This window comes from Kaistia defluvii, from assembly GCF_026343955.1.
In the GTDB taxonomy this organism is placed as follows: Bacteria; Pseudomonadota; Alphaproteobacteria; order Rhizobiales; family Kaistiaceae; genus Kaistia; species Kaistia defluvii.
In genome coordinates, this window is the sequence record NZ_JAPKNI010000001.1 from 511064 (window position 1) to 625623 (window position 114560).

Below are 114560 nucleotides of genomic sequence, written 5' to 3' on the forward strand. Positions count from 1 at the left end.
CGCGAGCGTGGCGGAATCGGTCATGGGCACCTGGGGCCGCGGGGGCCGGAAAAGCATCGGGGACGGGACAAGGTCCCAGAGATAGGGATCGGAACGGCCAAACCAAGGGATGCGTCCTCCCCCGCGCCGGCGCGAATTGGCCGGGTGGCGCGAAAGCGACTTCGCAAACCTCGCCGCGAAGCGCTATCAACAAGCCAGTACCGCCGCAACCGGGCAGGATTCGACAAGGGCCAAGCGTTCCGGCGCCGTCAAGCCGAGGGGAAACACCGTGACCACATGGATTGTTCTGGCCGTGATCGTGGCCGCCGCGCTCTATGCGGTCAGCCTGTACAACAATCTCGTCGCCAAGCGAAACCTCGCGCATGAGGGCTGGAGCGGCATCGACGTCCAGCTGAAGCGCCGCGCCGACCTGATTCCCAACCTGGTCGAGACGGTCAAGGGCTATGCCGCGCATGAAAAGGGCATCTTCGAGGATGTCGCCGCCAAGCGCGCCGCCAGCATGAACGCCGGCGACGTCAAGAGCCAGGCCGCCGCCGACCAGGCGCTTTCCGGTGCGCTCGGCCGGCTGATCGCGATTTCCGAGGCCTATCCGGACCTGAAGGCCGACGCTAATTTCCGCGAATTGCAGGCGCAGCTTGCCAGCGTCGAGGACGAGATGCAGATGGCGCGCCGCTATTACAACGGCACGGTGCGCGACCTGAACACCGCGATCCAGACCTTCCCCGCCGTGCTGGTCGCCAACCTGTTCGGTTTCCACGCCGAGGCCTTCTACGAGATCGAGGATCGCGCCGCCGCGCAGATTCCGCCCAAGGTCTCGTTCTGATGTCCTTCGACATGCGGCCGATCGCCGGCCTCATTGTCGGCCTGCTGCTGGCCCTTTCGTCGGTTTCACCCGCGAGCGCCGAGGAGCGGATCCTGCGCTTCGTCTCGGACGTGACCGTGCAGCGCAATGGCGATCTCGAGGTGGTCGAGACCATCCGCGTCCAGGCCGAGGGCAACGAGATCCGGCGCGGCATCCTGCGCGATTTCCCGACTACCTATCGCGATGACCGGGGCGGCTCGGTCGTCGTCGGCTTCGACGTGGAATCCGTCACCCGCGACGGCCAGAACGAGCCCTTCGGGATCGAATCCCTTGCCAATGGCAAGCGCATCCGCATCGGCTCGGCCGATACACTGCTCGAGCCCGGCCCGCACGACTACGTCATCCGCTACCGGACCACGCGCCAGATCGGCTTCTTCGACAATTTCGACGAATTGTACTGGAACGCGACCGGCACGGGCTGGACCTTCCCCATCGACGTCGCCGAAGCGCGGATCACGCTTCCCGAAGCCGTGCCCTTCGGCAATACGGCGATCTATACCGGCCAGCAGGGCGATCGCGGCCAGGATGCGCGAGTTGTCTCGAAGGAGCCCGGACGAATCGTCTTCCGCACGACGGCGCCCCTGCCGGCCCATAACGGCCTGACGGTCGCCGCCGCCTGGCCGAAAGGCGTGGTCGAGCCGCCAAGCACCAGCCGGCGCGCCGTCTGGTGGCTCAAGGACAATATCGGCGCGATCTTCGCCCTGCTCGGCGGCGCCGGCGGGCTGCTCTACCTGTTCCAGGCCTGGCGCAAGGCCGGCCGCGATCCCAGACCCGGCCCGATCATTCCCCTCTTCACCCCGCCCGAGGGGCTTTCAGCCGCCGCGACGCGCTACATCTCGGAAATGGACTTCGACGATCGCGTCTTCACCGCGGCGATCCTCGATCTCGGCGTCAAGGGCCAGCTGAAGATCACCGACAGCGACAAGACCCTGGTCGTGACCCGCATGCCGGGCGGCAAGGCGATCGCCGCGCCGGAAGCCGCGGCGGCGCAGGCGCTGTTTCGCAGCCGCGGCGAGATCTCGCTGGTCCAGTCGAACCACGCCACGCTTTCCAACGCCAAGGCGACGCTGGACCGCGCTCTCGAGAAGGCCTATTCCGGCACCGTCTTCAACATGAACAGTGGCTGGCTCACCGGCGGCGTGCTGATCACCGTCGCGGCCTATGCGCTGGCGGCGATCGGGCTTGTGATCGCCATGGGCGAAAACGGCATGGTCGCCGCCTTCAGCCTCGTGTTCCTGTCGGTGCCGTCCATCGTCGTCGGGCTGACCCTGCGCTCGCTGCGCGGCAGCCCCTGGTACAAGCGGATCTTCACCCTGCTGTTCATCGGCATCTTCGCGATCGCCTTCGGCGGCGCGGGCCTCGGCGTGTTTCTCAGCGCCGTGCGCAGTCCGATCGACCTGGTGGTGCTGGTGCTGCCCTTCGCCCTGCTGCCGATGCTGGCCTCCGCCTTCTCGTGGATGCGCGCGCCGACGCCGGAGGGACAGAAGCTGCGCGATGCCATCGCCGGCTTCCGGCAATATCTCGGCATCGCCGAGGAGCACCGGCTGGACATGCTGCATCCGCCGGAGAAGACCCCCGAACTTTTCGAACGCTATCTCCCCTATGCCGTGGCGCTCGACGTCGAAAATGCCTGGGCGGCCAAGTTCGCCGGCATCCTGGCGGCGGCCGGAGCCACCGCGGCCGTATCGAGCTGGTATGTCGCGAGCGGCAACCGGAATGTCGGCAGCCTGGTCGACCGCCTCGGCTCCGGCCTGTCGCAGACGGTGGCTGCAGCCTCGACCGCGCCCGGTTCCCGTTCGGGTTCCGGCGGCTTCAGCGGCAGCAGCGGCGGTGGGTCCTCGGGCGGCGGCGGTGGAGGCGGCGGCGGTTCCGGCTGGTAGTCGCAACGGCCGGACGCGAAATCGTCGGCCCGGATGTCGAAACCGGCCTCCCTCATCCGTCGCCTGGAGATAAGGCGACGTTTCGGAGGGACCGATCCATGGACAGCCCATTCAAGACGGGGGCTATGCTCATCGCGAGGCTGATTTTCGCCGGCGTTTTCACGATGGCCGCGACCTTCAAGTTCATCGACATGAACGCAACCGCCGGCTACATCGCCTCGGCCGGCTTCCCCGCCTCGCTATTCCTGGCCTGGGTGGCGGCGATCTTCGAGACGGTTCTGGCGATCGCGCTGCTGACCGGCGCGTTCTTTTCCGAAGCGGCCCTTCTCGCCGCCGCCTATATCCTGTTCCTGGCGCTCGCCTTCCATGGGCCCTCGCACTGGAACGGCAACCAGGCGGAGTTCGGCTTCTTCGTCGACCACTTCACCTTCATCGCCGGCCTGCTCGTCGCCGCCGTGCACGGCCCGGGCGAAAGACTCGCGCTGCGCAGGTCGCAGCTCGGGAGGGAAAGAGAGTCCCTTACCTCTCCCTGAGCAAGACCTTGGCGCCCTCCGGACAACCGGCGTGCACCCCTCGATTCCCAACATCCTGAGGAGGCTTGCGAGCAAGCCGTCTCGAAGGACGTACCGTCCACGTGCCGGGGGGATACCGCACTCCCCTGCGTGCTTCGAGACGGCCCTTCGGGCCTTCTCCAGCATGTTGCGGACGGTGGCAAGTCCAAGCAGTCCAGAGGCAAGGAGCGCCTCTGGCTACACGACATTCGGCCCGGGAAGCTGACGTTCTACCTCCGAGCGCCTACTTCTTCGCCGGCGGGTGTGCGCCGGCGGGGACGCGGCGCTTGATGCCGTCGAGGATCTTGGCGGCCAGCGCGTCATAGTCGCCGTCGAAGTGATGGCCGCCCGTCGTCTTGATCATCTCGACGCCGGTTCCCGCCACCTTCGGGCAGGCGGAATCGTCTTCTTCCTCGCCGTAGACGCACTGGACCAGCGCCGGCTTGATCTGCTTCAGGTCCGGCAGGGTCTCGCCCTCGCTGGAGCTGGTGCCGAGGAACTCGCCGACCGAGATCTCGTAATCGACCGCTTCGGACAGGCCGAGCAGCGAAAGCTGGGCCACCATGTCCTTGGTGTCGGCGGGCAGGCGGTTATAGGCGGCCGGCAAGACGTCGGCGCCGAAGGAATAGCCGATCAGCACGACGTGATCGACGCCCCAGCGCTCGGTATAGGCCTCGATGATGCGGGCGAGGTCGGCCGAGGTCTGGTCCGGCGTCTTCTGCGACCAGAAATAGCGGAGCGAATCGACACCGACGGTCGGCACGCCTTCCTTCTGCAGCGCTTCCGCGACGGACTTGTCGATATCGCGCCAGCCGCCATCGCCGGAAAAGACGATCGCCAGCGTGTCGAACTTCGAGGTGGCCGGCAACTCGATGAGCTGCAGGTCAGCGAGCGGGTCCGCATCCGACGACTTCGGCACCAGCAGGTGCTGCAGCCGTTCCAGCAGCGCGGCGCGGGCATCGCCTGCGACTGTCTTGTCCTTGAGCTTGAAGCCCTGCTTCTGCAGGTCGGCGACATGCGCCTTCCCGTCCGCGGGCGCCGAAGCCGTAAAGATCACGTCGACCGGATTGGCCGGGTCGCCCTTCTCCAGGCCATAGGTGACGCCGCCCGGCACTTCCGTGCGCGGCGCATCGGTGCAGAGCGGCTTGACCAGCGGCAGCGCCAGCGCCGGATCGACGGCGACGTTTCGGCCGATCGTGGCGTCGGGCGTCTGCGCCGCGAGGTCCAGCGCCAGGGCGCCGGCGGTGCCGATGCCGGCGATGACGGGCGAATGATAGATGCTGGTGCCGAGCTGGCGCTGGATCTGATGGCTCAGATCCTCGATATCGCCGACGACATAGGCGCAATCCTCGGATTTGTCGTCCTCCAGCCCGGCCAGGAATTTCGGCGTGTCGATGCCGACCACGATGGCGCCGGACTTCTGCAGGGCGGCGGCCGTGGCCTCGTCGGCCGGCGTCCAGCCCTCCTTGTCGGAGAACAAAAAGACGGCGCCGGTGACCGCTTCGGTCGGCAGCAGAATCTCGGGCTTGCCGAGCAGGCCGGCCTGGAAGCCGGCCGGTTGTGGCGGCGCGCTGCCGGCGGGCGCATCCTCGGCCATCGCCGGCAGCGACGCGCAGGCGAACAGGGACGCAAACAGCCAATTCCGGATCATTTACCAACCACTCCCTTGAGCCCGCCACTGATCAGCACCGTTACGTCGGCGAGCGCGAGCGCCGGCGACATCCCCCCCGATACGGCGATGTAGCGGGGTTGCCATTGGGGCTGGAACTTCGCCTTGAAGGCCCTGAGCCCATGAAAATTGTAGAACCGTTCGCCGTGCTCGAACACGGCGCGGCCCATCCGGTGCCAGAACGGCGCCGCCGGGCTTTCGGAGAGGCCGGAAAGCGGCGCCATGCCGAGATCGAACCAGTGATAGCCCCGCTCCTTCAGCTGGAGCATGAGGCTGATGAAGAGAAACTCCATTGTGCCGGCCGGAACCTCCGGCTCGAACCGCATCAGGTCGACGGTCGCCTCCTGCTTCAGGGTCGTCGTCATGACGGTGGCGAAGGCGACGATGCGCCCCTCGCGCCGGACGACGGCGGCGGGCTGCGCCATCACATAGTCGCGGTCGAAGGCGCCGAGTGAGAAGCGCTTCTCGCGGGCGCGATGCTCGGCCAGCCACAGGTTGGAGATCCGCTGCAGGTCGTCGATCGACTCCGCCACCTGGTCCGGCTCCAGCAGTTCGAAGCTCAGGCCCTCCCGCTGGCTGCGGTTGAAGGCGTGGCGCAGGCTGGCGCGCTTGGCGCCCTTGAGGTCGAAGCCCTGCAGGTCGACATGCGCGGCCTCGCCGAGCTTGTAGGCGCGCAAGCCCGCATCGGCATACAGCGCGAGGTTCTCCGGCATGACCTGATAGAACATCGCCCGGCCGCCGGCGGCGCGCGCCATCTCGACGAACTGCCAGATCAGCCCCGGCCAGGACGAGCGCGGCCCGATCGGATCGAACAGCGCCACCCAGGAATGGGCCTGGCGGCCGAACATGATGAAGGCGCGGCGGTCGTCGGAGAACAGCAGCGTCTTGTCCCCCATGCGGACCAGGTTCGCATCGGGATGGGGCTGAGTGGCGAGGATTTTGACCGCTTCGGCGATCTCCTGCGGATCGGGCTGCCCGGTCTTGCCCTTGGAAGGGCGCAGCAGCGACCAGGCCGCCAGCGATCCGGCCGCGATGACCACGCCCAGCAGCGCCCGAAGGCTGCGCGGCGCTTCCTCCGAGAATTCGAACTGCCACCAGAGCTGGCTGGAATATTCGACGTCGCTATAGACGAACAGCATCACGGCCGCGGCGGTGACGATGACGGTGGCGATCGCCAGCAGCCAGCCCGGCGTCAGCCGCTGGTGCAGCAGCGAGGCCGGCCGGTTGAACTCGCGCCGGGTCGCCAGCAGCGCGATGAACAGCAGGGCGAGCGCGATCGACTCGCTGATGGCGAGCGCCTTCAGCAGGGACAGCAGGACCGCCGCGCCGACCGAGACCATCGCCGCCCACCAGGCGCCATCCAGCCGGTGCGCCAGGCCGCGCGCCACCACGATCAGTCCGAGACCGAGCACGCTTTCCAGGAAATGCGCGCCCTCCAGGATCGGCAGCGGCAACAGGCCGGAGAGCATGTCGAGCCGCTGGTCGGCGGCGGGCGTGACACCGGAGAGCACCAGAACGCCGCCGAGCGCGAAGGTGAGCGTCGCCAGAACGCGCGGCGATAGCTGCGCCCCGGCGCGCAGGAAGCGCGAGGCGTTGACGCCCGAAGCGGCGCGGCGCACCTCCATGCCCGTGACGAGGCCGGATGCCGCCAGCAGCGGCACGCCGTAATAGATGACGCGGTAGAGGATCAGCGCCGACAGCACCTGGTCGACCGATGCCGTGCGGCCGACGACGGCGATGATCACCGCCTCGAACACGCCGAGCCCGGCCGGGACATGGCTGGCGACGCCGAGGCCGATCGCCACCGCATAGACCGCGACGAAGGCCGGCAGGCCGACATCGGTCTGCGGCAGCAGGACCCAGAGCACGGCGGCGGCGGTGGAGACGTCGACAAGGGTGGCGGCGAACTGCGCCAGCATGATGCCGGGACGCGGCAGGGTGAAGGAGAGCCCGCGCCAGCCGACCCGGCCCTTGCCGAAGGCCGAATAGGCGAGAAGCCCGGCCAGAGCCAGCAGGATGGCGCCCCCCACCGCGCGAAGCAGGACAGGCGGCAGCGACAGCGGCTCGGCCAAGTCATGCGCGGCGAAGGCAAGGCCGAGCCCGGTGACGCCGGCAAGCCCCAGGCCGAAGGCCACGGTGACGAAGGCGACGACCTTGGCGACATCGGCCGGCTCGAAGCCGAGACGGGCGTAGAAGCGATAGCGGATGGCGCCGCCCGTGAGCGGGCCGAAACCGGCGGTATTGCCCACCGCATAGGCGCAGAAGGCCGTCAGCGCGACAATCGGATAGGGTACTTGCCGGCCGAGATAGCGCAGCGCCGACAGGTCGTAGATGCTGAGCGCCAGGAAGCTGAGCGCCGTGAAACCGAGCGCCGCGACAATCGCCCAGAGCGGCGTCGCGTGCAGCGTGTCGAGCACGTCATTGTAGTCGACCTCGGCAATCAGCTTCGAAATGGCAAGCCAGACCAGCACCACGACGATGATGCCGGCCGCTGCCGTGATCGCCGGCCGCCAGGGCGCAAGACGAGCGCGCAGCCGCTCGAAACGCGGCTCGGCCACCGGCTCTGAATCGCCCAGACGCTCCGCGGTCTCGAACTCTTCCAGCATGGCTTCCCGCGGTCCCGGACGGCTGTCTGCTTCGGATCGGCTCTCGCCTCCCGGGCGGCGTGTGGCCTCCCGGGTCGATAAAGTAGCGCTATGGGTCATCGTGCATTTCGCAGCTCTGGCCAGGCCAAGGGACAGAAATCCCGACCCGCCGAAGCGCCGCCTTCTCGTTGCATCTTGCTGCCAGCTTCAAGAGCTTCAATTCTGGCTGGATTGAGGCCGACCGTGGCTTTGCGGGCATCTCGCGCAATGTTGACATATGATTAGGCGCCATATTACAAGGCGCCGTATGATTGCGCTCGAACAGAAACATCTCGCCCTGCTCGACGAGGCCCGACGGCGCGGCGTTGCCGAGATCGGGAACCTCGGACTGTGCTTCGAGATTCTGACGCTTGCCGCGGCGATTGACCGGGATTGTGCCAGTCGCCTCGCGCCTCATCAGCTCTCGGAAGGCAAGTTCGTACTGCTGTTCCTGCTGCGGGATCGCACAGACGGCCTCTCCCCGCATGAACTGGCCGACCGAGCCGGCGTGACCCGAGCAACCGTCACCGGGCTGCTTGATGGCCTTGAGCGCGACGGTTTCCTGGCGCGGCACGCCGTGGCGGGGGATCGCCGGCGGGTTGCCGTCCGCCTGACCGACAAGGGCAACGAGGCCGCGGCCACGCTCTTCCGGGAACATTCCCGATGGATCAGCCATTTGCTGGCCGATCTGAGCGACGAGGAGCAACGTGTCCTCAGCGGCCTGCTCCAGCGCGTCTGGATGGCAACGGACAGCGGCTCGCCCGATCCACAACCCGCGAAATTGGACTGACGTCCGGCGCCGCGCCCGGCGGCCGCCTTGCCGCAATCCCATCCCCTAGGAGACCAACCGATGACGCACTACCTGGCTGAACTCTATTCGCCCAAGCCCGCCTGGACGGCCCTCTCGGCCCCCGAGAGGCAGCAGTTCTTCTCCGCCATCGGCGCCGGCATGGCGGCCCTGTCGGACCTGGGCATCGAGGCCCTCGCCTTCGGCGAGACCGACGCGACCAAGCAGCACCCCGCGACCCAGCAATATTTTGCGATATGGCGTTTCGCGGACGAGGCGGCGCTCGACGCCCTGCTCGACGGAATCGCCGCTTCCGGATGGCACGCTTATTTCGAGACGATCAACGCGGCCGGTCCTGCCACCGATCTCGTCCACCATATGGGCAGGCTGGCCGCCGCGACCGCCTGACGAAAAAAGCCAGGCGACCTGGGTCACCTGGCTTTGCATCCTCCGGCAATGGACCTCAGAGCGTCAGGCCCATTCGCCCTGGCGCATGATCGGCTCGACAGCGCCGTCCTGGCCGATGCCATCGATGTCGATATGGCGCGAGCCGATCATCCAGTCGATGTGGATCAGGCTCTTGTTGGCGCCGCGCGCGGCGAGATCTTCCTGGCTCATCGTGTCGCCGCCGCGGATGCACTTGGCATAGGCCTGGCCGAGCGCGATGTGGCAGGCGGCGTTTTCGTCGAACAGCGTGTTGTAGAACAGCAGGCCGCTGGCCGAGATCGGCGAGGAATCCGGCACCAGCGCCACTTCGCCGAGCCGGCGCGCGCCCTCATCCGTGTCCAGCACCTTGGAAAGCACGTCGCTGCCCTTGCGCGCCGTCGCGTCGACGATGCGGCCTTCCTCGAAGCGCACAGAAATGTCCTCGATCAGCGTGCCCTGATAGGAAAGCGGCTTCGTGCTGGTGACATGGCCCGACACGCGGTTCTTGTGCGGCGTGGTGAAAACCTCTTCGGACGGGATGTTCGGGTTGCAGACGATGCCGTTCTTGGCCGTCGAGGCACCGCCCTCCCATTCATGGTCGTCGGCGAGCCCGACCGTCAGGTCGGTGCCGGGGCCGACGAAACGAAGCGCGGAGTAGCGCTTGTCGTTGAGCAGCTTGGTGCGCGCATGCAGCGCCTTGTTGTGCTCGCCCCAGGCGGCGACCGGATCGACGAGATCGACGCGCGAGGCGGCGAAGATGGCGTCCCAGAGCTTGGCGACGGCCACTTCCTCGGTCTCGTTCGGGAACACGGCCTTGGCCCAGGCCGGCGAGGCGAAGGAAGCGATGGTCCAGTTGATGTCGAAGCCGGCGATCAGTTCCAGAGCCGGCATGTAGGCCTTCGAGCGGGCGCGGTTGGCGCGTGACACCTTGTCGGGATCCTGCCCCGCCAGCAGCGATGGGTTCTCGCCGGCAATCGCGAGGCGCGCCGCGCCATTGCGGAAGGCGGAGGCCATGCCGTCATAGAGCCAGCCGGAGGCGACGTCGAAGCTGCCATCCGGGGCATGGCGATAGCGCATCAGCGTCGCCTCCTCGTCGGAGAACAGCGTCGTCACCAGCGAGGCGCCGGCCTTGTAGGCGTGCTCGGTGATCCGGCGCACCAGCGGCAGCGCGTCGAGCGAGGCCGTCATCACCAGCTCCTGGCCCGGCTGCAGGCCGAGGCCGACGCGAACGGCCACTTCGCCAAGCCGGTCGAGCTTCTGCTCGTGGGTGAGCGACGGATCCTTGTTCAACTTGGTCATGGCAGAACTCCAGTCTTCGTTTTCGTTCGATCGGCCCACGGAGGCGGGCCGAAACAGGAAACCCCTGTGGCTCAGGCGCGCACCCGGGCGCGGTGCTTGCTCACCAGCACGCCGGCATCATGCGGCAGGGCGAAACTGTCATAGAGGCCGAGCAGGCCCACCACGCCGACGATCAGGAAGGCGGCGTGGAAATCCCGCAGCGTCAGCCCGCTCACATCCGGCGTCAGCCAGGCGTCGGCCAGACGCAGCGCGATGGCGCCGAGGGCGATGCCGAGGCCGAACGTGATCTGCTGCACCAGGCTGAACAGCGTGTTGGCGCCGCTCATGCGTTCCTGCGGCACGTCGACGAAGGCCATGGTGCCGATCGCGGTGAACTGCATCGAGCGCGCCGCGCCGGAGAGGAACAGGACGAGCATGATGACGGGCCAGGGCGTCGCCGGCGTCAGCATCGCGCAGCCGAACAGGGTGGCAACGAAGAACAGGCCGTTGCCGATCAGCGTATTGCGGAAGCCGAAGCTGCGCAGCACCAGGCTGGTCAGCGGCTTCATGGCGAGATTGCCGGCGAACAGCGCCAGCACATAGAGGCCGGCCTGGAACGGATCGAGGCCGAAGCCGAGCTGGAACATCAGCGGCAGCAGGAACGGAACGGCGCTGACGGCGGTGCGGAACAGCGAGCCGCCCTTCATGGTCACGGCGAAGGTCTGGACGGTCAGCCCGTAGAGATCCGGCAGCGGATGCGGGTGGTGGCTCGAATGACGCAGCGCCACCCAGAAGAACAGCGCGCTGGCGGCGAGGATGCCGGCGCCGATCACCCAGTCGCTTTCCGTCTGGCCGACGAGATCGAGTCCATACATCAACCCGGCGCAGGCGATGCTGGTGAGCACGAAGCCGAGCCAGTCGAAGCCTTGGCGATCGTCGCCGCGCTGGTTCGGGATCAGCCAGAACGACAGGGCCAGGGCCGCGATGCCGATCGGCACATTCAGGATGAAGATCCAGTGCCACGATGCGTAGGTGGTGATGAAGCCGCCCAGCGGCGGCCCCAGGATCGGCGCGGACAAGGCCGGCCAGGTCAGCACCGCGATCGCCCGCATCAGCTCCGATTTGGAGGTGTTGCGCAACACCACCAGCCGGCCCACCGGCACCATCATGGCGCCGCCGGCGCCCTGCAGAATGCGCGCAAGCACGAAGCCCATCACGCTTTCACTGAGCGCACAGAAGACGGAGGCGATGGTGAAGACGGCGACCGCGGTGGCAAAGACGGTGCGCGCGCCGAACCGATCCGCCATCCAGCCGCTGGCCGGGATGAAGATCGCCAGCGTCAGCATGTAGACCGACATGCCGATATTGAGATCCACCGGCGCGACGCCGAAGGAATGCGCCATCTGCGGCAGCGAGGTCGCGATGACCGTGCCGTCCAGATTCTCCATGAAGAAAGCCCCTGCGACGAGCAGGGCAATCCATGTCGATTTATGGGTCGAGGTCTGGGATGGGACGGAGGTCATGCCGGCCGACGGCTCAGGAGAGGAGATGAGGCGACATGATGCCAGCCGGCGACACGTCGAACACAGGAGTCATCGCGCTTTCGGCCGGCAAGCACAACCCTCTGCGGCGCGCTGCCGCTTCCAGGGAAGTGGATGGTCCGCCATGTTGTGCACTCGGCCTTTGGTAGAGAACCCATCCCCGAAAACGCATGAGCGCTTTCGACCCTCCTTCAAGGGGAGGGTTCAAGGGCAGCGCAGTCCGAGCTCAACCATGACGCAGGCACTCCCGGAACCCTCCCCTTGAAGGAGGGTCAAAACCGGCAAAGCCGGTTTTGGGGAGGGGTCTGCCCGGGCCGATATGCCCACGTCAGCCATGCGGATTTTCGACGCGCGGCCAGATCGGCCGGTTCAGCTTGCGATAATCGGTGACGCGCGGGTTCGACGGGTACGGCGCGCCGGCGTCGATATAGAGGATTTCGGCGGCGATCGGCAGGAAGCCGGCGTGGAAATGATTGGTCGACTTGACCAGCAGCAGTTCCTTCGACAGCGGATCGAGACCGAGATTGGAATAGGCGTCGGGCTCGAAGGTCTGGGTGCGGTTGGTGTTGAGGATCACGTCGATCTCGGTGCCGAGAATGCGCACCAGCGCCGTCGGACCGAAGGTGACGCGGCTGGCGCCAAAGCTCTGCCAGCCCTCGGTCACGGCGCGAACGACCTCGACCATGGCGTCGATCGGTGCGCCGCCATCCGGTCCCGCCTTGCCGCCGAAGCGAAGCTGAATATGCGCGCCCTCCCCCGCCGCGAGGCAGAAGGTGACGGCGATCGGATCCCAGATGGTCGCGACCGCGACATTGTCGACGCCGCGCTCGATCATGCGGTGCAGGATCAGCGTGCCGTCGCCGGCCACGCCGCCGCCGGGATTGTCCCAGGTGTCGGCGATGACCACCGGCTTGCCGGGCTGGGTCGCGGCCAGTTCCAGCGCCTTGTCGATGCCGGCATCGATGGACAGTTGCGGCATCATCGTCTTGCCGCGCAGCGAGAAGATCTCCATGCCGAGCTTTTCGGCCAAGGCGTCACCCTCGGCCTTGCGGTCATCGGTGACGACCAGCATGCGCGTGCCCAGTTCCGGCACGTCGCCGGCCATGAAGCCGTGGATCAGCGAGACCGACAGGATCCCGTCCTTGCCGTGCATCGCCTTCATCCGGTCGACGAAGGAGCGCATTGGCTCGCGGCTGGTCGGGAACACGTCGATCATCCGGCAGTCGAAGGTCGAGATCACCGGCTTGATCTCGCCGCGCAGCGTGCGGATGGCGAGATCGACGACATGTTCGCCGCGCTCGTAAAAATCGGTGTGCGGGAATTCGAGGAAGGCGGCGAGAATGTTGGAGTTCGCCACCCGCTTTGCCGTCAGATGGCTGTGCGGGTCGAGTTCGGCGGCGATCAGCACGTCGGGGCCGACCATCTCGCGGATACGCGCGAGCAGGTCGCCCTCGGGATCGTCATAGCCCTGCGCCACCATCGCGCCATGCAGGCCGAGCACGACCGCGTCGACCGGCAGGGCCGCGCGCAGCTGGTCGAGGATTTCGTCGCGCAGCGCCTCGAAGGTCTGGCGCTGCAGCAGCCCGCCCGGCTCCGCCCAGGTCGCCGTGCCCTCGATCAGCTCGATGCCGTCCGCCTTGGCCCGGCGGCGCAGCGCCACCATGGGCGAGGAGCAGAGCGTCGGCGTTTCGGGATGCTGGCCGGGCCCGGCATAGAAAGCCATCTCGAAACTCGCCCGGTCGGTCGGAACCGGCGAGAACGTATTGGTTTCGGTCGCGAGCGAAGCGGTAAAGATGCGCATGATGCAGGGGCGTTCCGGAAGCGGTCCCTCGAATCCCGGATCCGAGTTCCCTGGTGGGTGTCGGCGATGCATCCGACGCGCGTCGCGTCCATGCTGCCGTCTGGCTCGAAAGGTATTCTCCGCCGCCGTCCGACCGCAAGCCCCGGCCTTCCGGACGCGACCCTATATCGCTTGCCAAAGAAAAGCCCGCCGGGGCTGGACCACGCGGCGGGCTGGATCTGGCGCGGCGATGCGCCGACCAGCTACCTGATAAGGCCGCTCTGGATCGGCTCAGCGGCGATGCGCTGCAGAAGGGCCGACTTCACGATCGCCGGCTTTTCATAGGTCTTCTTCATAGTTCCCCCATGGCATTGTTGACGCTATGCAATTTGACAGAACAGTAAGGCACCCGTCTAGCATTTATTGCACCGCAGCCGGCGCGCAGATCTGCCTTTTCGGGGCCGGTCGCTGCCGTGGAGAATCGCGCCTGGCTAGGCGGCTTCGTCGTTCGATTCCGGCGGCGTGAGACGCGTGCGCGCGCCGGTCTCGGCGGCTGAGCGAGCCTCCTCGGCGGCGAGGCTGAGAAGATAGGCAAGATCGCGCATGCCATGCTGATCCGCCAACTGGCTGAGCTCGATCGACAATTCCTGGATGTAACGGGCTGTCTTCTGCATGGTGATGGTCGGCCCCACGGCGGGTAGCAAGGATCAGGCAAGTCTCGGTCAACCGTGCATTCCCACAAGCACAAAAGCCGAGGCTACTGCTCGTTCGATCAGTTGACAGCAGAGCGACGCCATCGTCGATTGGTCGAGGATCGCCGCCGAGGCGGCGCGATCCGGCGGGGGATTCCGCCCGGCCCATCCTGCGCGGGAACGCGAGGGCCGAGCCTAGGCCTTCAACAGCGCCTGCAGCGCCGAAACCAGTTGCTCCGGCTTGGCCGGCTTGCCGATATTGGCAACCCCGTCAAAGGCCGGCTCCTGGTTGATCGTCTCCTGCTTATAGCCGCTCGACAGGAAAAACGGCACGTGCCTCGCCTTCAGGCAGTCCGCCACGGGCGCGCTGATCTCGCCCCGGAGATTGACGTCGAGGATGCATGCGTTCGGCGCATGCCGTTCGATCCTCTCGACGGCGGCGCTCACCGTGGCAATCGGCCCGATGACCCTATATCCGCTGTCCTCCAGGATCTGGGCGAGCTCCATGCCGATAAGATATTCGTCTTCGACGATGAGAACTTCGAACGGCGTCGATTCTATACTGGATGATGCCACAACTACCTACTGCTGTAACGGCAAGGTAATCGCCACCCGCAATCCACTTGGATCGTGGTGAAAAATCGCGCTGCCACCTTCTGCCTTGATGCTGTAGTCAATGAGACGGGTCCCGAAACCTGTATGTGTCGGCGGAGTCACCGGGGGACCTCCCACTTCCTGCCATTGCAGAACCAAACGCTCTCTTGCCTCGTCTAGTTCCGTGCTCCATGCGACCCGGATGACCCCGTCGCCGGCCAGCGCGCCATATTTCAGCGCGTTGACGGCCAGCTCATGCAGGACCATCGACAGGGGCAGCACCTGGTTTTCCGAGAGGCTGACCGCCGGGCTTGCGACGAGATCCGTCCGCGTCCCCGCGACCGGCGACAGGCATTGCTCGACCAGCGCCGCGAGGTCGGCATTCGAGCCGTTGGCCGAGATGAAGTCCTGCGCGATCAGCAGGGCGTCGACCCGGCCCAGGAAGCGGTCGCGGTATTCGGCCCCGGTGACGCCCGCGACCTGCGTCTGCCGGGCGATCACCTTGACGGTGGCGATCAGATTCTTCATCCGATGGCGCGTCTCGGCGATCAGGATGTCCTTTCGCGCCTCCGCCTTCTGCCGGTCCGTCACATCCTCGAACACCACCAGCATCTGCGTGCTGTTGTTGCCGGGAATCGCGAGCTGCCGGGCGGTGACGCACATGGAGCGCCGGCCTAGGCCCGGAAAGTCGTGGTTGACCTGGTAGCCGACGATCGCCGAAGCCTTCGGCACCACATCGGAGAGCAGCGTGCGCAACTCGGGAATGTCCCACTGGCCATTGCCGAGGTCGAACAGGCTGTGACCGATGGTGCCGTCCGGATCCGTGCCGAACGTCCGATAGAAGGCAGGATTGGCGTTGCAGACCGTGAAGGCCTTGTCGATCACGATGAGGGGCTCGTGGAGCGTATCGACGATCCCCTGGGTCTGGATGTGACCCGTCCGGAGCAGCCGATATAATTCCTCAAGCGTCATGTTCTGTCCTGCCATTTCCGCGCTTTGGCTTGACCTTCGGATCAAGCTCGATGGGGCGCTACGCGACCTCCCAACGCTCGGGACGCTTGAAGGATGCTCCGCCCTGCGATGGGAATTGCCGGCGCGGGGTTCGACGGAGCCGGGCTCGCTCGGCACCAGGCCAGGCGCCCCGCGGCGAGCGCGCTCGCCAACAGGCTCGGCGACACGCGCCGCGGGGACAGGGCTGACATGAAAGAGATCGGGGTGCATGGCGTGGCTCCGGTCACGCCGGAGCCACGCGACGCCGGCTAGGTCTGGGGAGCGTAGGCGATCGCTTCGATCTCGACCTTGATGTCGATCATCAACCGGGCCTCGACCGTGGTGCGGGCCGGCGGGTCTTTCGGGAAGAAGGTGGCGTAGGTCTTGTTGAAGCCGCCGAAATCGCGCGCGTCGGTGATGATGACGAAGGTCTTCACCACCTGGTCCATGGTGCAGCCGGCCAGCGCCAGGGCGGCCTTGACGTTTTCGAGCGTCTGCTTCGTCTGCGCCTCGATGCCGCCGGCCACGACGGTGCCGGTGGAATCGGTCGGCACCTGGCCCGAGACATAGACGAAATCGCCGGCGCGCACCGCCGGCGACAGCGGCACATGCGATGCCCCATAGACGATCTTCAATTTGCTCATGTAACAAGCCCCTTCTGCCATGTGGAACGCCCGCGCGCGGGGGATAGATCCGCGCCGTGCAGCGGCGGCAAGCTAAAGGAATTCGCCTGCATTATCGACAGGAAAGCAGCAAAATCAGGCGTCGCACCCGTTGCTTTGTCCACCGATCCGGTCGAGCCTGACTGGACATGGAGGAACGGTGATGTTCGGTCTGGAAGACAAGCATGTGGTGATCAGCGGCGCGGGCGGCGGCATCGGCCGGTCCCTCGTTTCCGCCTTTCTGGCGGCCGGCGCGCGGGTGACCGCCTGCGACCGTGACGCGGCGCTGCTGGAATCCCTCGAAGGCGTGGTGAAGTTCGTCTTCGAGCTGACCGATGCCGACGAGACGGCGCGCGCGGTGGCGACCATCGTTTCCGAGCAGGGAACTCCGGACGTTCTCGTCAGCAATGCCGGCTATACCCGCGCCGAGACGATGGACGCCGTCGACCAGCAGTCCTGGAACCAGGAAGTCGACATCAACCTGACCGGCAGCTTCAACCTGATCGATCCGACCCTGAAGGCGATGATCGCCAATGGCGGCGGCGCGATCGTCATGACCTCCACGGTCAATGCGCTCGCCCATTACGGCAACCCGGCCTATGCCGCGGCCAAGGCCGGCCTCGTCGCCTATATGCGATCGATCGCGGTGGAAAACGGCCGCGACAACATCCGCGCCAACTGCATCTGCCCGGGCTCGGTGCGCACGCCGGCCTGGGATCACCGCATGGAGAAGGATCCGAGCCTTCTGACCAAGGTGGTGCAGCATTATCCGCTGGGCCGGCTGACGACGCCCGCCGACGTCGCCAACGCCGCCGTCTTCCTGGCCTCGCCGCTGGCCGGCGCGATCACCGGCGTGGCGCTCCCCGTCGATGCCGGACTGACGGCAGGCAATCTGCGCTTCATCCGCGACGTATTCTGACGGACCGGAGCCTTCATCAACATCCATTCGCCGGCCGGCGACATGGCGAGGACATCATGCCGAGACATATCGATACGCTCCAGACCCCCTGCGTCCTGGTCGATCTCGACCGGGCTGACGCCAATCTCCAGAAGGCGCAGGATTTCGCCGATGAACACGGCGTCCGCCTGCGGCCGCACATCAAGACCCACAAGCTGCCCTTCTTCGCCAAGCGCCAGCTCGAACTCGGCGCCATCGGCATCACCTGCCAGAAGCTCGGCGAGGCCGAGGTCATGGCCGACGCGGGCATCGAGGATATCTTCCTGCCCTACAACATCCTGGCGCCGGAAAAGCTCTACCGTCTGAAGCAACTGGCCGACCGCGTGACGCTCGCCGTCACCGCCGACAGCGCCTTCGTGGTCGAAGGCTATGCCGAGACCTTCGCCGACAGCCCTGACGCGCCGCTCTCCGTGCTGGTCGAGTGCGACACCGGCGCCGGCCGCTGCGGCGTGCAGACGCCCGATGATGCGGTCGCCCTCGCCCGCCTGATCGCCAGCAAGCGGGGCCTCGTCTTCGGCGGGCTCATGACCTATCCGCCGGCCGGCGACGCCGCGGGCGCGCGCAAATGGCTGGAAGAGGCCGCGGAGAAGCTGGCCGCCGCCGGCCTGCCCGCCAGGACGATATCGACCGGCGGCACGCCCGACATCTGGCGCGCCCATGAGACGACGATCGCCACCGAATACCGCCCGGGCACCTACATCTATTACGATCGCTCGCTGGTTTCGCGCGGCGTGGCGACCGTCGAGGATTGCGCGCTCAACGTGCTCGTCACCGTCGTCAGCCGCCCGACCGAAGATCGCGCCATCATCGACGCCGGCTCCAAGGCGCTGACCAGCGACCTGCTGGGCCAGAACGGCTACGGCATGGTGCTCGGCTATCCCGACGCGGTGATCTACGGCCTCAGCGAGGAACATGGCAATATCGACTTCTCGGCCTCGGCGGAGAAGCCGGAGATCGGCGAGCGCCTGCGCATCCTGCCCAACCACGCCTGCCCCGTCTCGAACCTGTTCGATCACGTCAATCTGGTATCGGGCGACCACGTCGTCGAAACCATCGCCGTCGCGGCGCGCGGCCGGGTCGACTGAACCGGAAATGACCTGGCGACGCCCCGGCCACGGCCGGGGCAGGACACGGACGCCGCTACTCGCCCTCGGCGACGTAGGCCTGCAACCGCGCGGTTTCGGCCGACATGCGGTTGCGCAGGTCGATCAGGAAAGAGAGATTGTGGTGGATCTCCTCGATCCGGCGATCGCCGCGAACGAGGATCCGCTCCGCATCCGCCAGAATGGCCACGTCGCGGGCATTGTCGTCGGACTCGCCTTCGATCATGTCGCCATAGAGAAATGCCGCGCGGGCGCGGGCATCCTCGATCCGGGCCGTCAGGCCCGCCAGTTCCTGCTCGACCTCGCCGATGACCTTGAGAATGGAGTTCTGCACCAAGGTTAGACGCTCGACGTCGCTGCGAACATCGCGTTCCTTGGAGCGAAATCGGGGAAACAGCACTGACCTTCTCCGGTAGCGTTCAAGGTTACGGACATATTCCTCGAATCGTTGAATATAATAATGCCGCATCGCTTTCTGATGAGCGAGCCCGAAACGACCAGGACGACCCGTTGGGCGGCCCTTGCGACAGGGTTTTGCAGCCCTGGCGGAAAGGCCGAGACCAATCCGCGTGCCGATGGCGCTTCCCGTATTCCACATCTTTGGACCGTCGCAGGATGCAACGATCTCCGGTGCGGCTCCGGCCGGGCGCAAGACGAAGGGATCCATACGGCCCTGCAAGGGGCCAGCCGCTACATAGGCACTGGATATCCTGACCGCTTTCGCTAGAACCGGTCGGGAGATCGACAGTGCGCTTACGTGCCGATCCAGAACATGGTGACCGGCAATGCTCAGAGTCTTCTTCGCACTACTGACAGGCCTCTGGCTGACGCTGGGGATCGTGGGTGCATCAGCGCAGGAAGCCCCGCCACCGGGCGTGGGCGGCGAACTCGTCATCGGCACCAAGCAGGCCGCGCCTTTCGCGATCAAGGGCGCCGATGGGGTCTGGACCGGCATCAGCATCGACCTCTGGCAGCGCATTGCCGAAAAGCTCGGCCTCAAATACCGCCTCGTCGAGGAGCGGACCGTGGAAGCGCTGATCGAGGGCACGGCTTCCGGCAAATATGACGCCGCCGTCGCGGCGCTGACGATCACCGGCCCGCGCGCCGAGATCCTCGATTTCAGCCAACCCTTCTATCGCACGGGCCTCGGCATCGCCGTCTCGCTGACCGAGGGGTCGCGCTGGACGGTGATCCTGCGCTCCATGATGTCGCTCGGCTTCCTGCAGGCCGTCGGCGCCTTGATCGGCCTGGCGCTGCTGGTCGGTTTCCTGATCTGGGTCTTCGAGAGGCGCCGCAACGAGCATTTCGGAGGGGCGCGTGGCATCGGGGCGTCGATCTGGTGGTCGGCCGAGGCAATGACGCAGGCCAGCACGGGCGTCCACACGCCGATCACCCTGGCGGGACGGTCGCTCGCCATTCTCTGGATGGCCGTCTCGATCATCGCGATCGCCGTGTTCACGGCCGGCGTGACCTCCGCGCTGACCACCAGCGCCCTGCAAGGCATCGTCACCAATGTGAACGACCTGGCGTCGGTCCGGGTCGGCGCCATTTCCGATAGTTCCAGCGTCGATTATCTCAACAACCAGCGCATCAAATATAGAGGCTACGCCTCCGCCGAGGACGGCCTCAAGGCGCTGAAGGCCGGCGAGATCGACGCCTTCGTCTATGACAAGCCGCTGCTGGCTTGGATTGTCCTGCAGCAATATTCGTCATCGATTCAGGTGCTGGACATCGTCTTCGACCCGCAGAACTACGGCATTGGCCTGCCGCTCGGCAGCCCGTTGCGCAAGAACATCGACGTCACCCTGCTCGACAACGTCCACAGCGATTGGTGGAAGCAGACGCTGTTCAGCTATCTGGGCGAGCGCTGAGAGAAACGTCGGAGGGCGGCATGCGCCCGGCGGGAAGCCGGTCGATCCGGGCGGCGGCGAAGCGCCCCCGCCCCCACCGGACCGGCTGAAGCCAGAAACCCGAGAAACGGCGCGCCGGGGGACAGCCGCACCTCGAGGAGGGCATCGAATACAGAGGGCGGTTCCGGCCGCGACCGCGACGCCGCCGCCCGCTTCGCGCGCCAAAACGGCGCTCCGCTCAGCCCTTGGTGTGTCCGGTCTCTTCCATCATGTGCTCGACGGCCATGATCGCGTTCTCGAGATCCGAAATCTTGCGCAGGGCGCCATCGGTCGGCAGGCCGCCGGCATCGACCGCCTGGGTGATCAGCTTCTGCTGCGCTTCGACCAGACGAGCCCGCAGTGCCACAAGCTTCTTGTTCATCAATAAGTATCCTTCGTTCCGACCGACATATGACTGTTTTGCGGGAGGCATCGACACGAAAATCCGTCAGCAGTCGATGCGACGCAATCGCCCAACTTGTTGTGGATGAGGGAGAATGGCCCAAGACGGTTCCATACCACCGCTTGACCGAATCTCGAAGGAGGCAGATTCTTTATTCTGGTTCTTCTCGACAGGGTGGTCGGAATATGTCGCGACGAATTTTTCTCACAGCAGCCTTGGATCGCCTGGTGGACGAGGGTCAGATCGGCCGACGCTCCAACGCGCACCGCATCATCAAGATGGTGATCGAGAGCGGCGTCACGGCACTCGACGAAGATCAGCGCCAGATCTACGACAGCGAGCTCATTCCCAAGATCGAACAGGTTCAGATCCTCAACCATTCCGGCACCCGTCATTGATACGATCCCTTACGATCGGGTCGATGCCGTCTGTACTTTCATCGCTTTGAACGCCATACTTGTAGCACCACTGGCATGGAGGCCTCGGCTGCCAGTGGCTGAGAGAGACTTGCGCTCCCGCCTGCCCCAGAGGAGGAACGCCAATGATCTCCGATCGCGAAAAGCAGGCGATGGAATGCCTGGAACTCGCCGCCCAAGCTGACGATCCCGCCGTCCAGAAGTCCCTGCGACAGGCCGCCGACGCCTTGCTTTTCAACAACTTGACCGAGCCATCGATCCTGTCGCCCGGAAGCCCCTCGGCCCCGCAGGCCGAAGCGGACTGATCGCCTCCGCAGGCTGCGGGCTTTCCCGCGTGTGAAGAGCCCGCCTTCTCGGCATCCCGCCTAGTTGGTGGCGAAGCAATAGAGCAGTCCGGCGCCGCCTGTGCTCTGCAAGGCCGCCTGGTTGCACCCGCCCCGCGACAGATGCGACGAGTTCCAGGATTTCATCGGCGCGCTGTCGTTGAGGCCGACCCGGTCGTGATGGCCGAGCATGGCCGCGCCATCCACGCCGCCCTTCGTCCAGTTGCCGCATGTCTTGTCCTCGCCGGGCGGAAAGGCGGTGCCATCCGGCTGGCTGCCGGTGAGGATGTCGTGCCGGTTCGGCGTATCGCCACGGCCGTTCACCGTCGCCCCGGTTTCGGTCAGCGCGGTCTGCTTGTTCAGATTGTTGCCGTCGCTGTGCAGCTCTGCGACGTCCTTGGCGATGACGACACCCCTGGCGTTCTGCCAGGGGCCCTTTCCGATGCGGTCGCGCGCATTCACCGCCGGCGCGCCATCGGATTCCTGCGTCGAGAGATAGGCATGCCAGGCGCGCTTGCCGGCGCCGACCTTGGTGGCAAGCGTCTGGCAGATCGTGTCGGCCCCGTCGAGCCCGCCGAGATCCGCGCCTTGGACCGAGCCGGCGCTCGTGACGAAGAAGGTCATGCGGCTGGCGTCCTGCGCCTTGGCGGGGACCGCAAGCGCCAGGGTCGCGATCGATGCAGCCAGCGCCAGGGATGCGTATCTCATGTCGATCTCCTCTCATGCCCGTATCGTCCGCAACGCACGGATGCGCCACCCGTTCCGATATAGGTGGCGTGGTGGGCCCGACGAGAGCGCGAAAGACTAGCCGGCGGCCCGCGCGGGGACGCTGGCGCGCAGGGCGTTGCGCTCGGCGCGCGGCGTGCGGCCGAAATGCTCGACATAGCTTTTCGAGAAATGCGAGGCCGAGACGAAGCCGCATTCGACGGCGATGGCGAGGATCGGCCGGCTGGTCTGGCGCAGCAACTCGCGCGAGCGCTCCAGCCGGATCGTCAGATAGTGCCGGGTCGGCGAGCGGCCTAGATATTTGTGAAACAGCCGCTCCAGCTGCCGCGTCGAGCACCCGGCCTTGGCCGCCAGTTCCTGGCAGGTGAGCGGCCGCTCGATCGCCTGCTCCATCAGCGCCACCACGGCGAGCAGCCTTGGATGGGCGACGCCGAGCCGGACGCGCAGGTCCATGCGCTGCCGCTCGGCCGCATCGCGGACACGGTGATGGATGAGCTGGTCGGTGACCTCGGCGGCGATGTCGGCGCCGTGATGGCCGGCGATCAGCGACAGCATCATGTCGACCGCCGCCGTCCCGCCGGCGCAGGTGAAGCGGCTGCGGTCGATCTCGAACAGCTCCTGGCTCAGGTCGAGATCAGGAAACTCCGAGGCCAGGCTGGAGAAATTCTCCCAGTGGATCGTCGCCGCATACCCCTCCAGCAGGCCGGCCTTGGCGAGCACATAGGTCCCGGTGCAGACCGCGCCGATACCGACGCCGAACGAGGCCAGCCGGCGCAGCGCCGCCATCAGCTCGCGACGATTGTGGGTCTGGACATCCAGCCCGGCGCAAACGATCGCCGCCACGAGCCCGCCCGCTTCCGCATAGGCGCCATCGACCGCGACGGCGACGCCGTTCGAAGCCTCGATCACTAGGCCATCGGGCGAATAGAGCCGCCATTCATACAGCGCCCGCCCGGCGGCGCGGTTGGCCAGCCGCAGCGGCTCGATCGCCGAGGTGAAGGCGATCATCGAGAACTGCGGCACCAGCATGAAGCCATAGATGCGCGGGGGCTCGGCGACCGGCATCAGCGACACGGGCATCGTCGATCTCCCGACCGGCTTCTGCATGGCGATTTCCCTGCCGGCTGCCTGATGCTCTCACGTCTTGACGGATCCGAAATCGATGATCCGCGCCCTCGGGAACGGCGTCAATACACTCTGGAATCGGACCAGCTCAAAGGAAGGTGGCGCGCCGTCGCAAAACCTCAAATTCGCGTCGCTGTCGCACCAGATCGGCCGCTGGCTTCGCGCCAAGCTCGGTTGGTAATCGGGGTTCCCCATGCGCCGTTTCTCGCTCAAATCGCTGATCTCGGAAGCCTTCAACGCCCACCAGGGCTGGGAGCGGCAATGGCGCGCGCCCGAGCCGAAGGCGGCCTATGACGCGGTCATTGTCGGCGGCGGCGGCCATGGCCTCGCCACCGCCTATTACCTCGCGAAAGAACACGGCCTCACCAATATCGCGGTGATCGAGAAGGGCTGGCTCGGCGGCGGCAATACCGGCCGCAACACGACGATCATCCGCTCCAACTATCTCTATGAGGAGAGCGAGGGGATCTACGAGCATGCGATGAAGCTCTGGGCCGGGCTGTCGCAGGAGCTCAACTACAACGTCATGTATTCGCAGCGCGGCGTGCTGATGCTGGCGCATAACAGCCACGACGTGCAGAGCTTCAAGCGCCATGTCTATGCCAACCGGCTGGCCGGCATCGACAATGAATGGCTGACGCCGGACGAGGCCAAGGAATTCTGCCCGCCGCTCAACATCTCGCCCACCCTGCGCTATCCGATCGTCGGCGCGGCCCTGCAGCGGCGCGGCGGCGTGGCGCGGCATGACGCGGTCGCCTGGGGCTATGCGCGCGGCGCCGATGCGATGGGCGTCGACATCATCCAGAATTGCGAGGTCACCGGCTTCCGCAGAGACGCTGCCGGCGCGATCGCCGGCGTCGAGACCTCGAAGGGCTTCATCGCCACAAAGCGCGTCGGCGTCGTCGCCGCGGGCCATACCAGCGTGGTGATGGCGCGCGCCGGGCTGCGCATGCCGCTCGAAAGCTTCCCGCTGCAGGCGCTGGTTTCCGAGCCGGTGAAGCCGGTCTTTCCCTGCGTGGTGATGTCGAACGCCGTGCACGCCTACATCTCGCAATCCGATAAGGGCGAACTGGTGATCGGCGCCGGCACCGACCAGTACATCTCCTACAGCCAGCAGGGCGGGCTGCACGTTCCGATCCATACGCTGGACGCGATCTGCGAGCTGTTCCCGCAATTCTCGCGGATGCGGATGCTGCGGAGCTGGGGCGGCATCGTCGACGTGACGCCGGATCGCTCGCCGATCATCGGCAAGACGCCGATCCCCGGCCTCTACGTCAATTGCGGCTGGGGCACGGGCGGCTTCAAGGCGACGCCCGGCTCCGGCAACGTCTTCGCCTGGACCATCGCCAAGGGCGAACCGCACCCGATCAACGCCCCCTTCACCCTCGATCGCTTCCGCACCGGACGGCTGATCGACGAAGCGGCCGCCGCCGCCGTAGCACACTAGAGCAGGATGCAAACCTTGAAAGACCAGCGCCATTCTTCACCTCTCCCTGAGGGAGAGGTCGACGGCCATAGGCCGGCGGGTGAGGGTTTACGGCCTTACCGGATGGTTCCCTAAACCCTCACCCGGCTCTTCGAGCCGACCTCTCCCTCCGGGAGAGGTGAAGCGTCAGTTCCCACCCTCAAGAGGGGCCCGAAGATGCTGCTCATCCCCTGCCCCTATTGCGGCGACCGGCCGGAGATCGAATTTCGCGGCGGCGGCGAGGCCCATATCGCCCGCCCCCGCGATCCTCAGGCAGTTGACGATCAGGCCTGGGCCGAATTCCTGTTCTACCGGACCAATCCGAAGGGCCTGATGGCCGAGCGCTGGAACCATGCGCATGGCTGCCAGCGCTGGTTCAATGCGCTGCGCGACACGGTGAGCGACCGCATCCTGGAGAGCTACAGGATGGGCGAAAAGCCGTCTGGCGGAGGGAGCTCCTGATGGCCGGCCGCAACCGCCTGCCCCGGGGTGGCCGCGTCGACCGGTCGAAGTCGGTCTCGATCGCCTTCAATGGCAGGACGCTGGCCGGTTTTGCCGGCGATACCGTCGCCTCGCTGCTGATCGCGCATGACATCCATTTCGTCGGCCGCTCGTTCAAATATCACCGGCCGCGCGGCTTTCTCAGCCATGGCTCGGACGAGCCGAACGCGCTGCTTTCGGTCGATCGCGGCCCCGGCAAGATCGACCCGAACAACCGCGCCACGGTGGCGGAAGCCCGCGAAGGTCTCGTCACCCACTCGCAGAACCATTGGCCGTCGCTCGACTTCGACGTCGGCGCGATCAACGACGTGCTGTCGCCCGTCTTCGTCGCCGGCTTCTACTACAAGACCTTCATGTGGCCGCGCAGGTTCTGGGACAGCGTCTACGAACCGAAGATCCGGGCCGCCGCCGGTCTCGGCCGGGCGCCGACCGAGCCGGATGCCGACCGCTACGCCAACCGCCACGCCCATTGCGACGTGCTGGTGGTCGGCGCCGGCCCGGCAGGCCTCGCCGCGGCGCTCGCCGCCTCGGAGACGGGCAAGCGCATCTTCCTCGCCGACGAGCAGGCGGAGATGGGCGGCACGCTGCTGCACGACCGGACCTCGATGATCGACGGCAAGCCGGCGCAGGATTGGGTGGCGGAAGCGCTCGCCGAATTGCGGGCGCGAGGCAACGTCACGCTGCTGCCGCGCACCACCGCCTTTGGCTATTACAACCACAACCACATCGCGCTTGCCGAACGCATCACCGACCATCTCGCCGACGCCCCCGCTCACATGCCGCGCGAAAGGCTTTGGCAGATCCGCGCCGCCGAGGTGGTGCTGGCGACCGGCGCGCATGAGCGGCCGCTGGTCTTCGCGGACAATGACCGCCCGGGCATCCTGCTGGCGGAAAGCGTGCGCGCCTTCATCAACCGCTATGCCGTTGCCCCCGGCCGCAGGATCGTCTTCGTCACCAATGGCGCCTCGGCCTATGCGGCGGCGCTCGACGCGGCCGATGCCGGGCTCGACGTGACGCTGGTCGATATCCGGCCCGAGGGTGATTGCGGGCCGGAACTGGCCGCGCTGCGAGCAAAGGGCGTAACGGCCTTGACCGGCCACACCGTCCTGGCCGCGACCGGCACCAGGCGCGTCACCGGCCTCGCCGTCGCGCCGGTGTCCCCGGAAGGCAAGATCGGCGCGCGGAAAATCCTTGCCGCCGATTGCGTCGGCATGTCGGGCGGCTGGACACCCTCGGTGCATCTGTTCTCGCAATCGCGCGGCAAGCTGCGCTTCGACCCGGCGCTCGATGCCTTCGTCCCGGATCAACCGGTCCAGGCAACCCGCTCGGCCGGCGCTGCCAACGGCCGCTACGATCTCAGCGAGATCCTTGCCGAAGGCTTTGCCGCCGGCAGCGCCGCCGCGGGCGACAGCGCCACCCGCACCTTCGCGGCCACGCCAACGCCGACCGGCTTCTTGCCGGTTCGCGCGCTGCCCACCGATGCGGATCCCGCTCGCATCAAGGCCTTCATCGATTTCCAGAACGACGTGACCGCGAAAGATATCCACCTCGCCGTCCGCGAGGGCTTCGAATCCGTCGAGCATGTCAAGCGTTACACCACGACAGGCATGGCGACGGACCAGGGCAAGAGTTCGAACATGAACGCGCTCGGCCTCGTGGCCGGCATCCTGGACAAGCCCCTGCCGACGGTCGGCACCACCACCTTCCGCCCGCCCTACACGCCCGTCACCTTCGGCACGCTAATCGGCCCGTCGCGCGATGCGCTGTTCGACCCTGCGCGCAAGACGCCGATCCATGGCTGGGCCGAGGAACAGGGCGCGCGGTTCGAGGATGTCGGGCTCTGGAAGCGCGCCTGGTATTTTCCACGCGGCGACGAGGACATGCGCGAGGCGGTGGCGCGCGAATGCGCGGCTGTGCGCGAGCATGTCGGCATCTTCGACGCCAGCACGCTGGGCAAGATCGAGGTCGTCGGCCCCGATGCGGCCGAGTTCATGAACCGCATCTACGTCAATGGCTGGCTGAAGCTCGAACCTGGCCGTTGCCGCTACGGGCTGATGCTGAAGGAGGACGGCTACATCCTCGACGACGGCGTCGTCGCGCGGCTGGCGCCCGATCGCTTCCATGTCACCACCACCACCGGCGGCGCGCCGCGCGTGCTCGCCCATATGGAGGATTACCTCCAGACCGAATGGCCGGAGTTGGAAGTCTTCCTGACCTCGACCACCGAGCAGTTCGCCGTCATCGCCGTGCAGGGCCCGAAGGCGCGCGACCTGATCGCACCACTGGTCACCGGCATCGATCTCGCCAACGACGCGTTCCCGCATATGGCGGTGCGGACCGGCTTCATCTGCGGCGTGCCGACAAGGCTGTTCCGCGTCTCGTTCACCGGCGAACTCGGCTTCGAGATCAACGTGCCCGCCGATTATGGCCGCGCCATCTGGGAAGCGATCTTTGCGCGCGGCGCCGCGTTCGGGCTGACGCCCTATGGCACCGAAGCGATGCATGTGCTGCGCGCCGAGCGCGGCTTCGTCATCATCGGGCAGGAAACCGACGGAACCGTCACGCCGGACGATCTCGGCCTTGGCGGCATGATCGCCAGGACCAAGCCGGATTTCGTCGGCAAGCGCTCGCTGGCACGGCCGGACCTGGTCGCGCCCGGCCGCAAGCAACTGGTCGGCATCCTGGCCGACGACCCGACCCTCCTTCTCGACGAGGGCGCGCAGATCGTCGCCGACCGCGACCAGCCGATCCCGATCCATGCGCTCGGCCATGTAACCTCGAGCTACTGGAGCCCGGCCTGCGACCGCTCGATCGCGCTGGCGCTGGTCGAGAGCGGCCGCGCGCGCATCGGCAGCGAGGTCTTCGTGACAACGCCGAGCAGTTTCACCAAGGCGACGGTCACCGCACCATCCTTCTTCGACGCCGAAGGGAAGCGCGTCCATGCTTGAGATAGCAAAAGAGGCCGCCCGCGCCGCGGCGCTCGACCCCGACGCCGCGACCCCGGCTATCGCCCCCATGCCGCCGGCCACGCGCTTTGCGCTGCGGATGCGCCCGGAAACGGCGACAGAGATCGGCAGTGTCGCCGGTTTCCAGCTCGACCTGCCGATCAACCGCGCCAGCCTCGGCCCGCGTCTTGCGGCACGCCTCGGCCCGAACGAATGGCTGCTGATTGCTGAGGACGGCGAGACCGAGGCGATCGAGGCCGAGATCGCGTCAGCGCTTGGCGAGCGTTTCCATGCGCTGGTCGATATCAGCCACCGCAATGTCGGCCTTTCCGTGCGCGGCGCGCAGGCAGCCGACATGCTGAATGCCGGCTGCCCGCTTGACCTGTCTACGGATGCCTTGCCGGCCGGCTCGGCCACCCGCACCCTGCTCGGCAAGGCGGAAATCGTGCTGATCCACGAGGATGACGCGCCGACCTACCGGGTCGAATGCTGGCGCTCCTTCGCCCCCTATGTGCACGGCTTCCTGCAGGAAGCGGCGCGGGACTTTGATGGCGGTTGAGCGTGTCGCCTTCCGGCGAGAAGATGTCGTTCCGGCACGCATGGGACGGCAGGACGGGTAGCAGAATGAGCGGGACCCAGGGTCCGCCTTCACGAAAGCTGAGCCGATGCTCGACAGTCCCCAAACACCGCTGAAGGCGCTGATCCGCAATCGCCGGCCAGGGCACAGCCTCGATGCGCCCTTCTATGTCAGCCCCGAAATCTTCGCCGCCGACATGGAGCTGATCTTCGGCCGCCACTGGATCTATGTCGGCGTCGAGCCGGATGTGCCGGAGCCCGGCGACGCGATGACGGTCGATATCGGCCGCTATTCGGTCATCGTCGTGCGCGACGACGACATGGGGATCCAGGCGTTCCACAATGTCTGCCGCCATCGCGGCGCGCGCATCCTGCATGACGAGAAGACCACGGTCGGCAACATCGTCTGCCGCTACCACGCCTGGACCTACGACCTGTCCGGCGCGCTGATCCATGCCGAGCATATGGGCGCCGATTTCGACCGGACCTGCCACGGCCTGAAGCGCGTGCATGTCCGCTCGCTGCAAGGGCTGATCTTCCTCTGCCTCGCCGACGAGCCGCCGGAGGATTTCGACGAGATGGCGCGCGAAATGGCCCCCTATATCGCCCCGCACGACATCGCCAACACCAAGATCGCCTTCGAGAGCGACATCATCGAGCAGGGCAACTGGAAGCTCGCGATGGAGAACAATCGCGAGTGCTACCACTGTGCCGGCAATCATCCCGAACTGACCGTGCCGCTCTTCGCCTATGGCTTCGGCTTCGCGCCGGACGAGATGGACGAGCAGGACCGCGCCCAGGCCGAGCGCTATGCCTGCCTAGTGCGTGACAGCCACGCCGACTGGGAGGGAAGCGGCCTGCCCTCGCGCGAGATCGAGCGGCTCGACAGCCGCATCACCGGCTTCCGCACCGAGCGGCTGCCGCTCGACGGAACCGGCGAGGCGCATACGCTCGACACGAAACGCGCCAGCCGCAAGCTGCTCGGCCAGTTCACCCGCGCCAATCACGGCGCGCTGTCGTTCTGGACGCAGCCGAACTCTTGGCACCATTTCATGAGCGACCACATCGTCACCTTCTGCGTGATGCCGATCGATGCCGGCACGACGCGGGTGCGCACGAAATGGCTGGTGCACAAGGATGCGGTCGAGGGCGTCGATTACGATCTCGCCAACCTGACCGAGGTTTGGAGCGCCACCAACGCGCAGGACAGCGCCCTGGTCGGCTATGCCCAACAGGGCGCGCGCAGCCCCGCCTACGAGCCCGGCCCCTACTCGCCGCACACCGAATTCCTCGTCGAGAAATTCTGTCGCTGGTATGTCGGCCGCATGGCCGCGCATCTCGGGCGGTGACGATGGCGGATGGCAATGGCGCCCTGCTGCAGGACCCGGTCGCCCGCCTTCTGGAGGGCGGCCCGGTCTGGACCGGCGAAAGCGACGACATCCTCGTCTGCCGCGCCGTCCGCGATGAGACGCATGACGTCAAGACGTTCCTGCTCGCGCCCCGCCTGCCGCATCGCTTCGCCTATCGGCCCGGCCAGTTCCTGACCTTCGAGTTCGACATCGACGGCGAGGCAATCCATCGCTGCTACACAATCGCCTCGGCACCGACCCGCCCCCACCTCATCTCGATCACCGTCAAGCGCGTGCCCGGCGGCCCGGTCTCGAACTGGCTGCACGATCATCTGAAGCCCGGCGCGACCGTCAAGGCGATCGGCCCGATGGGCGAGTTCAGCTGCCTGAACCATCCGGCGGAGACATACCTGTTCCTGTCCGGCGGCAGCGGCATCACCCCCCTGATGTCGATGGCGCGCACCTTCCACGACCTCGCCGAGCCGCGTGACATCGTCTTCGTCCACGCCGCCCGCTCGCCCGCCGACATCATCTTCCGCAGCGAACTGGAGACGATGGCGCGGCAGTCGAAAAGCTTCCGCTTCGCCGCGGTCTGCGAGGGCGACAGCGGCAGCGAAGCCTGGGGCGGCTATCGCGGCCGGCTGACGTTACCCATGCTGCACCTCATGGCTAACGACTGGTTAACACGCGAGATCTTCGTCTGCGGCCCGGCGCCCTTCATGGCAGCAGTCCGCGCCATGCTCGCCGAGGCCGGCTTCGAAATGACCCGTCATCACGAGGAAAGCTTTGATTTCGCGAAACTTTCCGGCGCCGAGCAGGAGGCCGTGCTCGAAGCCGAGGCCGCCATGCCGGTCAGAAAAGTCTATCGCGTCGAGTTTTCGAAGACCCGCCGCATCATCGACTGTCCGGAAGGCGTTCCGGTGCTCGAAGCCGCCCGCCGCGCCGGTGTCCGCCTGCCCTCCTCCTGCACCAAGGGCCTGTGCGGCACCTGCAAGTCGAAGCTCGTCTCCGGCACGGTCGAGTTGAAGCACCAGGGCGGCATCCGCCAGCGCGAAATCGACGCCGGCATGACGCTGCTCTGCTGCGCCAGGCCGACCAGCGACCTGGTGGTCGAGCGATGAGAGAGATGAGGGAGCCGGAATCCGGGGGATCCATGAGCGCGCTGCACGACAAGAGCCTCGTCATCGACGGGTTGATCATCTCGAAATGGGACCGCTCCGTTTTCGAAGACATGCGAAAAGGCGGGATTTCGGCCGCGAATTGCACCGTCTCGGTCTGGGAAGGGTTCCAGGCGACCGTCGACAACATCGCCATCATGAAGCGGGAGATCCGCGACAATGCCGATATCCTGACGCTGATCCGCTCAGCCGACGACATTGTAAGGGCGAAGGAGGACGGCAAGACCGGCATCATTCTCGGCTTCCAGAACGCCGCCGCCTTCGAGGACAATCTCGGCTATGTCGAGGCCTTCGCCGACCAGGGCGTGCGCGTCGTACAGCTTTGCTACAACACGCAAAACCTGATCGGCACCGGCTGCTACGAGCGCGATGGCGGCCTCTCCGGCTATGGCCGCGAAGTCGTCGCCGAGATGAACCGCGTGGGCATCTTGATCGACCTCTCGCATGTCGGCGCCAAGACGTCGGAAGAGACGATCCTCGAGTCGAAGAAGCCCGTCACCTATTCGCACTGCCTGCCCTCGGGGCTGAAGGCGCATCCGCGCAACAAGAGCGACGAGCAGCTGAAATTCATCGCCGATCATGGCGGCTTCGTCGGCGTCACCATGTTCCCGCCCTTCCTGAAGCGAGGCACCGAGGCGACGGTCGACGATTATGTCGAGGCGATCGACTACGTCGCCAACATCGTCGGCGAGGACAATGTCGGCGTCGGCACGGATTTCACGCAAGGCTATGACCGCGCCTTCTTCGACTGGATCACGCACGACAAGGGCCGCCACCGTCGCCTGACCGATTTCGGCACCGTGCTGAACCCGGAAGGCATCCGCACCATCGGCGAATGGCCGAACCTGACAACGGCGATGGAAAAGGCCGACTGGAGCGCGTCCCGGATCGAGAAGATCATCGGCGGCAACTGGCTGCGGACCTTCCGAACCGTCTGGGGCGCATGATGCAGCCGCTTTTGCCGATCGAGGTCGACGAGGAGACCGGCGTCTGGAGCACAGACGGCCTGCCGATGCTCTATGTGCCGCGCCACTTCTTCACCAACAACCACCTCGCGGTCGAAGCCGCGCTTGGCCGCGAGCGCTATGCCGAGATCCTCTATCCGGCCGGCTACAAATCGGCGTTCTTCTGGTGCGACAACGAGGCGAAGACGCATGGCCTCGCGGGTCTCGCGGTGTTCGAGCACTATCTGAAGCGCCTGTCGCAGCGCGGCTGGGGCCAGTTCGCCTTCCTCTCCGCCGATGTCGACGCCGGCGAGGCCGAGATCGCGCTCTGGCATTCCTCCTTCGTGCTGCAGCAGCCGGGCGTCAGGGGCCGGCTCTGCTACATGTTCGAAGGCTGGTTCGCCGGCGCGATGGACTGGGTAGGCCAAAGCGAGGGCCGCGACTACCGGACGGTCAGTCGCGAGACCCAATGCGCCGCCGAGGGCCATGCGCATTGCACCTTCCGCATCACGCCGATGGCCGCCTGATGCGCTACCCGCATCTGCTCTCGCCGATCACGCTCAACCAGGTCACGATCCGCAACCGCGTCGTCTCGACAGCGCATGCCGAGGTCTATGCCGAACCGGGCGGCCTGCCGGGCGATCGCTACATCCGCTATTACGAGGAAAAGGCCAGGGGAGGCCTCGGCCTGGCGATCTGCGGCGGCTCCAGCCCGGTCTCGATCGACAGTCCGCAGGGCTGGTGGAAATCGGTCAATCTCTCCACCGATGCCGTCATCGATCCGCTCGCCCGGCTGGCCGAGACGATGCACCGGCATGGCGCGAAGATCATGATCCAGGCGACCCATATGGGGCGCCGCTCCTCCTATCATTGCGAGCACTGGCCGCATCTGATGACGCCTTCCGGCATCCGCGAACCGGTGCATCGCGGCAATGCCAAGATCATCGAAATCGAGGAAATCCGCCGCATCGTCGGCGATTTCGCCAGAGCTGCGAAGCGCGTCCAGGCCGCCGGTCTCGACGGCATCGAGATCTCGGCGGCGCACCAGCACCTGATCGACCAGTTCTGGAGCCCGCGCACCAATCACCGCAGCGACGAATTCGGCGGCAGCCTCGAAAACCGGATGCGCTTCGGCATCGAGGTGCTGACGGCGGTTCGTGAAGCGGTCGGTGCGGATTTCTGCGTGGGCCTGCGCATGTGCGGCGACGAGTTCCACGAGGACGGGCTCGACCACGAGACACTGAAGCAGATCGCGCAGGCGATGAGCGAGACGCAGCTGATCGATTATCTGAGCGTCATCGGCTCCGGCGCGGATACGCACAACACGCTGGCAAACTGCATGCCGCCCATGGCGCTGCCGCCGGAACCCTTCGTGCATCTCGCCGCCGGCATCAAATCCGTGGTCACGATTCCGGTGATGCATGCGCAGAGCATCCGCGACGCCGGACAGGCCGAGCGAATCCTCGCCGGCGGCATGGTCGATCTGGTCGGTATGACGCGGGCGCAGATCGCCGATCCGCATATGGTCGAGAAGATTCGCGACGGTCGCGAGGACGAGATCAAGCAATGCGTCGGCGCGAATTACTGCATCGACAGGCAGTATAATGGCCATGACGTGCTCTGCATCTCGAACGCCGCGACCTCGCGCGAAGCGACCATGCCGCATGTCATCGCCCGCTCGACCGGCCCGATCCGCAAGGTGGTGGTGGTGGGCGGCGGGCCGGGCGGGCTGGAGGCGGCCCGCGTCGCCCGCGCCCGGGGCCATGCGGTCGTGCTGTTCGAGAAGAGCGAGGCGGTCGGTGGCCAGATAAATCTCGCCGCCAGGGCGCCGCAGCGTGAGCAGATGGCCGGCATCGTCCGCTGGTTCGACATGGAGACGAAACGCCTCGGCGTCGACCGGCGCATGGGCACGGAGGCGACCGCCGCGATGATCCTGGGCGAGCAGCCGGACATTGTCGTGCTCGCCACCGGCGGGGCGAGCCATAGCGGCGATGTCGCGGGCTGGGGCGTCGCGGACGGATTGGCGGTCAGCTCGTGGGACATACTTTCCGGCCGCGTCGAGCCGGCCAGGAACGTCCTCGTCTACGACGCCGTCAGCACCCATGCCGGCGCGGGCGTCGCCGACTATCTGGCCACCCGCGGCGGCACGGTCGAGATCGTGACGCCGGACGTGAAGATCGCCGACGATGTCGGCGGCACGACCTTCCCGATCTTCTATCGCCGCCTCTATGCGATGGATGTCGTGATGACGCCGAACCACTGGCTCGACCGCGTCTATGCAGAAGGCGACAAGAAGATCGCCGTGCTGCGCAACGAATATACAGAGGCGCTGGAGGAGCGTGCCGTCGATCAGGTCGTCATCGAGAACGGTATCCTGCCGAATGACGCGCTCTATTGGGCGTTGAAGGAAGGCTCGCTCAATCGCGGCCAGGTCGATGTCGCCCGGCTGTTCGCGGCCGAGCCGCAGCCCGCGCTTGCCGAAGACCTCTCCGGCGACCGCTATCTGCTCTACCGGGTCGGGGACTGCATCTCCCAGCACAACATCCATGGCGCGATCTACGATGCGCTGCGCCTCTGCAAGGACTTTTGACGGTGTTTCCGCTCGCCGGCGCGGTCACGATCCTGTTCTGGCTTGCCGTACTGGTCCTCATCGTCGGCCTGTGGCGGCGGGCCCGGCTGTGGCGGAAGGGCCGGAAGGCCCGCATGAACTGGCTCGGCCTGCTCGCCATCCCGAAGCGCTATTTCGTCGACCTGCATCATGTCGTGGCGCGCGATCCCTATATCGCCCGAACGCACATGGCCGTCGCGGGCGGCGCCATCGCCGCGCTGGGGCTGGTCGGCATCAATTACGGCCTGCTGCTCTATTCGCCCGGCCTCGATTGGGGGATCGCGATCGCCGCCCTCATCATGCTTTCGGGCAGCGCCTTCGTCTGGCTCCGTCGCCGCAATCCTCCGGCGCGGCTATCCCGGGGCGCCTGGAGTCGCATGCCCTACAGCCTCGCCGCCTTCGCGCTCGGGCTTGTCCTGCTCGGCGTCATCAGCGGCATGAGCCTGCCGGTTTCCGGCCTGGTTGCGGGCTTCGCGGCGCTCATCCTGCTCCTTCTTCTCGCCGGCACGGCCGAACTGGCGCTCGGTATCGGCACAGGCGGGCCGATGAAGCATGCCGTCGCCGGCCTGCTACATCTGGGGTTCCATCCCCGCCCCGAGCGCTTCACCCATCCCTCCACGGGCCTCAAGCTTCTGGACCTCCAGGAGGGCGATTTCGGCGTCGAGAAGCCGGCCGATTTCCACTGGAACCAGTTGCTTTCCTTCGACGCCTGCGTGCAGTGCGGCAAGTGCGAGGCCGCCTGCCCTGCCTTCGCCGCCGGCCAGCCGCTCAACCCGAAGAAGCTGATCCAGGATCTCGTCGTCGGCATGGCAGGCGGCAGCGATGCGGCCTATGCCGGCAGTCGCTCGCCGGGGCTCCCGATCGGCAAGCATTTTGGCGCGCCGAACGCGGCCATCCTGCCGGGTCTGGTGGCGCCGGAAACGCTCTGGTCTTGCACGACCTGCCGCGCCTGCGTGCAGGAGTGCCCGATGCTGATCGAGCATGTCGACGCCATCGTCGATCTGCGCCGCTTCGAAACGCTGGCGCATGGCGACATTCCCGGCAAGGGTCCGGAGACGCTCGCCAATCTGCGCGAGACCGGCACGGTCGGCGGCTTTCCCCATGCGGCGCGGGCCCACTGGGCGGTCGATCTCGATGTGCGACAGGCGCAGCCCGGCGAGGCGATCGACATTCTTCTCGTCGCCGGCGAAGGCGTCTTCGACATGCGCTATCAGCGCACGCTGCGCGCGCTGGTCAAATCGCTGAAGGCGGCCAAGGTCGATTTCGCCCTGCTCGGCACGCTGGAACGCGATACGGGCGACACGGCCCGCCGGCTCGGCGACGAGGCCACGTTCCAGACCCTGGCGAAGGCCAATATCGCGACCCTGGACGGGCTCGATTTCAAGCGGATCGTCACGGCCGACCCGCATGTGCTGAACAGCCTGCGCAACGAATATCCGGCGCTGGGCGGGCGCTACGCCGTGCTGCATCACACGACCCTGCTGGCGGAACTAACACGTAGCGGCGCGCTGACGCTCGGCGCTCGCGACGATACACGGCCGATCACCTATCACGACCCCTGCTATCTCGGCCGCTACAATGGCGAGATCGACGCACCGCGCGCCTTGCTCGCCGGCATGGGCGTGGCCGTGCGCGAGATGGAGCGCTCCGGCCTGCGCGGCCGCTGCTGTGGCGGTGGCGGCGGCGCGCCGCTGACGGATATACCCGGCAAGAGGCGGATACCCGATATCCGCGTCGACGATGCGCGCGAAACGGGCGCTGCCATCATCGCCGTCGCCTGCCCCAATTGCACGGCGATGCTGGAAGGCGTCGTCGGAGAGCGGCCGGAAATCCTCGATATCGCTGAACTCGTCGCCGCGTCGTTGGAAGCCTGAGATGAGCGGCATCCGGCGCATCAACCCGCGACGCCCCTTCCGGATCACGCGCGAGGGTATCCGCCGGATCGTGTTGGGAGAGGAAGGCGACGCCGGCGACATCACGCTGTCGCCCGTGGCGAGAGCAGCTTCCAAGCCGCTGCGCCTCGTCGGCGAGGCGACGGCGACCCTGCTGGTCGTGGCGCATAGCGATCGCGGCGCCCTCGATGCGCCGGCCCGCGAGGCGATCGCCGCCGCCGCGATCCTGGCCGATCCCGCGACCGCCGTACTGGTGCTGGTTCTGGGCGATCTGGCGGAGGAACTCGGCCCCTTTGGCGCGGACCGGATCCTCGTCGTGCCGGAATGCGGCAATGGCGCCTTTCTGCCGGATCTGGAGGTGTCGGTTCTGTCCGACGTCATCGATCGCTTCCAGCCGCGCCATGTCCTGATGCCGGACAGCCCGACGGGCACCGGCGATCTCGGCCGACGCGTCGCGGCGGCGCTGGACGCCGAGATTGCAACCCATGTCGTCGAACTGAAGCCAGATTCCGTTGCCTGCTACCGGCAAGGCGGCACCCTGCTGGCGCGGCGCGGCCTGCCGCGGTTCATCCTGCTCGATCCCGGCGCGATCGATGCTGCCTTGCCGTTTCGCGGCGCCGGCGAGCGGCTCGACTACGCCGCCCATGCGGTGGCACCGGGCCTCTATCGCGATCTCGGCCTCAAGCCGGTCGCGGGGGCAGCGCTGCCGCTCGAAGAGGCCGATTTCATCGTCGCGGCCGGCAACGGCGTTCGCGACGTCCCGACGCTCGAAGCGGTGGCGGACCTGTTTGGCGCCGCGATTGGCGCCAGCCGCGTCGCCGTCGAAGATGGCCGCTTCCCCAGGGACAAGCAGGTCGGCGCCACCGGCAAGACCGTCCAGGCCAGCGTCTATATGGCAATCGGCATTTCCGGCGCCGTGCAGCATCTGCAAGGAATCCGCGCCTGTCGGCATGTCATCGCCATCAACAGCGATGCCAGCGCCCCGATTGCCCGCCGCGCCGATCTGACCATCGTCGCGGACGCGCAGGCGGTCATGCAGGCGCTTGTGAGCGAGACCGCCAGGCGCAACTGGCCGGGCGATGCCCTCGATGAGGCGCGGGCCGATGGATAGCTGGCAGCTCCGCATCGCCGTCCTCGTCTCGATCGGCCGCAACCCGGTGAGCGGCGCGGCGCGGCCGAACCGCAACGATCTGCTGGCGCTGGAACTGGCGCGCAAGGCCGGCGGCGAGGTCACGATCCTCCATGCCGGCGACCCGAACGAGCCCGCGCTGGCCGATTACCTCGCCTATAGCGCCGCACCGCTCGAGACCATTCCTCTGCCGGGCGGGCAGGACATCGTACCGGCGCTTGCCGCGCGCTTGCAGGGCTTCCACCTGATCCTGACCGGCAGCCGGACGGAAGGCGGCGAGGCCAGCGGCATGCTGCCCTATGCGCTGGCCAAGCGCCTCGGGCTGCCGATCGTGGCGCAGGCGCTGGATCTCGCCGTGGCCGAGGGCCAGGCCGAGATCACGCAATTCCTGCCGAAGGGCCAGCGCCGCCGCGTGACGGTTGGCCTTCCCGCGATCATCGCCGTGCATCCGATGGCGCCGCTCGCGCCGCGCTACAGCCATCTGCGCCGCGTCTCGGGCCAATCCGTGGCCTTACCGGCACCCGCCTTGACCGAATCCGCATCGACGGCATGGCGCACCGAACCGGCCAGGAAGCCGGTCGTGCTCAAGGCGGGGGAGAAGAAATCCGGCCATGCCCGCATGGCGGCGGCCATCACCAGCGAGAGCAAGGGCGGCACCCTCGTCACCGACGGCACCCCGGCCGAAAAGGCGCAGGCGATCCTCGCCTATCTGCGCAGCCACCGACTGATCGAGTTCTAGAGCCTTTCACCGTTTCCCTGAAGCGGAGAAAGGCTCTAACTCCTTGTGGGGTCGCGTTTTCTTCACGCGAACCGGTACCCACCTCGCTCGAAAACGCTCTAGGCGCGCCTCACCTTTGCGCCGTCCGCCAGTTCGCGGCGACGTGGTAGCGCGCCTGGGCAGCAACCAGCATCGGCCGGCCGAGGATATGGTCTGCCGCCTTCTCGCCGATCATGATCGTCGGCGCGTTGAGATTGCCGGTCGTCACCGACGGCATGATCGAGCTGTCGACGACGCGCAGCCCCTCGACGCCGATCACCCGCGTTTCCGGATCGACCACCGCCATGCGATCACTCGCCGCCCCCATCTTGCAGCTGCAGGAGGGGTGATAGGCGCTTTCGACCTTGGCGCGGATGAAGGCGTCGATGGCTTCGTCGCTGACCACATCCGCGCCCGGCTGGATCTCCCGCCCGCGATAGGGCGCGAAGGCCGGCTGGGCGAAGATCTCGCGCGTCAGCCGCACGCAGGCGCGCATCTCGGTCCAATCGTCGTCATGGCTCATATAGTTGAAGCGGATGGTTGGATGGACATGCGGATCGCGCGAGGCGAGCTGGACATGGCCACGGCTCTTCGAGCGCATCGGCCCGACATGCGCCTGGAAGCCATGCTCTGAGGCAAGCCCGCTGCCGTCATAGGTCACGGCCATCGGCAGGAAATGGTACTGGATGTCGGGATAGCGGATGCCCGGGCGCGAGCGGATGAAGCCGCAGCTTTCGAAGTGGTTGCTGGCGCCGAGGCCGGTACCCGTGGTCAGCCACTGCGCCCCGACCATGCCCTTGCCGACCAGCCCGGACCACGCATAGAGCGTGATCGGCTGCGTGCAGGCCATCTGGAAATAGAACTCCAGATGGTCCTGCAGATTCTCGCCGACACCCGGCCGGTCCGCGACCACCGGAATGTCCAGCGACTGCAGTTCACCGGCGGGACCAATGCCCGAGAGCTTCAGAAGCTGCGGCGAGTTGATCGGCCCGCCCGAGAGGATCACCTCGCGCCGGGCGCGGACCTCCCGGGAAACGCCGCCCTGCTCATAGCGGATGCCGACCGCGCGACGCCCCTCGAACAGGATCGCCGTCGCGAGCGCATGGGTTCGGACCTCGAGATTGGCACGGGCCATGGCCGGCTTCAGAAAGGCGTTCGCCGTCGACCAGCGCACGCCATCTTTCACCGTCATGTCCATCCGGCCAAAGCCTTCCTGCTGCGCGCCATTGATGTCGTCGGTGGTGGGATAGCCGGCCTCGGCCGCCGCCTGGATGAAGGTCCTGTAGAGCGGGTTCTCCAGCGAGCCATAGCGGGTGGCGAGCGGCCCATCCTGGCCGCGCCAGTCGTCGCCGCCCTCCTCCCGCGCCTCGGCCCGGCGGAAATAGGGCAACACGTCGCGATAGCCCCAGCCGACGGCGCCCTCCTCCTTCCAGCGTTCGAAATCGAGCGGATTGCCGCGCACATAGACGAGGCCGTTGATCGAGGACGATCCGCCCAGCACCTTGCCGCGCGGGCAGTGCAGCCGGCGCCCGTCGAGATGAGCCTCGGGCTCCGTCTCATAGCGCCAGCTGTAGCGCGCCATGTTCATCGGGATCGACAGCGCCGCCGGCATCTGGATCAGCATTGACCGATCGGAGCCGCCATATTCGAGCACGAGGACGGTATGGCGGCCATCCTCGGTCAGCCGGTTGGCCACAACCGAACCGGCGGAACCCGAGCCGACGACGATATAGTCGAAGCTTTCGGCGTTCCCGTTCGGCACGGCATCCTCCTGAAGCGTTTTCGAGCGAAGTGGCCACCGGTTCGCGTGAAGAAAACGCGATCAAACAAAGAACTGGAGCCATTCCGTGTTTCCATGAAACACGGAATGGCTTGGAATCAGTAAGGCGAGTCGATGGATCCCAGATTGACGTAGACGCTCTTCAGCTGGGTGTAGTGCTCGAGCGCCGCCTTGGAGTTTTCGCGACCGAGGCCGGATTGCTTGAAGCCGCCGAAGGGCAGTTCGATCGGCGTGACGTTGTAGTGGTTGATCCAGCAGGTGCCGGCCTGCAGCCGCGCGATGACCCGGTGCCCGCGCGCCAGATCGCGGGTGAAGACGCCGGCTGCCAGGCCGAAGGGCGTGTCGTTGGCCCGCGCGATCGCCTCGTCCTCGTCGCGGAACGACAGCACCGCCATGACCGGCCCGAAGATCTCCTCGCGCACGATCGTCATGTCGTCGGCGCAGCCATCGAAGATCGTCGGCGCGACGAAGGCGCCCTTCGAAAGCGCGCCATCGACGACGCGGTGGCCGCCGGTCAAGAGCCTGGCGCCCTCGGCCTTGCCGCGCTCGATATAGCCGAGCACCTTCTGCATGTGCGCTTCCGAGATCAGCGCGCCGACCTGGGTTCGCGGATCGAGCGGGTCGCCGACGATCATCCGGTTGGTGCGGGCGACGAGCTTTTCCAGAAACGCCTCGCGCACGCTTTCCTGCACAAAGACGCGGGTGCCGTTGGAGCATACCTCGCCGGCCGAATAGAAATTGGCAAGCAGCGCACCGGAAACGGCATCGTCGAGATTGGCGTCGTCGAACACTAGCAGGGGCGACTTGCCGCCCAGTTCCAGCGTCACCTGCTTCAGCGTCTCGGCTGCGTCCGCCATTACCTTCTTGCCGGTGCCGACCTCGCCGGTCAGCGAGATCTTGGCGATATCGGGATGGCGCGTGAGCAGCCGTCCGGTCTCGGCAAAGCCCTGCACCACGTTGAAGACGCCGTCCGGAACGCCGGCTTCGGTCATGATCTCCGCCAGCTTCACCGCCGTCAGCGGCGTCAGCTCGGCCGGCTTGAAGATCATCGCATTGCCGGCGGCGAGCGCGGGGGCCGCCTTCCAGCAGGCGATCTGCAGCGGATAGTTCCAGGCGCCGATGCCCGCGGCGATGCCGAGCGGCTCGCGGCGCGTATAGCCGAACGCTTCGGGCCCGAGATCGACATGCTCGCCGGTGATGGCGCCCGCCAGGCCGGCGAAATAGTCGATGCAATCCGCGCCGGAAAGCACGTCGACAACGGAGGTTTCCTGGATCGGCTTGCCGGTATCGAGCGTCTCCAGCCGCGCCAGTTCGTCGTTGCGCTCGCGCAGGAGGCTGGCGACGCGCTTCAGGATCTGCCCGCGCTGGCTGCCGGTCATCGCCGCCCAGATCTTCTGGCCACGCCGCGCGCTTTCCACCGCCGCCTCGATCTCGGCCGGACCGGAGATCTCGATTTCGGCGAGGGTCTCGCCGGTTGCCGGATTGATCGTGGCGAAGCTGCGCGCATCGACGACCGGATGGGCGCGGCCGTCGATGTGATTGCGGATGGCATGGTTGCGGCCACCCTGGCTCGTCGGCGGCTCGGCGATCGCGGCGCGCGGCCGGACGGCCGCCAGTTGCGCATCGACGAAGGCGGTGGCGATGGCGCGCGCCCCGGCGCCATGCGGCTCGCCTTCGGCCGCCAGAGTCTCGCGTAGCCAGAGCCCGTCGATCACCGCCGCGATGGCGATCGCAATCGACTGCGCCTCGCGCGCCGGCACGATCTGCTTCAGGCCATGGCGCAGATTGGAGAGCATGCGGCGCTGATAGACGTTCTGCACGCGCTTGAAGCGGGCCGAATGGATCACCTGGCCCCAGAAGGCCAGCCACACGCTGGCGGTGCGGCGGTCGAACTCCTCCGGCGCCAGATTGGCGTCGATGACGGCCTGGATCCGCTCGCGCGGCGTGCGCGCCTGCGCCAGCCGGATCGACACCAGACGGGCGAGCCGGCCGGCGAGATGGCGCAGCGTTGCCTCCAGCAGGCCTTCCTTGTCGCCGAAATAATGCGCGACCAGCCCGGGCGAGACGCCGGCGCGGCGGGAAATATCCATCAGCGTACAGGCGGCGAAACCGACATCGGCGAGCGATTCGATCGTCGCCTCGATCAGCTGCCGTCTCCGGACGTCCTCGGCTTCGATCCGGACGAAACCGGCCTCACGCATGACATATCCCTTCCGCCATCAACCGGCCCCATGGTCCGGCATCTTGATTGAACAAGCAATCAATAATTGCGTGACGCGGGATACGCGAGCGCACTTCCGCAGCGTCATAAATGACGAAGAATGACTCGTTTGCTTAGAAACTCGGCTCTATCGAGCATTGAACGAACAAACAATGCGCGTTTCAGAGCGTCCTTTTTGGGGTTGATTGGGCAGATAACGAGGAGCGGTGGACACATCGCCACGGGGACTATCACCAGATCCAATGTATAGGACGCTTCATCGCGCCCTGTGCTGCGCTATGCTTGGTGGAGAGCAGCGGCCGTTTCCGCATGGCCGCCCCTTGGGAGAATTCTGAATGCTCAATTCGATCCTGTCGAAGTCCGTGGCGGTCGCGGCCTGCCTTGTTGCGCTCGCCGGCACCGCCCATGCGGCCGAGCCCGCTTCCTGCAAGACCGTGCGTTTCTCCGATGTCGGCTGGACCGACATTTCGGCGACCACCGGCCTGACTTCGCGCATCCTCACCGGGCTCGGCTATACACCGAAGCTTCAGGTGCTGTCGGTGCCGGTCACCTACGCCTCGCTGAAGAACAAGGATATCGACGTCTTCCTCGGCAATTGGCTCCCCTCGATGGCCGCCGATCTGAAGCCCTATCAGGATGACGGCTCGGTAGAAGTGGTCGGCGTCAATCTCGAAGGCGCGAAATATACGCTCGCCGTGCCGAGCTACCTGTTCGACGAGGGACTGAAGACCTTTGCCGACATCGCCAAGTTCAAGGACAAGCTCGGGGGCAAGATCTACGGCATCGAGCCCGGCAATGACGGCAATCGCCTGATCCTAGACATGATCAAGGCCAACAAGTTCGACCTCGGCTCGTTCGAACTGGTGGAATCCAGCGAACAGGGCATGCTCTCGCAGGTCGATCGCGCCGGTCGCCGCGAAGAGCCGATCGTCTTCCTCGGCTGGGCGCCCCATCCGATGAACGAGAAGTTCAAGATGGAATATCTCGACGGCGGCGATGACGTCTTCGGGCCGAATTTCGGCGGCGCGACGGTTTCGACCAGCGTTCGCAAGGGCTTCCTCGAAGAATGCCCGAATGTCGGCGCGCTGATCAAGAACATGAAGTTCACCCTGCCGATCGAAGGCCAGGTCATGTCCAGCATCCTCGATGGCGGACTGGACCCGGACGCGGCCGCCACCGCCTGGCTCAAGGCCAATCCGGCCGCGCTCGACGGCTGGCTTGCCGGCGTCAACACGATCGACGGCCAGCCCGGCCTGCCGGCCGTCAAGAAGAGCCTCGGCCTCTGACCTAAATCCCGCCCCTGTCGACGCCGGTTCGCCGGCGTCGACATCGAACGCACTGCAAGACCGGGCGAGAATGCGACCGCCCGGACGGTCTCTAACGACCGCCGGAGACCCTTCCCATGTATAGCTGGCTGACCGAGCACAAGATCCCGCTGGGCTCCTGGATCAAGACCTTCGTCGACTTCCTCAATCTGCACGCGCAGGGGCTGTTCGACTTCATCTCGCTGGTGCTCGGCTCGCTGATCGACGGCCTGACCAATCTGCTGATCCTGACGCCGCCGCTTCTGCTCATCGCCATCTTCGGCGCGATCGCCTATGCGCTGCATCGCTCGATCCGCCTGACCGCCTTCACGGTCATCGCCTTCCTGCTGGTGATCAATCTCGGCTACTGGCAGGCGACGCTCGAGACGCTCTCGCTGGTGATCTGGGCTACCGTCGTCTGCGTCGTCGTCGGCGTGCCGATCGGCATCGCCGCCGCGCACCGGCCCTGGCTCTATGCCGGCATCCGGCCGATCCTCGACCTGATGCAGACCATCCCGACCTTCGTCTATCTGATCCCTACCCTGGTTCTGTTCGGTCTCGGCGCCGTGCCCGGCCTGATCTCGACCGTGATCTTCGCGATTCCCGCGCCGATCCGCCTGACCCATCTCGGCATCTCCTCGGTACCGAGCCAGTTGCAGGAGGCCGGCAAGGCCTTCGGCGCCACGCGGCGGCAGCTGCTCTACAAGGTCGAACTGCCCCATGCGATGCCGACGATCATGGCCGGCGTCACCCAATGCATCATGCTGTCGCTTTCCATGGTGGTGATCGCCGCCCTCGTCGGCGCGGACGGGCTGGGCAAGCCGGTGGTGCGCGCCCTCAATTCCGTCAATATCGGCATGGGCTTCGAGGCAGGCGCGGCCATCGTGCTGCTCGCCATCGTGCTCGACCGCGTCTGCAAGCGCCGAGAGCCCAAAGCGGGGAAGCGCTGAGATGGCGGCGATCGAATTCCGCGATGTCGACATCGTCTTCGGCGACCGCCAGAAGGAAGCGCTGGCGCTGATCGACAAGGGCGCGACACGCGACGAGATCCTGGTCCAGACCGGCTCGGTGCTTGGCGCCGCCGGCGTCAACCTGACGGTCGAACGCGGCGAGATCTGCGTGCTGATGGGGCTTTCCGGCTCCGGCAAATCCACGGTGCTCCGCGCCGTCAACGGCCTCAACACGGTGGCGCGCGGCAGCGTTTCGGTCTCGCACGACGGCAAGCCCGTCGACGTGGCGGCCTGCGGCGAGGCCATGCTGCGCGAGATCCGCATGCGCACCGTCTCGATGGTGTTCCAGCAATTCGGCCTCCTGCCCTGGCGCTCGGTGCGGGAAAATGTCGGTTTCGGCCTGGAGATCCGCGGCATTGCGAAAGACGAGCGCAAACGCATCGTCGACGAGAAGCTTGCCATGGTCGGGCTGACGCAATGGGCCGACAAGCACGCGCATGAACTTTCCGGCGGCATGCAGCAGCGCGTCGGGCTGGCGCGCGCCTTCGCGACCGATGCCGACATCCTCTTGATGGACGAGCCTTTTTCGGCGCTCGATCCGCTGATCCGCGACAAGATGCAGGACGAGTTGCTCAGCCTGCAGAGCCGGATCCAGAAGACCATCCTGTTCGTCAGCCACGACCTCGACGAGGCGATGAAGCTCGGCAACAAGATCGCCATCCTGGAGGGCGGCCGCATCGTCCAGGCCGGCACGGCGGAAGAAATCCTGCTCCGCCCGGCCAACGCCTATGTCGCCGAATTCGTCAAGCATACCAACCCGTTGAACGTGCTGCGCGGCCGTTCGGTGATGACGCCGGCCCGGGCGCTGCGCCGCGCCGAGGGCGCCGTCCTGCTCGACCGCGAGGGCCTGGTCCGCATCCGCGTCGACGCCGCAGACCGGCCGGTCGGCGTGGAGGTGAATGGCTGCGAGGGCAAGCTCGGCGTCGTCGAGGGCGATGCGGCCCACTTCGACACGCCCTGCGATATCATCGTCGCGCCGGTGGATCTCAAGCTCAACGCGGCGATCGCGCTGAAGCGGCAATCCGACCACCCGATCGTTTTCGTCGACCAGTTGGGCCGCCTCGCCGGCCTTTGCGGCGACGACGAGATCTATGCGAGCCTGCTCCGCCGAAACGCCTAAGCCTCAGACAATTTTGACGATTTCCGTCTGGGTTGGGGTCGTCACCGTGGGTCCGGCGACGGGATCGAGGAAGACATTGATCTCCAGCCGGACGCCGAATTCCGGCAGATAGATCGCCGGTTCAATGGAAAAGCCGGTGCGCGGCAGGATACGGCGGGTGTCGTGGGTCTCGAGGTTATCGAGATTGACGCCGAGCCCGTGCAGCCGCTTGCCCGGCCCCATGCTGTGGCCGGTGCGGTGATGAAAATTGTCGCCATAGCCAGCGGCTTCGATGATGCCGCGCGCCACATCGTCGACCTGCCAGCCTTCCAGCGTCTTGCCGTTTTCCCAAGCGGTTTCAATCGCTTGCAGCGCGGCGTCGCGGGCGTGGCGGACGATGTCGAAGACGGCCTGAAGCTTTTCCGGGATAACCGCGCCGGCATAGGCGCCCCAGGCGATGTCGGAATAGACGTTGCGCTCGCCGGGATAACGCGCCCAGAAATCGATCAGCAGCCAGTCGCCGGCGCCAATCGTCGCCGATCCCTCCGGCTTGGGCTCGTAGGAGACGATGCCGGAATGGCCGTTGACCTGCACCACCGGCTGGCCTTCCGTCTCCAGGCCGAGGCGGTCGAACTCGGAAAAAATGAACTGCTGCAGCTCATATTCTGTTAGCGGCTTGTTAACCGCGATGGCGGTTTTCGCCCGGTCGAAGGCGGCGTCCTTGATGCCGGCGACGACGACGCAGGCGCGCTTGTGGGACTCGATCGCAAAATCGTCCCAGGCGGCGGCCGAGACCTGGAACAGATCGGCCGAGGTGACGATCCGGTAGTCCCAGCTCCGCAGCAGCTCGACCGTGCCGGCATCGGCCCAGGCGACCGTCGGCACGCCGCCCTCCTCCGAATATTCGAGCGCGAGCGTCTTGGCCCCTCCGAGCAAGTCGCGCAGCATCGCCCGCATCTCGACCCAGCCGCGGAAGATCCGCTTGTCGATTTCGACGTCGTGGAAGAAGAACTGGTCGACGGTATGGATGAGCAGCACCGGCGAACCGGATCGCGGCACGATCAGGAAGGCGCGGCGGGTCGGGTTTCGGACGACGCCCAGGATGTGCCAGAGCAGCGGATTGCTGCCGCGATAATCGACCAGCAACCAGGCATCGATGCCCTCTGCCTGCATGAAGCGCTGGGCGGCGTCGAGATTGAACATGGTGGTCCTCAGGCTCAGTCGGACTCCCTCTCCCTCTGGGATAGGCGTGGGGTGAGGGTCTTGCTTGTTCGTCAGCCGGGTTAAAGGAAGAAAGCCTCTCACCCAACCCTCTCCCGCGGGCGGGAGAGGGCTGGGTAGAGCCCTATCCCCTCCAGAACGTCCTTCCCGGATGGTCGTCGCGCAATTGCCTCTGGCCTTTGCCATAGAGGCTCTCGCGGAAGGTCGAGCCCTCATAGCCCGGCCGCATCAGGCCGCGGCGGCGCAGTTCCGGCACGACATATTTCACTGTGTCGACGAAAGTGCCGGGGCGGATGGCGTAGGTGATGTTGAAGCCGTCGAGGTCGGCGATCTCGGCCCAGCGCTGCATCTCGTCGGCGATCGTCTTGCCGGAACCGACGAATTTCGGCCCCATGCCGCCGACGCCCATGTAATGGGCGATGTCGCGCAGCGTCCAGACGATGTCGGGATCGGCGTCCGAAAACAGATGCCGGGCGAAATGCGAGGCGTTCGGGTTGATCTCCGTCAGCGGCATGTCCGGATCGAATCTCGAAACGTCGAGGCCGACCGGGCCGGCAAACTGCACCATCGCCCCCTCGTAATCGGCATAGGACAGCAATTCGGCATATTTCTCCTCCGCCTCGCCATCGGTTTCGGCGGCGATGATGGTGGTGACGGCGAACGCCTTGATGCTGCGCGGGTCGCGGCCGAGCGCCGCGGCGCGGGCGCGTACATTGGCGACGACAGGCGCGATCACCTCCGGCCGCGTGCCGTGCACGAAGACGCCCTCGGCATGGGTAGCGGCGAATTGCTGGCCGCGTGACGACGAACCGGCCTGGAAGAGCACAGGCGTTCTCTGCGGCGACGGCTCGGCGATGAAGGCGTCCGGGACAGTGAAGTAGCGGCCCTGATGCGCGATCGGATGCACCTTGGACGGATCGACATAGACGCCCCTCGCCTTGTCGATGACGACGGCATCGTCCTCCCAGGAGCCCTCCCAGAGCTTGTAGAGCACCTCCATGAACTCATCGCCGCGATCATAGCGCTCGTCATGCGAGAGTTGCTCGCCGGGGCCGAGATTGCGGGCGGCGCTGTCGAGATACGACGTGACGATATTCCAGCCGATGCGTCCCTGGCTCGCATGGTCGAGGCTCGTCATCTTGCGGGCGAAAGAATAGGGCTGCTCGTAGGTGAGCGAGACGGTCGCGGCGAAGCCGAGGTTCGTCGTCACCGCCGCCATGGCGGAAATGACCGAGAGCGGGTCGTTGATCGGCACCTGCGTCGCGGTGCGAAGCGCCGCGTCCGGCTTGCCCTGATAGACGTCCAGCATGCCGAGCACGTCGGCCAGGAAGATCGAGTCGAACCCCGCCCCTTCCAGCATCACGGCCAGTTCCGTCCAGTAGGTCAGGTCCTTGTAGCGATGCGACTGGTCCTCGGGATGACGCCACAGGCCGGACGAGATGTTGACCGGCGAGCAGTTCTCGAAGGCGTTCAGATGAATCGTTCGGGCGGTCATGCGCGGTTCCCGGTGCTGGCTTCTCCCCTCTCCCTGAGGGAGAGGGGAGGAACAGTATCACTCCGCCGACCCCACCGGTTCGGCGTCCTGGTAAGCTCTGGCGACGGCTTCGATCGCCGCGTCGATGTCGACGCTCTGGCCAAGAGCAGCGAGCGCCTGGCCATAGGCGACGACATTGGCGAGTACCGGCCGATAGGCGGCGCGGATACCGGTATGATTGAGACGGACCAGCAGATGCTCGACACCGCCGACGCCGAGGCTGATCGCAGCCCCTTCGAATCCGCCCGATGCATCGACCAGCGCCTGCGGCTCGACGCCTGCCGGAACCGGCGCCGCCGTCACCAGCGCCGAGGCGGAACCGTCATCCTCGATCCACGGCGGGACACCAAGCGCCCGGAGGCCGGCGCGCGTCGCCCGGGCGGCAAGCTGGTGGCGCTCGATCACCGTCTCGATGGCGTCTTCTTCCGCATCGATCCGGTCGAGCGCCGCATCGAGCGCCCAGAATTCCAGCGGCGCCGGTGTGCCCGGCAGCGCATCGGCGCCGAGATCCAGCCATTTCTCCTTGAGATCGAGCAGCGACAAGGTAGAGAGCCGCAGCGCCGGCTCCTCGGCGATCTTTGCCCATGCCGCCTCGCTGACTGAGATGGCGGAAAGGCCGGCCGGGCCGCCCAGCCCCTTTTGCGGGCCGATGACGGCGATGTCGATCCCCAGAGTCTGGACCTCGAACTGGTGCGCACCGATCGAGGCGACGGCGTCGACCACCAGCAGCGCGCCGCGCGCCTTGGCGCTCTCGGCGATCTCCGGCAGCGGGTTCAAGACACCGTTCGCGGCCTCGCCATGCACGAGCACGACGACATCGACCTCGGCCATCGCGTCGAGCGCCGCCTGGAAGACCGCGAGATCCACGGGCCGGCCAGGTTCGGCCACGACATTTTCCACCACCGCGCCACCCCGGCGCAGCCAGGTGGCAAAGTAGTCGCCATACATACTGGTGACGACGTTCAGAACCTTGAGCCCCGGCTTGGCGAGGCTGGCGGCGACTGCTTCCAGCGCCACGACCGCTTCCGCCTGGACGAAGACGACATCGTCGAAGCTTCGCATCACCGCGCCGATCCGGTCGGCCAGCAGGGCATAGCCGACATCGGGATAAGCGGGCGGATCGAGCAGGTCTTCGGCGGCAAACTGGGTCATCGATTTCGATCTCTTGCTGGAACCGGGTCCGGGGGAAGGCTGGCCTTTACCCTCTCCCTGAGGGAGAGGTCGGACCGACAGATCCGCGTGAGGGTTTAGGGAACTATTCGGTGAGGTCGTAAACCCTCACCCGCCGGCCTTCGGCCGTCGACCTCTCCCTCAGGGAGAGGTGAAGTAAGCCGACAGCTCATTCACCCACCTCCAACCCCTGCCCGCCCCGAACGTCGCGAAAGCTGGAAGCAGAGCGCCGCGAGGCCGAGCAGGGTTACCGTGAACAGGAACACGACCGTCGCCGCCGCATAGACGGAGGGCGCCGGACCATATTGCAGGCTGCCATAGAGATAGACCGGCAGCGTGTTGACGGTCGGCGTCGTCAGGAAGGCAGCGACGACGAGATTGTCGAAGCAGAAGGCATAGGACATCAGCCCGCCTGCCAGGATCGCCGGCAAAAGCTGCGGCAGCACGATGAACCACAGCGTCTTCAGCCGCGTGCTGCCGAGATCGGCGGCAGCCTCCTCCAGCTTTGGATCGAGCGTCAGGGCGCGGGCGCGCACGATCAGCGCCGTGACCGCGATGGCGGCCGGCGTGATGCCGGCGATCAGCGTCGCCGCCCCCAGCGGAATGCCGGTCACGGCATAGAACAGCAGCAGCGAGACACCGATGACCACTTCCGGCACGATCAGCAGGATATAGGTCAGGCCCGACAGCCATTTTCGCACGGAGGGACTCGGGTGGCGCACCAGCGCGTAGCCGAGCGAGGCGCCCATGCCGAGCGCGATCAGCGCGGCCCAGAAGGCGACATAGAGGCTGGTCTGGACCGAGCGGCGCAGGGCCAAGTCGTTCCAGGCGGCCGGGTACCACTCAAGCGTCCAGCCGGTGAAATTCGACGTCTGCTTGCCGACGACGCCGAGATTGAACGAATAGATCATCGAGATGGCGAGCGGCGCGAACAGGAACAGGATCGCGAGGCCGAACCAGAGCGTCAGCCCGGCATCGGTGATGCGCTTCTGCCGGCCATCCATGCGGACGCTCATGCCGCCACCTCGGCAAAGCCCTTGGTGAGCCGGGCGAGCGCGGCGACGACGACCGCAACGGCGATGAGCACCAGCACCGCCATGGCCGAGCCGAGCGCATAGTTCTGCGATTGCAGATATTGCGACGAGATCGCCTGCCCCATCAGCACGCCGCGACTGCCGCCGAGCAGCTTCGGGATCACCATCTCACCCAGCATCGGCACGGCGGTCAGAAGCACGGCGGTGGCGATGCCCGGCCGCGCCATCGGCAGGGTCACCGCCCAGAAGGTCTGGAAGCGGCTGGCGCCGAGATCGCGGCTCGCCTCGAGCAAAGCGGGCGGCATGCGGTCGAGCACGACGAAGAGCGGCACGATAGCGATCGGCAGATAGGCATAGACCATGCCGATGAAGACGGCCGTCTTGGTGTCGAGCAGGTCGAGCGGCCCGTCATGCAGATGCAGGAAGTTCAGCACCCCCTCGAACACGCCGCCGCGCGCCAAGAGGATCTGCCACGACATGACGCGGACCAGGAAGGACGAGAAATAGGGAATGAGGATCAGGACGAGCGCCAGCGTGCGGAAGCGCCCGGCCTTTCGCGCGATGAAATAGGCGACGGGAAAGGCGACGGCGAGGCATAATGCCGAGGCGGTGATCGCAAACTGCACCGTGCGCAGGAAGGTCGAGAGGTAGAAGCCGGAAAGCGCGGTCTGGTAGTTCTTCAGCGTGAAGCCGAGCTCGACCGCGCCGAACAGCGAATTGCCGAAGGAATAGACGACCGTGAAGGCGAGCGGCGCCAGGAAGAAGATGGCGAGCCAGGCGGTCGGGATGGCGGCGAACAGCTGATCGGAAACCCGCGCCGGGGGCGCGCGCTTGGATATCGGCTGACTATGTTGGCTCGCGGAGATCATCGGCCCTTTGGAACAAGATACATCGACACGGCGCCTGCTTCTTTAGCGCGCGATGAGGAAACCTTCGCGCAAGGAAGGTCCCTCACCCCAGCGCTCTCCCGCAAGCTGTAGAGGGGGCGGACGGAGCTTATTGCACCGTCGAGACAGCCCCGGATCAGGCTCCGCCATCATCCTGAGGTGCTTCGCGTCAGCGAAGCCTCGAAGGAGGGTCCAGCCAGGCAATCCCGGCGTCTCCTGGATCCTCCTTCGAGGCCCGGCTTTGCCGGGCGCCTCAGGATGATGGTCGAGTCATGCGAAGGCTATTTCCCAGAGAGGAAGCCCGCACTTCACCCCCCCGCCGCGGCCTGGATCTCGGTCTGCACCTCGAGATAGACGCCGATCGTCGCAGGATCGACGACGAAGGAGGTCAGCTTGGAGAAGTCGAGATCCTTGCCGCCGAAGATCAGGTCGGCGTTCTTGGTGTCGGCCGGCAGCTTCTCCCGCAGGCCGGCCAGCGCCGCCGGGAAGCCGATATATTGGGTCTCCGCAAGCTGGACTTCGGGCTCGAGCTGATAGGACAGGAAGTCATAGACCTGGTCGAGGTTCGGCGCCTTGGCGGGGATGGCGTAATTGTCGACCCAGAGTTCGCTCATCGGGCCCGGCACGACGAATTTCAGCTTCGGATTGAGGCCGATGGCGGCGCGGGCGGTGCCCTGGTTGGTCTGGGCCAGCACGATCGAGCCATTGGCGAGCTGGTTCGGGTCGAGGCCGGAGAACGTCTTCACATGCTTGGCGAAGGCCTTGATCTCCTCGCCGGCGGCGCGGATCTCGGCCTCCGTCGCCTTGTTCCAGTCCTTGCCATGCGTCCAGAGCGACATGCCGATGGTTTCCCAGCCCGAATCCGACAGCCGCACCTTGCCGCTGACGCCGGGTTTGGCGCCCGCATCGAGGAAGTCCTGCCAGGTCTTGATCTCAGCCCCGACGGCTTCCGGATCGTAGACGACGCCGAGCACGCCCCAGTCCTTCGGGATCGAATATTTGTTGCCGGGGTCATAGTCGCGATCGAGCAGCGCCGGGTCGAGCGAGGCAAAGTTCAGCCGGTTATGGTCGATCTCCTGCAGCAGGCCCTTGTCGGCCATTTGCTTGATCCAGCTCGAGCTCGGGATGACGAGATCGAAATCGGCGCCGGCCGGGCTGTTCAGCTTGGCGAACAGCGTCTCGTTGGAATCGTAGGAGGTGATGTTGGGCGTGACGCCCGACTTGCGCGTGTAGTTGGCTAGGCTCTGATTGGAGAAATAGTTCGGCCAGGAGAAGACGTTGAGCGTGCCGCCGGTGGTCTCGGCCGAAGCGCCGCCCGGGAAGGCCGAGCCGACGGCAAGCGCCGCCGGGGCCGCGCCCAGCAAGCCGAGAACGGCGCGGCGGCTGAAGCCCGCGCCGCGAAGGGAACCGTTGGGAAGAAGCAGATGCCGGGTCATGACGGGGATCCTTGTCAGGAGGACGGACGAAGGGAGTTGGCAACGGGCTCGTCGCGATAGGCGCGCGCGGCACGGTCCGCGAAGGAGACCAGGACGGCGTCGCCGGGATGGCGCTCGATGCCGTCCGAACTAGCGCGGCGCTCGATCGATTCAAAGGCGATGCCGCCGGCCGTCACCGCGCGCAGCCGCAGCGAGGGGCCGAGCGCCACGGCGTCGACGAGGCGCGCGGTGAAGCGGTTGGGGCCGGAGGTGCTGTCCGCCGAGGCGGGGGAGAATTGGGTTTCTTCCGGCCGGACGATGACCAGCGCCGGATCGCCGGATTTCAGCGCGGGGTCGATATGCGAGGCCGCGAGGGGGCCGAGGTCGGAGAGAAGCGCCCCGTCCTCGCCGAGCGTGGCGCGGATCTGATTGGCGCTGCCGACGAACAAGGCGGTCCAGGCATTGACGGGGCGATCATAGATCGTGGCGGGGTCGCCGACCTGCTCGAAGCCGCCATGGCGCATTACCGCGAGCCGATCGGCCATGCCGAAAGCCTCTTCCTGGTCATGCGTGATGTAGATGAAGGTGGCGCCGAGCTCGGTCTGGATGCGGCGAAGCTCGCGCTGCATTTCTTCCCGCAACTTGCGGTCGAGCGCCCCGAGCGGTTCGTCGAGCAGCAGCACGGCCGGTTCGTTCGCAAGCGCCCGGGCGAGCGCCACGCGCTGCTGCATGCCGCCGGAAAGCTGGTTCGGCTTGCGGTCGCCGACATCGGAAAGGCGGACCAGCTCGAGCAGTTCGCCGGCCTTCCTGCGGCGGGCGCTGCGGCCGACGCCGCGCATCCTCGGGCCATAGGCGACGTTGTCGATGACGCTCATATGCGGAAATAGCGCGTAGCTCTGGAACACCGTGTTGACGTCGCGCCGCTCGGCTGGAACGGCCGTGACATTCTCGCCCGAAATCCAGACGGAGCCTTCGTCGGGCGCCTCGAACCCGCCGATGATGCGCATCGCCGTGGTCTTGCCGCTGCCGCTCGGGCCGACGATGGCCAGGAATTCGCCGCGCGGCACCTCCAGCGACAGGCCGGACAGCACCCGCTCACCGCCAAAGCTCTTGGCGATGCCATGCAGCGCGACTGCGATCGGAGGGAGACTTTGCGTCATGGGCGATTGCGAACCGGAAGCCGGGAGGGGCCGCGGCGGGAAAACCGCCGCCAGACAACTAGTACGGGGACCCCCGGCAAGAATCGAGTTGGATTGTTGCCAAGATCCGGCCCGGCTGAGTTTCTTGTTCCGCTTTTGCGCCGGAGGGGCAAATCCTCGTCAGTTCAAGGGGTTGACCGTGGCGCCGCCGGCAAGCTCGGCGGCCGCGCGGCGCACAATCTCGGCAATCGGGACATCGACCGCGACGGGAAGCACGTCGGGCTCGTCCGCGCCGGGACGCTCCAGCGTCGCATACTGGCTGTCGAGCAGGCTCGGCGGCATGAAGTGGCCCTTGCGCGCGCCGAGCCGGTCCTTGACCAGCGATTGCGGCGCATCGAGGAAGACGAAGCGGATCGGCTGGCCGGCGGCAGCGCGGATGCGGTCGCGGTAGATCTTCCTGAGGGCCGAGCAGGCGACGACGATGCCGGCGGGATGGGCCGCGCGGTCGCCCAGCGTCGCGCCGATCCTGTCGAGCCAGGGCCAGCGGTCGTCGTCGACCAGCGGCGTGCCGCTCGCCATCTTGGCGACGTTCGCCGGGCTGTGCAGGCCGTCGCCGTCGACGAAATCGATGCCGAGCGCTTCGGACAGCCCCTCTCCGATGCTGGATTTGCCCGAGCCGGAGACGCCCATGACGATGATGGCGAGCCGCGCGGGCGCGCCCTGTTCCGATTGCGTCGTCACCATGAAATGCGTTCCGCCCCACCCCGTTGAGAAACCACCGGACAAGGCATAGCGCGAGCCGAGGGCGAACGTCCACCGGGGAACAGCCCGCCTGGCGCGACCGCGCCACCCTTCCCCTGCGGGAGGATGGCGCGAGGCGGGCTCAGCCGCGCATCTCGCGCAGCAACGCGTCGATCTTGATCGTGGCGAAGGCGGAGAACGTGTCCGAGACGGCATAGGGCAGGACGAGATAGTCGCCGTGCCGCATGGCGCCACAGGTGTAGACGACGTTCGGCACATAGCCCTCCCGCTCGGACGGTTCCGGTCGCACCAGCGGCTCGCTGGAACGCGCGAGCACCTTGGACGGATCGTCCTTGTCGAGCAGCACGGCGCCGATCGAATATTTGCGCACAGGGCCGACGCCGTGGGTCAGGAGCAGCCAGCCCTCGTCCAGTTCGATCGGCGAGCCGCAATTGCCGATCTGCACGAATTCCCACGGGAAACGCGGCCGCAGGATGGCGACGCCGCCATCCCAGGAGAACAGGTCATCCGAATAGATCAGGTACAGGTTCTCATTGTCCTGCCGGCCGATCATGGCGTAGCGGCCATCGATCTTGCGCGGGAACAGCGCCATGCCCTTGTTGCGGGCGGCGCTGCCGCGCATCGGTCCCATGCGGAAGGTCTGGAAATCCGTCGTCTCGATCAGCTCGGAACGGATCGCGCTGCCACTATAGGCGGTGTAGGTCGCGTAATAGGTCTTGTGGGCGCCATCGTGGAATTCCACGAAGCGCGCATCCTCGATGCCGTTCGACTGCGAGGCAGTGATCGGGAAGATCAGCCGCTCGCTGAGGTCCTCCTCCGGCGAGAAGGCGAGTTCGACAGCCTCGCCGTCCAGCACCGGCGCACGCCCCACCACTTTCGGCACAGAGGCCAACCGAACCGTCGGGTCGACAGTGACGATGCCCTCGGCGGTCACCGTCCCCGAGCGGAAGGTGAGCGACGAGATATGGCCCTCGCCGACCGACCGCAGGCTGAGGACGAAACGTTTCTCGCCTTCCCCCGCGCCCGACTGGTCGGGATGCGGCACGATGCTGGGATTGAACAGCGCCGCCGCCTCGAACGAATATTCATGCAGGAAATAGGCGCCGATCAGCTGGCGCTGGATCCGGCTGAAGGGGGGATGCGGATCGAAGGCCTCTTCCATCTCGTCGCAGCGGAATTCGAAGGTCCGCAGCAGGTTGCGGTGGCGGCCGTCGAAATTCTCCAGCACGTCGATCAGCTGGCTCGCGGCCGCCTCCGGGTCGAGGCCGAGCACGCGATCGACAATGTGGTTGGCGCGCGTCTTCTCCTTCGGATTGAGATCGCGCGGTTCGGTCGCCGGCTTAAACGGCCGAACCACGACGCGAGCAGGATCCGGGCGCAGGTAGAGCGCCTGGCGGTTCAGGAAGGTGGCATGTGTCAAGTCGACTTCGCCTTGCTTGGTGAGAAGGGGGGCGAATTCAAGCACGGAGCGCTCGCAGCTCCGGTTTCACACGATCGCCGCTCAGGCGTGCGAGCTGGCGCATCTCGGCCAGGCTCAGAAGATAGGACACGACGGATTCACCTCCGCGGTTTTCATTGGCGCGATCGGGATGGAGCCCGTCGCGGCAACTGCCCGTCTCGGGATCGACAAGCGACACCGAGAGGTCATTCTCGCCGAGGAACCAGCCAAAGGCGCGCTTCGCCTCGACTGTCCACGACAGGTCGCCATCCGCCCTCCAGGCCGCGAGGCAGGCGGAAATGGTGGCGGTAGCCTCGAGAGGCTGCTGGTCGAAGGCGAGCGGCGGCTTGCGCTGCTCGCCGAACGTCGCGCTGCCGACCGGGCGGAACTGCCCCTTGGGCGAGGTCTGGATCTGGATCAGCCAGCGCAGGCTGCGCAGCCCCGCCGCAAGGTGCTCCGCATTGCGGGTCGCCCGACCGGTGGCGATCAGGGCCTGAGGCAGACGCGCATTGTCATAGGCGAGGCCATTCTCGAACCACACCCAATCGTCCGTTTCTGTCTGTGCCAGGATGGCCATGAGCCTGTCTGCAAGCAGTGCGCGGTATCGTTCGGCAATAGGATCGCCCGGAAATGCGGCGCAATAGGGATCAAGCCCGAGCAACGCGAAGGCCCAGGCGCGCGGCGAGCCGAATTCCTCGACCGTGGGCAGCGCGGCAATGAACAGCGACGCAGCCCACCGCCTGCGCGAGGGGCTCGCATCGCTGGCGGACGCCTCGCCCAACGCCCAGAGCGTCCGGCCATGGCTGTCCTGCGAGCCGCGATCCTCCAGCCAGCGCCGGTCAAAACTCATGAAATTGCGGAAATACCGCGTGTCCGGGTTCCAGGCATGCTGGATGAAGGCGGCGAAGCGGGCCGTGAGCGGCTCCGAGAGCCGCTGCTCACCCGACTTGTTGAGCGCGCAGGCAACCAGCAGGGCGCGGGCATTGTCGTCGACGCAGTAGCCGTGGTGGCGGTCCGGCACGGAATGGACCGCATGCTGGAACAGGCCGGTATCGTCGCACATGGCAAGCAGGTGGCCGAGCTGCATGGCCGGCGGCGGCGCACTCGCCAGCCTCGACGCATTGGCAGGGGCGATCAGCTTCAGGCGATCGCCGCGCCGCGCCGTCTCGAAGGTCGCCAGATAGCGCTTGGCCGTGCTTTCCCATGTCATCGACCGGCTGGTCGAATAGGCCCGCTTGCGCATGGCCTCGCGACGCGAATGGTTGGTCAGCAGGTCGGCTATGGCGCCGCCCGTCGCCTTGGCGTCGCCAAACGGCACCAGCACGCCCCGGCCGTCCGAAAGAAGCTCGCTCGCGTGCCAATACGGCGTCGACACGACGGCCTTGCCGAGACCGAAACTGTAGGCCAGCGTTCCCGAGGTCATCTGCGCTTCATTGAGGTAGGGCGTCACATAGACGTCGCACATGGCGATGAAATCGAGCAGCGTGTCGCGGTCGACGAACTGATCCTCGAAGACGACATGGTCCTCGACGCCGAGATGGCGCGCCCGTTCGACGAGACTGTCGCGATAGCTCTCGCCCTGGTCGCGCACGAGATTGGGATGGGTGGCGCCCAGCACCACATAGACGGCGTCCGACCGGCTCTCCAGGATCTGCGGCATCGCGTCGATCATCACCTCGATGCCCTTGTTCGGCGACAGCAGGCCGAATGTCAGGATCACGGTGCGATCGTCGAAGCCGAGCTTGGCCTTGACCGGCTCGGGATCGACGAAATCGAAGTCCGGGATGCCGTGCGGAATGACGTCGATCTTGTCGGCCGGCACGCGGTAGATGGTGCGCAGCAACTCGCGGCCCTTCTCGGCCATGACCACGATCCGCGAGGACAGGTCGATGATGCGGTCGAGCGCACGGCGCTGCGCATCGGTCGGCTCGGCGAGAACCGTGTGCAGCGTGGTGACAACCGGCATGTCCAGCCGCGCCAGCAGCGCGATCACATGACTACCGGCTTCACCGCCGAAGATGCCGAACTCATGCTGCAGCGACACGACATCGAAGCCGCCCCGATTGAGATAGTCCGCCGCCGCGACATAGTCTTCCAGCGTGGCTTCCTGGATCTCGAGCGCGACGCTCGCCGGGTAGTCGTAGCTCCGGCCACAATCCGTCATGGCGATGATGGCGGTATCGGCCGTGCCGGTCGCCGCGATCGCCTGCTGCAGATCGGTGGTGAAGGTAGCGATGCCGCAGCGGCGCGGTAGGGAGTTGCCGACGAAAGCCACCCGCGTGGTGGTCGAAGTCCGGTGTACAATGGTCATAGACGAACCTCCGTGGTGCGGAGCGAGGCGCCAGCCTTTCCGCCGGGATGAGAATTCGGTGCGGCGGCCCGGCGGGCTGCCAGATCTACGACGGTCGGATCCGGCGTCTCCAGAAGATCGCGGTGCGGTTCCGGTCCGAGATAGGCGCAAAGCGCGGTCAAGCCGCCTTCGCCCGCGCTGATCGTGCAACGCTCATGATCGAGAAAGACGGCCTCGCCGACGGCCACATGCGTCGGCCCGAGCGTCGCGTCGCCATCGAGGCCCAGGATCCACGTCTCGCCGGGCGCATTCACGACGCGCGTCATGTCCGGCCCGAGCGTCACCCGTTCCAGCACGAAGAAGGGGTTGGCGATCAGGACGGTGCGCGACGGCCCGAGCCGCTGCGGCTCGGGCTGGGCTTCCGGCGGACCGGCATGTGCGACCGCGACGCCGTCCTCGACATGCAACTCGCGCTTGCGGCCATAATCGAACAGCCGAAACGTCGTATCGCTACGCTGCTGGATTTCGGCCAGCACCAGCCCCGGGCCGATCGCATGGATGGTGCCGGCCGGGATGGAGACAACCTCGCCGACCCGGACAGGATGCCACTGGACGAGATCGGCGATCGAGCCGTCTTCGATGGCGGCGCGCAGTTCATCCGGCTGGATCGCGCGCTTCAGGCCCACGGCGACGGCGGCGCCCGGTTCGGCCGCGAGAATGTACCAGGCTTCGGTCTTGCCGTGCGGCTGGCCCATCTTGTGCGCGTAGGCGTCATCCGGGTGAACCTGGATCGAAAGCGGCTGGCTGGTGAAGAGAAGCTTCAGGAGAAGTTCCGGGTCCGCGACGTCCTGGCTCTTGCGCTGGAACCAGATCTCGCCCACCGCGTCGGGATCGTCATGGATATCGTTCCACGGCCGCAGGTCGTTCTTGCCCCAGGGCTTGCGGACGGCTCGCATGGATGCGTGTTCGATTGTCATGAATCGCTCCTGTTCGTGCTTTTCAGACAGTCGACGTGAAGATGGCCGCGGCGAACTGCCAGCATCGCCATCACCGAAGACATCGACACAACGCGTGCAGCGCTGCTCCGTTCCCAGAAACGTCTCGCAATTGCGAAGGCTTCCGTTTCGTCGCTTCCGGCGCGGGCGAGCGGCCCGCGCGGCCGCGCTCTGCCCGCGTCGACCAACCCCGGAATGCGGTTGTGGAATGCGACACGAAACACGCCTGGCGAGAGAGAATGACAGCGCCGTCATAGACGCTTGACTCCGGGGCCGGCGCGCGATTAATGCAACTGGTCTGCTGGTCCGATCAGTCCATTAGTAGGTGCCATGTCGTCGTCGGCGAAAGTCAGTGATCCCGGCCTCATCGCGGAGCTTCCGACCTTTCGGGAAGCAATCGTGAAGCGTCCGCTGACGACCGTCATCAGCGACAAGATCGCCACGCTGATCGCCTCCGGCATCCTGCAGGTCGGCGATGCGCTGCCGAGCGAGCGCCAGCTTGCCGATGCGCTCAACGTCAGCCGTGACGCCGTGCGCGGCGGCATCCAGATGCTGGCGGCGCGCGGCATTCTCGAGATTTCGCACGGCGCCCGCACCCGGGTGCGCAGCAACGAGGTCGGACCGGTCGCCGTCGGCTTCGCCATGGCGCGGGCCGTCAATTCCTACGACATCGAATCGGTGCATGCGGCGCGGCTGCTGGTCGACCGCCAGGTGGTCGCCGACGCGGCGCGCAACATCGACGATGCCGGCATCGCCGTGCTGGAGGCGCTGCTGGAGGCGCAGACGGAGACGCTCGACGATCCCGTCCGCTTCCTGATCAGCGACCGCGAATTCCATGTCGCGCTCTACCAGGCGTCGGGCAACCCGCTGCTCGCCGACATCAGCACCGATCTCTACGCCTACATGATGCAGTACCGGCGCGAGGCGATGGCCTCTCCCGGCGCGATCGCCACCAGCTATGCCGACCACGTCGCCATCGTCGCCGCCGTCAAGGCGCGCGATCCCGACGCTGCCGCAGAGGCCTTCGCCGCCCATACCGGCCGCATCTACACGACGACGCAGCCCTTCCTGAAGGGGGGCGGCTGACGCGAATTCGGCGGGCCGCGACCGAGGACGTGCGGCCCCCGTCGACCCTTATCTTCAACGCAGCCGATCATGGCTGATCAATGGGAGGAACACCATGGAACGCAGGACATTCCTGAAGCTTGCCGCCGGCACGACGATGCTCGCCGGCGCCGGTCTCGGCGGCATCTCCGCCGCCGGCGCGGCGACCAAGGAGATCGTCTACCTGACGCCGGGCCTCGACCTGCCCTTCTGGCGCTATCTGTCGAAGGGCATCGAGGAAACGGTCAAGGCCAAGGGCTTCAACTTCCAGGCGCTCGACAGCCACAACAGCGCCGAGACCCAACTCCGCAACGCCCAGGATTCGATCGCCCGCGGCGTCGCCGGCATCATCATCTCGCCGACCGATTCCTCGACCGCGCCGAGCGTGCTCGCGCTCGCCCAGAAGGCCGGCATTCCGGTCGTCATCGGCGATATCGGCACCAATAGCGGCGAGTTCGCCTCTTTCATCTCGTCCGACAACTACAAGGGCGCGCATGACGTCGGCGTCGCGCTCGCCGAGGCGCTGAAGAAGAAGGGCTGGGAAGGCGGATCGGTCGGCATCGTCGCCATCTCGCAGGCCCGCAAGAACGGCCAGGCCCGCACCAAGGGCTTCCTCGACGGCCTCAAGGAAGGCGGCTTCACCGGCAAGGAAGCCGGCCTGCAGCAGATGCAGAGCTACACCGCCGACGAGACCTTCAAGTTCACGCAGGACATGCTGACGGCGAACCCGGACATGCGCGGCCTGTTCATCCAGACCGACCAGCCGGCCATCGGTGCCCTGCGCGCCATCAAGGCGGCCCGCCGCAACGGCGAAGTCCTCGTCGCGGCCTTCGACGGCATTCCGGAGTTCGTCGACCTGCTGAAGTCGGGCGACCTCGTCGTCTCCGGCATGCAGCAGCCCTTCCTGATGGGCGTCAATTCCGGCGAGGCGCTGCTTGAAGTGCTCGACGGCAAGACGCCGAAGACCGAGATCACCGTGCCGATCGTCGCCATCACCAGCTCCAACATCGAGCAGGAACTGCCGACCATCCGCCGGACCGTCTTCGCCAACGAAGTCTGATACAGACCCCGTCGCGCGGCCTCGGCCGCGCGACGGGTTTCCTATCCTTCCGCCCCCGCGCAGGATCGCGTCGAGGCCGTCTTCAGGAGCATGATTCGTTGCAGCCCAATTTGGCACCCGTCGCGGAGGCAGACGTTTCCCCCCTCCTCGTCGCGCGGGGCATCACCAAGACATTCGACCGGACGCGGGCGCTGCAGGGCGCCGACTTCGAGCTTCGCGAAGGCGAAGTGCACGGCCTGCTGGGCGCCAACGGCGCCGGCAAGTCGACGCTCTCCAAGGTCATTTCCGGCCACTACACCCTCGACAGCGGCGACCTCTCCTATCGCGGCCACGAGATCCGCCTGCGCTCCACGCGCGACGCGCTGCGCATCGGCATCGCCATCGTGATGCAGGAGACGAGCCTCGTCCCCGACCTCACGGTTCTGGAAAACATCTTCCTGCCCGAACTCGGCCGCCCCGGCCGCCTCGACTACAGCCAGCTGCGCCAGCGCGGCCAGGAGATCCTCAACGATCTCGGCCAGGGCGACAGCCTGCCCTTCGACTGGGAAGTGCGGCGCCTCTCCTCGGCGCAGAAGCAGCTGGTCGAGATCGCCAAGGCGCTGGGCGTGCGCGCCAAGCTGCTGATCTTCGACGAACCGACCGCATCGCTCAGCCCCGGCGAGGCCGAGCGCCTGTTCGACATCATGGCGCGGCTGCGCGACACCGGCCACGGGCTGGTGTTCGTCTCGCACCGGCTGGAGGAAGTCTTCGCGATCACCGACCGCGTCACCGTGCTGCGTGAAGGCCGCACCGTGATGAATGCGCGCGAGACCGCCTCGCTGTCGCAGGCGGACCTGATCCGCGCCATGGTCGGCGCCGAACTCGGCGCCATCTACGAGCGCAAGGAAGCCCATATCCAGCAGATCGACGCCCCGGTGGCGCTCGAGGTCCGCAACCTGAGTTCGACTCCGGCCGTGCGCGACGTTTCCTTTTCGGTGAGGAAGGGAGAAATCCTCGGCATTGGCGGCCTGGTCGGCGCCGGCCGCTCGGAGACGGTCGAGGCGATCTTCGGCCTCCGCCCCCGCACCGGCGGCGAGGTGGTGCTGAACGGCAAGTCGCTCCGGGGCGACAGCCCGCAGACCTCGATCCGCGCCGGCCTCGGCTTCGTCGCCGAGGACCGTCGCACGCAGAACATCGTGCCCGACCTCTCGGTCAAGGAGAACCTGCTGCTCGCCCATCTCGGCGCCCATCGCGGCTTCTTCTGCAGCTACGCCTCGCGCGAGCGCAAGGTGAAGGAGCTGCTGGCGGGCCTCGGCATGCCCGAGGACCGTCTGATGGACGCCTCGATGCTGAACTTCTCCGGCGGCATGCAGCAGAAGATCATCATCGCCCGCTGGCTGCTGCTCGAGCCCAAAGTGCTGATCCTCGACGAGCCGACCAAGGGCGTCGACATCGGCACCCGCGCCTCGATCTACACCATGCTGCGCGACATCGCCGCCCAGGGCGTGGCGCTGGTCGTCGTCTCCTCCGATTTCGAGGAACTGCTCGGCCTTTCCGACCGCGTCGTGGTGATGAGCGACGGCCGCACCACGGCCGACCTGCCGAGCGCCATGCTCGACGAGGAAAGCCTGACGCTGCTCGCCGCGCCGCGTACCTCGATGGTGCGCAACACCGAGATGCTGAACGAGCTCGCCCGCGCCCATGACGGCGCCGGCTTCTGGGGCCTGATCGAGGGCGACCGGCTGATCTGCCTGAACGCGGTCGCCAGCAATCCCGCGCTCGACCCCGGCTTCAAGGCCGGCGAAGCGCGCGAGCTCGCGGCCACCCGCATCCCCGAGGCCCTCAGGCGCCGCGAGCCGGTCTTCGTCGCCGAGCCGGACGGGGAACGCACCACGCTGGTGGTGCCGATGACCAGTCCGCGTGGCCACGACCTCGGCTGGGTCGGGCTTTCGCTGCCGACCGACCGCCCGTTGCCCGCTCCGGAAACCATCAAGTCCCGCATCGACACCATGGCGGCAACGCTGTGAGCAAGGAAACTTCGCCCATGGTCCAAGAGACCCTTTCCCGTCAGGCCCCGGCCTCGCCCATCAAGAAGATCGCGCAGCGGCTCGAAGTCCGCATGCTGCTGCTGGCGCTGCTGATCGCGGTCTGCCTCTCCTTGCTGTCGCCCTACTTCCTGACCAAGTCCAACATCTTCAACCTGCTCGACCAGTCTGTGGTGATCGGCATCGTCGCCGTCGGCATGACCTTCGTCATCCTGACCGGCGGCATCGACCTCTCGGTCGGCTCGGTGGCGGGCCTGACCGGCATCATCCTCGGCCTGTCGCTGCAGCATGTGCCGATCGTGCCGGCGATCGGCATCGCGGTCGCCGCCGGCGGCTTCATCGGCCTGATCTCGGGCACGCTGATCACGGTATTCGGGCTGGCGCCCTTCGTGGTGACGCTCGGCGTCATGGCGATCGGCCGCAGCCTCGCCTACATCTTCTCCGGCCAGACGGCGATCTCGAACATCCCCGACGGCATGCAGGCCATCGTCTACACCAACGTGCTGGGCATCCCGTCCAACGTGCTGTTCCTGATCGTGCTCTATCTCGCCGCCTGGGCCTATCTGACCTACACCAAGGGCGGCCGCACCATCTATGCCGTCGGCTCCAACAAGGAAGCCGCCCGCGCCGCCGGCCTGAACACGACCTTCTATTCGATCCTGCCCTATGTGCTCTCCGGCGCCTTCGCCGCCGTGGCCATCACCTTCTCGATCAGCCAGCTGCTTTCCGCCGATCCGCTGATGGGCAACGGGATGGAGCTCGACGCGATCGCCGCGGTCGTCATCGGCGGCGCCAGCCTGTTCGGCGGCCGCGGCTCGATGTTCGGCACGCTGATCGGCGTCCTGATCATGGTGATGATCCGCAACGGCCTGAACCTCATGGGCGTCTCGCCCTTCTGGCAGGGCACGGCGATCGGCACCATCATCATCCTCGCCCTTCTGGTCGAGCGTCTGGTTTCCTCGAGGGTCAGCCGATGAGCAACGCCCCTTCCCTTGCAGTCCGGCTCTTCGGCACCGACGAACCCGTCACGCCGCTCCGCATCCTGAGGGCGGGGGCGCTCACCGCAGAACTCGACACCGGAAACCTGCGCCACATCCACTTTGGCGGTGTCGAGATCATCCGCGCGATTTCCTTCATCGTGCGCGACAAGAACTGGGGCACCTACAACCCGGTAATCTCGGATCTCGTCGTCGACGAGCGCGCCGACGGCTTCACCGTCACCTACAAGGCGCTGGCGCTCGACGACAACCAGGCCTTCCGCTATTCGGCCCGCATCGAGGGCTCGGCCGAAGGCCGCCTCGACTTCTCGGCCGAGGGCAGCGCGGAAACGCCGTTCCTCACCAACCGCACCGGCTTCGTCGTGCTGCATCCGATCGCCGGCGTCTCCGGCCATCCGGTGACGATCGAGCATGTCGACGGCTCGATCGTGGAAAGCCGCTTCCCCGACATCATCGATCCCGTCCAGCCGATGATGTATCTGCGCGCCCTCACCCACGAGGCGGCGCCGGGGCTGAAGGTCACCTGCCGGATGGAAGGCGACACCTACGAGATGGAGGACCAGCGCAACTGGACCGACGCCTCCTACAAGACCTATGTCCGGCCGCTCGCCCTGCCCTGGCCCTACACCCTGCCCAGGAACGAGCGCATCGAACAGGCGGTTCGCCTGACGGTCACCGGCGCGCTGCCGGCGTCGGAGGCCGGTTCGGTCGCCGGCAAGGTGACGCTCGGCGACGTCATCGGCACGGTACCGGCGCTCGGCCTCGGCCTCGACCCGTCCGAGATCACCGATACGCTCGCCCGGCGCGACCGGCTGCACCTCGTCGGCGCCAAGGTGCTGGTCGGCTATTACGACCCGTCGCTCGGGCATGATTTCACGACGCTGGGCGGCATCCTCGCCACGGCGCGGTCGCTCGACGCCGAGCCCTGGCTCGAGGCGGTCATCCAGTCGGTCGAGGGCTTCGAGGCCGAGATCGCGGCGCTCGGCCGCGACGTCGACGCGATGGGCTCGCCCTTCAAGACCGTGCTGCTGTCGCCGCTGCCGGATCTGAAATGCACCCTGCCGGGCAGCGTCTGGCCGCCCGCGCCGCCGCACCGCGCCTTCTTCGAGGCAGCGCGCAAGGCCTTTCCGAAGGCCCGCATCGGCGGCGGCATGTTCAGCCTGTTCACCGAGATGAACCGCAAGCGGCCGCCGGTCGACCTCATCGACCTCGTCTCGTTCACCACGACGGCGATGCTGCATGCCGGCGACGACATCTCTGTCACCGAGACGCTGGAAACACTGCCCGCCGTGGCGCTCAGCGCCAGGGCGATCGCCGGTGAAACGCCCTATGCGGTCGGCCCGAGCGCCATCGGCATGCGGATGAACCCCTATGGCGAGGCGCCCTTCGCCAATCCTGGCAACATCCGCCAGGCGATCAACTTCAACGATCCCCGCCAGCGTGGCCTGCTCGGCGCGGCCTGGGCGCTGGGCTTTTTCGCCCGCTTCGCCGAAGGCGGCGCCTCGACGATCACGCTCGGCGGCACGACCGGAGCGTTTGGCCTGGTTCATGCGAAGCACGACTGGCCGCAGCCCTTCTTCGACGAGGCCGGCGGCGTGTTCCCGATGTTCCACGTGCTGCGCGGCATGGCGCGCCTCGCCGGCAGGCCGCTGCGCCAGGTGACGACGCCGGATGCGATCGAGGCGATCGCCGCCGAGACCGGGGATGGCGTCGAACTCTGGCTTGCCAATCGCACAGGCTCCGAACAGTCTGTCGCCCTGCCCGGCGCGCCGCGTGACCGGTTCTTGCTCGATGCCGACAGCTTTGTCGCCGCGACGCAGGACGCCAATGCGCTGGATACGCTGGCAAGACCTTTTGACGACCGCAAGCTTACCCTGGCACCCTACGCGGTAGCGAGAATCCGACTGTCCTGATTTCGTTCCATTATTCGAGGTTGTACTATGCATATCCTTATCATCGGCGCGGCTGGCATGGTCGGCCGCAAGCTGACGGACAAGCTTGTCGCGGACGGTCATCTTGGCGGCAAGGAGATCAGCCGCTACACGCTCGCCGACGTCGTTGCCCCCGAGGCGCCGAAGGGTTTTGACGGCCCGGTCGAGACGCTGACCATCGACCTGTCGGCGCCCGAAGCCTCGCAGACCCTGATCGCCAACCGTCCGGACGTGATCTTCCATCTGGCGGCCATCGTCTCCGGCGAGGCCGAGGCGGATTTCGACAAGGGCTACCGCATCAATTTCGACGGCACGCGCTACCTGTTCGACGCCATCCGGCTCGAGAACGCCAAGTCCGGCTACAAGCCCCGCGTGGTGTTCACCTCGTCGATCGCCGTGTTCGGCGCGCCGTTCCCCGACAAGATCGGCGACGAATTCTTCGAGACGCCGCTGACCAGCTACGGCACCCAGAAGGCGATCGGCGAGCTGCTGCTGGCCGATTATTCGCGCCGCGGCTTCTTCGACGGCATCGGCATCCGCCTGCCGACGATCTGCATTCGCCCCGGCAAGCCGAACAAGGCCGCCTCGGGCTTCTTCTCCAACATCCTGCGCGAGCCGCTGGTCGGCCTGGAAGCCGTGCTGCCGGTGTCGCCCGACGTGCGCCACTGGTTCGCGAGCCCCCGCTCGGCCGTCGGCTTCCTGATCCATGCCGGCACGATCGACCTCGACAAGGTCGGCCCGCGCCGCACGCTCAACATGCCGGGCCTCTCGGCGACCGTCGGCGAGGAAATCGAGGCGCTGCGCCAGGTTGCCGGCGAAAAGGCGGTCAAGCTGATCCGCCACGAGAAGGACGAGACCATCGACCGGATCGTCGCCGGCTGGGCCCGCGATTTCGACACGACGCGCGCCCTGTCGCTCGGCTTCAAGGCGGAGACCTCGTTCGACCAGATCATCCGCGCCCATGTCGAGGACGAACTCGGCGGCAAGATCGGCGGCTGATCGTCTTTCTTCACCTCTCCCTGAGGGAGAGGTCGGAGCGAAGCTCCGGGTGAGGGTTTAGGGAACGATCCGGAAAGACCGTAAACCCTCAACCGCCGGCCTTCGGCCGTCGACCTCCCCCTCAGGAGGAGGTGGCAAGCAGAAGCCATTACGACCCGATCCAACCGACACGAAACCGGAAGCAGCACCAATGGCGAGCGATCCCTTCTCCCTGACTGGCCGCGTCGCCGCGGTGACCGGCGGCGGTTCCGGCATCGGCCTCGCCAGCGCGCAGGCGCTGGCCAGGGCCGGCGCCCGCGTCGCCATCCTCGACCGCAATCCCGTTGCAGCCGAAATCCTGGCGACGCTGGGCGACGAGGCCGACCACTTCGCGGTGGTCGCCGACGTCGCCGACGAGGCCAGCCTGGAGGCAGCCTTTCAGGCCGTGGCCGAGCGGGCGCAGAGGCTCGACATCCTGGTCAACAGCGCCGGCACGGCGATCCGCCGGCCGGCGGTCGAGCTGACCGTCGCCGACTGGGACACGGTGGTGAACGTCAACATGACGGGCACCTTCCTCGCCTCGCGCATCGCGGCGCGCCACATGATCGCCTCCGGCACCAAGGGCTCGATCGTCAACGTCTCGTCGATCATGGGCTTTTCCGGCGGCGGGCTCTACCCGAACATCTCCTACCAGACCACCAAGGGCGCGATCGTCAACATGACCCGCGCGCTGGCCGTCGAATGGGCGCCGAACGGCATCCGCGTCAACGCCGTGGCGCCGACCTATGTCCGCACGCCCTTCATCGCCGGCCTGGTTGCCGATCCGGAGCTGGTCGCCCGGATCGAGGCGATGACGCCGCTCCGCCGCCTGGCCGATCCGGAGGAGGTCGCGAGCGCGATCCTGTTCCTGGCCGGGCCCGGCGCCTCCATGGTCACAGGTCACACGCTGCCGGTCGACGGCGGCTTCCTCGCCCAATAACAAACAAATCCTGGAAGGAACGCTTATGTCCAACACTGGCAAGATTGCGCTCGTCACCGGCGCCGGCACCGGCATCGGCAAGGCCGTCGCCCTGGCCCTGGCCGCCGCCGGCTACACGCTGGTCGTCACCGGCCGCCGCGCCGAGCCGCTCGAGGAAGTCGTCAAGGAGGCCGGCGGCGACGCCGTCGCGATCCCGTCCGACATCACCGACGAGGCCTCGGTCGCCGCCCTGTTCGGCGAGATCAAGAACCGCTTCGGCCGCCTCGACGTGCTGTTCAACAATGCCGGCGTCAACGCCCCGCCGGTCAACATCGAGGACCTCGATGTCGCAAGCTGGAAGGCCGTGATCGACACCAACGTCACCGGCGTCTTCCTCTGCACCCAGGCCGCCTTCCGCATCATGAAGGACCAGAAGCCGATGGGCGGCCGCATCATCAACAACGGCTCGATCTCGGCCGTGATGCCGCGCCCGAACTCGGCGCCCTACACGGCTTCCAAGCATGCCGTGCTCGGCCTGACGCGTTCGACCGCGCTCGATGGCCGCAAGTACGACATCGCCTGCGGCCAGATCGACATCGGCAACACCGAGACGCCGATGGCGAGCCAGATGAAGAAGGGCGTGCTGCAGCCGGACCTGTCGATCAAGGTCGAGCCGACCTTCGACGTCAGCCACGTCGCCAACGCGGTCGTCCACATGGCGGGCCTGCCGCTCGACGCCAACATCCTGCAGATGACGATCATGGCCACCAAGATGCCGCTCGTCGGCCGGGGCTGATCCAGGACCACCATCCTACCCTCGCCGTCATCCCGGGCGAGCGCAGCGAGACCCGGGATCCATTCAGCCGCCGGCGGAAGGCGGCTGAATGGATCCTCGCTTTCGCGAGGATGACGCCGGAGGATGGGGCGCCGTCGAGGACAAGGCCGGCGCTCTCTTCACCTCTCCCTGGGGGAGAGGTGAACGTCAGTACGGTCCCTCAGCGCGCCGCCAGCGCCGCGACATGCTCCGCCAGCGCCAGCGAGGCGGTGAGGCCGGGGGATTCGATGCCGAACAGGTTGATCAGGCCGGCGACGCCATGCGCGGACGCGTCCTGAATGACGAAATCCTGCCCCGGCGCGCCCTTCGGCACGATCTTCGGGCGGATGCCGGAATAGCCCGGCTGCAGCCGGTCGGCGCTGACATCGGGCCAGTAGCGCTTCACCGCCTCGACGAAGAGCGGGATGCGCGAGGCGTCGACGTCGTAGTGGATCGCGTCGATCCATTCGACATCCGGGCCGAAGCGCGCCTGGCCGCCCATGTCGATCGTCAGATGCGTGCCGAGGCCGCCCGGCACGGGCACGGGATAGATCAGCCGCGAAAAGGGCGAGCGGCCCGACAGGGTGAAGTAGCTGCCCTTGGCATAATATTCGGTCGGGATGGCAGCGGGATCGAGCCCCTCGATCGTGCGGGCGACGGCGGGCGCGAACAGGCCGGCCGAATTGATCAACAGGCGCGTCTTCAATTGCATCGGCTCGGCACCGCCGATCGACAGCACGATGCCGTCGCCATCCGGCTTGGCGGCGAGAAGCGGGCTCGAAAACACCACCATGCCGCCGGCGCTTTCGACATCGCCGTGCAGCGCCAGCATGAAGGCGTGGCTGTCGATGATGCCGGTCGAAGGCGACAGCAGCGCGCCGGCGCAGGCAAGGTTCGGCTCCAGCGCGATCGCCTCGGCGGCGGTGAGTTCGCGCAGGTCGTGCACGCCATTGGCGGCGGCGCGGGCCGCGATCGCGCCGAGCCGGCCGCGTTCGGCCTCCTCGGCGGCGACGATCAGCTTGCCGCATCGGGCATGCGGCACCCCGCGTTCGGCGCAATACTCATAGAGCGCGAGCTTGCCGGCGACGCAGAACTGCGCCATCCGGCTGCCCGGCGCGTAGTAGATGCCGGCGTGGATGACTTCGCTGTTGCGCGACGAGGTCTGGGTGCCGATGGCGTCCTCGGCCTCGATCAGCAGGACCTCGCGGCCGGCATTCGCAAGCGCCCACGCTACCGCCAGCCCGACAACACCCGCGCCGCCGACGACGCATTCGACTTCATCCATGAGCGCACTCGAATCCAGAACCGAACGGCGGGCGCGCCGACTGAATCAGCACGCCCTGCGGTCTATAGCAGAGGACGGGGCGCTATCGCCCCACCCTGTAGCCACAAGCGCTAAGCGCTCTTGCGCGCGTCCATCCGGAGACCGCCATGCTCGACGATGTACTCGACCACCCGGTCGAGGCCCTTGCCGCGCGTCAGGTCGGTGAAACCGAAGGGGCGCGTCCCGCGCATGCGCTTGGCGTCGACCTCCATCACGTCGAGATCGACATTCACGTAGGGCGCGAGGTCGCTCTTGTTGATGACGAGGAAGTCGGAGCGGGTGATGCCCGGCCCGCCCTTGCGGGGGATTTCCTCGCCCTGGCAGACGGAGATGACATAGAGCGTCAGGTCGGCCAGATCCGGCGAGAAGGTCGCGGCCAGGTTGTCGCCGCCGGATTCGATGAAGACGACGTCGAGATCGGGGATCTTGCGGTTGAGCTCCGCGATCGCCTGCAGGTTGATCGAGGCGTCCTCGCGGATCGCCGTATGCGGGCAGCCGCCGGTCTCGACGCCCATGATACGGTCCTCGGACAGCGCCTGCCGGCGCGCCAGCATCATGGCGTCTTCCTTGGTGTAGATGTCGTTGGTGATGACGCCGATGGAGAATTCGTCGCGCATCGCCTTGCAGAGCTTCTCGGTCAGCATGGTCTTGCCGGAGCCGACGGGGCCGCCGATACCGACGCGAAGGGGGCCGTTTTTCGATGTCATCAGAGTTCGCCTCGTGTTGCTGGAGCGCGCGGCCGGGCCGCGACGCGGAACTCAATCGTGCGAATGGCCGTGGGCATGATCATGGCCGTGATCGCCATGCCCGGCGTGATCGTGGCTCCCGTGACCATGGCTGTGCTCGCCATGGCCGGAATAGGCGCCGCGCACCGGATTGAACTGGGCAACGATCTCCTTCACCCGCGCGCCGAGCCCCTCCAGCATCGCCTGGATGACGTGATCGCGCAGGATCAGGATGCGGGTCGGCTCGATCGCGGCGGCGAGATGGCGGTTGCCGATATGCCAGGCGAGTTCGAGCAGGTGCACGGGGTCCCGGGCGAAGACCTCGTAGAGCGGTTCATAGGCGGCGGCGATGGCGATCGTGCCGCCGCCCTGGAGAACCAGGCTGTCGCCGGCATCCAGCACGACCGTTTCGGCGAGGTCGACCATCACCTTGCGGCCGTCGACCAGTTCGATCAGGCGACGGCGCAGATGACGCTCGTCATGCTGCAGCACCGCACGACCGGCCGGCGGCTCCTGACCTTCCACGGCGGCGTCCGACGCGCGCCGGACAGCGACTGCCCTCAGCATTCCCATTCCCCAGTTCAACAGATCCGCCCGGCAATGCCGCGCCGGCATGGCCCGAACGCCGCTTGGATGCCCCCTTATAGCAGGGAAGGATGTCGCGTCTTGGGGGCGAATGCGGTGGCGGACAGTTTGCCTCTTTTTCCGCGCCGATGGAAAGCTTGGCCGCGATTTTCGAGACAGGGCGCATAGCTCCGGGATCTGGCGCACAACTGCCAAGTCTTTGAGCACGCAAATGAATATTTGTGGTTGCCGGAAGGGCAACGCCGTGTGATAGCCTTCGGCGACAGTCGTCGCTGCGCCCCGTCGAACGGGCCGGCCGGATCGGGACCAGGGACCAAAGTGAGACCGCTTTTGCTCGCCGAGGGTGCTTCGCCGAACGCCGTTCCGATGGCGCGCGCGCACTATGCGGCGCAGCCGAGCCGCTGGCTCGCCGAGCTCGAACTCTGGTTCGCCGTCAATGCCGGCAAGACCCGGCTGATGCGCCGCCGCCATCTGGGCCCGCTCGTCGTCCAGAAGCCGTTTCATCCGGAAAAGGACGGTACCTGCCACGTCTACCTGCTGCATCCCCCAGGCGGCGTCGCCGGCGGCGACCAGCTCGACCTGCGCTTCCATCTGGCCGAAGACGCCCGCGCCGTGCTGACCACGCCCGGCGCCACCAAATTCTATCGCAGCGAGCACGGCCGCAGCACCCAGGCGACGACGATCGACGTCGGCGCCCATGCCATCTGCGAATACCTGCCGCAGGAAACCATCGTCTTCGACGGCGCCGATGCCTCGATCGACACGCGCGTGACGCTGGAAGCTGGCGCCACCTATGTCGGCTGGGACTTCATCTGCCTCGGGCGACCGGCGGCCGGCGAGCGCTTCGAGACCGGCACGCTGCGCCAGCGCATCGAGATCGTGCGTGATGGCAGGCCCATCTGGTTCGAGCGGGTGCGGCTGCCGGGCGGCTCGCCCCTGCAGGGCGCGCCCTATGCGCTGGCCGGCCAGCCGACCTGGGGCACGATGATCTATGCCGGCCCCATGGCCGAGGACGCGGCCGAGCGCGTGCGCGAGGCCGTCGGCAGCCAGGCGGACGGCGCGTTCTCCGTCAGCCAGCTCGAGCACGCGGTCGTCTGCCGCTATCTCGGGCCGCGGGTTTCGGAAGGCAAGGCACTTTTCGTCCGGGCATGGGATGCGCTCAGGACATCATGCCAGGGCAAGGCCGCCAACGCGCCGCGCATCTGGGCCACGTAAACACGGATACGATTGGGGACCGCCGATGGAACTTCTACCACGCGAGAAAGACAAGCTTCTGCTGTTCACCGCGGCCCTGGTGGCGGAACGCCGCCTGGCCCGCGGCGTCAAGCTCAACTACCCGGAAGTCATCGCCTATGTGTCCGCGGCGATCCTGGAAGGCGCGCGCGACGGCCGCACGGTCGCCGAGCTGATGTCCTATGGCGCGACGCTGCTGACGCGCGATCAGGTCATGGAGGGCGTGCCCGAGATGATCCACGACATCCAGGTCGAAGCCACCTTCCCCGATGGGACCAAGCTGGTCACCGTCCACAATCCCATACCGTAGGGGCGCGTCATGATTCCAGGCGAATACATCCTCGAGGACGGCGACATCGAATATAATGTCGGCCGCACCGTCATCTCCGTCGACGTCGCCAATTCGGGCGACCGGCCGATCCAGATCGGCTCGCACTATCATTTCTACGAGACCAATACCGCGCTCCATTTCGACCGCGACAAGACCCGGGGCTTCCGCCTCAACATCCCGGCCGGCACCGCCGTCCGTTTCGAGCCCGGACAGCAGCGCACCGTCGAACTGGTAGCGCTCGACGGCGACCGCGCCGTCTTCGGCTTCAATGCCAAGGTCATGGGAAAGCTGGAGGTCTGAGATGGCGAAGATCACGCGCGAGAACTACGCCTCGCTCTATGGCCCCACCAAGGGTGACCGGGTTCGCCTGGCCGATACCGACCTGATCATCGAGATCGAGGAAGACCGCACCGTCTATGGTGATGAAGTCACCTTCGGCGGCGGCAAGGTCATTCGCGACGGCATGGGCCAGAGCCAGCGCAACGCGGTCGACGTCGCCGACCTGGTGATCACCAACGTCATCATCCTCGATCACTGGGGCATCATCAAAGCCGATGTCGGCATCAAGGACGGCCGCATCCAGGCGATCGGCAAGTCGGGCAATCCCGACATCCAGCCGGGCGTCGACATCATCATCGGCCCGGGCACCGACGTCATCGCCGGCGAAGGCAAGATCCTGACCGCCGGCGGCATCGACACCCATATCCACTTCATCGCGCCGCAGCAGGCCGAGGAAGCGCTGACGAGCGGCACGACGACGCTGGTCGGCGGCGGCACCGGCCCCTCGGTCGGCACGCTCGCCACCACCGTCACGCCCGGCCCGTGGTACATCCACCGCATGCTGGAAGCGATCGAGGCACTGCCGATCAATGTCGGCCTGCTCGGCAAGGGCAACGCCTCGCTGCCCGAACCGCTGCGCGAACAGGTCCGCGCCGGCGTCATCGGGCTGAAGCTGCATGAGGACTGGGGCACCACGCCCGCCGCGATCGACAACTGCCTGACGATTGCCGACGAGATGGACGTGCAGGTCGCCCTCCATTCCGACACGCTGAACGAGAGCGGCTTCGTCGCCGACACCTTCGCGGCGATGAAGGGCCGCGCCATCCACTCCTTCCACACGGAAGGCGCCGGCGGCGGCCACGCCCCCGACATCATCACGGCGGCAGGCCAGGAAAACATCCTGCCCTCCTCCACCAACCCGACTCGGCCCTACACGATCAACACGATCGACGAGCATCTCGACATGCTCATGGTCTGCCACCATCTGAGCCCGCAGATCCCCGAAGACGTCGCCTTCGCCGAATCCCGCATCCGCAAGGAGACGATCGCGGCCGAGGACATCCTGCACGATCTCGGCGCGTTCTCGATGATGTCGTCGGACTCGCAGGCCATGGGCCGCATCGGCGAAACCACGCTTCGCTGCTGGCAAACCGCGCACAAGATGAAGGTGCAGCGCGGGCCGCTGCCGGAAGACAGCGAGCGCAACGACAATTTCCGCTGCAAGCGCTACGTCGCCAAATATACGATCAACCCGGCCATCACCCATGGCTTCGCGCATGAGATCGGCTCGATCGAAGTCGGCAAGCGCGCGGATCTCGTGCTGTGGAAGTCGGCCTTCTTCGGCGTCAAGCCGTCGCTCGTCATCATGGGCGGCATGATCGCCACCGCGCCGATGGGCGACCCGAACGCCTCGATCTCGACGCCGCAGCCGGTGCATTACCGGCCGATGTACGGCGTGCTCGGCCGCGCCCGCGGCAAGACCGGCGTCACCTTCGTGTCGCAGGCGGCCCTCGACGACAACATTGGCGACAAGCTGCAGCTGCAGAAGCAACTCGTGGCGGTCAAGGGCACGCGCGGCGTGCGCAAGAAGGACATGATCCACAATTCGCTGACGCCGAAGATCGAGGTCGATCCGCAGAACTACCAGGTGCGCATCGACGGCGAGCTGATCACCTGCGAACCGGCGGAAACCCTGCCGATGGCGCAGCGCTACTTCCTGTTCTGACCGGCGCAGCACGCGACGCACACAATCCCCATCGGACCGGATACGTCCGGTGGGGTTTTCTTTTCAGGGGGCAGGATCCGACTTGCCGGAAATTGCCCCTTCGCCTCTCTTGGGAGAGGTTGGCGGAACGTGATTTTCCGTCACGCCACTGCAAGCTCCGCCATCATCCTGAGGTGCTTCGCGTCAGCGAAGCCTCGAAGGACGATCCAGCGAGACGCTGCCATTTGCAGCCAAACGCGGGCGGTGCGCTCTCGACCCTCCTTCGAGGCCCGGCTTTGCCGGGCACCTCAGGATGATGGCCGGAGATCGGGAAGAACATTGCGCAAGAATCTCCCGCCGGGAGAGGAAGAACGGCCTGGTCGCTTCAAGGCAGAACCATCGGCTCCAGGGGAGAAAGCCCGTGACCCAGACACAGACAGAATTTCCGTTCCAGGACCGGTTTCGCGACCATGCCACCCTCGGCTTCGTCGACTGGAGCCTGCGCGGCATCGGCCAGGTCGTGTTCCAGAACAACCCGCTTTCCGGTCTGATCATCCTTTTGGCGCTGTTCTTCAATTCGGCCGTTTATGGCGCGATCTGCATTCTCGGCGTCGTCGTGGCGACCGCCACCGCGGTCCTGCTCAAGGCCGACAGGGGCCTGATCCGCGACGGGCTGTTCGGCTTCAACGGCGCGCTGGTCGGGCTGGCGCTGGTCGCCTTCACCAGCGCGGATTTCCGCAGCGGCGCCATGCCGTCCTTCCATATGACGATCTACATCGTCTTCGCGGCGGCGATGACCACCATCGCCTTCTCGACCATCGCGACGCTGCTCGGGCCGCACAAGGTCGCGGCGCTGACCTCGCCCTTCGTGCTGGTCGGCTGGCTGTTCCTGTTCGCGGTGCTGAAGTTCGCGGCCATCGAAGCGGGGCCGCTCGCCAAGCCCGTCTCGCCCGACCAGTATGACGCGGCGATCGCCTATGCCCTGCCCACCTGGTACATGGGCATCGGCAACGCCATCGGGCAGATCTTCTTCCAGGACAACTGGATCGCCGGCTATCTGATCGTCATCGGCATCGCGGTGAACTCGCGCATTTCGGCGGGCATGGCGCTGATCGGCGCGGCCGGCGCGGCGCTCGTCGCCGGCGTGTTCGGCGGCCCCGAGGGCGCGATCCGCGACGGCCTGTTCGGCTACAATGCGGCGCTGACCGCGATCGCGCTGGGCGGCTTCTTTCTGGTGCTGACCTGGCGCAGCTTCGCCTACACGCTGTTCGGCATCGTCGTGACGACCTGGCTCTGGGCCTCTGTCGCGATCTTCCTGAAGCCGATCGGCATGCCGGTGCTGACCTCGACCTTCGTGCTCGTCACCTGGCTGATGCTGATCGGCCAATATGGCTTCAAGGCGCTGGTCCCGGTGCCGCCGGCCGAGGCGACGAACCCGGAGGACAACCGCGCGCGCTATCTCAGGGGCCCGCGCTAACGGCGCGGCCTTGCCTTCGGCGAATGTCGATCTAGCTTGCAGGGAGACGTCGCCAATTGGCGGCGCTTCCCGGTTTACGCGAGGCCCGTCATGAAGAGGACGCTCGTCTGGCTGGGTGGCATCGCCACCGTCGCCGCCCTTCTCGCCGCGTCCACCGGCGTGGCGACCGCCATCAGCCGAGGCAACATGCCGGCCTATTGCCGGGGCGAGGTTTCGGCCGTCTACGCCACCAGGCCGATGTATGTGAAAACCGGCAAGATCGTCAAAGCGCGGGATGGCAGCCTGTCGATCCATGGCACGGTCGACAAGGGCAGCGAGGGCATCAAGGCCTTCGCCTGCCGTTTCGACAGGAAGGGCAAGTTCATCGACGTCATGGCCATGACCAGCGACGGCGAATAGCCCGGGCCGGCGCGCCGCCAAAACGATTGTACCCCGATCGCCTCTGTCGGTAGAGTTGCCGAAACTGATTTGCGGCGGGCTCGAACCGAGCGTCCGCCCGCCATGCGGAGCGCGAAACCACCATGACGACCTGGCGGCATCCTTCCCGACGCACCCTGCTGCTGGGCTCCGGCGCGCTCCTTGCCGCCGCGTCGCTGGAACAGGCCGTGGCCGCCATCGTCGAGTCTGTCGACGCGCTGAAGCCGGGCGAGTTCACCTGGCACCCGGAGCGCTCGCCCTACGGTCCGGTGGCGATCGTCGTCTCGCTGCCCGACCAGCGCGTCTATGTCTATCGCAACGGCATTCGCATCGGCGTCTCGACTTGCTCGACTGGGAAGCCCGGCCACGACACGCCGACGGGCGTGTTCACCATCCTGCAGAAGGACAAGAACCACCACTCCTCGACCTATAATGAAGCGCCGATGCCGAACATGAACCGGCTGACCTGGTCCGGCGTCGCGCTGCATGCCGGACAGTTGCCGGGCTATCCGGCCTCGCATGGCTGCGTGCGCCTGCCCATGGATTTCTCGGCCAAGCTGTTCACCGTCACCCATGTCGGCACGCCGGTCATCATCGCCGACAGCGCCACCTTCCCCGAGACGGTGATCCATCCCGGCATGGTGCTCTCGACCGAGGCGGAGAAGGACTTCGACCACACGGTCTCGACGCTGAAGGAAAAGCAGATCCCCGCCTCGCCGCAGGCGCCCTACAGCCCGCCGGCGACCTCGATCATGATCTCCAGCGCCGACAGCCGGGTGATCGTGCTCGACGATGGCGAGATCGTCGCCGATGGCGGCGCCACCATCCTGCAGCCGTCGAAGCCGCTCGGCAACCACGTCTTCGTGCTGTCGCATCTCGATGCCGACGACAAGGAACTGCACTGGAAGCCGATCGGCTACAGCACCGATCCGAAGGTGACGGCGCAGAGCGCAGACCAGAGCACGCTGGCCCGCATCCGCGCCGACCGCAGCATCAACGACGCCATCCGCCAGCGGATGAAGCCGGGCGTCGTGCTGGTCACGGTCGACCTCCCGCTCAGCGCCGACAGCCGCTCGGGCAAGGATTTTGTCATTTTGAATGATCAGCACATGGCGTGAGGCGGGCACCGCTCCCCGAAGTACCGTCGAAGCAAGAGGCCCCGATCCCACTCCACCCTCGCCGTCATCCCGGACGACGCGCAGCGGCGATCCGGGACCCATGCAGCCGGGATTTCGGAAGGCTCGCACACGTTCGGCTTCAGCGGCATGGATCCTCGCTTCCTCGAGGATGACGCCGGCGTATGGGGCAGGAAAGCGAACCCACAGGCCGCCTCTTCACCTCTCCCTCAGGGAGAGCTGAAGGAACCTCGTGGTTCGTCCCTACGACCTAAACAGCCGCGAATACTGCGTTTCGTGCCAGGCGCTGGCCATCGCCATCGCGACCGAGACGTTGCCGATTTCGTCATCCTCCAGCGAGCGGGCAGTCGCCACGGCCCGCTCGATCACCGGCACCGCCTCGATGAGAATACGCTGGCCGGCGGTGTGGCCGAGCTTGACCAGGCGCAGCAGCGCTGCGACCTGGCCCTCGGCGATCGTCCACATCAGCCCCTTCAGCGCCGCCGCCGGCGAGACGTTCCAGTGATGCGCTGCAATCGCGAAGGCGGCCGGATAGCTCAAGGGCTGGCCGAGATAGAGCTGCGCCAGCGGCACTTCGAGATCGGCGAGCAGGCGAAGCAGCGCCTCGCCCATGCGGCGGTCCTCGAGCTGCAATTCGCGGCTCTCGCGCCCGGCGGAAAGCCAGGCGTCCGCATGGAGGAAGGCTTCCGCGTCGTCGCGCGCCAGCGCCTCGCTCATCCGCCAGAACAGCGCGCCGTCGAGCACGGCGAAAGAGTTTTCCAATGTGCCGTGGATCCATGTCCTTGCGGAAGGCTCGTCATGCACCCAGCCGGCCTCGGCGGCATATTCGAGGCCGCGCGAATAGGAGAAGGCGCCGACAGGCAGGCTCGGGCTGACCAGCCGCAGCAGATGCAGCGGGATCGTCTCCTCGGGGGGCGTGGTCATGCTCATGTCAGCCTGCGATCCAGAAGCCGGCGGGGCCGGTGCTCGCGAGATAGAGCGCGAGGAAATAGAACAGCACCACCATCGCATAGGTCTGGCCGTTGCCGGTATAGACCTGGCGGAAGGTGGCGGCGGTGGCGAGCGTGAAATCGGTGACGCCCTGCCAGAACAGGGTGGCGACCGGCGGCACGGCCACCTCGATCCCGCGGCGATAATAGGCGTAGAAGCGGGCGAGATTGCCCGTGCGACCGACGCCGCTGCGATAGACGAGCCACGCGATGACGCCGAGCGCGGCCGCCACCGCGACGGCGATCAGCATCACCGGCGTCGGGTTCCAATAGCCGTAGATCGTGTAGAGCGACATGCCCTCCCAGACCAGCGTCGAGGCGAATTGCGGATCGATCGCCGCCGAGACGGGATCCATCAGCAGCTTCGGATAGAGCGACAGCACCAGGATGCCGACGACCAGCAGCGCCTGCGGCACCAGCAGCGCGATCGGCAATTCGCGCACGCTCTCCTGCCCGCGCTGGCGCTTGCCCAGGAACAGGCCGGCGACGAGGCGGATCATGTAGAGGAAACCGAGGAAGGTGGCGAAAAGCCCGGCGGCGGCGAGGAAGTTCCAGCCCTTGTCGGTCATGGCCGAGAGCAGCAGCCATTTGCCGCCAAAGCCCATCAGCGGCGGCAGGCCCGACATCGAGACGATGGCGACCACGAACAGGATGAAGGTAATGGGCATGGCGCGCGCCAGCCCGCCCGTCTCGCCGAACGAGCGCGTTCCGGTCCGCAGGATAATGCCGGCGACGGCGAGGAACAATATGCCCTTCACCATCATGTGGTTGGCGACGAGATACAGCGCGGTGACCCAGCCGAGATGGCTCATCAGCGCGATCGCGGTGACGATGTAGCCGAGCTGGCTCATGCTGGAATAGGCGAGCAGACGCTTGAAGTCGGTCTGGCGCAGGGCCATCACCGCGCCGGCGATGGTCGTCAGCATGCCGATCCAGGCCATGCCATGCGCCAGTTCCAGCGCCGCTTGCGAGCGGATCGCCAGATAGGTGCCGGTCAGCAGGCCGAAGATCGCCACCTTGCTGACCACGGCCGAGAGCATGGCGGTGAAATCATCATCCGCTTCCGCATAGGCGCCCGGCAGCCAGACATGCACGCCGATGGCGCCGGCCTTGATCAGGAAGCCGATGCCGAGCAGCACCAGCGCCGTGGTGGCGTCGGGGCCGGCGGTCAGCAGCGCCGAAAGGCTGGTGGTGCCGCTGACCGAGGCGATGCCGGCGAAGCCCGCCAGCAGGAAGAAGGCCGAGAGCAACGAGAACAGCAGGAAGGTCAGCACATGCGGCCCCGCCCCCCTGCCCTTGGCGATGAGGAAGCAGGAGGCGAGCGTGACGATTTCCCAGCTGAAGAAGAATTCGAGGCTGGTGGTCGAGCGCAGCAGTGCCGGGATCGAGAGCAGCAGCACCGCCAGCATCGGGAAATAGCCGGGGCGCGGATCGTCGCGATAGAGGCTGGCGGCCGCGATGACGAGACTGCCGCCGAGCAGCAGCACGGCGAACAGCCGGGCGATTCCGGTGGCGCTTTCGGCCAGCCAGAAGCCGACCAGCGTCACGGCGATCAGCATCAGCACGGCCTTCAACCGGCCGGGCAGCCGGTCGAGCGCACAGAGAACGACGCCGACGGCGAGCGGCGCAAAGATCCAGAGCGACGCCGCGCCGGAAATCCGCGCGGCGATATAGCCGGCGACGACGAGCAGCAGAGCGATGCCGTAGACCGGCAGCAGCGCCACCGTATCCGGCCTCGCCTCGGCCCGCGCGTCGGACGGGCGCATGGCGCGGACGAACCAGTGGAACATGTAGGCGGCTTCGAGCAGCGAGCCGGTCAGGATCACGGCGATCCAAGGCAGCTTGCCGGCGCTGGTCAGTTGCATCACCAGCTCCCACTTGGCCCAGAAGCCGGGGAATGGCGGCAGGCCGGCGATCGCGACCATGAAGAGCGCCAGAAGCGCGAGCAGAAGCGGCCGGCCGGAGAGGCTGGTGCGCGCGTCGACTTCATCCTGGCGCAGGACCCCGGCGAGCCAGAACAGGCCGGCCTTGGCGAGCAGGTGGTTGACGAACAGGCCGCCGACGACGAGCGGGATCGATGCCTCGGCGCCGATTTCCGTCAGCAGCGCCAGGGCCAGCATCATCAGCCCCATCTGGCTGATCGAAGAATAGCCGAGCATCCGCTGGACCTTGGTCTGGGTGCAGCCGATCAGGTTGGAGAACAGGAAGCTGATGCCACCGGAGATGGCGATGATGCCGAGCTGGTCCTGGAACAGCGGCAGCAGCTTCATCAGCGCGAAGAACACGCCGGCGGAAACGCCGACCGAGACCATCGCGGCGATGCCGCTCGGCGCGGTCTCGTAAACGTCGAGGCCCCAGCCATTGGCCGGGAACGGCTTCAGCTCGATGACGAGGCAGGCGAGCACCATGAGGAGCGCCGTGGTGCCGATCGGCCCGGTGATCTCGGCGCGATGTTCGATCAGCGCGTCGATGTTGAGCGTGCCGGTGACGTAGTAGAGCAGCACCGAACCGAGCAGGAACAGGGTCGAGGCGATGACCGTCGCCATGATGTATTTGAACGCTGCCGAAACCGCGGCGGAGCGGCGTTCGAGCCCGAGCAGGCCGTAGGTTGCGATCGAGACAATCTCCAGGAAGACGAAGAGATTGAACAGATCGCGGGTCATCACCATGCCGTCTATGCCCATCACCAGGATGAGATAGAGAAGCAGCGCGCCGTAATTTCCCTTGAGCCGATCCCACAGATGCAGCGCGCCGAGCAGCGCCACGAGATTGACACCGAAGGTGAAGAAGCCTTCCCAGAGGCCGAAGCGGAGATTGATCGACAGCGGCGGCTGCGAACCGGCCGTGAGCACCTCGATCGTGGGCCCGCCTTGCAGCAGGCCGGCGAACGATACGCCGCTGACCGCGACGATGCCGATCAGCGCGACGAAGAAGCCGGCATGCAGCCACGGCTTGCCGAGCCGGTAGAGCAGCGGGATGACGAAACCGCCGCCGAGGCCGAGCAGGAAGATGTTCAGCGGATGGAAAAGCGCCTCTACCATTTCGACTCCGTGAACGCGTCGATGGAGAGCGTCTTCTTGGCGGCGTAGAGGCGGATGGCGTAGGCGAGCATGACGGCGGTGACCGAAAGGCCGATGACGATGGCCGTCACCACCAGCGCCGAGGGGATCGGGTCGATGGCGCGGTGCGGCGCATCGGCCGGGCTTAAGGCCACGTCGAGGATCGGTGCGGTGCCGGCGGTGATGTAGCCCGTCGCGACCATGACGAGGTGCAGCCCGGTATCCATCACGGCGAAGCCGATGATGATGCGCAGGATGTTGCGGTGGGTCAGCATGCCCCAGATGCCGATCAGCGCCAGCGCGAAGCCGGTAATCAGCAGGATGGTGGAAACCGGTAGACCTGTCGTCATGTCCCCACTCAACTTCTGAAACGGTCGATGATGACGCTGAGCTCGGCGCCGACCTTGATGCCGAGCAGCGCCGAAATGATCGGGATCGCTCCGGCGCTGATGAAGGCGCCCAAGGTACCGATCGGCAGGAAGCGCGGATCGAGGAAACCGCCCGCCAGTACCAGCCCCAGAATGCCGAGGCAGACATAGAACACGCCGGCGAAGGATTCGACGATCGAAAGCAAGGCGACGTTGAGCTTCATGCCCGGCCGCGACAGAAGCATCAGCATGACGCCGGAGGCGACGATGGCGCCGCCCTGGAAACCGCCGCCGGCCGAGAGATGGCCGTTGACGATGACATAGGCGCCGAAGGTGAAGATCAGCGGCAGCAGAACCTCCGTGCCGGTGCGGACGATCTCGCTTGGCTCCCGCTGCGACGCGGTCTCCTCGTCTTCCACCGGCTCGGCACCCCGGGCCGATTTTACTGCCATGGTGCCGGTGGTCACGGCCCGCGCGCTGGCATTGGCCTTCGCCGCTGCCGCTCGGGCGGCGGCGGCCCTTGCCGCCTCCGTCCTGGCGAGCACCGGCTTCGCGGCCGCAGTCTTCTCGCCGGTGACCTTGTCGCTGGAAACCTTGGCGACGGACGCCTTGCCGTCGTCCTTCTTCAGCAGCAGGCCGACGCTGGCCGCCACCATGAACAGCACCGCCACTTCGCCCAGCGTGTCGAAGCCGCGATAGGTGATGAGGATGCCGGTGATGATGTTGGGCGTGCCAAGCTCGACCGGCGCGCGGGTGACATAATCGAGCGCCAGCGGCCGCAGCGCGTCCAGCTCGACATAGCCGCCCACCATGCGCGCGAAGATCAGCCCGAACAGCAGGACGAGGATCGCGACGAGGATGTGGCGCATCATGAGCGCTTCCTCCGCCCGGCATTCTTGGCCGGAGGCTTCGCCCCGTTCCCGTCCGCCTCGTCCTCGGCCAGCATGTCGACGCCGGTGGTGGGGGTCATCGGCGTTCGGATGCGGTAGGCGGCGCGCGACAGCGCGTGCGACGAGATCGGGTTGGTCATCAGCACGAAATAGATCGCGAGGATCAGCTTGAAGGTCCAGCCGGGGTGGTAGAAGGCAAGCCCGATCAGCACCAGCATGTTGCCGAGCGTCGTCGCCTTGGTCCCGGACTGGATGCGGGTGAAGGCGTCCGGCATGCGCAAGATGCCGACGCCGGCCGAAAACAGGAAGATGGCGCCGGCCAGGATGAACAGGCTGCCGATGATCTCGATCATGGCTCAGCCCTTCCCGTTGCCGGTTTTACGGATGGCATACAGGAAGATGAAGGTGGCGAGGCCGGAGCCGATCGCCGCCTCCGCCATCGCCACGTCGGGGGCGGCGAGCAGCAGGAACGACACAGCCGCGAACAGGCTCGCCAAGCCGGACGCGACCATGGCGGGCATCACATCCTTGAGGCAGACGGCCAGCACGCCGCTGACGAGGATGCTGGCGCAGACCAGGAGAAGCAGGAACTCGAGCACGCTAGAGCCCCTTTTCCAGGAAACGCGCGATCGCCAGCACCGCCAGGAAGCTGAGCAGGCCATAGACCAGCGCCACGTCGATATAGACGAAGCGGCCGGAGACATGCGCGTAGAGGGCGATCAGCGAGATCGAGATGACGGTGAGCATGTCGATGGCGACGATACGGTCGACCAGCGTCCTGCCGATGACGAGACGGATCACGCCGCACAGGATGGCGAGAAAGATCAGGATCGCGGCGATCTGGATGATGAACTCAGCCAAAGACTTTCTCCAGATGCGTCTCGAACGGGCCGGCGAGCGCTTCGGTCGCCTTGTCGAGATCGGTCGTCTGGACGTCGAGCCAGTGGATGTACAGGGTCTCGCCCTTGATATCGAGGACGAGCGACCCGGGCGTCAGCGCGATGGTATTGGCGAGCGCCAGCCGGCCGATCGGCGACTTCAATTTCGTGCGTATCCTGACGATTCCGGGATGGATATCGATGCGCGGCGCATAGACGATGCGCATCATCGTGATGTTGGCCTTGACCAGCTCGACCAGGAAGGTGCCGCTATAGGCGAGGAAGTGATAGAAGCCGGCCGGCGTCCAGCGGATGCGGCACCAGGCGTCGCTGCTCGCGGTGAAGACATAGGCCAGCGCCAGGGTGATCACCGCGCCAACAAGGGCGACTTCGACGGCCAGCGTGGAATTGGCGACCATCCAGACGACGAACAGCACCAGCCAGAGGCTGAGCATGCCCTGCGGCGCGACGGATTTGCGACGGTCTTGATCCATGTCCTTCACCCCCGAGCGACCCGGCAGACTCTAGATTGCGGCGATGTCGCATGCAATTCGCAGCGAGATGCTGGAGGCGGCGCGCCATTCATTTTATGCTAACCATGACAAATATTTAGGGAGAAGCGGCCATGCAGCGCGTGACGGTGACGATCGACGACGACCTGCTGGAAGGCATCGACGCGCTTTGCCAGAGCAAGGGCTATCAGAGCCGGTCGGAAGCGCTGCGCGACATCATCCGCTCGGAGTTCTCGCGCGCCCAGGCGGCGGCGACCGAGGCGGCCGGCGCGGACGAGATCTGCCATGCGACGCTGACCTATGTCTACAATCACGAGACCCGGGCGCTGGCGAGCCGGCTGACCACCAACCATCATCACCATTCCGACATGTCGATCTCGACCACCCATGTCCATATGGACCATGACAATTGCCTCGAGGTCTCGATCCTGCGCGGCACGGTTTCGAAGCTGCAGGCCTTCGCCGACAGCGTGATCAGCCAGCGCGGCGTGCGCCACGGCGCCCTGCACATCATGCCGGTCGAACATGCCGAGCCGGAACAGGGCCACACGCATCGTCACCACGAGCATGAGCATGACCACGGCCACGGCCACGATCACGTTCATGGGGAGGATCGCGGGCACAGCCATGACTAGAGCTTCTCTTCCGGCTTGTCGGCCTTGCGCCACTGGATCGCCGTGATCACCGGCGCCAGCACGGAGGCGACGATGCCGGCCGCGAAGCCGTTGTTGTAGAGATTGAGCCCGCCATGCAGCACGCCGACCGCCTGCGCGGCGGAGGAATGCACGAAGCCGGCGACGATGCCCCAATACCAGCCGAAGCGGCCGGCGATCGGCGCCAGCGTCGTGCCGAACAGCGCCGCCAGCACGATCGACGGATCGGAAGCGCTCCAGGGCTTGGCCAGCGAACCGATGAAGACGCCGACCATGATCGGCAACACGTTCTTGGGATGCTTGCCGTAGGCGGCGAAGCCGACCATCGTGAAGATCGCGCCGATCACCGGGCCGTTCAGGTCGCCGCCGACCAGCAGCACATAGACCATGCCGATCGCGCCGGTGACGCCCATGTTGACGAGCGTCGGGCCGATGCCGACCAGCGCTACGAAATCGCTCGGCGACTGGCCGGAGAGCGCCAGGATCTCCTTCATCTTGCCAAGCGAAGCGCGGTCGACATAGAGCCCGCCCGCGACGAGGCCGAGAAACAGTACGGTCAGGAACGAGCCGAGCAACAGGTTGTTGCCGGTGGTCCAGATGAAGACGGGATCGGGCACGAAGCCGTAGGACTTGTAGATCGCCACGACCAGCGTGCCGACGATGCCGGCGGTGAACCCCATATTGTAGAGGCTGAAGCCCATATGGGCCTTGAACAGCTGCGCGGCGGCGGGCGGCAGCATGAAGCCCATCAGCAGCCCCGTCGCGACCCCGAGCGGCAGGCCGATCGACATCGGAAGCGCGGTCGAGAACAGGATCTCGGAGAACACCGGCGCCAGAGCACAGCCGAAGAAGGCCGTGTTGATGTGGGCCGAAAAGTCTTCCTGCTTGTAGTGCGAGTAGAGATAGACGCCGCCGAGGATCGGCCAGATGTTGATGAGGTTCTTGCCGAACAGTCCGAAGCCCAGCACCAGCATCAGGCAGGCGATCGAGGCGCCGCCGATCTGCGCCCGGGCAAGGCGGTAGATCCCGGCGGAAACCAGCGTCAGCAGGCCGGCATTGACGAAGGCCGCGCCCATGCCGCCGACGCCGATATAGTCGGTGATCAGCGTGTCGCGGGCGAGCAGGATCTTGACGAGGCCGGGCACGATGTCGCCCGGCGGCGAGACGACAAGGCCGAAGGCCACGAACAGGGCGGCGACAAGGACGACGATGCCGAGCAGGCCGTCATTGGAGAGCTCGGGCGTCGCCTCCTGCAGGGTCGCATTCGATGCGCTCATGATGTGATTCCGTCGCCTGATCCGCCGTCGCGTCGCACGGCAGGCTCGCCCGTATCATGGCAGAGGCGTCTCGGAAATTAAAACCTCGCGCGGCGCCTCAGACTGAGACGCAGCGCACAGGGAGCGGACGCAGAGCCATCCGCTCCGCGACGCTCAGAGGGGATGCGCGCCGAGGCCGACCGGCAGCGAGCCTTCGACATCATGCTCGAAATGCACATGGGCGTGGCTGTGATGGTGCGGATGCTGGTGGACGCTGCCACGGTGGCCGCGACCGTCCTTCAAAAGCAGCGCGCAGGTGGCGAAGCGCGCCATGAAATGCGCGTCATGCGCAACAATGATCATCGCCTGCGGCAATGCTTCGAGAATGTCGCTGAGCCGGGCATAGGCGTCGGGATCGAGCCCCACGGTCGGCTCGTCCAGCAGCAGCACTTCCGGCTGCATGGCGAGCACGGCGGCGATCGAAACCAGCCGCTTCTCGCCGCCCGACAGCCGGTGCGTCACCCGGTCGGCGAGATGGCCGAGCTCGAGCGAGCGCAAGGTCGCCCGCGCCGTCTCATAAGCCTCCTCGCGCGATTGCCCGAGATTGAGCGGCCCGAAGGCCACGTCCTCGATCACGGTCGGGCAGAAGAGCTGGTCGTCGGCATCCTGAAACACGAGGCCGGCCCGCACGCGCACACTGCGGAAATCCGCCTCGGAGCGCCGCACCGCGCCAAACGCCTCGACCGTGCCGGCGCTGGCCGGGATGAAGCCGGTGATGACGTGCAGCAGCGTGCTCTTTCCGGCGCCATTGGCGCCGAGCAGCACCATGCGCTCGCCCGCGTTGAGCACGAGATCGACGCCGTCGAGCACGGGCCTGGCGGCGGCATAGCCGGCGACGATGCCGGAAAGGCGGATCAGCGGCGGGGGCAGCGCGTTCATTCAGCCGAACTCCAGCCAGGCCAGGGCGATGAGCAGCACCGGCCAGAGGAAGATGAAGAGACGATCGGCGCGTTCCAGGGGGCGCTGCGCGAAGGCGGGAAACTGGCCGGAAAAGCCGCGCGCCCGCATCGCCCAGGCGACCCGCTCGGCCCGCTCGGCACTGCGCACGACCAGCATGCCGAGCAGATGCCCGAGGCTGCGCCAGCTATGGCGATTGCTGCCGGCACGAAAACCGCGCGCCCGCATCGCCCGCCGCAACCGGGCATATTCCTCGTGGAAGACGCCGACATAGCGCACGGTGAGCTGGAACAGATGGGCGATGCGCGGGGGCACGCCGATGCCGCTCATGGCGCCGGCGAGCCGCATCGTGCCCATGGTCGAGAGCAGCGCCGCCGCCATCAGCACGCCGGCATTGACCCGGACGATGATGACGATAGCGCGGCGGACGCCCTCCTCCGAGACCGGCAGACCGAGGAGGCTGAACAGCGCATGCCCCGGCATGGTGAGCGGCAGGGTCAGCAGCAGGAACAGCAGGAAACCCTCGACCGCCGTCAGCCGGCGCAGCGTCGCGCGGAACGGCAGGCGCGCGAAGAACGCGGCGCCCCCGGCCGCCACCAAGGCGGCGGCGAGAGCGGGCGCCGTATGCAGCACCGCGAGCAGCGCCAGGAAGGTAATCGCGGCCGCCAGCCGGACGCGCGGATCGATGGCGGCGAGCGGGCCCGCATCGCGGTTTTCCGCGAAGATGGCCGTGGCGCTCGCCTTGCCGCTCATGACGGGCGATCTTTCGCAGGACGGCGCGACTTCAGGAAGGCCACCAGCCCGAAGATCCCGACGATGTAGCCGATGCCGCCGACGATGTCCTGGATCCGCAGGGCGGATTGCAGCGCGTCGATCTGGGCGGCGAGCGGCGCGACCTTGCGCGCCACGGCGATCTCGAGATCGGCCATCGACACGGCAGGCGCTGCGGCGGGGGCAGGTATCGAGGCGGCACCCGACGGGGCATCGCCGGCTAGCGCGGCGGAAGCCGATGGGACGGCCGCGGGCGAGTTCGAATCCAGTTCTGAGGCCGCAACGGTGAAGCGCGCGACGTGACCGTCTTCCGCGTCGACTGTGACGGTGATGTCGCCGGTCCCCGTCGCCTTCAGCGCGAACTTGCCATCCGGCCCGGTCTTGCCCGATTGCAGCACTTGATCGGCCTTTTCGCGCAGGGTGACGTCGACGCCGGCGGCCGGCCCGCTGCCGACAAAATAGGCTTCGCCCTCGATGCTCGACCCGATCGCCGAGGCGAACACCTTGAGCCGGTGCGCCGAGGCCGGGCCGGCGGCAACGAGAAGCGCCGCCGTCGCCAGCAGCAGCAGGCGGATACGATCAGGATGAGGCGGCAATCTTGCCTCCCCGCCGCAGGGCGCGCGCGCCGAGCATGTCCGGGCTGACCCGGGCCAGGAAGCCGCAGGCAAAGCCGGTGATGATGGCCTCGCCGACCAGCAGCGGGCCATAGGAGAGGAGCACGATGCGCGCCGAAAGCGTGTAGCTGGAATCGCTCAGCGTCAGCACCAGCGCCACCAGGACGGCGGTGGTCGCGACCGAGAGCGCCGCCACGACGGCGCCGACCCATGCCGCGCGGCGCGGCGTGGCATCGACGAGCAGAGGCGCGAACAGCATCGCCCAGAGCACGCCGGGCAGCGCGATATCCATCGTGTTGACGCCGAGCGTCGTGACGCCGCCGAATCCGAAGAACACCGCCTGCAGCACCAGCCCGACGAAGACGGCGGGCACGGCCGCCCAGCCGATGATCAGCCCCATCAATCCGGACAGCAGCAGATGGACGCTGGTCGGCCCGACGGCGACGCTGATCAGGCTGGCGACGAAGAACAGCGCCGCCAGAACGGCGACGCGCGGCAGGCTGTCCTCGTCGAGCTTCTTCAGCGCATAGGCCAGGGCCGCGGCGGTCACGATCCCGCCGCCCGCCAGCACGGGAACCGACAAGACGCCATCCGGAATATGAGCCATACAGGCCTCCGCCTCGCTTGCTTCACCTCGCCCCGAGGGAGAGGGTAGAGCCGGCTTCCCCGAAAGGGGCGCTATTTCATGTCCCGGGCCTGGACCCAGATCAGACCGCCAAGCTCGACCGGCTTGGGCTCTCCGTCCGGATCCGGCAGCTGGTAATCGGCATCGACAAGGGCGGCGAAACCCCACCAGCCGGCGCGCGGCATGGCGTAGTGGAACACGCCCTGCCCGTCCGCCTTGACCACCTGGGTGACGAAGGCATCGGCCGGCGGCGTGACGGAGCCGTCATTGACCCACTCGACCTCGACTTCGGCGAACGGCACGGGCTCGCCATTGCGGCGCACGACGCCGCTGAACAGATTGCCGGTCCAGAGCCCGTTCGGGCGCGCAAGCGGCTCGATCTCGACGGGAAGGCCGACCGGCCGGTCCCAGTCCGAGCCCCAGCCGAACGCATCGACGACGACCTTGGCGTAATGGATGATCGACTTGCCCTCGGCCGGCTCCCAATAGGGCTTCGGCTCGACGAAGAAGGTGTAGGCGCCCGGCTTGGCCGGCTTGTAGCGGGTCTTCCAGGCCATCTTGCCGTCGCGCGGCGCCTCGACCAGCGTTCCCAGCAGATCCGTCTCCCCCTCGGAGGTCACGACTCCGAAGCGGACGGGCCTGGCCATGTCCATGGTCGGGCCGCGATCCATGGGATGGGTGAAGACCAGGTCGAGGTCCAGCGCCTTGTCCTCGGCGCCGAAATTATCGGTCGAGGGCAGGATCTCCTGGAAATGCGCCTGCGCCAGGGAGGGAGTGGCGATGGCGGCGACCAAGGCAACGATGCGTACGAACTTCACAACCATTCCTCGCTTCCAGACCGTCTGGATGTGAGGATTGTATCGGAATGTCATACGCGTCAAGCGCCGAATGCACGTTTTCGACGGACCGGACCGGTTTATGCAACCCTGCGTCAGTAGGCGATGTAAACGCCGAGCTGCACGGCATGGCTATCCTCGCCGCCGGCAAAGCGGCCGGCGTAACTGACGAAGCCGCTGGCGCCATAGACCAGACCGAAATCGAGACCGGCATCCACCGTGGCGGCATCACGGCCGGGTCCGATGCCCGCGATCTGGAACGTATCGCTGCCGGCAAAAGCCATCCCCAGCGTCGGCGTCTGGTCCGAGAAGGAATGTGTCCAGGCGACCGCGACGCGCGGCTTGATCCAGAGGCCGTGGTCGAGATCGAAGCGATGGCTGGCCCGGAGGCCGAGCGTGGTGCCACAGCCCGAAAGCGCGCCGCCGGACGAGGAAAGATTGGCGGCGCCCGCGCCATCCTCTGTGAAGCCGTCGAGATCGGTGCGAGCGCAGGCGAAGCCCGCCATCGGCTCGACCTCGCTGGCGCCGAAGCGCAGGACATAGCCGAGTTCGGCGAAGGCCTGCGCGGTCCAGCCGTCATGGCTGCTATTCGCCGTGCCGTTGAGCGGGGAGACGTGGATCTGCCGCTCGACGTCGAGCTCGTGCAGCGCCATGGCGACGCCGCCGCGCACGCGCAGGGCTTCGTAGTTCCACTGGCCGTAGCCGGCCAGGATGAAGGATTGCAGGTCGGCGGAGCTGTCGCGGTCGTCGAGCGAGATCTTGCCCTTGTCCATGCCGACGGCGAGGCCGACGCGGACGTTCTCCGTGGTGCGGTCGATACCGGCCAGGATGCCGGCCGAATGGCGCGACCCGCCGGCGGCGTTGCCGTCACCGTCGAAGTTGGTCTGCGCGCCATAGCCGGTGAGCCAGGGCGTATAGCCCTCGACCCAGCCAGAATTGCGCATCCGGTTCAGAAGCGTCGCCCGCGTCTGCTCGCCCTGCGCCTGCAGGGTGCCGAGCGCGGTCGCGTGGATCTCGCCGGAGAGATTGTCGAAGGCGGCGCGCGCCGTCGCCACTTCGAGCGGCAGCACGGCGTCATGGACCGCATTGCCGGGGCCGAGTTGCTCCACGGCCCCACCCGTCGCCCTCTGGTTCGGCGTCGCGCCGACCGAGGCGAAGGTCGTGTCGTTGCGATCGAGCGTGAGGCTGATCATCTGCGTCGTTTGGTCGAGCGTCGGGTCGAGAAAGGCGTAGTCGGAAAGCGTGTTGCCGAAGGTACCCGTGATCGTGCCGGTGGCGGAAAGGATCGTGTAGGAGGTGCCGACCTGCAGCGGCACGGCCGAGACCGCCAGCTTGAGCGTGCTGCCGTCGATATCGACGTCGCCCTCGACCGAGACCCGGCTCATGCCATTGGCCGTGACGGTGGTGCGCAAGGTGGACGTCGCTTGCAGCGCCAGGTCGCCCCCGATCGTGAGCGTGCCGGCCGGGGACGCGGCGTGGCCGCCGGAAAGGATGCCGGCGACCGTGGTCGCGCCCACCGTGCCGATGCCGGATAACGTGCCGTTCGCTCCGACCACGACGGAGGAATCCGCGATGCCGCCATCGACCTGCAGCGTGCCGCCGGTGATCGTCGTCGTGCCCTGGTAGGTGTTGTCGGCGGTCAGCGCCAAGGTACCGGCGCCGAACTTGTTCAGCCCGCCCTCGCCCGAGATCAGGCCGGAAAACACCGTCGACGTGCCGTCGCCGCCCACCGAGAGCGCGCTGGTCGCCGCGTTCAGCGTGACCGCGCCGGCGCCGGCCAGCGAGCCGATCGTCGCCTTGAAACCGGCGAGATCCAGCGTCGCGCCGGCAGCGATGGTGAAGGCCGACTTTTCCGCCAGCGCGTCATCGGCGGCCGCCTGCAGCGTGCCGGCCTGCACATCGGTGCGGCCGGTATAGAGGCTGACGCCGCCGAGGCTGAGCGTGCCGGTGCCGACCTTGACCAGCGAGCCGCCTGTGCCACCGCCTATGCCGCCATCCTCGATGGTGCCGTCGACCGTGGTCGAGAGATTGCCGCTGCCCACGGTCAGCACCTTGCCGCCGAGCCGGAACGTGCCGGCTCCCTCGATGGTACCGACGGCGATGCCGCTGGCGACCTGCGAGAAATCGACCGTCGCATCCTCATCCGCGATCAGATGGGCGGTGCCGCCCGTGGCATTGCCGGCAAAGGTGGTAAGGCCGCCGCCGCCCGTGGTGATCGTGACCGTGCCGGCCGAACTCGAACCGGAGAAGTCGACGCGGCCGGCATTGTTGATGGTCGATTGGGCGGCCGTGCTGTTGCCGGAGAAGGCGATCGCCGAGCCCATATTGTTGATCAGGTCGGACGAGCCGGCCGAGCTGGAGCCGGAAAAAGCGACCGAGCCGCTGTTGCCGATGCGGGCATTGCCGGCCGTGCTCGTCTCCGTAAACAGGATCGAGCCGCCTTCATTGTTGGCGACGAAGCCGGTCGCGGCCGTGCTGGAGCCCTTGAACGTCACCTGGCCGCTGTTCGACAGCAGCGCCACGGCGCTGAGCGAGGCCTGCTCGGAAAAGACGATCGCGCCGGTGGCGTTGTTGGTGAGCGTCGCGATGCCGGCGCTGCTGGTGCCGGCGAAATTGACGATACCGCTATTGTTGAGCGAGGCGCCGGCCAAGGTGCTGGCGTCGAGGAAATCGACCACCCCGGTGGTGTTGTTGGTGATCTCGGCCGTGCCGGCGCTGGAGGCGTCGGTGAACTCCATCCTGCCGTTGACGGTCAGCTTCGAGGTGCCGGCCGTGCTGTCATCGGCGAAGGTGAGCGTGCCGCTGGCATTGGTGACGAAGGTGGCGCCCCCGGCCGTCGACGAGCCGCTGAACAGCGTCGCGCCGTTGTTGGTGACCTTGGCGGTGCCGGCGCTGGCCGTGCCGCTGAAACCAAGCAAACCGCCGCCATTGTTGACGATGGTCGAATTGCCGGCCGTGCTCGCATCGCCGAAGGACAGGCTGCCCGTGCCGTTATTGGTCAGGATGGCGTCGGCGGCGGTGCTGGCATCATAGAAATAGGTCGAGCCGCCGGAATTGTTGATGATGTTGGCCTGGTCGGCGGTGCTGGTGTCGTTGAAGCGGACCGTATCGCCGTCATTCGCGGTGATCTGTTCCGACCCGGCCGACTCGGTGCCGTTGAACTCGCGATCGGAGGCCGCCTGCGCCGTTGCCGGCAGCAACAGGCCTAGCCACAGGGGCGCAAACGCCCAGGACCACGCCGCAGCCCGAGGGGACGCGACCGGTCGGGGCGCGACGAAGCGGCCTGCCTCGCGTCGACCGGAACTGAAATCTCGCCGCCCAACCATGTCGCCGCCTCGATACCCGCCATCGGCCCCAAGGCCTTGCGAAGGCATCGGGATTCCCGACGATAGGTGACGCGATGCGCCTTAAACTATGGTTAACAAGGGATTGCTTGTCCCCGCCGGCAAGGTCGCCGCCCGCCTATCGCGACAGGCGGCGGGCGTTGGCGCGCACTTTCTGGCGATAGCTCCGCACGACGCTGTCGAGCGAGGCGCCGCCGGCCATCCGCAGCGACGACTGCGTCGCCGCGAGCACTTTCTCGCGCATCATCAGTTCCGCCTCGCGCTGCGCGTTCGCGCCTCCCGCCGCGAGCTTGATCATGCGCAGGAGAACCACCTGCTGCGATTCGAACGCCAGCCTGTTGAGATTGAGCCAGGTGTGGAACATGGACGTCTCCTGGGGCCGAAGCGGGACATTGGCTCCGGCTCGGCTAGAAGGCGCCAGGGGGCCGGTTGGTTCCCTGACGCAGCGCAGAAAGCGCCGTCTTAACCTATTGGTGATATTGTGGGGTCAAGAGGTGACTTACCGGAACGAAATCGGAGGTAACTCCGTTGGACGGTTCATAGCAACGCAAGCATGACGCGGATTGTCGTCTTTCTTGCCGAGATCGGCCCGGTTGCCAGTGGCCGGGTGTTGCCAAGTTTGGGTACCCTATTGTGATGAGCATCTCCAATGGACCACCCGTCATTCTCGTCGTTGAGGATGAAGGTCTTGTTCGCATGGCAGCAGCGGACGATCTGATGGAAGCCGGCTTCAAGGTTCTTGAAGCGGCAAATGCCGATCAGGCGATCCAGATGCTGGAGACGCATCCCGAGATATCCATCCTGTTCACGGACATCGACATGCCCGGATCCATGGATGGAATTCGTCTGGCGCATGCCGTTCGCGAGCGGTGGCCGCCCGTGAAGCTGGTGCTGGTTTCGGGTCACCAGTCGCCGACCTCCGACATCCTGCCGACCGACAGCGCCTTCTTCGCCAAGCCTTACGACATGGGCAGCGTCTCGAAGGCACTCTGGGCGATGACGACCTAAGAAGCCGCCGACTGGCTCTAGCCGAGCTGGTCGCGCGCCATGGCGAGATGAATCGCCACGCCATCCCGGTTCCATTCGTAGTCCAGGGAACCGGCAAGCTGGCCTACGACGACGCGGTTGGCGAGCGTGCTGCCAAAACCGTGGCGCAGAGGTCGATGCGCGATCTTTGGTCCCCCGACCTCCCGCCAGTCGACGGTCAGCATGCCGCCATGAACGGCCCAGCTTACCTCCACCCGTCCCTCCGCCACTGAAAGCGCGCCATATTTGGCGGCGTTGGTGGCGAATTCGTTGAAGACGAGGGCGAGGCTCGCCACGGCCGAGCCATTGACCACGATATCCGGGCCGGCGAGCACGAGGCGCGGCGCGCCCTCCGGACCGCCGCGATAGGGCAGCAGGATCGCCTGGATGAGCTCACGCAGGTTCTGCGCGCCACCCGCCATGTCGATGTCGTCGATCAATCCGGGTCGCGTGAGTTCGTGCGCCCGCGTCAGCGCGTCGAGACGCTCGCGGACCGATTTTGCCAGTTCGGCCGGCGTCGCGGCGGCGCGTGCGCTCATCGAGACGATCGAGCCGGCGATGGCAAAGAGATTCTTGATGCGGTGGCTCATCTCGCGGACGATCAGGCGCTGCTGCTGTTCCGCCTGGCGGCGATCGGAGATGTCGCGCGCAATCTTCGAGGCGCCGATGATGCGGCCTTCCCGGTCGCGCACGGGCGAGATCGTCAGCGAGATCTCGACCAGGCTGCCATCCTTGCGCCGGCGAACCGTTTCGAAATGGTCGACGCGCTCGCCGTTGCGGATGCGCCGGAGAATGGCCGGCTCCTCGTCCTGTCGATCAGGCGGGATCAGCAGCGCGATCGGCTTGCCGATCATCTCTTCCGGAGCGTAGCCGAACAGGCTCTCGGCCCCGGCATTCCAACTGACGACAATGCCGTTCAGGTCCTTGCTGACGATCGCGTCATGCGAGGATTCGACGATCGCCGACAGCACGGCGGCCGACAGGTCCGAACGTTTGCGATCGGTGATGTCGACCAGCATGTTGACGCCGCCGACGATGGTGCCGTGCGGGTCGCGGAGCGGCGTCGGATAGGCCGAGAAATGCACGCGCGTCCCGTCCGGCCGCTCGGCGACCGCCTCGGCGCCGCGAATGGCTCGTCCCTCCGCAAGCGCGATCGCCATGGGACAGGCATCGTGCGGCAACGCCGTGCCGTCGGGCCGGTAAAGGCGCCAGGCTCCGCACCATGTTTCCTCGCCGAGAACCGGGCGACGCCCCCACAACGCCGCCGCCGCTTCGTTGAACGAGGTGATCCGGCCCAGGGAGTCGACGGTATAAATCGCCGCCGGCAGCACATCGACGACATCGCGGATCTGGTCGAAACCACGTGTCATGCGGTCCAGATCGGTCGGCTCTGTTTCGCCGTGAGACAGGTCGTTGATCATCGCGCCCAATGCAGTAGCCGGTCCATCGTCCCGGACTCCGTCGCTGCCTCGCCTATAGGTCGTGGAACCGGTCGACAAATCAAGCGGCATCGCCCCGGTGGTTGCGGCGGATTCCTGTGCATCCCAAAACGACGCTCCGAGAGCATGCCAGCCATCGGGACGCGAAAAAGTCCCGCCAGATCTGGCGAGACTTCTCTGTCGGTCGGGTTCGACCTATCAGCGCGCAACCGTCATTCGGCGTATTTGAATTCCGGCGCGGCGGTGAGGCTTTCCTTGGTGGCCGCCCGCAGGATCGTCTTGCCCTTCTGGGTGGTGTCGAGATCCATGTAGGGAACGGCGACGAGCTTGGCGCCGATGCCGAGGAAGCCGCCAACCGACAGAACGGCGTAGGGCACCTGCTGATCCGCGGTCAGGATCAGGTCGTCGACCGAACCGATGGTGTCGCCATTTTCGTTCTCGACGGTCGAGCCGATGATCTTGGAGGCGCGCCATCCCGTGGCGATCGTGGCAGGGTCCAGCGTGGCGACGCCGACCGTCTCCTGCGGCGCGGGCTTGGAATCCTGCGCCAGCGCGGGAACCGTGAGGGCGGCGAAAATGGCCAGGGCGGCGAGGGTCTTCGTCATGTCGATCGATCCTTGTGAATGGGGTGACCGTTCAACTCGGATCGACGCCGGATCGTTCCAGCCTCTCCAGCTTATCCACAACCCATGAGCTAATCCACAGCCCAGGCCAAATCCATTCGACCCCCGCCATCTTCGATCTGTCGCAACCTGATGCTGCGGAGGCCGGAACCAAACACTCGCTTCCCCGTTGAACTGCCGATCATTCAACTAGGAGGCTGTTATGGGACGCGGTATCTTGCTCTGGCTGCTCGGTGTGCCAATTCCGATCATCATTCTTCTCGCCCTCTTCTTCAGATAGGGTGAAATGATGGCCATAATCGAAGTAGAATCGACGGTCCCAGCACCGGAGTCGTCGCAATCCGCCGTGTCGTGGAGTGCTATCTTCGCAGGCGCTGCAGCGGCGATTGCAGTCACGCTCGTCATGGCCCTGCTGGGTTCCGGTCTCGGGCTTGCCGCGGTATCGCCCTGGTCGGGCGAAGGCGCGTCGGCAACCACCTTCGCCGTCTCGGCCGTGATCTGGATCGTCGTGACGCAGTGGGTGGCGGCCGGCTTCGGTGGCTACATCACGGGCCGTCTGCGCACCAAGTGGGCCGGCCTCCACACCGACGAGGTGTTCTTCCGCGACACCGTGCATGGCTTCATCGCGTGGTGCGTTGCGACGGTCATCGTTGTCGGCCTGCTCTCCTCCGCCATTGGTTCGGTCGTGTCGCAGGGCGTACAGTCCACGACGGCGCTGGTTTCCGGCGCGGCCCAGGGCGCGGCGCAGGGTGCCACCTCTTCGACCAGCAATGTCGGCGATCCGAGCGGCTATTTCATCGACCTGATGTTCCGCCCGGCAACCCAGGCCGGCGCCACCGCGCCGGTGCAGGGCGACAACGCCGCCATCCGCGGCGAAGTCAGCCGCATCCTGCTTCAGGACGCGGCGGCCGGCGAATTCCCGCCCGGCGACAAGGCCTATCTGGCCCAGTTGGTCGCCAGCCGTACCGGCATGCCGCAGGCGGATGCGGAAAAGCGTGTCGATGACGTGCTGGCCCAGATCCAGACGCTGAAGGACAAGGCCAAGGAAGCGGCGGACACCGCCCGCAAGGCCGCACTGACGACCTCGCTGCTGACGGTGGTCGCCATGCTGGTCGGCGCCTTCATCGCCTCGGTCGCCGCCGCCTATGCCGGCAGCCGCCGCGACGAGGATACGGTCGCCATCCGGCGCTAATCGTCCCTCTCGGACCCCGAATGCCGCCGCTCGCAGGAGCGGCGGCATTTTTTTGTGCCCGCGCCGGCGACCGACCCTGCCGCGCTCCGCGAGCGTACCGCCTGGCCAGCAAGAAACGTCTCCCATGAGCCCGATCGCGAGCAAATCCTATGCGCCTTTGGCGTCACAGCCGATGCGAAGCTCGTTGACGAACAGCCATTTCAAATGCATGTTTCAATCCGAAGACCGAGATGCCTGAAACGAGGTTTCTTGGATGGGTGGCGCGCCTCCCGGGCGAGACGGCCGCGAATGGCTTTCGGAGACAGACACAATGAGCAAGATGCGTATTGAAGGATCCTTCGTCGCCCTGATCACCCCGTTCAACGCGGATGGAACGGTCGACTTCAAGGCGTTCCAGGATCTGCTGAAGTTCCAGGAAGACAACGGCACCGCCGCCGTGCTCATCCTCGGCTCGACCGGCGAGATCTCGATGCTCACCATGGAAGAGCGCCGCGAGATCATCTCCAAGACCGCCAGGATGAAGACCGGCGGGATGAAGCTGTTCTATGGCTGCACCGGCGGCGACACCAAGGCCTCGATCGACCTGGTGCGCTTTGCCAAGGGCGAAGGCGCCGATGGCGCGATCCTCGCCGCCCCGGCCTATATCTGCGCCTCGGAAGCCGACATCGAGCAGTATTTCCTCGATATCGCGGAGTCGACCGAGCTGCCGATGGGCATCTACAACAATCCGCCGCGCGTGAAGACCGATCTCGGCCACGAGGCGCTGCTGCGGCTGTTCCAGCATCCGAACTTCGTGGTTCACAAGGAATCGACCGGCCGAGTCGGCCAGGTGGCGCAGGTGATCGCCGGCAACCCCGACGTCGCCATCATGTGCTGCGACTCGCCCAATCTGGGTCTCGTCGTGCCGACCATGGCGCTCGGCGGCCACGGCACCGCCAACATGACCGGCAACCTCGCGCCGGCGGAAATGGCGGCCCTGTCCAAGCCCTGGACGGCCGACACGGACGGCTTCGCCTTCCGCGAGAGCTACATGCGCCTGCTGCCGCTGCTGCACTACACCTACTCGGCCATCAACCCGGTCGCGGTGAAGTCGCTGATGAAGGCGGTCGGCCTGCCCGCCGGCGACCTGCGTCGCCCGCTCACCGGCCTCAAGGGCCCGGCGCTCGACAAGGGCGTCGAGATCATGCGCACGCTCGGCCTGCTCGACCAGTACGGCCTCAACGCCGCAACCCGGATCGCTGCCGAGTAACCACCTCCCAGGGCCGGAAGGCGGCCGCCTCCCACGGCCGCCTTCCCCGCGGCGCCGCCGCCAGCGGCGACCCGGCCCGAGGCGGCGCAGCCGGCCCCAAGATTGTTCCAGCGACGGAGAGCAGGCCGTGACGACGGTATCCGGTACGAGCCTTGGCCTGCTGATCCTCGATACCGCCTTCGCGCGCGCTCCGGGCGATGCCGGCAATATCGACAGCTGGGGCTATCCGGTGCAGTACCGCATCGTGCGCGGCGCCGATGCGCTCCGGGTGATCGACGGCCGCGCCGAGGGGTTGCTCGACGCCTTCATCGCCGCCGCTCTCGACCTTGTCGCGCATGGTGCCGGCGCGATCTCCACCACCTGCGGCTTTCTCGCCCTCTACCAGAAGGCGCTCGCCGCCGCCCTCCCCGTCCCGGTGGCGACATCGAGCCTGCTGCAGATCCCGATCGTCGAGCGCCTGCTGCCCAGGGGACGCACGGTGGGCGTGCTGACCATGGACGCGGCCAAGCTGACACCGGACCACTTCGCCGCCGTCGGCGTCGATCATCCCGTGCCGACGGAAGGCCTGCCGCGCGACGTCGGCGCCATTGTGCTCGAATGCACCAACATGCCGCCCTATGCCGCCGAGATTTCGCGCGCGCTCGGCCTGCCGGTCTATGACATCGTGACGCTTGGCGACTGGCTGATGGCCGGCGTCAAACCGCGCGTCTATCCGCAGGCGCCGCACCAGCCGGGGAGCGCGGCGTGAAACGCGCCATCGTCATCGGGGGCGGCATTGTCGGGCTTTCGCTCGCGGTCGGCATGGCCCGCACGGGCCTTTCCGTCGTCATCCTGGACGGCTCCGACCAGGAGCCGCGCGCCTCCTATGGCAATGCCGGTCTCGTCTGGGTCCAGGGCAAGGGCGCGAACCACCCGCCCTATGCGCAGTGGAGCCGGCGCTCGGCCTCGCTTTGGCCGGCCTTTGCCGCGGACCTGCTGGCCGCGACCGGCATCGATCCCGAATATGACCGTCGTGGCGGCTTCAGCCTCTGCCTGTCGGACGATGAACTGGCGTCGAGGGCGAAGATGGTCGGCCGGCTGTCCGGCCAGCCCGGCATTCCCGACGACGTCGTCATGGTCGATCCCGCCTTCATCCGCGAAAGGCTGCCGAAGGTTGGCCCCGACGTGATCGGGGGCAGCTGGTGCCCGGCCGATGGCCACGCCAACCCGCTGCTGCTGACGCAGGCGCTGGCCGCGCAGGCGCGCGGACTCGGCATAGAGATCCTCCGCGACGACAAGGCGTTGTCGATCGGCATGGTCGGGTCGCAACTCACCGTCTTCTGCGTCGAAAACCGCTATCCGGCCGAACGCGTCGTCATCGCCGCCGGCCTCGCCACGCAACCGCTCGCCGCCACCGCCGGCATGCTTGTGCCGCTGAGGCCGGTGCGCGGCCAGATCGTCGTCACCGAAAGGTTGCCGCCGTCCATCGCGCATGCGACGCCCACGACGCGGCAGGCCCGCGCCGGCAGCGTGATGTTCGGCAACAGCCACGAGGATGATGTCGTGACGCCCGGCACGACGCTGCCGATCCTCGCCAGCCACGCGCAGCGCGCCATCCGCGAATTTCCCTTCCTCGCCTCGGCGCGGGTGCTGCGCAGCTGGGGCGCGATCCGGGTCATGCCGGCCGACGGCATGCCGATCTATGCCCGGTCCGAAAGCTGCCCCGGCGCCTTCGCCGTCGCCTGTCATTCCGGCATCACGCTGGCCGCGGCGCATGCCGAGATCGTCGGGCCCGCCATCGCCGCCGACGCACTGCCGGCCGAACTCGCCACCCTGTCCTCGAGGCGCTTCGATGCTGCGCTCGCTTCTTGACCCCGCCGATGCGCGGCTGACCATCACGGTCGATGGCCGATCCTTCGACGCCCATCCGGGCGAGACGGTCGCCGCCTGCCTGATGCGTCACGATCTGGTGCCATCCCGGCAGACGCCGACCGGCCAGCCGCGCGCGCCCTATTGCCTGATGGGTGCCTGCTTCGAATGCACGGTCGAACTGGACGGACGAACCAATGTGCAGGCGTGCCTGACGCCGGTGCGCGACGGAATGGTGATATGCCGGAATTTGCGCGCGTAGACCCGGCGACGGATGTCGCCATCATCGGCGCCGGTCCGGCCGGCATGGCGGCGGCGATCGAGGCGCGCCGCCACGGCCTCGGCGTCACCGTGCTCGATGACCAGCCGGCGATCGGCGGCCAGATCCTGCGCGGCATTTCGCACCCGCGACGCGTTCACTACGAAGACTGGGGGCTGCCGCTCGCCACCGCCTTCCAGCAGTGCGGTGCGGAGCACGTCCGTGGCGCCAGTGTCTGGGCGCGCGACGGCGAGACGCTGGTCTATGGCGTAGAAGGCCAGACCTGCCGCCTGCGGGCCCGCGCCGTCATCCTCGCCACGGGATCGATGGAAAGGCCGGTCGTCCTGCCCGGCCATACCTTGCCGGGCGTCGTCACCGTCGGCGCGCTGCAGGCGCTGCTGAAAGGCAGCGCCACCGTGCCGTCGGGTCGTTTCGTGCTGGCCGGCAACGGCCCGCTGCTGCTGCTGACGGCGCTGCAACTGCTGGAAGCCGGCGCAGCGCCGCTGGCGATCGTCGACACCATGCCCCGCCGGCGCTTTCGCTCCAGCCTGCGCCATGCGCCGGGGCTGGTCGGCGACCCGGCACTGGCGATGAGTGGCATCAAGCTGCTCGCCCGGATCCGCGCCGCCCGTGTTCCGGTCTTCCGGCACGCGACCGATCTTCGCGTGCTCGGCGCCGACCGCGCCGCAGGACTAGCATTCCGCTCGAACGGCCGCGAGCACCAGATCGAGGCAAACCTGGTGGCGCTGCATGACGGCGTCGTGCCGAACGACCAGCTTGCCGTCTCCTTCGGCTGCGCCAGCCATTGGAACGCCGAGACGCAGTGCTATGCGATGACCACGACGGACGAGGTCCGCGCCTCGGTCCCCGGCATCTGGCTCGCCGGCGATGCCGCGGCGATTTCGGGCGGCTATCTCGCGACGCTGACGGGAAAGCTCGCCGCATGCGACGTGGCGCACGAACTGGGAGCCATGACGGCCAAGGCGCATGGCGAAGCCGTGGCGCCTCTACTGGCGGAACGGCACAGGCGGCTGCGGGCGCGGCGCTTCGTCGATGCGCTCTATGCGCCGACGCTGTCGGCGGCCAAGGCCGATGGCACGGCGCTGCTGTGCCGCTGCGAGGAGGTTCCGGTTTCGCGCATCCGCGCCGCGATCGCGCAAGGCGCCACCGGCACCCGGCAGGTCAAGGCGGCGACGCGCTGCGGCATGGGCCCCTGCCAGGGCCGGCAATGCACCCTGTCGCTAGTCAGCGTGCTGGCCGAGGAGCTGGGCGCCGCCGTCACCGATTTCTCCCGACCGAGCCTGCGCACGCCTGGCCGCCCGATCACCGTCGCCGAACTCGCCGCCAGCCACACGGGCCAGGGCCATACCGGTTCGGACGCGTAAGGGGCGGGTCGGGGTGAGGGTCTGACTAGGCCGCCGCTTCGATCGGCGGCTGGGCCAGGACGCTGATCGGCGCGGCTTCCTGCTCGTGGCGCGCGACCTCGACCAGGCAGGTCTGGGCGCTCGGGCCCTGGCCGAGGCGCGACGTACCGATGTCCTTGGTCAGCGCGTTCGGATTGCCATGGTTCTCGATCAGCCCGCCGGCGCCGTCGGAGATCGGGTTGAACGTCGCCCCGGTCGGCAGGCAGACGACGCCCGGCATGATCAGATCCGAAATGCGCAGACCGGCGAGGCAGAGGCCGCGATCGTTGAAGACGCGGACGACGTCGCCATCGGCCAGGCCGCGCGCGGCCGCATCGGCCGGGTTCATGACGAGGCCGGTCCGGTCGCGCACCTTGTTGCGGCGGCTCGGCGCGCTCGCATCCATCTGGCCGTGCAGCTTGTCTTCCGGCTGGTTGGAGATCATGTGCAGAGGATAGCGCTCGGCCAGTTCGGAGCCGAGCCACTCGGTCGGCTCGCGCCAGACCGGCAGGCCCGGACACTCCGAATAGCCGAAACCGGCCACCGTCTCGGAATAGATCTCCACCTTGCCCGAAGGGGTCGCCAGCGGGTGGGCGACGGGGTCCTCCCGGAACGGCTCATAGAGGTTGAAGCCGCCCTCGGGATCGGGAATCCGCACATGACCCGCTTCCCAGAAGGCGTCGAAATCAGGCGGGTTGAAACCACGCTCCGCCATCTTCGTCGAGAAGCGGCCATAGATGACGCGCAGCCATTCCTCTTCGCTGCGGTTCTCGTGGAATGCGGCGCCGACGCCCATGCCGTCGGCCAGCGCGCTGAAGATCTCGAAGTCGCCGCGTGCCTCGCCGACCGGCTCGATCGCCTTCTGCATGGCGAAGAGATAGGGGTCCCGCGAGGAGCCGCCAATGTCGTTGCGCTCAAGCGGCGTCGTTGCCGGCAGCACGATGTCGGCATGGCGCGCCGTCGCCGTCCACCAGGGCTCGTGCACGATGATCGTGTCCGGCCGTTGGAACGCCTCGCGCAGGCGGAACAGGTCCTGGTGGTGATGGAACGGATTGCCGCCGGCCCAGTAGACCAGCCGTGTATCGGGGTAAGGGAAGCTCTTGCCGTCGAACTCGCATGGCTCGCCGGGCCGCAGCAGAAGGTCTGCGATGCGCGCCACCGGGATCTTCAGTTCGCCCGGCACCTTCGGCACCGACATGCCGGAGATCGGCAGATCGTAGAGCGGCGCGCCCATGCCGTTCATCGAGCCGTAGCCGAAGGCGACGCCGCCGCCCGGCAGGCCGATCTGGCCCAGCATCGCCGCCAGCGCCACGAGACCCCAATAGGGCTGCTCGCCATTTTCCGCGCGTTGCAGCGACCAGGCGGCCGTCAGCAGCACCCGCCGGTCGAACAGGCTTTCGGCGAAGCCGGTGATCGCCTCGACCGACAGGCCGGTGATCGCCGAGGCCCAGGCCGGGTCCTTGACGATGCCGTCATCGGCGCCCTGCAGATAGGCCAGGAAACGGTCGAAGCCGACACAGTAGCGATTGACGAACTCCATGTCCGTCTTGCCGCGGGCATGGACCAGCCAGGCCGTCGCCAGGATCAGCGCCATGTCGGTGCCGGGGCGGATCTGGATCCACTCGGCCTCGATGACGTTGGCCGTGTCGGTCTTCAAGGGCGAGATGTTGACGAAGCTGACGCCGCTCTTCGCCGCCTTGTCCATCCAGCCGCCATAGGGATGCAGGCCGCCGCCGCCGGAATGGATCTTCCAGTTCTTGCCGGCGATGCCGCCGAAGGCGACGAAGCGCTCGCAGTTTTCCAGGATCGCCGGCCAGTCGGTGACCGGCCCCGCCACCGCCGCCAGATCGCCCAGCACATGCGGCATCAGGCGCATCGCCGCGCCATAGCTGTAATTGGTCACCTGGCCGGTGCAGCCGCCGATCGTCGCCAGGAAGCGGTGGACCAGCGTGCGCGCATGATGCAGCCGACCGGCGCTCGACCAGCCATAGGAACCGCCGAAGATCGAGGGATTGCCATACTGGCTGCGCACCCGCTCCAGCTCGCGCTGGACATGGCCGAGCGCCTCGTCCCACGAAACCTCGACGAAGGTGTCGTCGCCACGGCCAAAACCCGGATGCGGCAGGCCGCGCCCGACCGTCTCCAGCCAGCCGCGCCGGATCGAGGGCCGGCGGATGCGGTTTTCGGCATAGACCATTTCGGGCCAGGCCTCGATCAGGTCGTTTGGCTGTGCATCGCCGGCAAAAGGCGAAACGCCGACCAGCCTGCCATCCTCGACATGGGCCGTGAACGCGCCCCAATGGGCCAGAGACTGGAACTGACGGCTGGTCTCGGTCATGGTTTCACCTTCGCAATTCGCTCGTCAGGCTCGGTCGTCCCACCGGACGCAAGACCCGCTGTCAGGCATGGGCCGGCATTGCGGTCCCCGCCCACTCCCTGGCGCGATGACAGGCGACGTGATGGCCGTCGCCAAAGTCCTCGAGCGCCGGAACATCGCGGGCGCAGACCTCGATTGCAAGGGGGCATCTTGTCCGGAACCGGCATCCGCTCGGCGGATGCAGTGGATTGGGCAATTCGCTTGCAAGCGTCACCATCGGCCCCGTCGCCGCGACCCGCTCGGCATCGCCCGCCGTCTGCATCAGCGCGCGCGTATAGGGATGCAGCGGCAGCGACCAGACACCCTCGGCCGGGCCGATCTCGACGATGACGCCGAGATACATGACGGCGATCCGGTGCGAGACATAGCGCACGACCTCGAGGTCATGCGAGATGAACAGGAAGGTCAGTTCCTGTTCTTTCTGCAGGTCGAGCAGCAGGTTCAAGACCTGCGCCTGGACCGAGACGTCGAGCGCCGAGACGGGCTCGTCGCAGATGACGATCTTCGGCTCCAGCGCCATGGCGCGGGCAATGCCGACGCGCTGGCGCTGGCCGCCGGAGAGCTGGTGCGGCAGGCGGTCCTGCATGGCGGCCGAGATGCCGACGCGCTCCAGCAGCGCCTTGGCGCGGGCCGCACGCTCGGCGCGATTGCCGAGCCGATGCACCGAGAGCGGCTCCTCGACCAGTTCGCGCACGCTCATGCGCGGGTTGAGCGAACCGTAGGGATCCTGGAACACCATCTGGATGGCGCGCGCCTGCGCGCCGCGACGGCCCGGATCGGTGGCGCGGCCATCGATCCGGATGGCCCCGGATTTCGGCGTGTTGAGACCGACAATGGCGCGGGCGAGGCTCGACTTGCCGCAACCGGATTCACCGACCAGGCCGAGCGTCTCGCCGGCCTCGAGTTCCAGGCTGACGCCGGCGACGGCATGGACGACGCCGCGCTTCGTCCGGTGCTCGACTACCATCGCGTCGATCTGCAGGCGCGGGCTCATGCGTACTGCTCCTGCTGCAGCGGGTGGAAGCAGGCCAGCGACCGGGCCGTGCCCGGCTCCAGCACCAGCGGCGGCACGATCTGCCGGCAATCGGCCTCGGCGCGGCCGCAGCGCGGCTCGAAGGCGCAGCCGGGCGGCCGGGCGGAAGGCACCGGCACCGTGCCGGCGATCTCCCGCAGCCGGTGACCGTCGGTGACGAAGCTGCCATGCGGGCGGGCCTGGATCAGGCCTTCGGTATAGGGATGGCGCGGCCGCTCGAACACGTCCGCCACCGTGCCGCTCTCGACGACGCGGCCGGAATACATCACCGCGACCCGGTGCGCGACGGATCGGACGACATGCAGATCATGCGTGATGAACAGCATGCCGAGCCCGAGATCGCGCTGCAATTCCTTCAGCAGTTCGAGGATCTGGCCGGAAATGGTGACGTCGAGCGCGGTTGTCGGCTCGTCCGCGAGGATCAGCCTGGGCCGGCCGGCCAGCGCCATGGCGATCATGACGCGCTGGCGCATGCCGCCGGAAAGCCGGTGCGGATATTCGCCGAGCCGCGCTGCGGCGGCCGGAATGCGCACCATGTCGAGCAGTTCCAGTGCCCGTGCGCGGGCGTCCGACCGCGAGATCGTCTCGTGCAGGCGGATCGCCTCGACCAGCTGGCGCTCGACGGTCAGCACCGGATTGAGCGCCGATAGCGGGTCCTGGAAGATCATTGCCATGATCGAGCCGCGCACCTTGCGGATGTCGAGCTCGGATGGCGATGTCAGGTCCTTGCCGGCCAGCGTGATGCGCTTCGCCTCGACGGCCAGTGTCTTCGGCAGGAGCCGCATCAGCGCCAGCGCCGTCAGCGACTTGCCGGCGCCGGATTCGCCGACCAGCGCCAGCGTCTCGCCGGCGGCGACGGAGAAGCTGACATCCTCGACCGCGCGCACGTCGCCGCGCTTGTCCTTGATCAGGATCGAGAGCCCCTCGACATCGAGCAGGCTTTCCCTCGGCACGGAAGCGTTCGGCATCATCTATCGCTTCCTGAAATGGGGGTTGAGCGCATCGTTGATCGCATCGCCGAGCAGGTTCAGCGCCAGCACGGTCATGACGACGAACAGGCCGGGCAGCACGCAGATGAACCAGGTGCTGCGGATCGAGGGCCGGCCGACATTGATCAGCGTGCCCCAGCTCATGACGTTGGGATCGCCGAGCCCCAGGAAGGAAAGTCCCGCCTCGGTGATGATGGCGGTGGCGACCAGCACGGCCGCGACGACGATGACCGGCGACAGGCTGTTGGGCAGCACCTGGGTCAGGATGATGCGCGGCGTCGACATACCGATGATCTTGCAGGACTGGACATATTCCGTTTCGCGCACCCGCAGCACCTCGGCGCGCGTCAGCCGGGCCACTGGCGGCCAGGAGACGACGGCGATGGCGATGACGATGTTTGTGACCGAGGGCGACAGGATCGACACCAGCACGATGGCGAACAAAAAACCCGGAATGGTCTGGAACGCGTCGGTGATCCGCATCAGCACGGCATCGACGCCACGGCCGAAATAGCCGGCGAGCGAACCGACCGTGATGCCGACGGCGAGCGCGCAGACGGTGGCGACCAGGCCGACGATCAGCGACACGCGCGCCCCGTAGAAGATCGCCGCCAGGATATCCCGCCCGAGCGAATCCGTGCCGAAAGGCAGGCCCGGTCGCTGGCCCGGCCACTGATAGGGGCGCGCCACCAGCGCCCACGGCCCCTTGGGGAAGAAATAGCCGGCCGAAAGCGCCATGCCGACGATCATCAGCAGCAGAAGAAGGCCGACGAAACCGGCGGGGGAAAGCAGGACGCGGCGAAGCATGATGATCCCCTTGCGTTTCAGCGACTGACTTCGACGCGCGGGTCAAGCAGCGTGTAGATGAGGTCGATGATCAGATTGACGAGGATGATGACGAAAGAGCAGACGAGCAGCACGCCCAGGATCAGCGGATAGTCGCGCTCGAACACCGAGTCATAGGCAAGGCGGCCGACGCCGGGCAGGCTGAAGATCGTCTCGGTCAGCACCGCGCCGCCGAACAGCTCGGCGATCTGCAGGCCGACCATGGTCACGACCGGCAACAGCGCATTGCGCAGCGCATGGCCGATGATGACATGGCTGGTGCCGAGCCCCTTGGCATAGGCGGTGCGGATGTAGTCCTGGTTCAGAACCTGCAGCATCGAGGCCCGCGCCAGTCGCGCATAGATCGCGATGTAGAACAGCGACAGCGACAGAACCGGCAGGATCATGTGCCGTGCGACATCGCCGATCAGCTGCAGCGTCGTCATGTCGACGCCCGGCGTGATCAACCCGCCAACCGGCAGCAGCTTGAGCTTGACGCTGAAGATGATGACGAGGCCGAGGCCGGTCATGAAGACGGGCGTGGCGTAGAAGATCAGCACCACCATCGAGATGATGACATCGATCGGCCGGTGCACGTGGCGCGCGGCGAAGACGCCGGCCAGCGTGCCGATGAAGACGGCGACGGCGACCGAGCAGACCACCAGGAGGATGGTCGCCGGCAGGCGCTGCAACACCAGTGACAGCACCGTGTTCGAGTTGCGGAAGGAATAGCCGAGGTCGCCCTGAAGCACCCCAGTGACATAGTGGAAAAGCTGGACCAGCATCGGCTGGTCGAGACCGTAGCGGGCGCGCAGCGTCGCCATCAGCTCGGCATCCATGTCGCCGCGCTGGCCGCCGAGAACATCGACCATGTCGCCGGGGACGAGGTGCAGCAGCATGAAGCTGCCGATCACGACGATAGTGATGACCACCAGGGACTGGAGGAGACGCCATCCAAGATAATGCAACAGATGCCGGTTCAAGGCGGTCATGTCTCCGGATGGCGGGCGGATCGGGAACGGGAGCCGGCGGCAGGACGCGCCGCCGGCTCCGCCGGAAGCTTACTCGGCCGGCGTCAGATAGACGTTGGCGAAGTTGCTGTAGGTGCCGTTCGCGTCGACCGTATGGTTCTTCAGCCGCTTGCTGGCAATGGTCACGCTCTCGACCGCGACCAGCGGGAAGACCGGCAGGTCTTCCATGGCGAGCTTCTGAAAGTCGTGATACTCGGCCTTGCGCTTGGCGGGATCCATTTCGGAAGCCGCCGTCTCAAGCAGCTTGTCCATCTCCGGGTTCACGTAGTGCGAGCCGTTGGAGAAGCCGACGCCGGGCTTGAAGCTCTGCGACCAGAAGGTGCGCTGCGTGCCGATCGTCGGATCCGAGCCGCCCGTCAGCAGATTGACGGTGAACTGGAAGTCGCGATCGGTATAGACGCGCTTGACGAAACCGGCGAAATCCTGTGCCCGCACCGTCAGGTCGATGCCGACCGCGCGGAAGGCCTCGCGCATATAGGCGGCGATGCTCGCCTGATGCTCGCCATAGGGCAGCGGATCGACGGTCAGCTTCAGGCGGATGCCATTGGCGTCGGGCTTGTAGCCGGCCTCGTCGAGCAGCGCCTTGGCCTTTTCCGGATCGAAGGCATATTGCGGCACGCCGCTCGAGTCGAACATCTCGGTGAGCTGCTGGTGCAGCGGCGTCTCGGCCGGCTTGCCATAGCCGAAGAAGATGTTCTCGACGATCCAGTCGCGGTCGATCGCGTGGGCGATCGCCTGGCGGACGCGCTTGTCCTTCATGACGGGGTCATCGAGGTTGAACTCGATCATCTCCATCTCGTTCTGGAACTCGTAGCCCTTGGTCGTGATGTCGAATTCGCCGGTGGCGGCGAGGCGCTCGAGATCGGCCATCGGCACCAGATTCTGCGGCGCGATCTGCGCTTCGCCGGATTCGATGGCCGAGGCGCGGGTGGCCGGATCGGGGATGAAGCGGAAGATCAGCTTGTCGAGATAGGGCTTGCCCTTGTCCCAGTAGTCGGGGTTGCGCTCAAGCACCAGGTTGTCGCCCGGCGCGAACGACACGAACTTGAACGGGCCGGTACCGATCGGCTTGAGATTGGCCGGGTTGGTGGGAATATCGGTGCCCTTGTAGAGATGGGCGGGCAAGATCTGCGCCTGCTGCGCGGCGAGGCTCTTCAGCATGCCGGGCGACGGCTTGGAAAGAACGAAGATCGCCGTATAGGGGTCGGGCGTCTCGACGGCGGTGACGTTGCCGAAGATGGTGCGGCCGCGGCCGTGCAGAACCTTCCAGACGTCCATGGTGGTGAAGGCGACGTCCTCGGAGGTAAACTCCTTGCCATCATGCCACTTCACGCCCTTGCGCAGGTTGATCGTCACGCGCAGGCCGTCATCGCTGACCGAAAAGCCCTCGGCCAGAAGCGGCTTCGGATTGAGGTCGTAGTCATAGGTGAACAGGCTGTCGGAAATCTTCGACGACACCACCTGTTCCGCGCCCGCCGTCGTGATCGCCGACGTCAGGATCTGCGGCGCGGGGGACATGAGGAACGTGACGTTTCCCCCGCGCACCGGCTCTTCGGCCTGCGCGAAGGACGTCAGCGCGCAAAGCGCCGCGCCGAGACCGAGTAGCAACTTAGCTGGACGCATGGATGAACTCCCCTTGATGACTGCATGACGAAACCGAAGCGCGACGACTGCCGTCCCGCCATTCACGACCACCGCGCTTCGCGGCGCCGCTTTTGCCGGTCGGCACCCGGCGGAACGCCGGGAGGCCTCTTCTTCGGCAAAATAGCAACTGCGCTCACCCTCCCCGAGGCAAACGCCGCCCAAGTCAGTCCTAGAAGCAAAAAATATGTTTCATACCTACATTTCAAACGAATGTTTTGTTGCTGGTCAAGCGCTTTTAGCGGGCAGGCCGGATCGCGCCCTGCCCGACCCTGCCGGCTCGGGATGCGCCTGGCCTTCCGCATCGGAAATCGGGGCGCAATCGCGCGGCAGCGCTCGACTTCGGGCCGATCGGCGCAGCGCGGTTCGGCTTGAAGGATTTGCGACTGGGATGGTGTCAGTCGAGGCCCGGTGCAAGCGCGAGCGGCGCGGCCTGCCCAATCCGGAGGCGAGGCCTGTCGCGCGGCGGCTCAGCTCTGCGCGAAGGCGGAACTGACGGGGGCGCGAAAGCCGGCGGCGATGAAGTGGACGAGTTGCCGGATCAGCGTCTCGTTGTCGAGCCGCGCCTGACGGATCGGCAGGTCCGGCAGGTCGCGCGCGGCCGGGTCGAGATCGCCGAGGATCTGCATGATGGCGCCACGGGCGAAATCATAGCGCAGGCCGATTTCCTCGCGCGGGAGATCCGGCAGCGTCCTGCCCAGTGCCTCGACGAACAGCCGGTGGATGCTGTCGAACTGGTTGGCGAGGATGGTGTTGGTCAAGGGCTGCGGCAGGGCGCGCACCTGCAGCAGAAGCCGCACGGGCGAGCGGCCGCCATATTCGTCCAGGCTCTGCTCGACCATCGGCCGGACCAGCGCCTCGATCAGGTTTTCGAGCGGAATCGCCGCGTCGCCATTCAAGGCCACCAGCTTCTCCAGCGATTGCAGGCGGCTCTCGTTGATCGGACGCAGGCAGGCTTCCAGTACGGTGCGGGTCAGTTCTTCCTTCGAGCGGAAGTAATAGTTCACCGCGGCGACATTGGCGCCGGCCTCGACGGTGATCTCGCGCAGCGTCGCGGAGGCAATGCCGCGATCGGCAAATACCCGCAGCGCAGCCTTGATGAGCCGCTCCCGCGTGTCGGCTTCCTTGCCTGCCATTGCTGTGCTTTCCGATACGACCAAGGCACCCGTTCTCCCCAATCCGATCCGACCTGCGCGCATCCCGCCGACTCGGTGCAGGCCGACAACCTGCGCCGCACATTACAGGTTAACCGCCACCACGTCCGATTGGCCATGACGCCCGAACACGCGCAGAACGCTAACCGCGCCTTTCGGCAGGCCTTTTCACCATGTTTTGCGGTCCCGCCCCTTACCAGCCGGCGCGGTGGCCTTCTTTTCGCTCCGCTAGGATCAACGCGCTCATGCGCTCGGCGATCATGATGGTCGGGAGATTTGTGTTGGCGCGCGGCGTGAACGGCATCACCGACGCGTCGACGACGCGCAATCCCTCGACGCCGATGACCTTGCCGGACGGGCCGACCACCGCGTCCTCGTCGGTGACGCTGCCCATCCTGCAGGTGCCCGAGGCATGCCAGACCCCATGTGCCTTCTCGCGAACAAAGGCCTCCAGCAGTTCGTCATCCGCCATCATGGCCGCGACGGGCGCGTCCGAGGTGACGACGTGCTTCAACAGCAGCCGCCGCATCCAGTCCGGCCCGTCCAGCATCGTCGCCAGGATCTTGGTCATGACGTAGTTCTTGGGGCTGATGACGCCGAGATCGCGGATCCGCTCGGTATAGCTGGTCGGGAACGGATCGTTGGCGACCGATTGCATCGCCGGCGTGTCGTAGAGCCTGGCGATCAGCCGCATGCCGGCTTTCAACCGCTGCACGTCGCGATTGTCGGAGAGCAGCGCGAACTCGACATGCGGCTCGACCTCTGCCGAGGCGCTGTCGAGCGTGACGAAGCCGCGTGAATGGGCGCGGTTGACCCAGGTCATCAGCGAGCCGACCTGCTGGCCGACCGGATGCCAGCCCGAGGTGGTCATCGCCACCATGTACATGTCCTGCGGATCGCCGCCCTCGACGCCGGAGGAATAGCGCAACGCCGTATGGATATGGCGGCGCAGCTTCTTGCCGAGGCGGGCGTCCGGCTTGACGTGCGACGAGATCGAGATCGTCGGATGTTCCTGCAGGTTCTGGCCGACGCCGCGCCGGGCCGCGACGACCGGGATGCCGAGACGGCGCAGCGTGTCGCCCGGCCCGATGCCGGCGCGCATCAGCATGGCCGGCGAGTGCAGCGCGCCGGCGCAGATGATGGTTTCCCCGGCGACGATCGTCTGCGGGCCCTGCTCCGTCTGCGCCTCGACGCCGGTGATCCGGCCGTCCCGCTCGATGAGTTTCTTCACCATGGCGTTCGGGAGGATCGTCAGGTTCGGGCGCTGGCGGACCTTGTTGTCGAGATAGGCGATCGCCGTCGATACGCGCCGATCGTAGATGTTGGAGATCGCGACCGGGAAGAACCCGTCTCCGAATTCGCCGTTCTGGTCCTGCAACTGCCGGAATCCGGCGGCGCCCCAGGCCTCGACCGCCGCATGCGAGAATTTCGGCCAGGCGTCGGGAAAGATACGCCGGATCGGCAGCGGGCCGGTCTGGCCGTGCAGATCGCCGGCATAGTCGAGATCGCGCTCGGCCTTCTTGAAGAAGGGCAGCACGCCTTCCCAGTCCCAGCCGGTCGCGCCGACCCGCGCCCAGTCGTCATAGTCGTCCGGCGTGCCGCGGTTGGCCTGCATGTCGTTGAGGCTGGAGCCGCCGCCCATCAGCCGTGCCTGCTCGTAGCGCCGAGGCACCGCCTTGCCGGGATTGTTGTGCGGCACCGGCTGCAGGTGGACGCGC

Annotated in this window: 104 protein-coding genes (2 of these 104 running past the window's edge); 48 read left to right on the forward strand and 56 right to left on the reverse strand. The window is 66.6% G+C overall.

Annotated elements, in window-relative coordinates; all coding sequences use genetic code 11:
* Window positions 1-24, reverse strand: the beginning of a protein-coding gene (locus OSH10_RS02355; protein ID WP_266329899.1) for a hemerythrin domain-containing protein. It extends 561 nt beyond the left edge of the window; only the first 24 of its 585 coding nucleotides appear in the window; it begins with the start codon at window positions 22-24; the stop codon falls past the left edge of the window.
* Between the two features lie 244 nt (window positions 25-268).
* Here OSH10_RS02355 and OSH10_RS02360 point away from each other — a divergent pair, with 244 nt between their 5' ends.
* The 3 genes from OSH10_RS02360 to OSH10_RS02370 all read left to right on the forward strand — a co-directional run bounded on the left by OSH10_RS02360 (window position 269) and on the right by OSH10_RS02370 (window position 3275).
* A complete protein-coding gene (locus tag OSH10_RS02360; RefSeq protein WP_266329901.1) occupies window positions 269-823 on the forward strand; it encodes a LemA family protein in 555 nt (184 codons plus the stop codon).
* A complete protein-coding gene (locus OSH10_RS02365) occupies window positions 823-2742 on the forward strand; it encodes a DUF2207 domain-containing protein (RefSeq protein ID WP_266329902.1) in 1920 nt (639 codons plus the stop codon). Before OSH10_RS02360 ends, OSH10_RS02365 begins: the two co-directional genes overlap by 1 nt.
* Window positions 2743-2840: 98 nt before the next feature.
* Window positions 2841-3275: a DoxX family protein gene (locus OSH10_RS02370; RefSeq protein WP_266329904.1), complete on the forward strand. Its 435-nt coding sequence runs from the start codon at window positions 2841-2843 to the stop codon at window positions 3273-3275.
* Window positions 3276-3537: 262 nt separating this feature from the next.
* Here OSH10_RS02370 and OSH10_RS02375 read toward each other — a convergent pair whose 3' ends face one another.
* The gene (locus OSH10_RS02375; protein WP_266329906.1) at window positions 3538-4944 is read right to left on the reverse strand and encodes an AcvB/VirJ family lysyl-phosphatidylglycerol hydrolase; all 1407 of its coding nucleotides are present in this window, start codon (window positions 4942-4944) and stop codon (window positions 3538-3540) included.
* Window positions 4941-7568 carry a bifunctional lysylphosphatidylglycerol flippase/synthetase MprF gene (gene mprF / locus OSH10_RS02380; RefSeq protein ID WP_266329908.1) on the reverse strand — a complete coding sequence of 876 codons (2628 nt, stop codon included), beginning with the start codon at window positions 7566-7568 and terminating at the stop codon, window positions 4941-4943. The genes OSH10_RS02375 and mprF overlap by 4 nt, the downstream gene beginning before the upstream one ends.
* A 286-nt stretch (window positions 7569-7854) precedes the next feature.
* Here mprF and OSH10_RS02385 point away from each other — a divergent pair, with 286 nt between their 5' ends.
* Entirely contained in the window at window positions 7855-8376 is a 522-nt protein-coding gene (locus tag OSH10_RS02385) for a MarR family winged helix-turn-helix transcriptional regulator (RefSeq protein WP_266329910.1), read from the forward strand.
* Between the two features lie 60 nt (window positions 8377-8436).
* The gene (locus OSH10_RS02390; protein ID WP_266329911.1) at window positions 8437-8781 is read left to right on the forward strand and encodes a DUF6616 family protein; all 345 of its coding nucleotides are present in this window, start codon (window positions 8437-8439) and stop codon (window positions 8779-8781) included.
* Between the two features lie 63 nt (window positions 8782-8844).
* Here the strand turns inward: OSH10_RS02390 and OSH10_RS02395 are convergent, their stop codons facing one another.
* From OSH10_RS02395 to OSH10_RS02425, 7 genes are all read right to left on the reverse strand, one after another.
* Window positions 8845-10098, reverse strand: a complete 1254-nt coding sequence (locus tag OSH10_RS02395) for an aminopeptidase (RefSeq protein WP_266329912.1) — start codon at window positions 10096-10098, stop codon at window positions 8845-8847.
* A 71-nt stretch (window positions 10099-10169) separates the two neighbouring features.
* Complete coding sequence (locus tag OSH10_RS02400; protein WP_323181541.1) at window positions 10170-11600, reverse strand: MFS transporter; 1431 nt, start codon at window positions 11598-11600, stop codon at window positions 10170-10172.
* A gap of 346 nt (window positions 11601-11946) precedes the next feature.
* Window positions 11947-13419 carry a M81 family metallopeptidase gene (locus OSH10_RS02405; protein WP_266329916.1) on the reverse strand — a complete coding sequence of 491 codons (1473 nt, stop codon included), beginning with the start codon at window positions 13417-13419 and terminating at the stop codon, window positions 11947-11949.
* Window positions 13420-13889: 470 nt separating this feature from the next.
* The gene (locus OSH10_RS02410; RefSeq protein ID WP_266329917.1) at window positions 13890-14072 is read right to left on the reverse strand and encodes a hypothetical protein; all 183 of its coding nucleotides are present in this window, start codon (window positions 14070-14072) and stop codon (window positions 13890-13892) included.
* A 213-nt stretch (window positions 14073-14285) separates the two neighbouring features.
* Window positions 14286-14666 (reverse strand): response regulator, encoded by a 381-nt coding sequence (locus tag OSH10_RS02415; protein ID WP_266329918.1) that lies wholly within the window; start codon window positions 14664-14666, stop codon window positions 14286-14288.
* Window positions 14667-14672: 6 nt separating this feature from the next.
* Window positions 14673-15905 (reverse strand): sensor histidine kinase, encoded by a 1233-nt coding sequence (locus OSH10_RS02420; RefSeq protein ID WP_266329919.1) that lies wholly within the window; start codon window positions 15903-15905, stop codon window positions 14673-14675.
* Window positions 15906-15943: 38 nt separating this feature from the next.
* Window positions 15944-16318 (reverse strand): RidA family protein, encoded by a 375-nt coding sequence (locus OSH10_RS02425; RefSeq protein ID WP_266329920.1) that lies wholly within the window; start codon window positions 16316-16318, stop codon window positions 15944-15946.
* A gap of 181 nt (window positions 16319-16499) precedes the next feature.
* Between OSH10_RS02425 and OSH10_RS02430 the strand changes: the two genes are divergently transcribed.
* Together OSH10_RS02430 and OSH10_RS02435 are read left to right on the forward strand one after the other, a co-directional pair.
* Entirely contained in the window at window positions 16500-17255 is a 756-nt protein-coding gene (locus OSH10_RS02430) for an SDR family oxidoreductase (protein WP_266329921.1), read from the forward strand.
* A 56-nt stretch (window positions 17256-17311) separates the two neighbouring features.
* Entirely contained in the window at window positions 17312-18379 is a 1068-nt protein-coding gene (locus tag OSH10_RS02435; protein ID WP_266329922.1) for a D-TA family PLP-dependent enzyme, read from the forward strand.
* A gap of 55 nt (window positions 18380-18434) precedes the next feature.
* On the opposite strand, the gene OSH10_RS02440 is transcribed toward OSH10_RS02435, so the two are convergent.
* Entirely contained in the window at window positions 18435-19064 is a 630-nt protein-coding gene (locus tag OSH10_RS02440) for a hypothetical protein (protein ID WP_266329923.1), read from the reverse strand.
* Between the two features lie 118 nt (window positions 19065-19182).
* Between OSH10_RS02440 and OSH10_RS02445 the strand changes: the two genes are divergently transcribed.
* The gene (locus OSH10_RS02445; protein WP_266329924.1) at window positions 19183-20268 is read left to right on the forward strand and encodes a transporter substrate-binding domain-containing protein; all 1086 of its coding nucleotides are present in this window, start codon (window positions 19183-19185) and stop codon (window positions 20266-20268) included.
* Window positions 20269-20485: 217 nt separating this feature from the next.
* Here the strand turns inward: OSH10_RS02445 and OSH10_RS02450 are convergent, their stop codons facing one another.
* Window positions 20486-20668 (reverse strand): hypothetical protein, encoded by a 183-nt coding sequence (locus OSH10_RS02450; protein ID WP_266329925.1) that lies wholly within the window; start codon window positions 20666-20668, stop codon window positions 20486-20488.
* Between the two features lie 248 nt (window positions 20669-20916).
* Between OSH10_RS02450 and OSH10_RS02455 the strand changes: the two genes are divergently transcribed.
* Together OSH10_RS02455 and OSH10_RS02460 are read left to right on the forward strand one after the other, a co-directional pair.
* On the forward strand, window positions 20917-21087 hold the full coding sequence (locus OSH10_RS02455) for a hypothetical protein (protein ID WP_266329926.1): 171 nt from the start codon (window positions 20917-20919) through the stop codon (window positions 21085-21087).
* Window positions 21088-21230: 143 nt separating this feature from the next.
* On the forward strand, window positions 21231-21410 hold the full coding sequence (locus tag OSH10_RS02460) for a hypothetical protein (RefSeq protein ID WP_266329927.1): 180 nt from the start codon (window positions 21231-21233) through the stop codon (window positions 21408-21410).
* Window positions 21411-21470: 60 nt separating this feature from the next.
* Here the strand turns inward: OSH10_RS02460 and OSH10_RS02465 are convergent, their stop codons facing one another.
* Entirely contained in the window at window positions 21471-22136 is a 666-nt protein-coding gene (locus tag OSH10_RS02465) for a hypothetical protein (protein ID WP_266329928.1), read from the reverse strand.
* Window positions 22137-22232: 96 nt separating this feature from the next.
* Entirely contained in the window at window positions 22233-23261 is a 1029-nt protein-coding gene (locus tag OSH10_RS02470; RefSeq protein ID WP_323181542.1) for a GlxA family transcriptional regulator, read from the reverse strand.
* A gap of 211 nt (window positions 23262-23472) precedes the next feature.
* On the opposite strand from OSH10_RS02470, the gene OSH10_RS02475 reads away from it, so the two are divergent.
* The 12 genes from OSH10_RS02475 to OSH10_RS02530 all read left to right on the forward strand — a co-directional run bounded on the left by OSH10_RS02475 (window position 23473) and on the right by OSH10_RS02530 (window position 38605).
* Window positions 23473-24726 carry a sarcosine oxidase subunit beta family protein gene (locus tag OSH10_RS02475; RefSeq protein ID WP_266329929.1) on the forward strand — a complete coding sequence of 418 codons (1254 nt, stop codon included), beginning with the start codon at window positions 23473-23475 and terminating at the stop codon, window positions 24724-24726.
* 195 nt (window positions 24727-24921) lie between these two features.
* The gene (locus OSH10_RS02480) at window positions 24922-25206 is read left to right on the forward strand and encodes a sarcosine oxidase subunit delta (RefSeq protein ID WP_266329930.1); all 285 of its coding nucleotides are present in this window, start codon (window positions 24922-24924) and stop codon (window positions 25204-25206) included.
* Window positions 25206-28193, forward strand: a complete 2988-nt coding sequence (locus OSH10_RS02485) for a sarcosine oxidase subunit alpha family protein (protein WP_266329931.1) — start codon at window positions 25206-25208, stop codon at window positions 28191-28193. The genes OSH10_RS02480 and OSH10_RS02485 overlap by 1 nt, the downstream gene beginning before the upstream one ends.
* Entirely contained in the window at window positions 28186-28749 is a 564-nt protein-coding gene (locus OSH10_RS02490; protein ID WP_266329933.1) for a sarcosine oxidase subunit gamma, read from the forward strand. Before OSH10_RS02485 ends, OSH10_RS02490 begins: the two co-directional genes overlap by 8 nt.
* A 106-nt stretch (window positions 28750-28855) precedes the next feature.
* Window positions 28856-30115: an aromatic ring-hydroxylating oxygenase subunit alpha gene (locus OSH10_RS02495; protein ID WP_266329934.1), complete on the forward strand. Its 1260-nt coding sequence runs from the start codon at window positions 28856-28858 to the stop codon at window positions 30113-30115.
* Between the two features lie 2 nt (window positions 30116-30117).
* The gene (locus OSH10_RS02500; protein WP_266329935.1) at window positions 30118-31236 is read left to right on the forward strand and encodes a hybrid-cluster NAD(P)-dependent oxidoreductase; all 1119 of its coding nucleotides are present in this window, start codon (window positions 30118-30120) and stop codon (window positions 31234-31236) included.
* Window positions 31237-31268: 32 nt separating this feature from the next.
* On the forward strand, window positions 31269-32240 hold the full coding sequence (locus OSH10_RS02505; RefSeq protein WP_266329936.1) for a dipeptidase: 972 nt from the start codon (window positions 31269-31271) through the stop codon (window positions 32238-32240).
* Window positions 32240-32764, forward strand: a complete 525-nt coding sequence (locus tag OSH10_RS02510; RefSeq protein WP_266329937.1) for a DUF5943 domain-containing protein — start codon at window positions 32240-32242, stop codon at window positions 32762-32764. Before OSH10_RS02505 ends, OSH10_RS02510 begins: the two co-directional genes overlap by 1 nt.
* Window positions 32764-34827 carry an NADH:flavin oxidoreductase gene (locus OSH10_RS02515; RefSeq protein ID WP_266330372.1) on the forward strand — a complete coding sequence of 688 codons (2064 nt, stop codon included), beginning with the start codon at window positions 32764-32766 and terminating at the stop codon, window positions 34825-34827. The genes OSH10_RS02510 and OSH10_RS02515 overlap by 1 nt, the downstream gene beginning before the upstream one ends.
* Window positions 34824-36719, forward strand: coding sequence for a (Fe-S)-binding protein (locus OSH10_RS02520; RefSeq protein WP_407660649.1), 1896 nt, complete (start codon window positions 34824-34826; stop codon window positions 36717-36719). Before OSH10_RS02515 ends, OSH10_RS02520 begins: the two co-directional genes overlap by 4 nt.
* Window position 36720: 1 nt before the next feature.
* On the forward strand, window positions 36721-37848 hold the full coding sequence (locus OSH10_RS02525) for an electron transfer flavoprotein subunit alpha/FixB family protein (RefSeq protein ID WP_266329939.1): 1128 nt from the start codon (window positions 36721-36723) through the stop codon (window positions 37846-37848).
* Entirely contained in the window at window positions 37841-38605 is a 765-nt protein-coding gene (locus tag OSH10_RS02530; protein ID WP_266329940.1) for an adenine nucleotide alpha hydrolase family protein, read from the forward strand. Before OSH10_RS02525 ends, OSH10_RS02530 begins: the two co-directional genes overlap by 8 nt.
* 109 nt (window positions 38606-38714) lie before the next feature.
* On the opposite strand, the gene betA is transcribed toward OSH10_RS02530, so the two are convergent.
* A complete protein-coding gene (gene betA, locus OSH10_RS02535) occupies window positions 38715-40385 on the reverse strand; it encodes a choline dehydrogenase (protein ID WP_266329941.1) in 1671 nt (556 codons plus the stop codon).
* A gap of 116 nt (window positions 40386-40501) precedes the next feature.
* Window positions 40502-42604, reverse strand: coding sequence for a betaine-aldehyde dehydrogenase (gene betB, locus OSH10_RS02540; RefSeq protein WP_323181543.1), 2103 nt, complete (start codon window positions 42602-42604; stop codon window positions 40502-40504).
* A 355-nt stretch (window positions 42605-42959) separates the two neighbouring features.
* Here betB and OSH10_RS02550 point away from each other — a divergent pair, with 355 nt between their 5' ends.
* The 3 genes from OSH10_RS02550 to choV all read left to right on the forward strand — a co-directional run bounded on the left by OSH10_RS02550 (window position 42960) and on the right by choV (window position 46058).
* Window positions 42960-43910: a choline ABC transporter substrate-binding protein gene (locus OSH10_RS02550; protein ID WP_266329942.1), complete on the forward strand. Its 951-nt coding sequence runs from the start codon at window positions 42960-42962 to the stop codon at window positions 43908-43910.
* A gap of 116 nt (window positions 43911-44026) precedes the next feature.
* On the forward strand, window positions 44027-44878 hold the full coding sequence (choW, locus tag OSH10_RS02555) for a choline ABC transporter permease subunit (protein ID WP_266329943.1): 852 nt from the start codon (window positions 44027-44029) through the stop codon (window positions 44876-44878).
* 1 nt (window position 44879) lies between these two features.
* A complete protein-coding gene (gene choV, locus OSH10_RS02560; protein WP_266329944.1) occupies window positions 44880-46058 on the forward strand; it encodes a choline ABC transporter ATP-binding protein in 1179 nt (392 codons plus the stop codon).
* Window positions 46059-46061: 3 nt separating this feature from the next.
* Here the strand turns inward: choV and OSH10_RS02565 are convergent, their stop codons facing one another.
* From OSH10_RS02565 to OSH10_RS02615, 11 genes are all read right to left on the reverse strand, one after another.
* Complete coding sequence (locus OSH10_RS02565) at window positions 46062-47240, reverse strand: M24 family metallopeptidase (RefSeq protein WP_266329945.1); 1179 nt, start codon at window positions 47238-47240, stop codon at window positions 46062-46064.
* A gap of 142 nt (window positions 47241-47382) precedes the next feature.
* Entirely contained in the window at window positions 47383-48753 is a 1371-nt protein-coding gene (locus OSH10_RS02570) for an LLM class flavin-dependent oxidoreductase (protein ID WP_266329946.1), read from the reverse strand.
* A 57-nt stretch (window positions 48754-48810) separates the two neighbouring features.
* A complete protein-coding gene (locus OSH10_RS02575) occupies window positions 48811-49944 on the reverse strand; it encodes a pyridoxal-phosphate-dependent aminotransferase family protein (RefSeq protein WP_266329947.1) in 1134 nt (377 codons plus the stop codon).
* Between the two features lie 191 nt (window positions 49945-50135).
* Window positions 50136-50978, reverse strand: coding sequence for an ABC transporter permease (locus tag OSH10_RS02580; RefSeq protein ID WP_266329949.1), 843 nt, complete (start codon window positions 50976-50978; stop codon window positions 50136-50138).
* Entirely contained in the window at window positions 50975-51865 is an 891-nt protein-coding gene (locus OSH10_RS02585; RefSeq protein WP_266329951.1) for an ABC transporter permease, read from the reverse strand. The genes OSH10_RS02580 and OSH10_RS02585 overlap by 4 nt, the downstream gene beginning before the upstream one ends.
* Window positions 51866-52191: 326 nt before the next feature.
* Complete coding sequence (locus tag OSH10_RS02590; RefSeq protein ID WP_266329953.1) at window positions 52192-53319, reverse strand: ABC transporter substrate-binding protein; 1128 nt, start codon at window positions 53317-53319, stop codon at window positions 52192-52194.
* 14 nt (window positions 53320-53333) lie between these two features.
* Window positions 53334-54458, reverse strand: a complete 1125-nt coding sequence (locus OSH10_RS02595; RefSeq protein ID WP_266329954.1) for an ABC transporter ATP-binding protein — start codon at window positions 54456-54458, stop codon at window positions 53334-53336.
* Between the two features lie 159 nt (window positions 54459-54617).
* Complete coding sequence (locus OSH10_RS02600; RefSeq protein WP_266329955.1) at window positions 54618-55181, reverse strand: gluconokinase; 564 nt, start codon at window positions 55179-55181, stop codon at window positions 54618-54620.
* 139 nt (window positions 55182-55320) lie between these two features.
* Window positions 55321-56619, reverse strand: coding sequence for a glycoside hydrolase family 130 protein (locus tag OSH10_RS02605; RefSeq protein ID WP_266329956.1), 1299 nt, complete (start codon window positions 56617-56619; stop codon window positions 55321-55323).
* Between the two features lie 37 nt (window positions 56620-56656).
* Window positions 56657-58948 (reverse strand): glycosyltransferase family 4 protein, encoded by a 2292-nt coding sequence (locus tag OSH10_RS02610; protein ID WP_266329957.1) that lies wholly within the window; start codon window positions 58946-58948, stop codon window positions 56657-56659.
* Entirely contained in the window at window positions 58945-59904 is a 960-nt protein-coding gene (locus OSH10_RS02615) for a class I mannose-6-phosphate isomerase (protein ID WP_266329958.1), read from the reverse strand. The genes OSH10_RS02610 and OSH10_RS02615 overlap by 4 nt, the downstream gene beginning before the upstream one ends.
* A 348-nt stretch (window positions 59905-60252) precedes the next feature.
* On the opposite strand from OSH10_RS02615, the gene OSH10_RS02620 reads away from it, so the two are divergent.
* From OSH10_RS02620 to OSH10_RS02655, 8 genes are all read left to right on the forward strand, one after another.
* Window positions 60253-61008, forward strand: coding sequence for a FadR/GntR family transcriptional regulator (locus OSH10_RS02620; RefSeq protein ID WP_407660650.1), 756 nt, complete (start codon window positions 60253-60255; stop codon window positions 61006-61008).
* Window positions 61009-61102: 94 nt separating this feature from the next.
* Entirely contained in the window at window positions 61103-62086 is a 984-nt protein-coding gene (locus OSH10_RS02625) for a substrate-binding domain-containing protein (RefSeq protein WP_266329960.1), read from the forward strand.
* 98 nt (window positions 62087-62184) lie between these two features.
* On the forward strand, window positions 62185-64092 hold the full coding sequence (locus OSH10_RS02630) for a sugar ABC transporter ATP-binding protein (protein ID WP_266329961.1): 1908 nt from the start codon (window positions 62185-62187) through the stop codon (window positions 64090-64092).
* A gap of 17 nt (window positions 64093-64109) precedes the next feature.
* Window positions 64110-65087, forward strand: a complete 978-nt coding sequence (locus tag OSH10_RS02635) for an ABC transporter permease (RefSeq protein ID WP_266329962.1) — start codon at window positions 64110-64112, stop codon at window positions 65085-65087.
* Entirely contained in the window at window positions 65084-67021 is a 1938-nt protein-coding gene (locus tag OSH10_RS02640; protein WP_266329963.1) for a hypothetical protein, read from the forward strand. The genes OSH10_RS02635 and OSH10_RS02640 overlap by 4 nt, the downstream gene beginning before the upstream one ends.
* 27 nt (window positions 67022-67048) lie before the next feature.
* Window positions 67049-68038 carry a D-erythronate dehydrogenase gene (gene denD / locus OSH10_RS02645; RefSeq protein ID WP_266329964.1) on the forward strand — a complete coding sequence of 330 codons (990 nt, stop codon included), beginning with the start codon at window positions 67049-67051 and terminating at the stop codon, window positions 68036-68038.
* Window positions 68039-68228: 190 nt separating this feature from the next.
* The gene (locus OSH10_RS02650; RefSeq protein ID WP_266329965.1) at window positions 68229-68996 is read left to right on the forward strand and encodes an SDR family NAD(P)-dependent oxidoreductase; all 768 of its coding nucleotides are present in this window, start codon (window positions 68229-68231) and stop codon (window positions 68994-68996) included.
* A gap of 25 nt (window positions 68997-69021) precedes the next feature.
* On the forward strand, window positions 69022-69771 hold the full coding sequence (locus tag OSH10_RS02655; RefSeq protein WP_266329967.1) for an SDR family oxidoreductase: 750 nt from the start codon (window positions 69022-69024) through the stop codon (window positions 69769-69771).
* 199 nt (window positions 69772-69970) lie between these two features.
* Here the strand turns inward: OSH10_RS02655 and OSH10_RS02660 are convergent, their stop codons facing one another.
* The 3 genes from OSH10_RS02660 to ureE form a co-directional block, all read right to left on the reverse strand.
* Window positions 69971-71074: an NAD(P)/FAD-dependent oxidoreductase gene (locus OSH10_RS02660; protein WP_266329968.1), complete on the reverse strand. Its 1104-nt coding sequence runs from the start codon at window positions 71072-71074 to the stop codon at window positions 69971-69973.
* Window positions 71075-71184: 110 nt separating this feature from the next.
* Entirely contained in the window at window positions 71185-71820 is a 636-nt protein-coding gene (ureG, locus tag OSH10_RS02665; protein ID WP_266329969.1) for an urease accessory protein UreG, read from the reverse strand.
* Window positions 71821-71871: 51 nt separating this feature from the next.
* Window positions 71872-72405 (reverse strand): urease accessory protein UreE, encoded by a 534-nt coding sequence (gene ureE, locus OSH10_RS02670; protein WP_266329970.1) that lies wholly within the window; start codon window positions 72403-72405, stop codon window positions 71872-71874.
* A 384-nt stretch (window positions 72406-72789) separates the two neighbouring features.
* Here ureE and OSH10_RS02675 point away from each other — a divergent pair, with 384 nt between their 5' ends.
* The 7 genes from OSH10_RS02675 (at window position 72790) to OSH10_RS02705 (ending at window position 78983) form a co-directional block, all read left to right on the forward strand.
* Window positions 72790-73638 carry an urease accessory protein UreD gene (locus OSH10_RS02675; protein WP_266330374.1) on the forward strand — a complete coding sequence of 283 codons (849 nt, stop codon included), beginning with the start codon at window positions 72790-72792 and terminating at the stop codon, window positions 73636-73638.
* 25 nt (window positions 73639-73663) lie between these two features.
* On the forward strand, window positions 73664-73966 hold the full coding sequence (gene ureA / locus OSH10_RS02680; RefSeq protein WP_266329972.1) for an urease subunit gamma: 303 nt from the start codon (window positions 73664-73666) through the stop codon (window positions 73964-73966).
* Between the two features lie 9 nt (window positions 73967-73975).
* A complete protein-coding gene (locus OSH10_RS02685) occupies window positions 73976-74287 on the forward strand; it encodes an urease subunit beta (RefSeq protein WP_266329973.1) in 312 nt (103 codons plus the stop codon).
* A 1-nt stretch (window position 74288) separates the two neighbouring features.
* Window positions 74289-75992 (forward strand): urease subunit alpha, encoded by a 1704-nt coding sequence (ureC, locus tag OSH10_RS02690; protein ID WP_266329974.1) that lies wholly within the window; start codon window positions 74289-74291, stop codon window positions 75990-75992.
* 400 nt (window positions 75993-76392) lie between these two features.
* Entirely contained in the window at window positions 76393-77448 is a 1056-nt protein-coding gene (locus OSH10_RS02695; protein WP_266329975.1) for an urea transporter, read from the forward strand.
* 90 nt (window positions 77449-77538) lie between these two features.
* Window positions 77539-77847, forward strand: a complete 309-nt coding sequence (locus OSH10_RS02700) for a hypothetical protein (RefSeq protein WP_266329976.1) — start codon at window positions 77539-77541, stop codon at window positions 77845-77847.
* A 122-nt stretch (window positions 77848-77969) separates the two neighbouring features.
* Complete coding sequence (locus OSH10_RS02705; protein ID WP_266329977.1) at window positions 77970-78983, forward strand: L,D-transpeptidase; 1014 nt, start codon at window positions 77970-77972, stop codon at window positions 78981-78983.
* Between the two features lie 261 nt (window positions 78984-79244).
* On the opposite strand, the gene OSH10_RS02710 is transcribed toward OSH10_RS02705, so the two are convergent.
* The 8 genes from OSH10_RS02710 to OSH10_RS02745 are packed head-to-tail and all read right to left on the reverse strand — an operon-like array spanning window position 79245 to window position 85679.
* Window positions 79245-79925 carry an urease accessory protein UreF gene (locus OSH10_RS02710; RefSeq protein ID WP_266329979.1) on the reverse strand — a complete coding sequence of 227 codons (681 nt, stop codon included), beginning with the start codon at window positions 79923-79925 and terminating at the stop codon, window positions 79245-79247.
* Window positions 79926-79932: 7 nt separating this feature from the next.
* On the reverse strand, window positions 79933-83031 hold the full coding sequence (locus OSH10_RS02715; RefSeq protein ID WP_266329980.1) for a complex I subunit 5 family protein: 3099 nt from the start codon (window positions 83029-83031) through the stop codon (window positions 79933-79935).
* Window positions 83025-83399, reverse strand: a complete 375-nt coding sequence (locus OSH10_RS02720) for a sodium:proton antiporter (protein WP_266329981.1) — start codon at window positions 83397-83399, stop codon at window positions 83025-83027. Before OSH10_RS02720 ends, OSH10_RS02715 begins: the two co-directional genes overlap by 7 nt.
* Before the next feature lie 8 nt (window positions 83400-83407).
* On the reverse strand, window positions 83408-84289 hold the full coding sequence (mbhE, locus tag OSH10_RS02725) for a hydrogen gas-evolving membrane-bound hydrogenase subunit E (protein WP_266329982.1): 882 nt from the start codon (window positions 84287-84289) through the stop codon (window positions 83408-83410).
* On the reverse strand, window positions 84286-84660 hold the full coding sequence (mnhG, locus tag OSH10_RS02730; RefSeq protein ID WP_266329983.1) for a monovalent cation/H(+) antiporter subunit G: 375 nt from the start codon (window positions 84658-84660) through the stop codon (window positions 84286-84288). Before mnhG ends, mbhE begins: the two co-directional genes overlap by 4 nt.
* Window positions 84661-84663: 3 nt before the next feature.
* Window positions 84664-84906: a hydrogenase subunit MbhD domain-containing protein gene (locus tag OSH10_RS02735; protein WP_266329984.1), complete on the reverse strand. Its 243-nt coding sequence runs from the start codon at window positions 84904-84906 to the stop codon at window positions 84664-84666.
* A 1-nt stretch (window position 84907) separates the two neighbouring features.
* Window positions 84908-85168, reverse strand: a complete 261-nt coding sequence (locus OSH10_RS02740) for a monovalent cation/H+ antiporter complex subunit F (RefSeq protein WP_266329985.1) — start codon at window positions 85166-85168, stop codon at window positions 84908-84910.
* Complete coding sequence (locus tag OSH10_RS02745; RefSeq protein ID WP_266329986.1) at window positions 85161-85679, reverse strand: Na+/H+ antiporter subunit E; 519 nt, start codon at window positions 85677-85679, stop codon at window positions 85161-85163. The genes OSH10_RS02740 and OSH10_RS02745 overlap by 8 nt, the downstream gene beginning before the upstream one ends.
* A gap of 131 nt (window positions 85680-85810) precedes the next feature.
* Between OSH10_RS02745 and nikR the strand changes: the two genes are divergently transcribed.
* Entirely contained in the window at window positions 85811-86332 is a 522-nt protein-coding gene (nikR, locus tag OSH10_RS02750) for a nickel-responsive transcriptional regulator NikR (RefSeq protein WP_266329987.1), read from the forward strand.
* On the opposite strand, the gene OSH10_RS02755 is transcribed toward nikR, so the two are convergent.
* The 8 genes from OSH10_RS02755 to OSH10_RS02790 form a co-directional block, all read right to left on the reverse strand.
* Complete coding sequence (locus OSH10_RS02755) at window positions 86329-87627, reverse strand: DUF1576 domain-containing protein (RefSeq protein ID WP_266329988.1); 1299 nt, start codon at window positions 87625-87627, stop codon at window positions 86329-86331. The genes nikR and OSH10_RS02755 overlap by 4 nt on opposite strands.
* A 153-nt stretch (window positions 87628-87780) precedes the next feature.
* Entirely contained in the window at window positions 87781-88545 is a 765-nt protein-coding gene (locus tag OSH10_RS02760) for an energy-coupling factor ABC transporter ATP-binding protein (protein WP_266329990.1), read from the reverse strand.
* The gene (cbiQ, locus tag OSH10_RS02765) at window positions 88546-89316 is read right to left on the reverse strand and encodes a cobalt ECF transporter T component CbiQ (protein ID WP_266329992.1); all 771 of its coding nucleotides are present in this window, start codon (window positions 89314-89316) and stop codon (window positions 88546-88548) included. It lies immediately after the preceding gene.
* Window positions 89313-89930: a peptidase associated/transthyretin-like domain-containing protein gene (locus OSH10_RS02770; protein ID WP_266329993.1), complete on the reverse strand. Its 618-nt coding sequence runs from the start codon at window positions 89928-89930 to the stop codon at window positions 89313-89315. Before OSH10_RS02770 ends, cbiQ begins: the two co-directional genes overlap by 4 nt.
* Window positions 89914-90555 carry a cobalt transporter CbiM gene (gene cbiM, locus OSH10_RS02775; RefSeq protein WP_266329994.1) on the reverse strand — a complete coding sequence of 214 codons (642 nt, stop codon included), beginning with the start codon at window positions 90553-90555 and terminating at the stop codon, window positions 89914-89916. The genes OSH10_RS02770 and cbiM overlap by 17 nt, the downstream gene beginning before the upstream one ends.
* Window positions 90556-90626: 71 nt before the next feature.
* Complete coding sequence (locus OSH10_RS02780; protein ID WP_266329995.1) at window positions 90627-91397, reverse strand: DUF4198 domain-containing protein; 771 nt, start codon at window positions 91395-91397, stop codon at window positions 90627-90629.
* 107 nt (window positions 91398-91504) lie between these two features.
* Window positions 91505-94609, reverse strand: coding sequence for an autotransporter outer membrane beta-barrel domain-containing protein (locus OSH10_RS02785; protein ID WP_266329996.1), 3105 nt, complete (start codon window positions 94607-94609; stop codon window positions 91505-91507).
* Between the two features lie 262 nt (window positions 94610-94871).
* Window positions 94872-95117: a hypothetical protein gene (locus OSH10_RS02790; RefSeq protein ID WP_266329997.1), complete on the reverse strand. Its 246-nt coding sequence runs from the start codon at window positions 95115-95117 to the stop codon at window positions 94872-94874.
* 272 nt (window positions 95118-95389) lie between these two features.
* Here OSH10_RS02790 and OSH10_RS02795 point away from each other — a divergent pair, with 272 nt between their 5' ends.
* On the forward strand, window positions 95390-95761 hold the full coding sequence (locus OSH10_RS02795; RefSeq protein ID WP_266329998.1) for a response regulator: 372 nt from the start codon (window positions 95390-95392) through the stop codon (window positions 95759-95761).
* 17 nt (window positions 95762-95778) lie between these two features.
* Here OSH10_RS02795 and OSH10_RS02800 read toward each other — a convergent pair whose 3' ends face one another.
* Together OSH10_RS02800 and OSH10_RS02805 are read right to left on the reverse strand one after the other, a co-directional pair.
* Window positions 95779-97149, reverse strand: coding sequence for a PAS domain S-box protein (locus OSH10_RS02800; RefSeq protein ID WP_266330000.1), 1371 nt, complete (start codon window positions 97147-97149; stop codon window positions 95779-95781).
* Window positions 97150-97430: 281 nt separating this feature from the next.
* Window positions 97431-97823 (reverse strand): PRC-barrel domain-containing protein, encoded by a 393-nt coding sequence (locus OSH10_RS02805; protein ID WP_266330001.1) that lies wholly within the window; start codon window positions 97821-97823, stop codon window positions 97431-97433.
* A gap of 307 nt (window positions 97824-98130) precedes the next feature.
* Here OSH10_RS02805 and OSH10_RS02810 point away from each other — a divergent pair, with 307 nt between their 5' ends.
* The 6 genes from OSH10_RS02810 (at window position 98131) to OSH10_RS02835 (ending at window position 103774) form a co-directional block, all read left to right on the forward strand.
* Entirely contained in the window at window positions 98131-99033 is a 903-nt protein-coding gene (locus tag OSH10_RS02810; RefSeq protein WP_266330375.1) for a hypothetical protein, read from the forward strand.
* Between the two features lie 310 nt (window positions 99034-99343).
* Window positions 99344-100282 carry a 4-hydroxy-tetrahydrodipicolinate synthase family protein gene (locus OSH10_RS02815; RefSeq protein ID WP_266330002.1) on the forward strand — a complete coding sequence of 313 codons (939 nt, stop codon included), beginning with the start codon at window positions 99344-99346 and terminating at the stop codon, window positions 100280-100282.
* A gap of 127 nt (window positions 100283-100409) precedes the next feature.
* Complete coding sequence (locus OSH10_RS02820) at window positions 100410-101030, forward strand: aspartate/glutamate racemase family protein (protein WP_266330003.1); 621 nt, start codon at window positions 100410-100412, stop codon at window positions 101028-101030.
* Window positions 101027-102133: an NAD(P)/FAD-dependent oxidoreductase gene (locus OSH10_RS02825; protein WP_266330004.1), complete on the forward strand. Its 1107-nt coding sequence runs from the start codon at window positions 101027-101029 to the stop codon at window positions 102131-102133. Before OSH10_RS02820 ends, OSH10_RS02825 begins: the two co-directional genes overlap by 4 nt.
* Complete coding sequence (locus tag OSH10_RS02830; RefSeq protein WP_266330005.1) at window positions 102114-102392, forward strand: (2Fe-2S)-binding protein; 279 nt, start codon at window positions 102114-102116, stop codon at window positions 102390-102392. The genes OSH10_RS02825 and OSH10_RS02830 overlap by 20 nt, the downstream gene beginning before the upstream one ends.
* Window positions 102371-103774, forward strand: coding sequence for an FAD/NAD(P)-dependent oxidoreductase (locus OSH10_RS02835; RefSeq protein ID WP_266330006.1), 1404 nt, complete (start codon window positions 102371-102373; stop codon window positions 103772-103774). Before OSH10_RS02830 ends, OSH10_RS02835 begins: the two co-directional genes overlap by 22 nt.
* Window positions 103775-103799: 25 nt before the next feature.
* On the opposite strand, the gene OSH10_RS02840 is transcribed toward OSH10_RS02835, so the two are convergent.
* The 8 genes from OSH10_RS02840 to OSH10_RS02875 all read right to left on the reverse strand — a co-directional run.
* Window positions 103800-106130 (reverse strand): molybdopterin-dependent oxidoreductase, encoded by a 2331-nt coding sequence (locus OSH10_RS02840; protein WP_266330008.1) that lies wholly within the window; start codon window positions 106128-106130, stop codon window positions 103800-103802.
* A gap of 61 nt (window positions 106131-106191) precedes the next feature.
* Window positions 106192-107163, reverse strand: coding sequence for an ABC transporter ATP-binding protein (locus OSH10_RS02845; protein WP_266330009.1), 972 nt, complete (start codon window positions 107161-107163; stop codon window positions 106192-106194).
* Window positions 107160-108173: an ABC transporter ATP-binding protein gene (locus OSH10_RS02850; RefSeq protein ID WP_266330010.1), complete on the reverse strand. Its 1014-nt coding sequence runs from the start codon at window positions 108171-108173 to the stop codon at window positions 107160-107162. Before OSH10_RS02850 ends, OSH10_RS02845 begins: the two co-directional genes overlap by 4 nt.
* Window positions 108174-108998 carry an ABC transporter permease gene (locus OSH10_RS02855; RefSeq protein ID WP_266330011.1) on the reverse strand — a complete coding sequence of 275 codons (825 nt, stop codon included), beginning with the start codon at window positions 108996-108998 and terminating at the stop codon, window positions 108174-108176.
* Between the two features lie 17 nt (window positions 108999-109015).
* The gene (locus tag OSH10_RS02860) at window positions 109016-110008 is read right to left on the reverse strand and encodes an ABC transporter permease (protein ID WP_266330012.1); all 993 of its coding nucleotides are present in this window, start codon (window positions 110006-110008) and stop codon (window positions 109016-109018) included.
* Between the two features lie 69 nt (window positions 110009-110077).
* The gene (locus OSH10_RS02865; RefSeq protein ID WP_266330013.1) at window positions 110078-111670 is read right to left on the reverse strand and encodes an ABC transporter substrate-binding protein; all 1593 of its coding nucleotides are present in this window, start codon (window positions 111668-111670) and stop codon (window positions 110078-110080) included.
* A gap of 488 nt (window positions 111671-112158) precedes the next feature.
* A complete protein-coding gene (locus OSH10_RS02870) occupies window positions 112159-112824 on the reverse strand; it encodes a TetR/AcrR family transcriptional regulator (RefSeq protein ID WP_266330014.1) in 666 nt (221 codons plus the stop codon).
* 211 nt (window positions 112825-113035) lie between these two features.
* Window positions 113036-114560: the 3' portion of a GMC family oxidoreductase gene (locus tag OSH10_RS02875; RefSeq protein WP_266330015.1), read on the reverse strand. 206 nt of this gene lie beyond the right edge of the window; 1525 of the gene's 1731 nt are visible here — the last part of the coding sequence; its start codon lies off the right edge, out of view — the gene reads right to left on this strand; the stop codon is at window positions 113036-113038.

Coding starts and splice junctions, on each gene's coding strand:
- betB (WP_323181543.1), bottom strand. CDS start 42,604: ATGCGTGAGGCCGGTTTCGTCCGGATCGAAGCCGAGGACGTCCGGAGA.
- OSH10_RS02660 (WP_266329968.1), bottom strand. CDS start 71,074: ATGGATGAAGTCGAATGCGTCGTCGGCGGCGCGGGTGTTGTCGGGCTG.
- OSH10_RS02385 (WP_266329910.1), top strand. CDS start 7,855: ATGATTGCGCTCGAACAGAAACATCTCGCCCTGCTCGACGAGGCCCGA.
- OSH10_RS02370 (WP_266329904.1), top strand. CDS start 2,841: ATGGACAGCCCATTCAAGACGGGGGCTATGCTCATCGCGAGGCTGATT.
- OSH10_RS02435 (WP_266329922.1), top strand. CDS start 17,312: ATGCCGAGACATATCGATACGCTCCAGACCCCCTGCGTCCTGGTCGAT.
- OSH10_RS02635 (WP_266329962.1), top strand. CDS start 64,110: ATGGTCCAAGAGACCCTTTCCCGTCAGGCCCCGGCCTCGCCCATCAAG.
- OSH10_RS02600 (WP_266329955.1), bottom strand. CDS start 55,181: ATGGTGACGACGCAATCGGAACAGGGCGCGCCCGCGCGGCTCGCCATC.
- OSH10_RS02595 (WP_266329954.1), bottom strand. CDS start 54,458: ATGACGCAAAGTCTCCCTCCGATCGCAGTCGCGCTGCATGGCATCGCC.
- OSH10_RS02620 (WP_407660650.1), top strand. CDS start 60,253: ATGTCGTCGTCGGCGAAAGTCAGTGATCCCGGCCTCATCGCGGAGCTT.
- mprF (WP_266329908.1), bottom strand. CDS start 7,568: ATGCTGGAAGAGTTCGAGACCGCGGAGCGTCTGGGCGATTCAGAGCCG.
- OSH10_RS02365 (WP_266329902.1), top strand. CDS start 823: ATGTCCTTCGACATGCGGCCGATCGCCGGCCTCATTGTCGGCCTGCTG.
- OSH10_RS02700 (WP_266329976.1), top strand. CDS start 77,539: ATGAAGAGGACGCTCGTCTGGCTGGGTGGCATCGCCACCGTCGCCGCC.
- OSH10_RS02490 (WP_266329933.1), top strand. CDS start 28,186: ATGCTTGAGATAGCAAAAGAGGCCGCCCGCGCCGCGGCGCTCGACCCC.
- OSH10_RS02650 (WP_266329965.1), top strand. CDS start 68,229: ATGGCGAGCGATCCCTTCTCCCTGACTGGCCGCGTCGCCGCGGTGACC.
- OSH10_RS02440 (WP_266329923.1), bottom strand. CDS start 19,064: ATGGATCCCTTCGTCTTGCGCCCGGCCGGAGCCGCACCGGAGATCGTT.
- OSH10_RS02865 (WP_266330013.1), bottom strand. CDS start 111,670: ATGCGTCCAGCTAAGTTGCTACTCGGTCTCGGCGCGGCGCTTTGCGCG.
- OSH10_RS02610 (WP_266329957.1), bottom strand. CDS start 58,948: ATGACCATTGTACACCGGACTTCGACCACCACGCGGGTGGCTTTCGTC.
- OSH10_RS02510 (WP_266329937.1), top strand. CDS start 32,240: ATGCAGCCGCTTTTGCCGATCGAGGTCGACGAGGAGACCGGCGTCTGG.
- mnhG (WP_266329983.1), bottom strand. CDS start 84,660: ATGATCGAGATCATCGGCAGCCTGTTCATCCTGGCCGGCGCCATCTTC.
- OSH10_RS02615 (WP_266329958.1), bottom strand. CDS start 59,904: ATGACAATCGAACACGCATCCATGCGAGCCGTCCGCAAGCCCTGGGGC.
- ureA (WP_266329972.1), top strand. CDS start 73,664: ATGGAACTTCTACCACGCGAGAAAGACAAGCTTCTGCTGTTCACCGCG.
- OSH10_RS02685 (WP_266329973.1), top strand. CDS start 73,976: ATGATTCCAGGCGAATACATCCTCGAGGACGGCGACATCGAATATAAT.
- OSH10_RS02760 (WP_266329990.1), bottom strand. CDS start 88,545: ATGAACGCGCTGCCCCCGCCGCTGATCCGCCTTTCCGGCATCGTCGCC.
- OSH10_RS02420 (WP_266329919.1), bottom strand. CDS start 15,905: ATGCACCCCGATCTCTTTCATGTCAGCCCTGTCCCCGCGGCGCGTGTC.
- OSH10_RS02575 (WP_266329947.1), bottom strand. CDS start 49,944: ATGACCCAGTTTGCCGCCGAAGACCTGCTCGATCCGCCCGCTTATCCC.
- OSH10_RS02720 (WP_266329981.1), bottom strand. CDS start 83,399: ATGACGACAGGTCTACCGGTTTCCACCATCCTGCTGATTACCGGCTTC.
- OSH10_RS02675 (WP_266330374.1), top strand. CDS start 72,790: ATGGCGCGCGCGCACTATGCGGCGCAGCCGAGCCGCTGGCTCGCCGAG.
- OSH10_RS02505 (WP_266329936.1), top strand. CDS start 31,269: ATGAGCGCGCTGCACGACAAGAGCCTCGTCATCGACGGGTTGATCATC.
- OSH10_RS02550 (WP_266329942.1), top strand. CDS start 42,960: ATGCTCAATTCGATCCTGTCGAAGTCCGTGGCGGTCGCGGCCTGCCTT.
- mbhE (WP_266329982.1), bottom strand. CDS start 84,289: ATGATGCGCCACATCCTCGTCGCGATCCTCGTCCTGCTGTTCGGGCTG.
- OSH10_RS02780 (WP_266329995.1), bottom strand. CDS start 91,397: ATGGTTGTGAAGTTCGTACGCATCGTTGCCTTGGTCGCCGCCATCGCC.
- OSH10_RS02850 (WP_266330010.1), bottom strand. CDS start 108,173: ATGATGCCGAACGCTTCCGTGCCGAGGGAAAGCCTGCTCGATGTCGAG.
- choV (WP_266329944.1), top strand. CDS start 44,880: ATGGCGGCGATCGAATTCCGCGATGTCGACATCGTCTTCGGCGACCGC.
- OSH10_RS02495 (WP_266329934.1), top strand. CDS start 28,856: ATGCTCGACAGTCCCCAAACACCGCTGAAGGCGCTGATCCGCAATCGC.
- OSH10_RS02745 (WP_266329986.1), bottom strand. CDS start 85,679: ATGGATCAAGACCGTCGCAAATCCGTCGCGCCGCAGGGCATGCTCAGC.
- OSH10_RS02830 (WP_266330005.1), top strand. CDS start 102,114: ATGCTGCGCTCGCTTCTTGACCCCGCCGATGCGCGGCTGACCATCACG.
- OSH10_RS02795 (WP_266329998.1), top strand. CDS start 95,390: ATGAGCATCTCCAATGGACCACCCGTCATTCTCGTCGTTGAGGATGAA.
- OSH10_RS02755 (WP_266329988.1), bottom strand. CDS start 87,627: ATGAGCGCATCGAATGCGACCCTGCAGGAGGCGACGCCCGAGCTCTCC.
- OSH10_RS02580 (WP_266329949.1), bottom strand. CDS start 50,978: ATGAGCGTCCGCATGGATGGCCGGCAGAAGCGCATCACCGATGCCGGG.
- OSH10_RS02805 (WP_266330001.1), bottom strand. CDS start 97,823: ATGACGAAGACCCTCGCCGCCCTGGCCATTTTCGCCGCCCTCACGGTT.
- OSH10_RS02405 (WP_266329916.1), bottom strand. CDS start 13,419: ATGCGCATCTTTACCGCTTCGCTCGCGACCGAAACCAATACGTTCTCG.
- OSH10_RS02530 (WP_266329940.1), top strand. CDS start 37,841: ATGGATAGCTGGCAGCTCCGCATCGCCGTCCTCGTCTCGATCGGCCGC.
- OSH10_RS02715 (WP_266329980.1), bottom strand. CDS start 83,031: ATGGTAGAGGCGCTTTTCCATCCGCTGAACATCTTCCTGCTCGGCCTC.
- ureG (WP_266329969.1), bottom strand. CDS start 71,820: ATGACATCGAAAAACGGCCCCCTTCGCGTCGGTATCGGCGGCCCCGTC.
- OSH10_RS02460 (WP_266329927.1), top strand. CDS start 21,231: ATGATCTCCGATCGCGAAAAGCAGGCGATGGAATGCCTGGAACTCGCC.
- nikR (WP_266329987.1), top strand. CDS start 85,811: ATGCAGCGCGTGACGGTGACGATCGACGACGACCTGCTGGAAGGCATC.
- OSH10_RS02835 (WP_266330006.1), top strand. CDS start 102,371: ATGCCGGAATTTGCGCGCGTAGACCCGGCGACGGATGTCGCCATCATC.
- OSH10_RS02710 (WP_266329979.1), bottom strand. CDS start 79,925: ATGACCACGCCCCCCGAGGAGACGATCCCGCTGCATCTGCTGCGGCTG.
- OSH10_RS02515 (WP_266330372.1), top strand. CDS start 32,764: ATGCGCTACCCGCATCTGCTCTCGCCGATCACGCTCAACCAGGTCACG.
- denD (WP_266329964.1), top strand. CDS start 67,049: ATGCATATCCTTATCATCGGCGCGGCTGGCATGGTCGGCCGCAAGCTG.
- OSH10_RS02500 (WP_266329935.1), top strand. CDS start 30,118: ATGGCGGATGGCAATGGCGCCCTGCTGCAGGACCCGGTCGCCCGCCTT.
- OSH10_RS02430 (WP_266329921.1), top strand. CDS start 16,500: ATGTTCGGTCTGGAAGACAAGCATGTGGTGATCAGCGGCGCGGGCGGC.
- OSH10_RS02395 (WP_266329912.1), bottom strand. CDS start 10,098: ATGACCAAGTTGAACAAGGATCCGTCGCTCACCCACGAGCAGAAGCTC.
- OSH10_RS02390 (WP_266329911.1), top strand. CDS start 8,437: ATGACGCACTACCTGGCTGAACTCTATTCGCCCAAGCCCGCCTGGACG.
- OSH10_RS02845 (WP_266330009.1), bottom strand. CDS start 107,163: ATGAGCCCGCGCCTGCAGATCGACGCGATGGTAGTCGAGCACCGGACG.
- OSH10_RS02480 (WP_266329930.1), top strand. CDS start 24,922: ATGCTGCTCATCCCCTGCCCCTATTGCGGCGACCGGCCGGAGATCGAA.
- choW (WP_266329943.1), top strand. CDS start 44,027: ATGTATAGCTGGCTGACCGAGCACAAGATCCCGCTGGGCTCCTGGATC.
- ureE (WP_266329970.1), bottom strand. CDS start 72,405: ATGCTGAGGGCAGTCGCTGTCCGGCGCGCGTCGGACGCCGCCGTGGAA.
- OSH10_RS02840 (WP_266330008.1), bottom strand. CDS start 106,130: ATGACCGAGACCAGCCGTCAGTTCCAGTCTCTGGCCCATTGGGGCGCG.
- OSH10_RS02705 (WP_266329977.1), top strand. CDS start 77,970: ATGACGACCTGGCGGCATCCTTCCCGACGCACCCTGCTGCTGGGCTCC.
- OSH10_RS02860 (WP_266330012.1), bottom strand. CDS start 110,008: ATGACCGCCTTGAACCGGCATCTGTTGCATTATCTTGGATGGCGTCTC.
- cbiM (WP_266329994.1), bottom strand. CDS start 90,555: ATGGCTCATATTCCGGATGGCGTCTTGTCGGTTCCCGTGCTGGCGGGC.
- ureC (WP_266329974.1), top strand. CDS start 74,289: ATGGCGAAGATCACGCGCGAGAACTACGCCTCGCTCTATGGCCCCACC.
- OSH10_RS02465 (WP_266329928.1), bottom strand. CDS start 22,136: ATGAGATACGCATCCCTGGCGCTGGCTGCATCGATCGCGACCCTGGCG.
- OSH10_RS02410 (WP_266329917.1), bottom strand. CDS start 14,072: ATGCAGAAGACAGCCCGTTACATCCAGGAATTGTCGATCGAGCTCAGC.
- OSH10_RS02375 (WP_266329906.1), bottom strand. CDS start 4,944: ATGATCCGGAATTGGCTGTTTGCGTCCCTGTTCGCCTGCGCGTCGCTG.
- OSH10_RS02450 (WP_266329925.1), bottom strand. CDS start 20,668: ATGAACAAGAAGCTTGTGGCACTGCGGGCTCGTCTGGTCGAAGCGCAG.
- OSH10_RS02640 (WP_266329963.1), top strand. CDS start 65,084: ATGAGCAACGCCCCTTCCCTTGCAGTCCGGCTCTTCGGCACCGACGAA.
- OSH10_RS02810 (WP_266330375.1), top strand. CDS start 98,131: ATGGCCATAATCGAAGTAGAATCGACGGTCCCAGCACCGGAGTCGTCG.
- OSH10_RS02790 (WP_266329997.1), bottom strand. CDS start 95,117: ATGTTCCACACCTGGCTCAATCTCAACAGGCTGGCGTTCGAATCGCAG.
- OSH10_RS02585 (WP_266329951.1), bottom strand. CDS start 51,865: ATGATCTCCGCGAGCCAACATAGTCAGCCGATATCCAAGCGCGCGCCC.
- OSH10_RS02400 (WP_323181541.1), bottom strand. CDS start 11,600: ATGACCTCCGTCCCATCCCAGACCTCGACCCATAAATCGACATGGATT.
- OSH10_RS02565 (WP_266329945.1), bottom strand. CDS start 47,240: ATGTTCAATCTCGACGCCGCCCAGCGCTTCATGCAGGCAGAGGGCATC.
- OSH10_RS02485 (WP_266329931.1), top strand. CDS start 25,206: ATGGCCGGCCGCAACCGCCTGCCCCGGGGTGGCCGCGTCGACCGGTCG.
- OSH10_RS02475 (WP_266329929.1), top strand. CDS start 23,473: ATGCGCCGTTTCTCGCTCAAATCGCTGATCTCGGAAGCCTTCAACGCC.
- OSH10_RS02625 (WP_266329960.1), top strand. CDS start 61,103: ATGGAACGCAGGACATTCCTGAAGCTTGCCGCCGGCACGACGATGCTC.
- OSH10_RS02470 (WP_323181542.1), bottom strand. CDS start 23,261: ATGCAGAAGCCGGTCGGGAGATCGACGATGCCCGTGTCGCTGATGCCG.
- OSH10_RS02425 (WP_266329920.1), bottom strand. CDS start 16,318: ATGAGCAAATTGAAGATCGTCTATGGGGCATCGCATGTGCCGCTGTCG.
- OSH10_RS02855 (WP_266330011.1), bottom strand. CDS start 108,998: ATGCTTCGCCGCGTCCTGCTTTCCCCCGCCGGTTTCGTCGGCCTTCTT.
- OSH10_RS02870 (WP_266330014.1), bottom strand. CDS start 112,824: ATGGCAGGCAAGGAAGCCGACACGCGGGAGCGGCTCATCAAGGCTGCG.
- OSH10_RS02590 (WP_266329953.1), bottom strand. CDS start 53,319: ATGACCCGGCATCTGCTTCTTCCCAACGGTTCCCTTCGCGGCGCGGGC.
- OSH10_RS02655 (WP_266329967.1), top strand. CDS start 69,022: ATGTCCAACACTGGCAAGATTGCGCTCGTCACCGGCGCCGGCACCGGC.
- OSH10_RS02445 (WP_266329924.1), top strand. CDS start 19,183: ATGCTCAGAGTCTTCTTCGCACTACTGACAGGCCTCTGGCTGACGCTG.
- OSH10_RS02570 (WP_266329946.1), bottom strand. CDS start 48,753: ATGACCGCCCGAACGATTCATCTGAACGCCTTCGAGAACTGCTCGCCG.
- OSH10_RS02815 (WP_266330002.1), top strand. CDS start 99,344: ATGAGCAAGATGCGTATTGAAGGATCCTTCGTCGCCCTGATCACCCCG.
- OSH10_RS02525 (WP_266329939.1), top strand. CDS start 36,721: ATGAGCGGCATCCGGCGCATCAACCCGCGACGCCCCTTCCGGATCACG.
- OSH10_RS02800 (WP_266330000.1), bottom strand. CDS start 97,149: ATGACACGTGGTTTCGACCAGATCCGCGATGTCGTCGATGTGCTGCCG.
- cbiQ (WP_266329992.1), bottom strand. CDS start 89,316: ATGAGCGGCAAGGCGAGCGCCACGGCCATCTTCGCGGAAAACCGCGAT.